Genomic DNA, 111915 nt, shown 5'->3' on the forward strand with positions numbered 1-111915 from the left:
TGCCGGTCTTGACGGCCTGCACGCCGATGTCGTCGACGACACTGCGGTACTGGGCGCGCACCGCCTGTACGGGCAGCTCCCAGGCGCCCTGTACGCCGAGGGAGTTCTGTGCGGTGACGGCCGTGACGACGCTCATCCCGTGCACACCGAGCGCGAGCATGGTCTTCAGGTCGGCCTGGATCCCGGCCCCGCCGCCGGAGTCGGACCCGGCCACGGTGAGGACCCTCGGGGGCACGGGACTCGGGGCGGCGGTCATGACTCGATGTCCCCGAAGTGGTCCCAGCCGCCCTTGCTGGTCCAGGGCGCCCCGTCGACGGTCACCTGGGGCAGCGCCGAGGGGTTGAGGACCTCGCCGATCACCTTCCACCGCGCGGGCAGCTTCACGTCCTGCGGGAAGGTGGCCACGATCGCGTGGTCCTCGCCGCCGGTGAGCACCCACTGGAGGGGGTCGACGCCCACGGCCTGACCGATGTCGTGCATCTGGGTGGGGATGTCGATCGCGCCGGAGCGGATGTCGATCCGGCACTTGCTCGCCTCCGCGATGTGCCCCAGGTCCGCGATCAGCCCGTCGCTGACGTCGCACATCGCGGTCGCGCCGAGCGAGGCGGCGGCCGGACCCGCGTGGTACGGCGGTTCGGGGCGCCGGTGGGCCTCCACGAAGGCGCGCGGCGAGCGGAAGCCGCGGGAGAGCACCGCATGCCCGGCGGCGGACCAGCCGAGCCAGCCGGTGACGGCGACGACGTCGCCGGGCTGGGCTCCGCCCCTGGTGACGGGCTCGTGGTTGCGCAGATCACCGAGGGCGGTGATGGAGATCATGATGGTGTCGCCGCGGACGACGTCCCCGCCGACCACGGCCGCGCCGGCGACCTGGCACTCGTCGCGCAGGCCGTCCATCAGCTCGGTGGCCCAGGTCACCGGGAGTTCGGCGGGCGCGACCAGACCGAGCAGCAGGGCGGTGGGTACGGCGCCCATGGCGGCGATGTCCGCGAGGTTCTGCGCGGCGGCCTTGCGTCCGACGTCGTAGGCCGTGGACCAGTCGCGCCGGAAGTGCCGCCCCTCCAGGAGCAGGTCGGTGCTCGCCACGACCCTGCGGTCCGGCGCCGCCACCACGGCGGCGTCGTCGCCGGGGCCGACCCGGACCGCCGGGGTGGTGGTGAGCCGGGAGGTGAGCTCCCTGATGAGCCCGAACTCCCCCAGCTCTCCCACGGTGCCCTTCATCGTCGTATCGCCCCTTCTCGTGCCGTTTCCAGTGTCGCTCCCGCCCGGTCGCGGGCCGTTGTCGTCCTCGGTACGGTCGAGTGGACCGTCAACTCGCGTCGTCCCCGTCCCCCGGTGCGTGCGGCGCGGCCTCCAGGGGTCTCCCCCCGGCGCCTGACGACGCGATACCGTGGCGTTCCTTTTCCCGACATGATCCACATGATCCTCGTGGCCGCCCTGGAGGTTCCGTGGTACAGGCGTACATCCTGATCCAGACGGAGGTCGGCAAAGCGTCGACCGTCGCCGAGACGATCAGCAAGATCCCTGGCGTCGTCCAGGCCGAGGACGTGACGGGTCCCTACGACGTCATCGTGCGCGCCCAGGCCGACACCGTCGACGACCTCGGTCGGCTGGTGGTCGCCAAGGTCCAGCAAGTGGACGGGATCACCCGCACCCTGACCTGCCCGGTCGTGCACCTGTAGCCCCCGTCTACCCTTGGCCGGTGAACTCGTTGCGTCACCGGCCGACCGCTCGCCTCGGGCTGCCCGTCCTCGCCGTGTCGTTGATCGCCGTCGCGGGCTGCTCCTCAGCAGACGACGGCGGCTCGGCGGCGGTTCCCAGCCCGGGGGCCGCCGCCACGACACTGTGCCGGAAGCTGGACGGGGTGCTGCCGCGGAAGGTGGACGGTCTCGGCCGCCGGGATCCTCGGCCCGCCTCCGCGCTGACGGCGGGCTGGGGCGACGCGGTGATCATACTGCGCTGTGGTGTGCCCCGGCCGCCCAAGATGGCCGACCCCGCGGTGGCGGAGGGCCGGGACGACGACGCGGTGGCCGGGGCCGTGGACGGGGTGGACTGGCTGATGGAGAAGCGGGACGGTGGCGCCTACCGCTTCACCACGGCCAATCGCTCCGCGTACGTGGAGGTGACGGTGGCGGCCGAGCGGGCCGCCGAGGACACGTCGCCGATCCTGGTGGGGCTGGCGCCCGCGATCAAGAAGGCGGTCCCTGAGGGGGTTGCCTCCTGAGCGGGTGCTCAGGAGGCCGTCGGGACGGTGCGGGCCGGATCATGGCTGGTCGCGCGGTTCCCCGCACCCCTCTTGGGCCTTCGGCCCCTCAGGGTTCGTGTCAGCGCAGGCCCGTCGACCTGTGCAGGGCCGCCTGGATCAGGCGGTCCACCAGTTCCGGGTACTCGATGCCGCTCGCCTTCCACATCGCCGGGTACATCGAGATCGGCGTGAAGCCGGGCAGCGTGTTGATCTCGTTGATGACGAACTCGCCGTCCTCCGTGAGGAAGAAGTCCGCGCGGACCAGACCTTCGCAGGAGGCCGCGTCGAAGGCCTCGACGGCGAGCCGCCGGACCTCGGCGGTCTCCTGCGGCGTCAGCGGGGCCGGGACGATGCCGGGCGTCGAGTCGATGTACTTGGCGTCGAAGTCGTAGTACGCGTGGGCCTCGGGCGGCGGGATCTCGGCGGGCACGGACGCGCGGGGGCCGTCCTCGAACTCCAGGACACCGCACTCGATCTCCCGGCCGCGCAGGGCCGCCTCGACCAGGATCTTCGGGTCGTGCCGCTGGGCCTCGGCGATCGCCTCGTCGAGACCGGCGAGATCGTCGACCTTGGTGATGCCGATGGAGGACCCCGCGCGGGCGGGCTTCACGAAGAGGGGCCAGCCGTGCTCACCGGCGAGGTCGATGATCTTCTTGCGGGCGGCGGCCTCGTCGAGCTGCCACTCGCGCGGCCGGATCACCACGTACGGGCCGACCTTCAGCCCGAAGGAGGTGAACACCCGCTTCATGTACTCCTTGTCCTGGCCGACCGCCGAGGCGAGCACGCCCGAGCCGACGTACGGGACCCCGGAGAGCTCCAGCATGCCCTGGAGGGTGCCGTCCTCGCCGTAGGGGCCGTGCAGGACGGGGAAGACCACGTCGACCTCGCCCAGCGCCTTGGGCACCGAACCCGGCTCGCTGTAGACGACCTCCCGGTTGGCGGGGTCGACGGGGAGCACCACGCCGCCCTCCCGCGACTCGGCGAGTTCCTCGACGCTCGGCGTACGGCGGTCGGTGATCGCCATGCGTTCCGGTTCGTCGGCGGTGAGGAACCAGCGGCCCTCCCGGGTGATGCCGATCGGCAGGACGTCGTACTTGGTCCGGTCGATGGCCCGCAGCACGGCGCCGGCCGTGACCACGGAGATCCCGTGTTCCGAGCTGCGGCCGCCGAAGACGACGGCCACGCGCGGCTTGCGGGACGGCTGCTCAGGGCTCTGGGGGAGGTTCTCGGTGCTCATATCGCGTCGAGAGTACCCGTTGGTACTGGGCCAGTCAGTGCCCGTACGGCCGCTTTCGCTCAGCGTCGCTCCGGCTTGGCGCTGCGCGACATCATCTCCTTGAGGGCGACGACCGGCGGCTTGCCGTCGTGCACGATGTCGACGACCGTCTCCGTGATGGGCATGTCGACGCCGTGCCGGCGCCCCAAGTCCAGTACGGACTCACAGGACTTGACGCCCTCGGCGGTCTGCTTGGTGACCGCGATGGTCTCCTGGAGGGTCATGCCCCTGCCGAGGTTGGTGCCGAAGGTGTGGTTGCGGGAGAGCGGCGAGGAACAGGTCGCCACAAGGTCGCCGAGTCCCGCGAGTCCGGCGAAGGTGAGCGGGTCGGCGCCCATCGCGAGGCCGAGCCGGGTCGTCTCCGCGAGACCGCGGGTGATGAGCGAGCCCTTGGCGTTGTCGCCGAGGCCCATGCCGTCCGCGATGCCGACGGCGAGACCGATGACGTTCTTCACCGCGCCGCCCAGCTCGCAGCCGACGACGTCGGTGTTGGTGTAGGGGCGGAAGTACGGGGTGTGGCAGGCGGCCTGGAGCCGCTGGGCGACGCCCTCGTCGGTGCAGGCGACCACCGAGGCGGCCGGCATCCGGGAGGCGATCTCGCGCGCCAGGTTGGGTCCGGTGACGACGGCGACGCGGTCCTGCCCGACCTTGGCGACGTCCTCGATCACCTCGCTCATCCGCATGGCGGAACCGAGTTCGACGCCTTTCATGAGCGAGACGAGGACGGTGTCGGGCGCCAGCAGCCCGGTCCAGTGGGCCAGGTTGGCCCGCAGCGTCTGGGAGGGGACCGCGAGGACGGTGAAGTCGGCGCCCGCGGCGGCCTCGGCGGCATCGGTGGTGGCCCGCAGGTTCTCCGGAAGCCGCACTCCGGGGAGGTAGTCCGGGTTGGTTCGGGTGGAGTTGACCGCGTCCGCGAGGTCCGGACGCCGTCCCCACAGCACGGTGTCGCATCCCGCGTCGGCGAGCACCATGCCGAAGGCCGTGCCCCACGAACCGGTGCCGAACACCGCCGCCTTGACCGGCTTGCTCACTTGCCCTGCCCCTCTTCCTGACGTTGCTGTCCCCGCAGTGCCCCATTGTGCTGCTCGGGCCGCCGGTGCTCGACCGCGGCGGCGCTCCTGCGCCGCTGCTCGATCCGCACCAGCTTGGGGTCGTACGGGGTCTTCGGCGCCCGCTCGCCGCGGATCTCCTCCAGCTGGCGGGTGACGGCGGCCATGATGACCTCCGTGGCGTCCTTCAGCAGGTCCGGGCTCATCTCCCGGCCGTAGAAGCGCGTGAGGTCGACGGGCGGGCCCGCGAGCACGTGGTGCGTCTTGCGCGGCAGGATGTGGGGCTTCTTCGCGTACGGCGGCAGCAGTTCGTTGGCGCCCCACTGCGCGACCGGGATCACCGGGCACCGCGTCTGCAGGGCGACCCGCGCGGCGCCGGTCTTGCCGGTCATGGGCCAGCCGTCCGGGTCGCGGGTCAGGGTGCCCTCGGGGTAGAAGGCGACGCACTCGCCGCGCTCCACGGCGTCGATGGCGGCCCGGAAGGCGCTGAGTGCGTCGGTGCTCTCGCGATAGACGGGAATCTGACCGGTGCCGCGCATCACGGCGCCGATGAATCCCTTGCCGAAGAGGCCGCTCTTCGCGAGAAAGCGCGGAACCCGGCCGGTGTTGTACTGATAATGGGCGTACGCAAAGGGATCGACATGCGAATTGTGGTTCACGGCGGTGATAAATCCACCCTCGGCCGGAATGTTCTCCATTCCACGCCAGTCCCGCTTGATCAGCACCACCAGGGGCGGTTTGGCGATCACCGCGGCGAGGCGGTACCAGAAGCCGATTCTCCGGCGGGGCACGCGGACACCTTCCTCTAGGACTTCCCAGGGCCTGTTCCGGGGGCCCGGAGCCGCACAAGTGTCGCCCCGGGCTGCCGGTCTGTCGAGAACACCGTACGCCCCGCCCTACGTCCGTCCATTGCGCCCAGGTGACAATGGCGGCGACAAGAGAGGGACGGAACGCCCGTGCAGTGGACCCTGGTCGTGCCCGTGAAGCCCCTGGCGCGAGCCAAGAGCAGGCTCTCGGACACCGCCGCCGACGCGGTGCGCCCCGGGCTGGCCCTCGCCTTCGCCCAGGACACCGTGGCCGCCGCCCTGGCCGCCACGGCCGTGCGCGGTGTGGTGGTGGTCACGGACGATCCCCTCGCCGCGCGCGAACTCACCGCCCTGGGCGCGCACGCCGTGCCGGAGGATCCCCGCGGCGGCCCCGGGAACGGCCTGAACGCCGCTCTGCGGCACGGAGCCGCCGTCGTGCGCGATGTACGCCCGCAAAGCCCCGTGGCGGCCCTGAACGCCGATCTGCCCGCCCTGCGCCCCGGGGAGCTGACCCTCGTCCTGGGCGCGGCCGCCGCGTTCCCCCGCTCCTTCCTCGCCGACGCGGCCGGCACCGGCACCACCCTGCTCGCCGCGGCTCCCGGTCACGACCTCTCCCCCGCCTTCGGCCCCGGATCCCGTACCCGCCACCGCCGCTCCGGCGCCATGGAACTCGACCTCACCGCCGTCGACTCCGTGCGCCAGGACGTCGACACCGGCGACGATCTGCGCGCCGCGCTCGGCCTCGGCGTCGGCCCCCGTACGGCCGCGGTGGCCGCGCGCCTGCTGATCCCCGGCCAGTAGGCTGCGGCCATGCAGGCCACCGCGTACACCTACGACCCCGCCACCCGCACCGGCCAGGTGCTCCTGGACGACGGCACCCCGGTCCCGTTCGGCGCCCCGGCCTTCGACGCGGGCGCCCTGCGCCTGCTCCGGCCGGGGCAGCGGGTCAGGATCGAGACGGAGGGCGAGGGGGAGACCCTGCGCATCACCCTGATCACCCTGCAAACGTTCTGAACTCCCGGCGAAGCCTGTCCCGGAACACGCCGCGGGCCGGGCTCCATCGACAGGAGCCCGGCCCGGCGCGTGTGAGTACCAGGCGCCCTATGCCTGGCGTGCGGCGGTCTTCTTGGCGGTCGTCTTGCGAGCCGTCGACTTCTTGGCCGGCGCCTTCTTGGCCGTGGCCTTCTTGGCCGGCGCCTTCTTCGCGGCCGTCTTCTTGGCGGCCGTCGACTTCGACGCCGTGGTCTTCTTCGCGGCGGTCGACTTCGCGGTCGTCTTCTTCGCGGTCGTCTTCTTCGCCGTGGTCTTCTTCGCGGCGGCCGTGGTCTTCTTGGCCGGGGCCGTCGTGGTCTTGCGGGCGGTCGTCTTCTTGGCCGCGGTCTTCTTCGCCGCCGCCTTCTTGACCGTCGCCGAAGCCCCACCGCTCAGGCTGCCCTTGGGCGCCTTCTTGACCGCGACCTCGCCACCACGGGGAAGCTTCTTCGAGCCGCTCACCAGGTCCTTGAAGCCCTGGCCCGCGCGGAACCGCGGCACGGAGGTCTTCTTGACCCGAACCCGCTCACCCGTCTGCGGGTTGCGGGCGTAACGGGCCGGCCGGTCCACCTTCTCGAACGAACCGAAGCCGGTGACCGAGACCCGGTCCCCGGCGACGACCGCGCGGACGATGGCGTCCAGAACGGCGTCGACCGCGTCGGCGGCCTGCTGACGCCCGCCGACCTTGTCCGCAATCGCTTCTACGAGCTGCGCCTTGTTCACGTCTTCCCCTTCGGAGACATCGCCAGAACGAAAGTGTTCAAGCTTTTCGCACGTTAGGCAGATATATACCGCAAATCAAACACGAAACGGGCTTATCACCCTTGTGCCGCAACGAACTCGGCAGCCACGGACTTCTCTCAGCGTTCCTCTACGGGCATTCGCCCCGCGTCGAGGTCCGCCGTGAAGCCCTCCAGCCGCCTTGCCGCGTCGGCGAGATCGTGCTTGGCCACGGCCGTAATGACCAGCAGCTTCCGGGTCAGCGCCATGCGTACGCCCTCCGGGACTTGCAGTGCGCGCACTCTTGCGTGCGCTTCCTTGAGTTGGCTCGCGACTGCCGTATAGAGCTCGAGTTGGCCGTCGTGTTCCATGCACAGATTGTGCCATCTGGGGCGAGTTGTCGCCTGCGCAGGGGGCAACTGCCGTCTCCTGGAGGCCCGAGGAGCACCTCCGATCGATGCCACACGATGGTGCGCGTACCCCGGCAATCACCTTTGTAACTAGGGGAGTTGAAACCTTTCTGCACATGACTTCGAAGGTCCCCGAACCCGGACGTGCAGGTACCCCCAACCGTGCACGATTGGGGGTACCTGGGGGTGTCGCGGTGGCTGGAATCCGCCGTGCGCGGGCGGCCCTCGGGGGCGGGTCCGCGCCGGTGGATCAGATCTTCAGCGTCCTCGGCTTGTACGACGGCCGCTTGGCCTCGTAGGCGGCGATGTCGGCCTCGTTCTGGAGGGTGATGGAGATGTCGTCCAGCCCGTTCAGCAGCCGCCAGCGGGAGTTCTCGTCCAGCTCGAAGGCGGCGGTGATCCCTTCGGCGCGCACCTCGCGGGCCTCCAGGTCGACCGTGATCTCGGCCTCGGGGTCGTTCTCGCTCAGCTCCTGGAGCGCTTCCACGATCTTCTGGTCCAGAACCACCGTGAGCAGGCCGTTCTTGAGTGAGTTGCCGCGGAAGATGTCGGCGAACCGGGAGGAGACGACGGCCTTGAAGCCGTAGTTCTGCAGTGCCCAGACGGCGTGCTCACGGGAGGAGCCGGTGCCGAAGTCGGGGCCGGCGACCAGGACGGTCGCCCCCTTGCGCTCGGGGCGGTTGAGGACGAAGTTCTCGTCCTTGCGCCATGCCTCGAACAGTCCGTCCTCGAAGCCGTCCCTGGTCACCTTCTTGAGCCAGTGGGCGGGGATGATCTGGTCGGTGTCGACGTTGCTGCGGCGCAGCGGGACGGCCCGGCCGGTGTGGGTGGTGAATGCTTCCATGGCTGTTCAGACTCCAGCGGGCGCGGGGGCGTCGGTCAGGTCGGCGGGCGAGGCCAGGTGGCCCAGTACGGCGGTGGCGGCCGCGACCTGCGGCGACACCAGGTGCGTACGGCCGCCCTTGCCCTGCCGGCCCTCGAAGTTGCGGTTGGAGGTGGACGCGGAGCGCTCACCGGGGGCCAGCTGGTCCGGGTTCATGCCCAGACACATCGAGCAGCCCGCGTGCCGCCACTCGGCGCCGGCCTCCTTGAAGACGACGTCCAGACCCTCGGAGACGGCCTGCAGACCGACCCGCGCGGAGCCGGGGACGACCAGCATCCGTACGCCGTCGGCGACTTTGCGGCCCTTGATCAGCTCGGCGGCGGCGCGCAGGTCCTCGATGCGGCCGTTGGTGCACGAACCTACGAAGACGGTGTCCACGTTGATGGACTTCAGCGGCTGACCGGCCTCCAACCCCATGTACTCCAGGGCCTTTTCGGCGGCGAGGCGCTCCGAGGCGTCCTCGTACGAAGCCGGGTCGGGGACCGACGCCGAAAGCGGCGCGCCCTGGCCGGGGTTGGTGCCCCAGGTGACGAACGGCGACAGGGCGGCGCCGTCGATGGTCACCTCGGCGTCGAACTCGGCGTCCTCGTCCGTCCTCAGCGTCTTCCAGTACGCGACGGCCGCGTCCCAGTCCTCGCCCTCGGGGGCGTGCGGGCGGCCCTTGAGGTACTCGAAGGTGGTCTCGTCGGGGGCGATCATGCCCGCGCGGGCGCCGGCCTCGATCGACATGTTGCAGATGGTCATGCGGGCCTCCATCGAGAGCTGCTCGATGGCGGGGCCCCGGTACTCCAGGACATAGCCCTGGCCGCCGCCCGTACCGATCTTGGCGATGATCGCCAGGATCAGGTCCTTGGCGGTGACGCCCTCGGCCAGCTCGCCCTCGACCGTGATCGCCATGGTCTTGGGGCGGACCAGCGGCAGCGTCTGCGTGGCCAGCACGTGCTCCACCTGGGAGGTGCCGATACCGAACGCCAGACCGCCGAAGGCGCCGTGCGTGGACGTGTGGGAGTCGCCGCAGACGACCGTCATGCCGGGCTGGGTCAGACCCAGCTGCGGGCCGACGACATGCACGACACCCTGCTCGACGTCGCCCAGCGGGTGCAGGCGCACACCGAACTCCGCGGCGTTCGCGCGCAGCGTCTCCAGCTGGACGCGGGAGACCGGGTCCGCGATGGGCTTGTCGATGTCGAGGGTGGGGGTGTTGTGGTCCTCGGTCGCGATGGTCAGGTCGAGCCGGCGAACCTTGCGCCCGCTCTTGCGGAGACCGTCGAAGGCCTGGGGGCTGGTCACCTCGTGCAGCAGGTGCAGATCGATGAAGAGGAGGTCGGGCTCGCCCTCGGCGCGCCGGACGACATGGTCGTCCCAGACCTTCTCCGCGAGTGTCCTACCCATCGCTTTCCCTCCGGCCGGCTTGTCCGAGCGCCGGCCCAACTAGAGATATCGGAGGTGGCGGGCGCACGTACCCCTCGTATGAGCGCCGGCCGCCGGGCTCGTTGGTCCGCGAGCCGTTGTTCTGCTTCCAGAGTGGCAAGGTCCACGCGAAATTGAACTTGCGTTTCACAGAGTGAGACGCGAGTATCGTTGCATGGACAACAGTAGCGGCGTCGGCGTTCTGGACAAGGCGGCCCTGGTCCTGAGCGCTCTGGAGTCCGGTCCGGCCACCCTCGCGGGTCTGGTCGGCGCCACCGGACTCGCACGGCCCACGGCCCACCGCCTGGCCGTGGCTCTGGAACACCACCGCATGGTGGCACGCGACATGCAGGGCCGTTTCATCCTCGGCCCCCGGCTGGCCGAGCTGGCCGCGGCCGCCGGCGAGGACCGCCTCCTCGCGACGGCGGGCCCGGTGCTCACGCACCTGCGCGACATCACGGGCGAGAGCGCGCAGCTCTATCGCCGGCAGGGCGACATGCGTATCTGTGTCGCCGCCGCGGAGCGGCTCTCCGGCCTGCGGGACACGGTCCCGGTGGGCTCGACCCTCACGATGAAGGCCGGTTCGTCGGCGCAGATCCTCATGGCCTGGGAGGAGCCGGAGCGGCTGCACCGCGGCCTCCAGGGCGCCCGTTTCACGGCCACCGCCCTCTCGGGCGTACGGCGCCGGGGCTGGGCCCAGTCCATCGGCGAGCGCGAGCCGGGCGTCGCCTCGGTCTCCGCGCCCGTGCGCGGCCCGTCGAACCGTGTGGTGGCCGCCGTCTCCGTCTCCGGCCCCATCGAGCGCCTCACCCGCCACCCCGGCCGTATGCACGCCCAGGCGGTCATCGACGCCGCGGGCCGCCTCTCGGAGGCTCTGCGCCGCACCGGCTGACCCACCCGCCCGTCCGACCATGCGAAAAGGCCTGCCTCAACGCCGCGGCAGGCCTTTCCTCATGGGGCGACAGCAGGCGCGCCCTTCAGGGGCGCGGGGAACGGCGCGAGCGACCACGATCCACCCTCGGCCGACCCACCACAGCGCCCCCACGGCGACTAGGCACTGACTCCCCGCCGGTGGGCGAACCTCTCCTTCGCCGACCTCCCCCGCGCCTCGATCGGCAGCACCCCGGTGGCCGCCGCCAGGCCGAACGCGGGCATGTCGGCGTAGATCGACTCGTACGAGCCCGCCGGCACCACGTACGTCTCGTGCCACAGGCCCACGTGCTGCCGGGCCTTCCCCTTCCGTTCCTTGCGGTTCAGCGCGGCCCACGCCACACGGTGGAACGCGTCGGGCGCGTGCGCGTAGGCGTAGAGCTTCTCCTTGGACTCCCAGTACTGGACTACGTAGTACGTCCGCGGCGAGGCCGTCAGCAGCACGGCGTTCAGCAACCCCCGCTCCGGGTCCTTCCGCAGCTCACGCAGCATCCGCGGCATCGCCGTCAGGACGGGCATCCAGTGGTGCACGGCCCAGAAGTGGTTGATCCGCGTGCCGATCAGCAGGACCACCACATCGCCCTCGGCCGCCGCGGTGGTCCGGCCGGCCGTGACCCGCTTTCCGAACATGACTCCCCCTAGTTGGTGAGCGGCACTATCCGAACTGCCGTGCTTAGATAGTGGCACTTCCCAAGGAGAGGCGCAAGAGAGATGCGGCTGGCGGAGCTGAGCGAGCGCAGCGGGGTGTCCACGGCGACGATCAAGTACTACCTGCGTGAGGGGCTGTTGCCGCCGGGCCGCCAGGTCAACGCGACGACGGCGGAGTACGACGAGGAGCATCTGCGCCGACTGCGGCTGGTGCGGGCGCTGATCCAGGTGGGCAAGGTGCCGGTGGCGAACGCCCGGGAGGTGCTCCGGCATGTGGACGACGAGTCGCTCGGCCGCACGATCCGTCTCGGTGCGGCCCTGTGGGCGTTGCCGCAGACCCCCGGCCCGGACGAGGAGGACCCGGTCACCGTCGCCGCGACGGCCGAGGTGGACCGGCTTCTGCGGATGCTGGGCTGGGAGTCGGCGCGGGAGACCGGCTCCCTCTCCCCCGCTCACCGTTCACTGGTGGCGCTGGTGGCGACACTGCTGCGGCTCGGCTTTCCCTGCGGCGCCGAACAGATGGCCCCGTACGCGGAGTTGATGCACCAGGCGGCCGTCAGGGATCTGGATCACATGGAGAGCTACGCGTCCGACACCGAGATGGTGGAGGTGGCGGTGTCGGCGGCGGTGCTCTTCGAGCCGGTGCTGCGCTTCCTGCACCGGCTCGCCCAGGAGGAGGAGTCGGCCCGGCGGTACGGCTTCGAGTAGCCGGGGCGCACGACGAAGGCCCTCCACCGAAGTGGAGGGCCTTCATGGAACGTACCCCCGACCGGATTCGAACCGGCGCTACCGCCTTGAGAGGGCGGCGTGCTAGGCCGCTACACAACGGGGGCCCTAGCGATCCTGCATGCGTTTAATCTACAACGCCGCAGGTCCGAGCTGGTCTACCTGGACTCGAACCAAGAATGACGGTACCAGAAACCGTAGTGTTGCCAATTACACCATAGACCAATAAGGTTGAGACCTTTGCGTACCCCCGACCGGATTCGAACCGGCGCTACCGCCTTGAGAGGGCGGCGTGCTAGGCCGCTACACAACGGGGGCCCTAGCGATCCTGCATCGACAGTGGTGGGAGCTACCCTGGCCACCTTCGCGGGAAGGATCTGTACCCCCGACCGGATTCGAACCGGCGCTACTGCCTTGAGAGGGCAGCGTGCTAGGCCGCTACACAACGGGGGCTTTGCGGATCTGATCTCCGCATGCGCAGATGAGCTCTGCGAGCTGGCCTACCTGGACTCGAACCAAGACTAACTGAACCAGAATCAGTCGTGCTGCCAATTACACCATAGGCCACTGGAACGCAAGCCCCTGTGGGGATCTTGTTCTAGTTCGCTCCGTCGGTTCCGGCCTTTCGGCCCGCTCCCCGGCGGCGCAGGAAGAACATTACCCGAAGGTGGACGGCGCTCCAAAACGGGTATCCGAGCCGAGGATCGCGGGGAGTTCGGCGAGGGTGGCGATCCGGCGGGGCCCGACGGGCGGGTCGATGGTCGCGTGGAGATCGCCGCGGTCGATCCAGACCGACAGCAGACCGGCGTCGGCCGCACCCCGGCCGTCGATCTCGGGGTGGTCGCCGACGTAGGCGACCTCGTGCGGCGGCAGCTCCAGGGCCTCGCAGGCCACGTGGAACGCCTCGGCGGCCGGCTTGTGGACGCCCAGCTGCTCGGCGCAGAGCACCGTCTCGAAGCGGTCCCACACGCCGAGCGCGCGCAGCTTGCGCTCCTGGACGGGGAGGCTGGAATTGGAGAGCACCGCGTGCCGGTGGCTGGCGGCGAGCGCGTCCAGGACGGGCACGACGTCCGGGAAGAGGGACCAGGCCCGCTCGTAGTGGGCGATGTAGCGCTCGAACCAGGCGTCGGCCTCGGCGTCGCTCAACGACCGGCCGTGGAAGTCCCGGACACGGTCACGACGGGTGGACTCCCAGTCGCCCTCGCCCGCCGCGTACCGCCGCCAGTGCAGGCTGGTCAGTTCGCGCCAGCGGGTCAGGGCCTCCTCGACGGAGCCGTGGCCGAGCAGCAGCCCCTCGGCGGCGAGATGGTCCCGCATGCCGGCCCGGTCGGCCGCGGTGTAGTCGAAAAGGGTGTCGTCGACGTCCCAGAGCACCGCCTTGATGTCCATGATCCGACGGTAGCGGGAGGCCGGTCGTCCTGTCCGCGGGACGGGACGACGAAGGGGCGGCGCCCGACCCTCGGGCGCCGCCCCTTCCCCACAACCGTTACGCGGCCAGCTTCGCCAGGGCCGCGTCGATCCGCGCCAGGGTCCTGTCCCGGCCGAGGATCTCCAGGGACTCGAAGAGCGGGAGGCCGACCGTGCGGCCGGTGACGGCGACACGGACGGGGGCCTGGGCCTTGCCGAGCTTGAGACCGTGGGCCTCGCCGGCGGCCAGGACGGCCTCCTTCAGGGACTCGGCCGAGGTCCAGTCGGCCGCCTCCAGCTTCTCCCTGGCCGTGCGCAGCAGGGCGTCGGAGCCCTCCTTCATGGCCTTCGCCCAGCTCGCCTCGTCCTCCACCGGCTCCGGCAGGAAGAGGAAGTCGACGTTCTCCGTGATCTCGGACAGGACCTTCAGACGGGTCTGCGCGTGCGGGGCGATGGCCTCCCACCTGGCCTCGTCGAAGTCCTCCGGCGCCCAGGGGGCGAACGGGGCCTTCAACCAGGGGGCGCAGCGCGCGGTGAAGTCCGCCACGTCCAGCAGCCGGATGTGGTCGGCGTTGATCGCCTCGGCCTTCTTCAGGTCGAAGCGGGCCGGGTTGGGATTCACGTCCGCGATGTCGAAGGCGGCGACCATCTCCTCGATCGTGAAGATGTCCTGGTCGGCGGAGAGCGACCAGCCGAGCAGGGAGAGGTAGTTGAGCAGGCCCTCGGGGAGGAAACCGCGCTCCCGGTAGAGGTTGAGGCTCGACTGCGGGTCGCGCTTGGAGAGCTTCTTGTTCCCCTCGCCCATCACGTACGGCAGGTGCCCGAAGGACGGGACCTCCTTGGCGATGCCCAGCTCGATCAGCGCCTTGTAGAGGGCGACCTGGCGGGGCGTGGAGGAGAGCAGGTCCTCGCCGCGCAGGACGTGGGTGATCTCCATCAGGGCGTCGTCGACGGGGTTGACGAGGGTGTAGAGCGGGGCGCCGTTCGCGCGGACGATGCCGTAGTCCGGGACGTTCTCCGGGGTGAAGGTCAGCTCGCCGCGGACCAGGTCCGTGAAGGTGATCGTCTCGTCGGGCATCCGGAAGCGGACGATCGGTTCGCGGCCCTCGGCCTCGTACCGCGCCTTCTGCTCCGGCGTGACCTCGCGGCACTTGCCGTCGTAGCCGGAGGGCCGGCCGGCGGCACGGGCGGCGTCGCGGCGCTCCTCCAGCTCGGAGGCGGTGCAGTAGCAGGAGTAGGCGTGGCCGGCCTCCTTGAGCCGCTCGGCCACCTCCAGGTACGTCTCCATGCGCTGCGACTGGCGGTACGGCGCGTGCGGGCCGCCGACCTCGGGGCCCTCGTCCCAGGTGAAGCCCAGCCAGCGCAGGGAGTCCAGGAGCTGCTCGTAGGACTCCTCGGAGTCGCGGGCCGCGTCGGTGTCCTCGATGCGGAAGACGAACGTGCCGCCGGTGTGGCGGGCGAACGCCCAGTTGAACAGGGCCGTGCGGACCAGACCCACATGGGGGTTGCCGGTCGGGGACGGACAGAAACGTACGCGGACGGAGCCGTTAGCCACGCTTGATCACCTTGTTGGTGAGAGTGCCGATGCCTTCGATGGTGACGGCGACCTCGTCGCCGACGTTGAGGGGGCCGACCCCTGCCGGGGTGCCCGTGAGGATCACGTCGCCGGGGAGCAGCGTCATGGCCTCGGTGATGTTGACGATCAGGTCCTCGATGGAGTTGATCATCTCGCTGGTGCGGCCCAGCTGGCGCTGCCCGCCGTTGACGGTGAGCTGGATGGTCAGGTCGCGCGGGTCGAGGTCGGTCTCGACCCAGGGGCCGAGCGGGCAGGAGGTGTCGAAGCCCTTGGCCCTGGCCCACTGCTTCTCGCGCTTCTGGACGTCCCGGGCGGTGACGTCGTTGGCGCAGGTGTAGCCGAAGATCACGTCCTTGACGCGTTCGCGCGGGACCTCGCGGCACAGCCGGCCGATGACGACGGCCAGCTCGGCCTCGTGGTGCAGTTCCCGGGAGAACGCCGGGTACTGGATGTCGTCGCCGGAGCCGATCACGGAGGTGGCCGGCTTGAAGAAGGCGAACGGGGCGTCGGGGACCTCGTTGCCCAGCTCGCGGGCGTGTTCGGCGTAGTTGCGGCCGAAGGCCACGACCTTGTTGGGGAGCACCGGCGGCAGCAGCCTGACCTTGCTGAGCGGGACCTTCGTACCGGAGAGCTGGAAGTCCGCGAACGGGATGCCCTTGATGATGTCGAGGACGAGCTCGTCCGGCTTGTCGCCCTCGACCGCGCCGAAGGCTACGTTCCCGTCGATGGAGAACCTGGCGATGCGCACGGGATGCTTGCGCCCCTTAACTGAGCTGGCTGGAGTCTGACGGTCCAGGCTAACGCGGGGCGGGGTGGCCGCCTCGCGTATTTGAACCGCGCAGGCATGCCGAGCAACCGCGTAGGCAGGCGAGGGGCGCCCGGCAGGTGCCGGGCGCCCCTCGCCTGCCTACGCGGGAGTCCGCCGGATCTCCGGGAACTTCACCGGATCCGCGTTGAGCGCTCGGCGGATCGTGCGCGTACTTGAGCGTGCAACTACTCCGCCGCCTGGACCGGGACCGTCATCAGGACCGTCCGGCGGGGGTTGGCCGTCTGGGAGGGGAGGTCGACGGAGTGCTCCTGCTCCGGCGTGCGCAGGTCCTCGGCGTCGGCGAGGTGGGCCAGCGTCGTGCGCCGGGGGTTGGCTATGTTGCGGAACATCGTCGTCGTCTTCACTGTTGTCCTGGACCTCGTCGTGTGCGGGCGCCGGGCGGACCGCAAGGGCCGTCCCACAAGCGCGGGTTGTCGGATTCGCCATCCCTGTAAAGCGTCAGGCTAAACATCCGATTCCCGGGTCAAGTCGTGAAGAAGGCATGATCGGCGTGTGAGTTTGCTCACTCAGTCATGGGCAAAACGGTCAATCCAGGCCATCGCCACACCTTCACGAAACGGACATAAGACGCCTGAATCTCCCATTCCGCTCCTGATCATGGCGACTGGGACACCCGGCTCACGCCAGGGGAACGCACAGGTATGTCCGTAATGAACGGAAACACCCTCCACGCCCGGTGACCCGGTCCTCACATGCTGTCACAGTGAACAGACCGTTACCCGTTGGCCTTGTTGCAGATCCGGCACTGTGCTGGAATTCCACGGACCGCCGCAGGATCGTGCCGGCGCGCAGAGGCGCAGAAGAAACAGCGCCTGGCGGCGGTGGGAGGGGGAGCCAGCGCCGGTCACTCACGACCATCCAATGGGGACGTATTCAGGGCGCCCCCGAAGACGCCGACACCGTCCCGCCGTTCACACGGTGGGGCGCCTGGTCCAGAGGTTGCGACGCTAGTGCAGGGACGTTTCAAGAGGGATGGCAGCGCTTCGGCGGAGCCGGAGCCACACAACGGAACCGGCAACGGTTCCTCCCCCCAGCACGCCCAGAACCCGGGTCCGGCGGAGATCGGCGACGGCGGGGAGCGCTCCGGGCGCCCCGGCGCGTCAGTTGCTCCCCAGCAGCCCGGAAAGTCCAAGGGCGGCACCAACGGCGGGGGCACGAGCGGCTCCCGAATAGCCCTGCGCAACTGGCGCATCTCGACCCGTCTGGTCTCGCTGCTCGCGCTCCCCGTGGTGGCGGCGACCTCGCTCGGTGCCCTGCGCATCGGCGACAACGTGGACGACATCCAGCAGCTCGACAACATGCGGCTGCTCACCGACATGACCAAGCAGGCGACCGAACTCGCCACCGCGCTCCAGCAGGAGCGCGACCTGTCAGCCGGTCCCCTCGCGCACGGTCTGAACGCCGGCGACTACACCGTCAAGGGCGCCCGCGAGAAGACGGACCAGGCCCGCGTCCAGTTCACCGACGCCACCCAGGCCGCCGAGACCGCGAACACCACCGCGAAGATGCCCGGTGTCCGCGACAGCCTCGTCCGGGTCGTCCGCGAGCTGTACAACCTGAGCAGCATCCGCAAGAACGCCTACGTGGACCCGAAGAACTCCACGCAGACCGTCGAGGCGTACCACCGTCTCGTCGACCAGCTGCTCGAACTGTCCACGGACATGGCCGAGGCCACCAGCAACCCGGAGATGATCTCCCGGACCCGCGCCCTGGCGGCGTTCTCCTCCGCCAAGGAATACGCCTCGGTGCAGCGCGCGGTCATCGCGGCGGCCCTGCCCGAGACCGACGACAAGGCCGGCAAGCTCTCCGAGAACGACCGGCTGTACGCCTTCTCGGCGCTGGGCAACGAAGAGTCCGACCGCACCACCTTCTCCGACATCTACGGTGACGGTGCCGAGGAACTCACCCGGCCGATCGACGACGCGAGCCCGACCATCGAGGCCTCCGACGTCTACGCGGACCGGGTCCTCGCCAGCGCGGGCGGTCTGGGCGGGCAGGACAAGCGCTCGTACAAGGACTGGACCGACGACTCCGCGGCCAAGATCGAGCAGATGAAGAAGATCGAGGGCTCGCTCCTCGAGGAGATGGAACAGACCGCCCGCAACCTCCGCGCCGACGCGGAGCAAGAGGCGATCATCTCCGGTGCGCTGATCCTCCTCGTCCTCGGTGTCTCCCTGGTCGGCGCGTTCGTCGTGGCCCGGTCCATGATCCGCTCGCTGCGCCGGCTGCAGGACACCGCGACCAAGGTCGCCCAGGACCGGCTGCCCGAGCTGGTCAAGCAGCTGTCGGAGTCGGACCCGCAGGACGTCGACACCTCCGTCGAGTCCGTCGGTGTGCACTCCCGCGACGAGATCGGCCAGGTGGCCGCGGCCTTCGACGACGTGCACCGCGAGGCCGTCCGCCTCGCCGCCGAGCAGGCCCTCCTGCGGGGCAACGTCAACGCGATGTTCACCAACCTCTCGCGCCGCTCCCAGGGCCTCATCCAGCGTCAGCTGTCGCTCATCTCCGAACTGGAGTCGCGCGAGGCCGACCCGGACCAGCTGTCCTCCCTCTTCAAGCTCGACCACCTCGCCACCCGCATGCGCCGTAACGGTGAGAACCTCCTCGTTCTCGCCGGTGAGGAACCCGGCCGCCGCTGGACCCGCCCGGTCCCGCTGGTCGACGTGCTCCGCGCCGCCGCGTCCGAGGTGGAGCAGTACGAGCGCATCGAACTGGCCTCCGTGCCGACGACCGAGGTCGCCGGCCGTGTGGTCAACGACCTCGTGCACCTCCTCGCCGAGCTGCTGGAGAACGCCACTTCCTTCTCCTCGCCGCAGACCAAGGTCAAGGTCACCGGTCACGCCCTGCCCGACGGGCGGGTGCTGATCGAGATCCACGACACCGGTATCGGCCTCTCCCCCGAGGACCTCGCGGCGATCAACGAGCGGCTCGCCTCGCCGCCCACCGTGGACGTCTCGGTCTCCCGCCGCATGGGTCTGTTCGTGGTCGGCCGGCTGTCGCAGCGCCACGGCATCCGTATCCAGCTGCGCCCGTCCGACTCGGGCGGTACGACCGCGCTCGTCATGCTCCCCGTCGACGTGGCACAGGGCAACAAGAAGCCCACCCCGGGCAAGCCGGGCCAGGGTGCTCCCTCCACCGGTGGTCCGGCCGCCGCGCAGGCCGCGGCCGGTGCCGCCGCCGCGCGTCGCCAGACCGGCAACCAGTCGGGTCCGCCGCTCGGCGGCCCCTCCGCCGGCGGCGGCCTGCTCGGCGGTCCTCCGCAGCGCGGGCAGGTCGGCGCGGGCCAGGGTCCGCGGGCCGCGCTGCCCGGCAACCCCAGCGGTCCGGGCGGTCTCGGCAACCCCGGCGGCCCGCGTGGTCCGCAGGGCGGTCCGCCGATGCCCCCGCAGGGCGGCCGGCCTCCGGCGGGTGCCGGTACCGGCGGGTTCGGCGGCGGCGGTGCGTTCGGCGGCGGTCAGGCACCCGGTGCCCCGCAGGGCCTGCAGGCCGCCGGGACCGGTGGCCCGAACGGCTTCGAGAGCTTCGACGACTCCGGACGCCAGGCCGGCTTCCCGAGCGGCTCGGGCCTGCGCCCGGCCGGTGACGCCGGTGCGTCCCGGACCGGCGGCGGCCCCGGTGCCGTACCGCCCAAGCAGGGCAAGGAACGTTCCGGCAGGCGCCGTCCGCAGCTGCCCGGCCGCGGTGGTCCGCGCGCCGAGCTGCCCGGTGGCAACGCCCCCTCGCGGACGCCCAGCTGGAGCGACGACAACGCGCAGCCTCCGGTGCCGCGCAACTCGCTGGACGCCCCGCGCGGCCACGAGGAGCAGCCGGACGTCACCGCGCCCATGCCGCGCGTCGACCCCGGCCAGGCTCCGGGCGCGCCCACGGACTTCCCGCGCTCCCCGGGTGCCGACTTCGACAGCCGTCGCCCCGGCGCCGGCACGCCGCCCGTGCAGGACGGCACCGGCTCCTACGTCCGCTCCGACGTGTTCGGCGGGGCCGGTGCTCCGCCGGCGCCCACCGGTCCGTCCCGCGGCGCCTCGCAGGACCCCTCGTCCACCGGCCAGTTCGCCGTGACGGGCTACGACGCCTCCGGCACGGGCCAGTTCCCGGCGCAGGGCCGGCCGAACCAGCAGGACACCGGCCAGTACGGTGCTCCCGGCCGCCCCGGTCCGCAGGACCCGGGACAGTACGGTGCGCCCGGCCGGCAGAACGGCCAGGGTCCCGGGCGGTACGACGCGCCGGGCCTGCAGAACGGCCAGGACACCGGTCAGTTCGAGCGGCCGCAGGTGAACGGGGGCTTCGACGCTCCTCGTCCGCCGGTGCCGCCGCAGCGTCCGCCGGTGCCCCCGCAGCGCCCCGCGCGCCCGCAGGAGCCGGAGGCACTGCCCCCGGCGACGGGTCCGATGGACGGCCGTACGCCGCTCTACGACACGCTGGAGACCAACTGGTTCCACGGTCAGGGTGGTCAGAACGGCCAGAACGGCCAGGACGGCCGCCAGCAGGGCCGGCCGGCCAACGGTTCCGCGCCGCAGCAGGCTGCCGCTCCCGCTCCCCAGACTCCGGCCGCTCCTCAGCGTCCGGCGACACCCGCTGCGCCCGCTTCCACCACCTGGCGCAGCACGCCCAACGACGACCTGGTCCGCCAGGCCGAACGTGCCCGGCAACCTTCGGCGGGCGGGGTCACCACCTCCGGCCTGCCGCGCCGGGTCCCGCGCGCGAACCTCGTGCCGGGCACGGCTCAGCAGCAACAGCACCAAACCGGTCCGCAGGTCTCGCGTTCGCCTGACGACGTACGCGGCCGGCTGACCAATCTCCGTCGGGGCATCGCGCAGGGTCGACAGGCCGGCAACGGCCAGACCGGCAGCTTCCCGAGCCCCACTCACCAGCAGGAGCGTTAGTTGAGCCAGATGAGCCAAGCGGCACAGAACCTCAACTGGTTGATCACCAACTTCGTGGACAACACCCCCGGGGTGTCCCACACCGTCGTCGTGTCCGCCGACGGCCTTCTTCTGGCGATGTCGGAGGGCTTTCCGCGCGACCGTGCCGATCAGCTCGCGGCCGTCGCCTCCGGTCTCACCTCGCTCACGGCCGGGGCGTCCCGGATCTTCGAGGGCGGGGACGTGGCCCAGACGGTGGTCGAGATGGAACGCGGCTTCCTGTTCCTGATGTCCGTCTCCGACGGATCGTCCCTGGCCGTGCTCGCCCACCCCGAGTGCGACATCGGCCTGGTCGGTTACGAGATGGCACTGCTGGTCGACCGCGCGGGCGCCGTGCTCACGCCCGATCTGCGCGCCGAACTCCAAGGCAGTCTGCTCCACTGACGCCTGCGGATCCACAGACCTCACCAAATCACCGTCCGGCCGACACAGTCCCCCCACCGGCCCCCGTCAGACGGCACGACTGACCGACCTGCTGTCCCGCTCGGAGGATCAATGACCCCGCCCACCGCTCCTCACGATCCGTACGCAGAGCCGTACGGAGACGAGGGCGACCAGCCTCTGGTTCGGCCGTACGCCATGACCGGTGGCCGGACGCGGCCGCGTTACCAGCTCGCCCTCGAGGCGCTGATCAGCACGACGGCAGACCCCGCGCACCTGACGGGCCTGCTCCCCGAGCACCAGCGGATCTGCCACCTGTGCCGCGAGGTGAAGTCGGTGGCCGAGGTGTCGGCCCTGCTGTCCATGCCGCTCGGTGTGGCACGGATCCTTGTGGCGGACCTCGCCGAGGCCGGACTCGTCGCGATCCACCAGCCCGGTGGCGACGAGAACGCCGGTGGCGCCCCGGACGTGACTCTGCTGGAAAGGGTTCTCAGTGGACTTCGGAAGCTCTGAAGCGGGGCGGGCCACCACCTCGGCGAAGATCGTGGTGGCGGGTGGCTTCGGCGTGGGCAAGACCACGTTCGTCGGGGCCGTCTCGGAGATCAACCCGCTGCGTACCGAGGCCGTGATGACGTCCGCGTCCGCGGGCATCGACGACCTCACCCACACCGGGGACAAGACGACCACCACGGTCGCCATGGACTTCGGCCGCATCACCCTCGACCAGGACCTCATCCTGTACCTGTTCGGCACCCCCGGACAGGACCGCTTCTGGTTCATGTGGGACGACCTCGTCCGCGGCGCCATCGGCGCCATCGTCCTCGTCGACACCCGCCGCCTCGCCGACTGCTTCCCCGCCGTCGACTACTTCGAGAACAGCGGCCTCCCCTTCGTCATCGCCCTCAACGGCTTCGAGGGGCACCAGCCCTACACGCCCGACGAGGTCCGCGAGGCGCTCCAGATCGGACCCGACACCCCGATCATCACGACGGACGCGCGACACCGCTCGGACGCGAAGTCGGCCTTGATCACGCTGGTCGAGCACGCCCTCATGGCACGGCTGCGGTAGTTCCGCACAGCCGAAGTACCACGGCTGGGCCCAAAACAGGACCCAAGTCCACAACCGCATACGCCAGTTGTCGTAGTTACACCGGAGCCGGCTGTGTCTTTTGACACGGTCGGCCTCGGTGTTCATAACGTTTCGACAGAGAAATAGGGTGGTACGACCACGCGTCGCGGTCGATCGGTACCGCTGCGCTCACTTTGTCCCCGCCTTTTGCCGGGGCTCGCTCTTTATGACCGTTTTATCTGGGACTTACATCACGCGGAATCGTTGCCTCCCAGTGTTTGGAAGTCCTCAACATGACGTGCTGGAATGCCTGAACTGCCCATTAGTCAAAGACGTACTAGGGCGTGGAGTCACCCGCGGCACGACGTAGGTGCCGGCGCCGAGAGGTTGTTGGTCGAGTGAGGCGAAGCAAGAAAGGTCCCGAGCCGTCGGCGCGGGGCAACTTCACCCCGCCGCCGCGCGGAGCGGCACCCGCACAAGTGACCGGACCGGAGCCGACGGCACCTCCCGCGCCCAGCGGAAGCCGTCTCTCCCCGCGTAACTGGCGGGTACCCACTCGCCTGAACGCGATCCTCCTCATACCCGTGCTGGTCGGCCTGGTCATGGGCGGCTTCCAGGTGAAGGCGTCGATCGACACCTGGCAGGACGCCCGGGACGCCGAAAAGGTCGCCAAGATCGTATCCGCCGCCGGCGTGTACGCCGAGGCGCTCCTCAACGAGCGGGACATCTCCGCCCAGCCGCTGCTGGACGGCGACCGCGACAGCGAGGTCGTCAAGGACGCCCGCGCCTTCACCGACGAGAAGGCCGACGCCTTCCACGCGGAGGTCGTCGGAATGCCGTCCGGGCAGGGCCTGGAGCGCCGGCTGCGTCTGGTCGAGGAGGCCGAGCCGCAGCTGGAGAAGCTCCGGCAGACGGCCTTCACCCGCGCCGCCGACCCGGTACAGACCGAAGAGGGCTACGTCACCGTCGAGCACCTCCTGGCGGAGTTCTCCAACGAGCTCGGACTCGGCACCGGGAACATCACCGCGTACGGCCGTACGGTCTACGCGGTCACGCTCGCCAAGGGCGCCGCCTCTCTGCAGCGCTCGATCGGCACCCACCTGCTGGTCCGGCCCAGCGAGGACCAGAAGGTCTTCCGTCAGCAGGTCACCGCGTTCACCTCGTACGCGTACCTCGAGAACATTGCCGTACAGGAGTACATCTCCGGCGGTACGGAGGCCGACGCCGTGCGCCTGCAGTCGGTCATGGCGCAGAAGACCGAAGAAGGCAAGAAGCAGGCTGCCGAGGCCGCTGGCAAGGACAAGAACTACGTCCCGCCGCCGGACACCATGCTGAAGATGGTCCAGGCGATCGGCAGTGGTGCCTCCCCCGCGGACCTCGCCAAGCAGGGCGTCACCTACCAGAACTGGATGGCTGCCTCCACCCTGAAGTTCGAGGGCTACAGCGAGATCGAGACCGATCTGATCAACCGCGCGGTGTCCGAGGCCGGCCAGATCGCCTCCGACGCCCAGCGCGACGCCTACGTCAACGGCGCCATCGTCATCGTCGCCCTCCTCGCCGCCTTCATCATCGCCGGGATCATGGCCCGCCAGATGAGCCGCTCGATGCGCCAGCTGCGCAACGCCGCCTTCGGCATCGCCGAGCAGCGTCTGCCGATGCTGGTCGACCAGCTCTCGCGCACCGACCCCGGCCGGGTCGACACCCGGGTCGCGCCGATCCCGATCACCTCCACGGACGAGATCGGTGAAGTCGCCCGCGCCTTCGACCAGGTCCACCGCGAGGCCGTCCGGCTCGCCGCCGAGCAGGCCCTGCTGCGGGGCAACATCAACGCGATCTTCACCAACCTCTCGCGCCGCAACCAGTCGCTGATCGAGGGCCAGCTGACCCTCATCACCGACCTGGAGAACAACGAGGCCGACCCGGACCAGCTGGAGAACCTCTTCAAGCTGGACCACCTGGCGACCCGTATGCGCCGCAACGGCGAGAACCTCCTGGTCCTCGCCGGCGAGGAGCCCGGCCGCCGCTGGGACCAGCCGGTCCCGCTGATCGACGTGCTGCGCGCCGCCTCCTCCGAGGTGGAGCAGTACGAGCGCATCGAGCTGTCCGGCGTCCCGGAGGCCGAGATCCACGGCCGTGCCGTGACCGACCTCGTGCACCTGCTGGCCGAGCTGCTGGAGAACGCCACCACGTTCTCCTCCCCGCAGACCAAGGTCCGCGTCACCGCCACCCGTCTTCCCGACGGCCGCGTGATGATCGAGATCCACGACAAGGGCATCGGCCTCACCGCCGAGGACTTCGCGGACATCAACCACAAGCTGGCCAACCCGCCGACCGTGGACGCCGCGATCTCGCAGCGCATGGGTCTGTTCGTGGTCGGCCGGCTGTCCGACCGGCACGGCATCCGTGTCCAGCTCCGCCCCTCGGGCGAGCAGGCCGGTACCACCTCGCTGGTCATGCTCCCCGACGTCATCACCCACGGTGGCGGTGGCGAGCAGCAGCCCGCGGCCGACCAGTTCACGGTGTCGCAGATCATCCCGGAGCAGCAGCACGCGTTCCAGCAGCCGGCCGTGGCCCCGATGCGGACCGCCGCCGAGCTGGGCTTCGACGACAGCCGCTACGAGGTGCCGGACGACATCCGCGACCTGGACCCCGTGGGCCGCTCGCTGATGCGCGAGGAGCGCCGTGCGGCCCTGGAGTCCCAGGCGCACCAGAGCCCGCAGCTGCCCCCGGGCCAGACGCCGCGCTACGGCGACGACTTCCAGTCGCCCGAGCCGTCCTACGACAACGGCGCGACGGCGTACGTGGACCCGCAGCAGTCGTTCGACCAGCAGACGGCGTACGAGGAGCCGCGGCAGCCGTCGTACGACGAGGCGTACTTCGGTCAGGGCACCAACGGCATGGTGAACGGCAACGGGCATCTGCCGGGCGGGAACGACTCGTTCATCGCTACCGGCGGTTACCCCGAGCCCTCCTATGCGGAGCCCGTCCAGGAGGAGCACACGGCGGCCGCCGAGAGCGCCCCGGAGACGTACACCGGCTTCGACGAGCAGCCCTATCAGGACGACTGGCCGCAGCAGCAGGACTACCAGAGTTCCTACGGCTCCGAGTACGCTCCGGAACCGGAATCTTCGCAGGCCGCTGACGTGAAGGAGCCGGACCGCGTAGGCTTCGACCGTCCGGGTCCCACCCCTTCCGCCGGCCACGCGCTGACCGACGCCGGCCTGCCTCGCCGCGGATCCACCGCGAGCGTGGGCGGCACGAGCGCGGGCGCCGTGAACGGACGGCAGGAAGTGACCCAGGACCAGCCGACGGCCGGGGGACCGAACGGCGACTGGCGCTCGGACAACGACGCGCGCTGGCAGCAGGCCTCCCAGCTGAAGAAGCCCAAGGCGGGCGGGGTCACCTCCTCCGGCCTGCCGCGGCGGGTGCCCAAGGCCAACCTGGTCGAAGGCGCCGCCCAGACGACCCCGCAGGGAGGTCCACAGATCTCCCGCGCTCCCGAGGACGTCCGGGGCAGGCTGAGCAACCTGCGCCGGGGTGTCCAGCGGGGGCGCAACGCAAGCAGTGAAACGAACGGCCAGGCCACTAGGAATCACCACAGTGGTCCTGACAGCACCTACAACCAGGAGCGTTAGTGTGAGCCCGATGAGCCAGGCGGCGCAGAACCTGAACTGGTTGATCACCAATTTCGTGGACAACACCCCCGGGGTGTCGCACACGGTGGTGGTCTCCGCCGACGGACTCCTTCTGGCGATGTCCGAAGGGTTTCCCCGCGACCGTGCCGACCAGCTGGCGGCCGTCGCGTCGGGTCTGACCTCTCTGACCGCGGGTGCCTCCCGCATCTTCGAGGGTGGCAGCGTCAATCAGACGGTTGTGGAGATGGAGCGGGGATTCCTCTTCATCATGTCCGTTTCCGACGGTTCCTCCCTCGCCGTTCTCGCACATCCGGAAGCCGACATCGGTCTCATCGGGTACGAGATGGCCCTTCTGGTGGACCGTGCCGGTACCGTCCTGACGCCCGATCTGCGTGCGGAGCTCCAGGGCAGCCTGCTCAACTAACAGTCAGACGGTGCGTTTTGACGTCCCGGGGCCGTAAGGTTTCGGGACGCGGCTTCCAATGAGCCATGGATGCCAGCACAGTCGGAGGAGGAGAGAACGTGGCAACACCCCCAGGCGGTTCATCGTCGGGCAACTGGTCCTACCCTGGCCAGGGGCCGGGCCAGGGTGACCAGAACCGGTACAACTTCCCCTCCGCACCGAGCCGCCAGCAGCCGTACGCACCGCAGGGCCCCGGCCCTTCTCCGTACGACCAGCCGCCGGCGCCGCGTATCCAGCCCGTGCAGCCGCAGCGCCGCACCCCTGAGCCGTCGCCCGCGGGGGCGGCGACCAACCCTCTGGTGCGTCCGTACGCCATGACGGGCGGCCGCACCAGGCCCCGCTACCAGCTCGCCATCGAGGCACTGGTGCACACCACCGCGCAGCCGCACCAGATGCAGGGCCAGTTGCCCGAGCATCAGCGGATCTGCAACCTCTGCCGGGAGATCAAGTCGGTGGCCGAGATCTCGGCCCTGCTGACGATCCCTCTCGGCGTGGCCAGAATCCTCGTCGCCGACTTGGCGGAGGCGGGTCTGGTCGCCATTCATCAGCCCGGCGGCGACGAGAGCGCCGGCGGCCAGCCAGACGTGACACTGCTCGAAAGGGTGCTCAGTGGACTTCGCAAGCTCTAGCGGCGGTCCTTCCCGCTCCACCACCTCGGCGAAGATCGTGGTGGCGGGTGGCTTCGGCGTGGGCAAGACCACGTTCGTCGGGGCCGTCTCGGAGATCAACCCGCTGCGTACCGAGGCCGTGATGACGTCCGCGTCCGCGGGCATCGACGACCTCACCCACACCGGGGACAAGACGACCACCACGGTCGCCATGGACTTCGGCCGCATCACCCTCGACCAGGACCTCATCCTGTACCTGTTCGGCACCCCCGGACAGGACCGCTTCTGGTTCATGTGGGACGACCTCGTCCGCGGCGCCATCGGCGCCATCGTCCTCGTCGACACCCGCCGCCTCGCCGACTGCTTCCCCGCCGTCGACTACTTCGAGAACAGCGGCCTCCCCTTCGTCATCGCCCTCAACGGCTTCGACGGACAGCAGCCGTACAACCCGGACGAGGTCCGCGAGGCGCTCCAGATCGGACCCGACACCCCGATCATCACGACGGACGCGCGACACCGCTCGGACGCGAAGTCGGCGCTGATCACGCTGGTCGAGCACGCGCTGATGGCCCGCCTGCGGTAGGCCTGCGGCGCTCAGCCGAGTATGAGAGGGACCCCTTCCTGTGCGCTGTGCGGGAGGGGGTCCCTTTCGTGTACCGGCCCGCACACACCCCGCACGCCAAAGGGCCCCCTCCCGCAGGAGGGGGCCCTTTCAGGACACGGCTCAGCGCCAGCTGTGCGGCGCCCGGAACCCCGGCTCGCGCTCCAGGCGGCGCCACCCCGCGCGCAGGCGGCCGCGGTGGACCGGGACGGTCTCGGCGGGCTGGGCGGCGGCACGGGCCAGGAGCAGCGCGGTGATCGCGGCCACTTCCTCGGGCTCGGCGTGGCCCTTCTCGACGCGAATATCAGGCAGCTTCATGGAAGTCAGTCTCCGTGGATGAGGTTTCCGCAGGGGTACCGGGAGGGAACCGACGGGTTACTGCGGCGGGTTGCCGTGCTTGCGGGACGGCAGGTCCGCGTGCTTGGTGTGGAGCATCGCGAGGGAGCGGATGAGGACCGCGCGGGTGTCCGCGGGGTCGATCACGTCGTCGACGAGGCCACGCTCGGCCGCGTAGTACGGGTGCATCAGCTCGGCCTTGTACTCCTTGACCATCCGGACCCGCATCGCCTCGGGGTCCTCGGCCTCGGCGATCTGCCGCCGGAAGATGACGTTGGCGGCACCTTCGGCGCCCATGACGGCAATCTCGTTGGTCGGCCACGCGTACGTGAGGTCGGCGCCGATGGACTGGCTGTCCATGACGATGTAGGCGCCTCCGTACGCCTTGCGCAGGATCAGGGAGATCCTGGGCACGGTCGCGTTGCAGTACGCGTACAACAGCTTGGCGCCGTGGCGGATGATTCCGCCGTGCTCCTGGTCGACGCCCGGGAGGAACCCGGGGACATCCAGCAGCGTGATGATCGGGATGTTAAAAGCATCGCACATCTGGACAAAGCGCGCAGCTTTTTCGGATGCCTCGATGTCCAGGACGCCCGCGAGGGACTGCGGCTGGTTGGCGACGATGCCGACCACCTGGCCGTCGAGCCGGCCCAGCGCGCAGATGATGTTGCGGGCCCAGCGCTCGTGGACCTCCAGGTAGTCGCCGTCGTCGACGATCTCCTCGATGACCTTGGTCATGTCGTACGGCCGGTTGCCGTCCGCCGGGACCAGGTCGAGCAGGACGTCGCTGCGGCGGTCGACCGGGTCGGAGGGCTCCACGCGCGGCGGGTTCTCGCGGTTGTTCTGCGGGAGCATCGACAGGAGGTAGCGCACCTCGGCGATGCAGGTCTCCTCGTCGTCGTAGGCGAAGTGGGCCACGCCGGACGTCTCGGCGTGGACGTCCGCGCCGCCGAGGCCGTTCTGCGTGATCTCCTCGCCGGTGACCGCCTTGACGACGTCCGGACCGGTGATGAACATCTGGGACGTCTCGCGGACCATGAACACGAAGTCCGTGAGGGCGGGGCTGTAGGCCGCGCCGCCCGCGCAGGGGCCGAGCATCACGCTGATCTGCGGGATGACGCCGGAGGCCCGGGTGTTGCGCTGGAAGATGCCGCCGTACCCGGCGAGCGCGGAGACGCCCTCCTGGATACGGGCGCCCGCGCCGTCGTTCAGCGAGACCAGCGGGGCACCGGCCGCGATGGCCATGTCCATGATCTTGTGGATCTTCGTGGCGTGGGCCTCGCCCAGCGCGCCGCCGAAGATCCGGAAGTCGTGGGCGTAGACGAAGACCGTACGGCCCTCCACCGTGCCCCAGCCGGTGACGACACCGTCGGTGTACGGCTTCTTGGCCTCCAGACCGAATCCGGTGGCCCGGTGCCGGCGCAGCTGCTCGACCTCGTTGAAGGAGCCCGGGTCCAACAGCAGCTCGATGCGCTCCCGGGAGGTCAGCTTGCCCTTGGCGTGCTGCGCCTCGGTCGCCTTCTCGCTCGGGCCGGCCAGGGCCTGGGCACGGATCTCGTGCAGTTCGGCCACTCGCCCGCGTGCGTCCGTCGGCTCACCCGGTGCCTCATCCAAAACGGTCATGTAGCGACCATACGAAGCCGAGTGAGCAAAGCGGCCCGTCGACTCCGTACAGTCTCCGGCGTGTTTTCCTGGTACCCCTGAACAGAACGTCGTCGGCATGCAGGCGAACCGACTGCTCAGGGGGTGTGGGGCTTGTAGGGGTCACACAAAGGCGCGGCGGGCGGCTCAGGCGAGAGTCAGGTCACAGGTGTGGGTGGCGCACGCCGTGCCGGGGGTGATCCGCAGCCGCAGCCGACCGCGCATCGACTCCAGCACCTCGACGGACGCGTCCGCCCGGATCACCTCGCCGAACGGGCCGTTCCAGGTGATCTCCATCGGCTCGCCCGTGCGCGGCGGTTCGCTCACGCAGAGGGTGGCGGCCCTCCCCCGGCGGCATACCAGCACGCTCGCCCCGGCGGAGGCCGTCAGCGGGCCCACCGTACCGGGCTGCCAGAACGTGGCGCCGATCAGCCCGAGCGAGGGCACGTGAACGGCCTGGCAGGCGCTGTCGTTGGCGAGGATCGACAACCAGCGCCGGTCGGCGGCACGGGCCTCGACGGCGTGGCGGGACGCCCCGGGCATGAGCAGATAGGCGTAGCCGGCGTTCACCGGATCGGTGCCGTGGTCCAGCCAGAGGGTCTGCCAGCGTCGGGTGCGGCGTTCCGAGGTGCTGGTGGAGTTGATGTCGGACCAGGCGCCGGTGCGGTCCTCGCGGAGGGTGCGTAGGGCGGGCGCGGGGGTCGGGCTGCCCGGGGTGCCCGCCGGTCGGTCCGAGAAGACCCAGCCGCCGTGGCCCTCCAGGTGCGCCCAGAGTCGGCCGCGTACCAGCGGCGGGTGGGCCGTGCCGCCGGCCGCCCCCAGGTTCCGGTTGTCGACCACCGTCTCCACCGGTACCCCGTCCGCGCAGGTGATGCCCGCTCCGAGGCAGAGCACGCCGTCCGCGAGGCAGAACCACGACTTGCGGGCCTCCAGCGTGGAGCCGAGCCCCTTGAGGTGCTGGCCGATCGCCGCGTACTCGCCGTCCGTGGTGCCGCCGACCCAGCGCGCCGCGGGCTTCGGAGCGCCCCATTCGCCGCCCTCCCGGTCGGCGAGCCGCTTGGTGGAGACGGTGGTGCCGGGGAGGCGGTACCAGTCGACGGTGGGCCAGAACCAGTCCGTGTACTGGTCGCCGTGCCCGGCGGCCCACCAGAGGGTGGCACCCGCGCCCGTGTGCCAGCCGCGCGGGTTCTCGCCGTTGCCGCACTCGTAGTGGGCGATGCGGTCGGAGGCCATGGCGATGTTGACCGCGAAGCCCGGACGACGGTGGACGGCCCGGTCCATGGCGGGAAAGAGACGGTGGCCGACGGGTTCGGGCGCGGCGGCGACCGGGGACGCGGCGACGGCGTGCAGCCTGGCCAGGTCCGCGACGCCGAACTGTCTCGCGGTGAGGATCGGTGTGACCGTGTCACGGGCGATCCACCCCTTGATCCGTCCGTGCCACCGCTCGCGCTCGGCGGGTGTGGCGCCGAGCGCGAGCAGCGCGATGGCGGCGATGATCCCCTGGCCGTGGAAATGGTCGCTCCGCAGGATGTGGCGGTCGTCGCCCTTGAGGTAACCCCGGCTGATGGCACGGCCGTTGACGCTGTCCATCACCAGCCCGTCATGGATCAGCGGCGCGTACGCCCGTTCGACGCCGTCGAGGACGATCTGCCGGTTCGGGTCGGTCACCTCCCACTCGGACCCGGCCAGCAGGGCGAAGAGCCTGCCCAGCCCGTCGAGCATGACCTGGCCGTACGTCCCCGAGTAGGCGACCCAGGTGTGCTGCACGAACGAACCGTCGGCGTACAGCCCGTCCCCGCGGGTGACGTACGGGAAGACCGGCGAGAGGGCGTCCCGGGCCAGGGCGATCTTCTCGGGGGCGCGGCCGAGGATGCCACGCAGGGCCACGCAGCGGCAGAGGTCGACGCGGTTGGCGCCGGTGGAGGTGCCGCCGTACTCGTGGAGCAGCGCGTCGGGGACGAAGTGGTCGATCGCCGCGCAGGCGGCGGCCCGTCGGGCGGGGGTCAGTTCGTCGTACAGGGCGGCCACGATGTCCATCAGGAGGCGGGGGCTGCCGATCTGCCACTCCCACCAGTTGCCGTAGCGGGTGGTGGCGGGGTGGTACACCGTCGCGGTGAGGTGGTCGAGGCCGCGCAGGATGTCGGCGAGGAGGCCGGCGTCGCCGGTGCGGCCGGTGCCCGGCTGTGCGTACGCCTGGGCCATCGTCCACAGACGGCTGTAGCTCTGGGTGATTCCCGCGGGCGGGTCGAAGCGGTGGCCGGGCCAGAGGGAGTCCGCGGTGGGCTCCATGGCCGCGCGGAAGGCGTGGGCGAGGTCGCCGGTCTCCCGCAGCCGGGTGGCGTAGGGCTCGGCGGCGGAGTCGTAACCGGCGCCGAGTGCGATCGTGAGCCAGCGGCGGCGGAGGGTGTCGTACACGTCCTCGTCGGCGGTGGGCCGGCCGGCGGCGTGCGCGGTGGGGGGTGGCGGCGGCGCCAGTGCCGCGGCGAGGAGCAGGACGGTACGGCGAGTGGGGGTCATGCCCATGCCGTCTACCATCTCGTTCGGCCCGGATCAACAGTGAGTGATGGGACGATCACCGTGGCGATACGGTTGAAACTTGAACGGAATAAGTCTACGGTGGGGCGCGTTCAGTTCGTTGAACATTGAACGAGATCACTCAAGGAGTCACGTCATGGGCATCTTCGGCCGCAACAACACGACCACCGAGACCGCCACCGCCACGGCGACCACCTCCGCGGTGAACCCCGAGCTCGCCGCGCTGACCGGTGACTACACGATCGACGCGTCGCACACCACGATCGGCTTCACGGCCCGTCACGCCATGGTCACCAACGTCAAGGGCGGCTTCCTCGACTTCTCCGGCACCCTGCACCTGGACGGCTCGGACCCGACCCGGTCCACCGCCTCCATCGACGTCAAGATGGACAGCATCGACACCGGCAACGCCGACCGTGACGGTCACCTGAAGAGCGCGGACTTCTTCAAGACGGACGAGTTCCCGACGATGACCTTCCGCTCCACCGAGGCGGTCGCCCTCGGGGGCGACGACTACCGCATCACCGGTGACCTCTCGATCCTCGGCACGACCAAGCCGCTCACCATCGACCTGGAGTTCAACGGCGCGGCCAAGGACCCCTTCGGCAACGAGCGCGTCGGCTTCGAGGGCAAGGCGGAGATCCTGCGCTCCGAGTGGGGCCTCACCTGGAACGCGGCCCTGGAGACGGGCGGCGTGCTGGTGTCCGACAAGATCAAGCTGACCTTCGACATCTCGGCGATCCGGAACGCGGGCTGAGCACCGCTGAGAGCTGCCGAGACCTCAGGTTCGACCGAGCGTGAGGACGGGGCGGACCGAGAAGTCGTCGCGGAGACCGTCGCCGTCCTCGCCGTACACGAAGTCGACCAGGTCGGGGTGCGTGTGGGCGGTGGCCGGCGGCAGCCAGGCCAGCAGGCGACCGTACCCGCCGCAGACCGACTCGCCGCCGTCACCACCGCGCACCTCTCCGGTGTCGCCGGTGAGTTCGATGCTGCAGGTGTCGTGGGCGATCCGCAGGCCGAAGGCGTTGGGCGCGTTGTGGGGCCGGTGGGGTCTCCGTAAGGGACGCGGTCGAGGGGGCAGTCGTCGCCCCACCGGAACAGGGTGCCGGCCCCGGCTCCGCAGGCGTGCTCCCACTCGTCGGAGGTGGGCATGCGCAGTCCGCGTTCCGCGAGGACGGCCGGCTTGTCGGCGGGGGCTTCGGTCAGTGGCTCCCCCTCCACCGCCATGAGCACCGCGGGCAGGACGACGGTGCGACGCGGGCTGAGCACCCGCGCGAGGTGCTCCCGCAGGTCGGCGCCGTCTCCGAAGCCCTGCTCCCGACCGGCCGCGTAGTCGGCGCTCTGCTCGGCCGTCGGGCACCAGCCTTCTACGTCGAAGCCGAGGGTGACCCGGCCGCCGGGTATCAGGGCGAACTCCTGCCCGTCCCGCTCGATGCGCGCCCGGTGCGACGCCCCTCCTAGATGCTCGACGGCCTCGACGCCGACCAGCCGACCCCCCACCACTGTGGCGGCCTCACCGGCGACGCGCCGCGCGACGGCCGTCTCGAAGGACCGCCACGGCGCGAGGGTGAGCGCGGCGAGCGGGGTACCGCCGGAGAGGACGGCCGCCGGGTCCGGCGCCGCACCGGAGGAGGCGTGGACTCCGGGGATGTGAGGAGACATGGGAGGGAGCGTGGCACGGGGTCCGACAACGCCCCCGGCCGGCGGCAGGGGCAGGGCAGCGGCTCGTTCGGATGCCGTTCGGCTCGCGTGCGTTCGGCTTGCGTGCGTTCGGCTCGGCTCGGCTCGGCTGTGAGCGGACCGGGGCCGGAGGGTCCGTTCACTCGGCGGATCGGCCGGGCCCCACAGCCGGTCGACCGCGGGTCGCGCGCGGCAGGGCCGGACAGCTCCCACCCCACCCGCCCGCCCGGCCGCCGGCCGCAGCGCCCGTCCGCCCAACGCGCAGCCGGTCAGGTCTCGTTCGGGCGTCCTGTCTCAAGGGTGGTGAGTGCCGACCTCAGTCGGGTCTCACGGGTGCGGGGGGTGCGGGCTCTGAGCAGGGTCAGTACGAGGAGGTATCGGTCCGTCCTGCCCAGGCGTTCGAAGGCGTCGCGGGCGGCGGGGTTGCCGGCGAGGGCGGCCGCGAGGTCGTCGGGGACGGTCGCCTCCTTCTGGGACGCGTACGCCGCCGCCCAGCGCCCGTCCGCCCGGGCCGCGGCCACCTCCGCGAGGCCGCCGGTGCGCATACGGCCGGCGGCGGTCAGTTCGGCCACCCGTCGGACGTTCACCATCGACCAGTCGCCGCCCGGCCGTCGCGGGGTGATCCGCTGCAGGAAGTACGCCTCGTCCAGGCGTCGCCGGATGCCCGTGATCCAGCCGTGGCAGAGGGCCACGTCATTGACCTCCCCGGCGCCGACGGAAGGGATGCCGGACCCCTTCTTCGCGACCTTGACCCAGAGGCCCCCGGTGGTCGGGGCGGGGTGGGCGGTCAGCCAGGCGTCGAGGTGGTCGGCGTCGGGGAACGCCAGGGCTTCCGTGCCTGCGGGAGTGGTCATGCACCGCACGGTACGAGTGAAGCAGGACAGATCCTGACCTAGACGACCGGGTCGTCCAGCACCTGGCCGATCACCCGGCGCTGCCGTCCTTCCGGGTCGGGGCCGGAGAGGCCCGCCGTGGTCACCAGGGCCTTCCACAGCGCCCAGCCACGGGCCCTGCGCCAGGTGTCGTCGGGGAGACCGACCGCCTCACGGAAGATCTTCCGCTCCTCGCCGGTGAAGTACGTCCAGGCCATGACGAGGTCGCAGGCGGGGTCGCCGACGCCGGAGGAGCCGAAGTCGATGACGGCCGAGAGGGTGCCGTTCCTGGCGAGGAGGTTCCCGACGGCGACGTCGCCGTGGAACCACGTCGGCGCCGACGGCCAGGCGGACGTCAGCGCGTCCGCCCAGACGGCCCGGCAGGAGGCGACGTCGACCACGTCCGCCAGCCGGTCCAGGGCCTGCTCGACCTCGTCGCCGTACACGCTGGGGTGGCACCCGCGGAAGTACGAGTGCCGCCCGGCCGCCGGACCCCGGCCCGGCGGGGCCCCGCGCAGGTCGCGCAGGAAGTCACCGAGGTCGCGCGCCAGGCGCGTCCGGTCGATGCCCGGCGCGACCTCGACCGTGTCCCCCGGGAGCCACCGGCGCACCGACCACGCGTACGGGTATCCCGCCCCCGGCCCGCCGACCGCCACCGGTTCCGGCACGGGCAGGGGCACGTGCCGGGCCAGTTCGGGCAGGCAGCGGTCCTCCTTCGCCACGGCCGCGACATAGCCCTGCGCGCTCGGCAGCCGGACGGTCAGTTCCTGGCCCAGCCTGAAGGTGCGGTTGTCCCAGCCCTGCCGGTCGACGGGCCGGACGGGAAGCTCGCTCCAGGCCGGGAACTGCGTCGAGATCAGGGTGCGTACGAGGTGGGGGGTGATGTCGATCACCGGGTCAGTCTGCGCGCCCCCGCGGCCCCCGCGCACGTGCTTTTCCCCGTGCGCGGCGTGAAACCGGCAGTGGGACTGACTGGTTCACGCCTCTTGTGCGAGGGCTTTCGGCGTTCTCATAATCCAGCAACAGAAATTGACCTGGTCATGCCATCAAAGGCGCGTTCCAGTCGCCTTCTTGGCATGCCTGCGTCATGTCTGCGCTTTCGGTCGTACGAGTCATCGCATGTCACCCCCCACGGAAGGCATCACGTTGAAGCGACTCATCACCGCCCTGAAGAGATGCGCGGTCGTCGGCGCCGCCGCCCTCGCCATCGCCAGCCTGCAGCCCGTGTCCGCGGCGACCGCCGCACCGGCGCCGGTCGTCGGCGGAACGCGTGCCGCGCAGGGCGAGTTCCCCTTCATGGTCCGGTTGTCCATGGGCTGTGGCGGCGCGCTCTACACCCAGCAGATCGTGCTCACCGCCGCGCACTGCGTGGGCGCCACCGGCAACAACACCAGCATCACGGCCACGGCGGGCGTCGTGGACCTGCAGAGCACCAGCGGCCGGGTCCAGGTCCGCTCGACCAAGGTGTACCGGGCCCCCGGCTACAACGGCACGGGCAAGGACTGGGCCCTCATCAAGCTCGCCCAGCCGATCAACCTGCCGACGCTGAAGATCGCCACCACCACGCAGTACAACACCGGTGACTTCACCGTCGCCGGCTGGGGCGCGGCCGTCGAGGGCGGCGCCCAGCAGCGGTACATGCTGAAGGCCACGGTGCCGTTCATCAGCGACGCCACGTGCCGGGCCTACGGCGGCCTGTACAGCGGCCTCGTCCCGGGCGAGGAGATCTGCGCCGGCTTCGCCGCGGGCGGCGTCGACACCTGCCAGGGCGACTCCGGCGGTCCGATGTTCCGCCGGGACAACGCCGGTGCCTGGATCCAGGTCGGCATCGTCAGCTGGGGCGACGGCTGCGCCCAGCGCAACGCCCCCGGTGTCTACACCGAGGTCTCCACCTTCGCGTCCCAGATCGCGGCGGGTGCGGCCACGCTCTGAGCTGAGTCCCGCACCAGCTCTCGCACGACGTCCACGGGTCCGGCAGCTCCCCAGTGCCGGGCCCGTGCCCATGTCCGGGGCCGTGTCCGGGGCCATGCCCAATGTCCGTGCCCGTGTCCGGGGCCGGGGCCCCTGTCGGGGCGGGGTCTCAGAAGCCGCCGCCGAAGTCCCCGCCTCCCCCGAAGTCCCCGCCACCGCCGAAGTCCCCGCCGCCGAAGCCGCCGCCGAAGTCGTTCGTGTCGAAGTCGGCGCCCGAGACGTCGCCGCCCCCGTAGCCGGAGGCCGCGCCGAAGTCGCCGTAACCGGAGCCGTACATGGCCGCGTAGGACGGGGTGGCCATCATGCTGCCGAGCATCGTGCCGACGAGGAGGCCGGGGAGGAGACCGCCGCCGTAGTAGCCGCCCGCCCAGGGGCCGTAGGCCGGGCCGGCGTCCCAGTAGGGGCGGCGGCCGCCGGACGCCGTGTCCACCTCGCGGATCATGGGGTCCCGGCCGTCGGAGAGGCGTGCCTGATCGGCGGCGCAGACCGGGACCTCGCGTTCGGCGCCGAGGCCGGGGGTAAACGGGACGTCCGCGACGGAGGGGCCGTGGCGGGGGTCGAAGAAGCAGGGGGCCCGGCGTTCGGGGAGGGGGCGGCCCTCCCGGCGGGCGGCGAGCTGGGCGAGGGAGAAGCGGCCGTCCTCCAGGGTCCGGGTGACGGCACGGACGTCCTCGGGCCGGACAGCCGCCGCCATGAGCGACTTGGCCTGCTCGTACGCGTCCAGGGCCCGTTCGTAGTCGGCGCGCATCGCGTCGTCCGCGCCCAGTTCGGCCGGGTGGAAGTCCAGGCGGTCCAGTTCCTCGCCGAAGGCCGTGATGTCCTCGTCCACCACGACGGCGAGCCGGGCCAGCGCCTCGCGGCGTTCCTCCTCCTTGCGGCGGCGGTTCCGGCGCACCAGCGCGTACGCGCCCACGCCGCCCGCCGCGACGACCGCTCCCCCCACCACCAGCGCGCCCGTGTCCACGCCCTCGTCGCCGCCGCTCCAGCTCGACGGGGCCGTGCCGCCGGGGTTGCTGCGCAGGGCGTCGTCCACGAAGTCGTCGAGCTGGGCCTTCGGGTCGTCGACGCCCTGGACCGCGGAGACCAGGTTCGCCACGGCCTGCCGGCTCAGCACACTGCTGTCGGCGCGGGCGTCGAACCGGTCGCCGAGGCGGACGGAGTACAAGCCGGTCACACCGGTCTCGGTGCGGAGGTTGCGGAAGAGGTCCTGGGCCGGATAGCCGGCCGGGAGCACCGCCACGAAGACCGGCTCGTCCGCGTCCTCGATCGTGTCGGCGAGGGCGTCGGCGTCCGCCCGGGAGAGCAGGCCGGAGGCGGCCGGGTCGACGTAGACGGGGCTCTCCCGCAGGGCCGCGGCCACGGTGGAGAGATCGGTGGCCGCGTGCGCGCCCGGCGCGGCGACGGCCAGCACCGCGAGGGCGGCGAGCGCCATGGCGGCGAACGGCATCATGAGGAGGCGGAACAGACGTCGGACCGGTGCGCCTTTCATACCTTCGAAGCTACCTCGATCCGGTTGCGAACGGATGATCCCCTTTTGTGAACCGGATGGTCTCCGTCCGTGAAAGGGTGCTCCTCGTCCATGAACGGACGATCCCCGTCCGTGACCTGATGGGAGCCGACCGTCGACTTGGGCGTGCGCCCGGACGGCTGTACAACCGTTCGAGACGGGTGCGGCGCACGCACTCGGGGGCGACGGGATCACGGGGGGCTGGCGGAATGCTACGGAGAGTTCTCGCGCTGGTGGGCGCGGTGGGCGGGGCGGTGCTGTTGAGCGGTTGCGGACCCGAGGTCCTGCCGCTGGCCGGGGTGACGATGGACGGCGACGGGTCACCCCGGGTGCTGGTCCGGCCGTGCGGGGACGCCACCTACACGGCGCCGGGACTCGCGGGCTGGGCCGGCTCCGGGGAGGACGAGCCCAGCGAGGACGAGACGGACACGACGGTCTGGGAGACGGACGGCGAGTGGTCGGGGGACACGGAGTTCCCGCTGTTCTCACCGCCGGCCGCGTGGGACGCCGAGACACGGGGCGAGCAGCGTCTTCTGGCGGGCCACACCTACGAGTTCGCGTTCTACGCCCACACCGACGACCAGGTCGACGGGGCCGTGACCTTCACCGGCGCCGACCTCGCGAAGCTGAAGCCGGGGCGGGTGTGGGCCGACGACCGGGTCATGAGCGCGAAGGAGTTCGAGGAGCGCACCGAGCGGGCCTGCTGACGGCTCGGTCACCGGCACCGGGCGCCTTCCCGGCGACGGACGCGGCGGGGCCCCGGCAGCGGCCCGGACGGACCCTCGCCGCGTCCGTCCGGGCCGCCGGTTCGTCACTCCGCCGGTTCCACACCCGCCCGCAGCAGCCCGTACGTGTAGGCGTCCTCCAGCGCCTGCCACGACGCGGCGATCACGTTGTCGGCGACCCCGACCGTGGACCACTCGCCCGTGCCGTCCGTCGTGGAGATGAGGACGCGGGTCGTGGAGTTGGTGCCGTGCTTGCCCTCCAGGATGCGCACCTTGTAGTCGACCAGCTCCAGCTTGGCGAGCTGGGGGTAGATCTTCTCCAGGGCGACCCGCAGGGCGCGGTCGAGGGCGTTGACGGGGCCGTTGCCCTCGGCCGTGGCGACGATGCGCTCGCTCTTGGACCACAGCTTGACGGTGGCCTCGTTGGCGTGGCTGCCGTCGGGGCGGTCCTCGACGATGGCCCGCCAGGACTCGGTGCGGAAGTAGCGCTGCGGCTTGCCCGCCACCTCGTCGCGCAGCAGGATCTCGAAGCTCGCGTCGGCGGCCTCGTACGTGTAGCCCTTGAGCTCGCGCTCCTTGACCCGCTCGACGACGCGGCCCACCAGCTCGCGGTCGTCGCCGAGGTCGACGCCCAGTTCCTTGCCCTTGAGCTCGATGGAGGCACGGCCCGCCATGTCGGAGACGAGCATCCGCATGGTGTTGCCGACCTGCTCGGGGTCGATGTGCTGGTACAGGTCCGGGTCGACCTTGATCGCGGAGGCGTGCAGGCCGGCCTTGTGCGCGAAGGCGGAGACACCGACGTACGGCTGGTGGGTGGAGGGCGTGAGGTTGACGACCTCGGCGATGGCGTGGGAGATCCGGGTCATCTCGCGCAGGGCGCCCTCGGGGAGGACCTTCTTGCCGTACTTCAGCTCCAGCGCGGCGACGACCGGGAAGAGGTTGGAGTTGCCGACACGCTCGCCGTAGCCGTTGGCGGTGCACTGGACGTGGGTCGCGCCGGCGTCGACGGCGGCCAGGGTGTTGGCGACCGCGCAGCCGGTGTCGTCCTGGGCGTGGATGCCGAGGCGGGCGCCCGTGTCGGCGAGCACGGTGGCGACCACGGCCTTGACCTGCGCCGGCAGCATGCCGCCGTTGGTGTCGCAGAGGATCACGACGTCGGCGCCGGCTTCGGCGGCGGCGCGGACGACGGCCTTGGCGTACTCGGGGTTGGCGCGGTAGCCGTCGAAGAAGTGCTCACAGTCGACGAAGACCCGGCGGCCCTGCGCGCGCAGATGGGAGACGGTGTCGCGGACCATCTCCAGGTTCTCGTCGAGGGTGGTGCGCAGGGCGAGTTCCACATGACGGTCGTGGGACTTGGCGACGAGGGTGATCACCGGGGCGCCGGAGTCGAGCAGGGCCCTGACCTGCGGGTCCTCGCTCGCCTTGCCGCCCGCGCGGCGGGTGGCGCCGAACGCGACCAGCTGGGCGTGCTTGAAGTCGATCTCTTTCCGGGCGCGGGCGAAGAACTCGGTGTCGCGCGGGTTCGCGCCGGGCCAGCCGCCCTCGATGAAGCCGACGCCGAAGTCGTCCAGGTGCCGTGCGATGGCCAGCTTGTCCGCGACCGTGAGGTTGATGCCCTCACGCTGGGCGCCGTCGCGCAGGGTGGTGTCGAAGACGTGGAACGAGTCGTCGAGCTCGCTGGTGTCCGTCATGGTCTCAAGGCTCCTGTGTTGGATCTCGGTCGTACCGGAATGACCGGCTCCACCGTCCTCCAATGATCCCTCGCGCTGCGCTCCCGGCTGTAGGTGGGCCAGAAAAGCGAAAAACCCCTCGCGGGTGCGAGAGGTCTGCGCGCGGGTCGAGAACGACGGTGTCCGCCCGTACCTGGTCGTACGTGGCGGTCACTGCGGACCGGCGCGCCTGCTGCCAATAATCATGGCGAACGAGAGCACGGGGGCAGTCTGGCACAGACCGGTCCCGTGCTCACCCTCCGTCTCAGGATGCGAACAGTGCGCTGATCACCCGCCGGGATCGGGGCCGGGCCCCGGACTCGGGGCGCGGTCCGGTCGTGGTCACGGGCCGGCGTGCGGACCGAGGGGGCCGGGGCCGGTGCGCCCTCCTGGCGCGGCGGGAGTTTCCCCGGCCCGGCTCAGCCCAGGGACTCGTCGAGGAACTCCCGCACGTGCGCCAGGATCCGGGCGCGGTCGGTCCCGCGCAGTCCGATGGCCACATGGATGGAGAAGCCGTCGAGCAGGGCCCGCAGCCGGGCGGCGAAACGGTCCGGGTCGACCGCGCGGAACTCCCCCGACGACACGCCCTCCGCGAGCAGGGCCACCAGGTCGCGGTGCCAGGCGCCCTCGATGGCGGCCTGACGGTCGCGGGCGTCGTCGTCGGCGTTCTGCGAGCGGTTCCAGACCTCCAGCCAGAGGGTCCAGTGGGGATCGCGGTGCCCGTCGGGAACGTACAGGTCGACGTACGCCGCCAGCCGCTCGCGGGCGGTGCCCGTGCGGGTGAGCAGCCGGGCGCGCTCCGCGCCGAGCCGGCCCTCGCTCCACTCCAGGGTCCGCAGCAGCAGTTCGTCCTTGGAGTGGAAGTAGTACAGGAGGTGGCCGCTGCTCATCCCGACCTCCCGGCCGAGCGCCGCCATGGTGAGTTTCTCCAGCCCCCGCTCGGCGATCATTCCCATGGCCGCCCCGAGCACGTCCTCGCGGGGCGGGGCGCTGCCGCGCCGGCGGGCGCCTCCCTGACGGCCCGGCGGACCCGGCGGCGCGTGCGATGACGGGTGCGCGGACGCGTCCGGGGTCGCGTCCGAGGTCGCGTCCGAGGTCGCGTCCGGCGACGGATGCCGTGGCGGGTGCGGTGGTGGCGTGGTCATCCGTACGTTTCTACCTGACGCCCGTCCTCGGCTGCTGCTGGGTGACGCAGTGGATGCCTCCGCCGCCCGCGAAGAGCGTGCGGGCGTCGACGAGCGTGACCGTCCGTTCCGGGAACAGCCGGCGGAAGATCCCGGCGGCGGTCGCGTCGCGCGGGTCGTCGAAGCCGCACAGGACGACTCCGCCATTGCAGAGGTAGTGGTTGATGTAGGAGTAGTCCGCCCAGCGGCCGTCGGCCTCCAGCACGGTCGGGGCCGGGACCTCCACCACCTCCAGGCTCCGCCCGCGCGCGTCGGTCGCGGCCCGGAGCAGGCCGATGATCTCCCGGGTGATCTCGTGGTCGGGGTGGGCGGGGTCCGGCTGGGAGTGGGCGACGACCACGCCGGGGCGCGCGAAGGCCGCCACGATGTCGACATGGCCGAGCGTGCCGAAGCCGTCCGGGGGATAGTCGCCGGTGAGGCCGCGCGGCAGCCAGATCGCCCTGCTGGTGCCGAGGTGGGCGTGGATCTCCGCCTCGGCCTCCTCGCGGGTCCAGCCGGGGTTGCGTTCCGGGCCGAGCTGCACGGTCTCGGTGAGCAGGACGGTGCCCTCGCCGTCGACATGGATCGCCCCGCCCTCGTTGACGAGCTTGGAGGCGTACGTCCGCGCGCCCGCGAGGTCCGCCACCTGCCCGGCGATCTCGGCGTCGTGCTCCCAGCGGGCCCAGGGCTGGGCTCCCCAGCCGTTGAACCTCCAGTCGACGGCGGCGAGTTCACGCCCGTTCGTGAGGAAGGTCGGCCCGATGTCCCGCATCCAGGCGTCGTCCAGCGGGCGTTCGACCGTGTCGACGCCCTCCCCGAGCAGCGCGCGCGCCTGCCGCGACTGCCCCGGCCCGCACACCACCGTCACGGGTTCGAAGCGGCGGACCGCACGGGCGACCGACGCCCAGGCGAGGCGGGCCTCCGCGAGGTCCGCCGGGTCCTCGAAGGTCGGGTTCGGTCCCGGCCACGCCATCCAGGTGCGCTCGTGCGGAGCCCACTCGGGCGGCATGCGGAAACCGTCGGCGGCGGGTGTGGTCATGGGGGTGGCTCCTCAGAGGAAGTACAGGCGGTTGAGGGAGACCGACTCGGCGGGCTCGGAGTGCAGCGGTTCACCGTCGAGGGTGACCAGGCCGGTGCGCCGGTCCACGTCGACCGATCCGGTACGGGAGTTGAGCCGCAGGTCGGCCGGGCCGATCCCGCGCGTGCCGCGCACGGCGACCCTGCGCCGCCGGGTGGGCATCGAGTCGCCCCCCTGGTCGAGGGCGGCCTGCGCGACGAAGGCGACGGAGAGGTCGGCCGGGGTGGCGCCGTGCGCCCCGAACTGCGGTCCGAGCACGAGGGGTTCGCAGGTGTCGGTGGCCGCGTTCGGGTCGCCGACGACGCCGTACGCCGGGAAGCCGGACTTGAGCACGAGCTGGGGCTTGGCCCCGAAGTACTCCGGCCGCCACAGCACGAGGTCCGCCAGCTTGCCGACCTCGATCGAGCCGATCTCGTGCGCGAGGCCGTGGGCGATGGCGGGGTTGACGGTCAGCTTGGCGATGTAGCGAAGGACGCGCTCGTTGTCGTGGCCCTCGTCCGGGGCGCCCCGTTCGGCCTTCATCTTCCCGGCCATCGCGAAGGTCCGGCGGACGGTCTCCCCCGCGCGGCCCATCCCCTGCGCGTCCGAGGAGGTGATGCCGATCGCGCCCAGGTCGTGCAGGACGTCCTCCGCCCCCATCGTGCCGGCTCGGATGCGGTCGCGGGCCAGGGCTGCGTCGCCGGGCAGGTCGGTCTTGAGGCCGTGGGCGGCGACGATCATCCCGTAGTGCTCGGCGACGGCGTCCCTGCCGAAGGGGAGGGTGGGGTTGGTGGAGGAGCCGATGACGTTCGGGACCCCGGCCATCTTCAGGACGTTCGGCACATGCCCGCCGCCGCAGCCCTCGATGTGGAAGGCGTGGACCGTGCGTCCCTCCAGCACGCGCAGGGTGTCCTCGACCGACAGGCACTCGTTCAGCCCGTCGCTGTGCAGGGCGACCTGGACGTCGTGCTCCTCGGCGACGCGCAGCGCCGTGTCCAGCGCCCGGGTGTGGGCGCCCATGTCCTCGTGCACCTTGAAGCCGCTGGCCCCGCCCTCGGCGAGCGCCTCCACCAGCGGGGCGTCGCCGGAGGAGGAACCCCGGCCGAGGAAGCCGATGTTGACCGGCCAGGCGTCGAACGCGTTGAACGCGTGGCGCAGCGCCCAGGGCGAGTTGACCCCGACGCCCCAGACCGGCCCGAACTCCTGCCCGATGATCGTCGTCACGCCGGAGGCGAGCGATGCCTCCATGATCCGCGGCGAGAGGAGGTGGACATGGGTGTCGACGGCACCGGCGGTGGCGATCAGCCCCTCGCCGGACACGATGGACGTGCCCGTGCCGACGACCACCTCGACCCCGTCGAGGGTGTCGGGGTTCCCGGCCCGCCCGATCGCGCTGACCCGGCCCTCCCGGATGCCGATCGACACCTTGCGGACGCCCTGCACCGCGTCGATCACCACGACGTTGCTGATCACGACGTCACAGGTCTCGCGGACGGCGGCCGCCTTGAGGTGCAGCCCGTCCCGCGCGGTCTTCCCGAAGCCGGCCAGGAACTCGTCGCCGTACCGCTGGGAGTCCGACTCGACCCGGATCACGAGTCCCGAGTCGCCGAGCCGGATCCGGTCGCCGGCGCGGGGGCCGTGGGTGGCGGCGTACGCGTACGGATCGACGCTCATCGGTCCGCCCCCAGGTATCCGCAGGCGGCGGCCCGGTGAAGGGCCTCCTCCCTGGCGCCCGGCGCGTCCAGTTCCCCGTCGACGAGACCGGCGAACCCGATCGCGACCCGGTCACCCCCGATCGGCACGAGCCCGACCTCGACCCGTTCCCCCGGCCCGAACCGCACCGAGGACCCGGCGGGGACCGCGAGCCGCATCCCGTACGCCGCCGCCCGCGCGAAGTCGAGCCGCGGGTTGGCCTCGAAGAAGTGGAAGTGGGAGGTGACCGAGACGGGCACGTCGGCGGTGTTGGTGACCGTCAGCCGCACGACGGCACCGGGGTCGGAGTGTGCCGCGCCCGGCAGGAGCCCGCCGGGGCCCGGTTCCCCCGGTGCGCCGCCGATCGGGTCGGGGACCACGGCGAGCCGTGACCCGTCCTCGAACACCGCCTCGACATGCACCTCCCGCACGATGTCCGCCACGCCCGGCAGCACGTCGTCGGGGCCGAGCAGGCTCCGCGCCCGGTCGATCGCCTCGGCGAGCCGCAGCCCGTCCCGCGCCGCCTCGCACACGGCGTCGGCGACGAGGGCGGTCGTCTCGGGCACGTTCAGCCGCAGGCCGCGCGCACGGCGGGCCCGGGCCAGCTCGGCGGCGCCGAAGAGGAGCAGGCGGTCGCGTTCGGTGGGGGTCAGTCGCATGCGGCGACACCTCCTTGCGGTCCGTGATTTAGAACGTCACTCTAAACACGGAACACAGGAAGGGGAAGGGCAGAAGAGTTCTGCCTGCAGAATGGGCTGCACCGGAGCCCTGACCTTTTCGAGCAGCGCTCTATTGTCCGTGCGAGACGCCGTGCACCGTCCGAGATTCCCGGACCTCCTCGTCCTCGGTGAGCGCGCCCGAGGTCAGGGCCCCGCCCAGGAGCGCGGTGAGCGAGAGTGCCGCGACGGCGAGGACGGCCCGGCGCCGGAGCCGGAGCGGACGCGCGGTGCGCACGGTGCGCACGGCCGGGACCCGTCCCCGGACCTCTCCCGGGACCGCCTCCGGGACCTCGCCCCGGACCTCCTCCGGCCCGCAGGCGATGCGGCGTCGCGCGTCCGTCCACGCCTCGGCCTCGGCCCCCCGCAGTCCACAGGCCGCGACGAACGCGGCGACCGGCTCCTCTCGGGGCAGACTTTCCCGGCCGAGCATGGTCGCCGCCGTGGAGTGGGGCAGGACGTGGCCCGCCTCGGCGGCCCGGCGCTCCAGCCGGCGGTAGCTCAGGCCGGACCACGCCTTGAGGCGCCCGAGGCCCGCGACGAAGGCGGCGGGATCGGTGTCGGGCGGTGTGGGAGGTGCGGTGGTCATCGGGTTCCCCCTCGTTGAGCTGGACATACACGGACTCGTACAAGCTCGAACACCTCCACAGCTTGAGGAGGCGGGAGAACGGCGGTCAACCTCGGTGCGCACCGCCCCGCTCCGAGACCACCGGGAGGTCACATGGGTCCGCCCCGCCGTTCGCCCCAGCCCCGTACGAGAGCCAGGAGTGCCGCGCTGTTCGCGGCGGCACTGGCACTCGGCGTGCTCGCTCCCCTGCCCGTCGGCGGGCCGGCGTCCGAGGCCGGGCCGCCCGGCGTCGACCCGTCGATCGCCGACTTCGTCCACCGCACGCTGCCCCGGGACGGCGGCGGCACCGTTCTCGCCGCACGCGGCGACGAACTGGCGTACTGCGCGGGCTTCGGCACGGCGGACAGCGCGGCCGGCATCGCGGCGAGCTGCCGCACGGTCTACGACGTCATGTCGATGACCAAGCAGTTCACGGCGGCGGCGATCCTGAAGCTGGAGGTGCTGGGCAGGCTGCGGGTGACCGACCGGATCGACCGGCACCTGGGACCGGTGCCGGAGGACAAACGCGGGATCACGGTCGAGCATCTGCTCACCCACACCTCCGGCCTCGTCGAGGGCCTCGGCGACGACTACGCGCCCGTCTCGCGCGAGGAGCTGGTGCGCGGGGCACTGGCCTCGAAGCTCCGCTCCGCGCCGGGCACGAGGTTCCACTACTCCAACACCGGCTACAGCCTGCTCGCCGCGATCGTGGAGAAGGCATCGGGAGAGGGCTACGAGGCGTTCCTGGCCCGGCATCTGTTCGCGCCGGCCGGGATGAGGCGGACCGGATACGTGCTGCCCCGGTGGCCACGGCGGCTCGTCGCGGTGGAGTACGACGACCGGGGGCGGAGCAGGGGCAGGCCCTTCGACCACCCCTGGGCCGCCGACGGGCCGTACTGGAACCTGCGCGGCAACGGCGGGATGCTCTCGACCGCCGAGGACGTGTTCCGCTGGCACCGGGCGCTGCTGGGCGAGGAGGTCCTGCCGGCGCGGGCCCGGGACAAGCTGTTCGAGCCGCGTGTCCGGGAGCCCGGCTCGACGAGTTCGTACGGCTACGGCTGGAGCGTACGGGACACCCCGGACGGCCCCTTCGCCTGGCACGACGGCGGCAACGACTGGTCCCTGGGTCTCCTCGGCCGCTCCCCGACCGACGGTGTCCTCGTCTTCTGGATCAGCAACCAGGCATCACGGGAAGGCGGGTGGAACCTGGAGGACGTGGCGCAGGAGCTGACCCTGGGTCTGGTGGAACGGGTGCGTGCGGAGCGGGCATGAGGGGCCGCGCCGCCGGACGGGCACGAGGAGCGGCGGCGGCCGACCGGGCGGACCGGCCCGGTCGGCCCGGCGCGCTCAGCCCAGTTCGTGCATCCAGCCGTGCTTGTCCTCCACCGTGCCGCGCTGGATGTTCAGCAGCGCCTCGCGGAGCTTGAGGGTGACGGGGCCGGGCTCGCCGGCGGACTGCTGCCAGGTGGCGCCGGTGCGCTTGACCGTGCCGACGGGGGTGATGACGGCGGCCGTGCCGCAGGCGAAGACCTCGGTGAGGGCGCCGCTCTCGGAGTCGGCCTGCCACTGGTCGATGGAGATCCGGCCCTCCTCGGCGCCGTACCCGAGGTCGGCGGCGACGCTGAGGAGCGAGTCACGGGTGACTCCCTCCAGGATCGACCCGGTGAGGGTGGGCGTGACGATGCGGTCGCCGTACACGAAGTACAGGTTCATGCCGCCCAGTTCCTCGACCCACTTGCGCTCGACCGCGTCGAGGTAGCAGACCTGTGCGCAGCCCTCGGCCGCCGCCTCGGCCTGGGCCAGCAGGGAGGCCGCGTAGTTGCCGCCGGTCTTGGCGTCGCCCATGCCGCCCGGGACGGCGCGGACGTGGTCCTCGGAGACCCAGATGGAGACGGGCTTCACGCCGCCGGGGAAGTACGCCCCGGCCGGGGAGGCGATGACCAGGAAGAGGTACTCGTTGGCCGGCTTGACGCCCAGGCCGACCTCGGTGGCGATCATGAAGGGGCGCAGGTAGAGGGACTCCTCGCCGCCGTGGGCCGGGACCCATGCCTGGTCCTGGCGCACCAGCGCGTCACAGGCCTCGATGAACGTCTCGACCGGCAGTTCCGGCATCCCGAGCCGCCGGGCGGAGGAGCGGAAGCGCTGGGCGTTCTTCTCCGGCCGGAAGGTGGCGACGGTTCCGTCCGGCTGCCGGTAGGCCTTCAGCCCCTCGAAGATCTCCTGCGCGTAGTGCAGGACCATGGTGGCCGGGTCGAGGGAGAGCGGCGCGTACGGAACGAGCTGGCCGTCGTGCCAGCCGCGGCCCTCTGTCCACTTGATGACGACCATGTGGTCGGTGAAGTGGCGGCCGAAGCCGGGGTCGGCCAGGATCGCCTCGCGCTCCGCGTCGGAGAGTGGCGAGGCCGAGGGCTTGAGCTCGATCGTGGGCGTCGTCATGAGTGGTTGTCCTTCACCGGTTGTGTGTGACGGGCCGCGCTCACGTCCGCACTGCCGGCGGCGACTGCTTGGACGTCCGAGCATTGCCTCATTCGGCGGCTCCGCGTTCGATTATCGCAAGCGGAGTCGACGGAAGAAAACGGCGTGAATGCGACCCAGGGATGATGGTGACACCCGGCGGGACCATGGGGAAGCCATACGGAAGCCGCCGGGTGCTGGTGCGACCCGGCGGCTTCGAGGAAATTCGAGTGGCGCGGCGGGTCAGCCGGCTACTCGTACGGCGAGGGCGTCGCCGATCTCGTCCGTCGAACGGGCGGGCTTGCCGACGCGCTCCGCGAGGTCGGCGGAGACGGCCTCCTCGATCCGCGCGGCCTCGGCCTCGTGGCCGAGGTGGCGCAGGAGCAGGGCGACGGACAGGACCGTGGCGGAGGGGTCGGCCTTGCCCTGGCCGGCGATGTCCGGGGCCGAGCCGTGCACGGGCTCGAACATGGACGGGAACTCGCCGGACGGGTTGATGTTGCCGGAGGCCGCGACGCCGATGCCACCGGAGACGGCCGCGGCGAGGTCGGTGATGATGTCGCCGAAGAGGTTGTCGGTGACGATCACGTCGAAACGGGCGGGGTCGGTGACGAGGTAGATCGTCGCCGCGTCCACGTGGATGTAGTCGGTGGTGACCTCGGGGAACTCCTCGGCCACCTTGTTGAAGATGTTCGTCCACAGGTGACCGGCGAAGGTCAGCACGTTGTTCTTGTGGACGAGGGTGAGCTTCTTGCGCGGGCGGGCCTGGGCGCGGGCGAAGGCGTCACGGACCACGCGCTCGACACCGAAGGCCGTGTTCACGGAGACCTCGGTGGCGACCTCGTGCTCGGTGCCCTTGCGGATGGTGCCGCCGTTGCCGGTGTACGGGCCCTCGGTGCCTTCGCGGACCACGACGAAGTCGATCTCGGGCTGGCCGGCCAGCGGGGTGGCGACACCCGGGAGCAGCTTCGAGGGACGCAGGTTCACGTGGTGGTCGAAGGCGAAGCGGAGCTTGAGCAGGAAGCCGCGCTCCAGGACTCCGGACGGGACGCTCGGATCGCCGATGGCACCCAGCAGGATCGCGTCGTGCTGCTTCAGCGCGTCGAGGTCGGCCTCGGTGAGGGTCTCACCGGTGGCGTGATAGCGCTGGGCGCCGAAGTCGTACTCCTTGGTCTCCAGCTTCACGTCCTGCGGAAGGACGGCGGAGAGGACCTTGAGCCCCTGGGCCACGACTTCCCTGCCGATGCCGTCACCGGGGATCACTGCGAGATTGAGGCTGCGAGACATGACGGCACCGTACTCCTTGTCCCAGGGGATGACATGGGGTGTCCGCGATACGGACGAGAGGTACGGTGGCGCTGCTCACACGTCACCACGCGTTCACCCTTATGCGGGGCGGGCGTTGGGATTCGCTGGGAACTTCGTCCTCATGGATATACCCGACTTCGGCATCCCGCCGCAGCTCGCGCGCCGGATGAGCATGGCCGAGCAGCACGAGTACCTGCGTACGAAGCTGACGCGCCGCCGCACGCTGGTGACGGCGGGCTCGCTGGCGGCGGGCGGGCTGCTGACCGGCTGCGGCGGCTCCGGTTCGCCGGACTCGGCGCCCTCGACGACCTCCGCCGCGTCGCCCGCCACCTCCCGGGCCCCCGGCTCGGCCGTCGTCCCCTTCGGCCGCCATCTGGCCTTCGGCGGCGACCCCCGGACGCAGATGCGGGTCTCCTGGCAGGTGCCGCTCGCGGTGCGGAAGCCCTACGTGCGGGTGGGCCTGAGGCCCGAGGAACTGAGCCGGAAGATCGACGCCGAGGTCCGCGACCTGCACACGCCGGGGGTCGAGGGCGTCCGCCTGGAGCTGGAGCAGTACTACCTGCACGCGGCCCTGGACGGCCTGCGCCCCGGCACGACGTACTACTACGGTGTCGGTCACGAGGGCTTCGACCCGGCGGCCCCGGCCCGCCGCTCGACGATCGGCACCTTCCGCACGGCGCCCGCCGCACCGGAGAAATTCGTGTTCACGGCGTTCGGCGACCAGGGTGTCGGCAAGGCGGCGGCCGCCAACGACAACCTGATCGTCCGCCAGAAGCCCGCGTTCCACCTGCACGCCGGCGACATCTGCTACGCGAACGGCAACGGCAAGGGTGTGGAGTCGGACGGCTACGACCCGGGGTTCTGGGACCTGTTCCTCAAGCAGAGCGAGCCGGTGGCCCGGTCCGTGCCGTGGATGGTGACGACCGGCAACCACGACATGGAGGCCTGGTACTCACCGGACGGCTACGGCGGGCAGCTCGCCCGCTGGTCCCTCCCGGACAACGGCTTCGATCCTCGTTCGGCGCCGGGGGTGTACTCGTTCACCTACGGCAACGTCGCCTTCGTGGCGCTGGACGCGAACGACGTGTCGTACGAGATCCCCGCCAACCTCGGCTACTCCGGCGGCCGGCAGACCACGTGGCTGGACCGGAAGCTGAGGGAACTGCGGGCGGCGAAGGGCGTCGACTTCATCGTCGTCTTCTTCCACCACTGCGCCTACTCGACGTCCTCGCACGCCTCCGACGGCGGCATCCGCGACAGCTGGCTGCCCCTGTTCGCGAAGCACGAGGTGGACCTGGTGATCAACGGCCACAACCACGTCTACGAGCGGACCGACGCCGTCAAGGGCGGCAAGGTCGGCAGGGAGGTGCCGATCGGGGCGTCGACCGACCCGACCCGGGACGGCATCGTGTACGTCACGGCGGGCGGGGGCGGGCGTGACCTGTACGGCTTCCCGTCCGGTGTGAAGGAGAGCTACGAGGGACACATCACCCGCCACGACGCCGTCGAGACCTTCGAGTGGACCAAGTCCCGCAGGTCGAAGGCGGAGACGGTGGAGTGGTCGCGGGTGCGCTACCGGGGCTTCTCGCTGCTCTCGGTGGAGGCGGAGAGCGGCGCGCGAGCGGTCCTGAAGGTGTCGGCGCTGGCCCAGGACGGCGAACGGATCGACCACTTCGAGGTGCGGCGCGGCGCGTGAGCCGTCCGCTCACGGCCGCACCGCACCCCGACACGGGGGCGGCTCCCGGCGGATGGGTGGGCTCAGTGCCCGGTCGAACCGCCGTTGTCCCTGCGGTCGAGGGCGCGCTGCAGGGCGGCGGCGGCGTTCTTGCGGTCGGACTCGGTGGTCCGGGAAACGTGGCGGACTCGGCGGCGGACGGTCGTCTCGGCCATGGGAATCGACTCCTTCGAGGCAATCCGGAGTTCGGAAACGGGGGGTGTACGAGACGCCGGAAGGGGCGGGGAGCGGGGCCGCAGGGGTTGCCTGCCTAGGGCTCCGGCTCACGACCGCCATTCGCTGGATCGAGCGAGACGTTCGGCTCCTACAAAGCTAGGTGAGGCCGGCGCATCTGTCTCCACAATTAGTCGGACTTCCTACTATCTGAGACGGTGGATTGGGTCACACGCCGTTGACCTGGCCTTTTCACTTCCGTCACACGGCGACGCCCCCGGTCCCGGGTCACGGGATCGGGGGCGTCGCAGCAGCGCCGGGCCGGGCGTCCGGGTCAGCCCATGTGCGGGTAGGTGTAGTCCGTCGGCGGGACCAGGGTCTCCTTGATGGCGCGGGTCAGGGTCCAGCGCATCAGGTTCTGCGGGGCCCCGGCCTTGTCGTTGGTCCCCGACGCGCGACCGCCGCCGAAGGGCTGCTGGCCGACGACGGCGCCGGTGGACTTGTCGTTGATGTAGAAGTTGCCGGCCGCGTACCGCAGCTTCTCCATCGTGTACGCGGCGGCCGCGCGGTCGCCCGAGATCACCGACCCCGTCAGGGCGTAGGCGGACACCGACTCCATCTGGGTCAGCATCTCCTCGTACCGGTCGTCCTCGTAGACGTGCACGGCGAGGAACGGGCCGAAGTACTCGGTGGTGAAGACCTCGTTGGCGGGGTCGGTGCACTCGACGACGGTCGGGCGCACGAAGTAGCCGACCGAGTCGTCGTAGGTGCCGCCCGCGACGATCGTGCAGGCCGGGTCGGCCTCGGCACGGTCGATGGCGGCCTTGTTCTTGGCGAAGGAGCGTTCGTCGATGACGGCGCCGATGAAGTGGGACAGGTCGGTGACGTCGCCCATGGTCAGGTGCTCGACCTCGGCGGCGAACTCCTCCTTGAAGCCGGAGTTCCAGATCGACGCCGGGATGTACGCCCGCGAGGTCGCGCTGCACTTCTGGCCCTGGTACTCGAAGGCGCCCCGGGTGAGGGCGGTCTTGAGGATCGCGCGGTCGGCGGACGGGTGGGCGACCACGAAGTCCTTGCCGCCGGTCTCGCCGACCAGCCGCGGGTACGAGCGGTACTTCTCGATGTTCGCGCCGACCGTCTTCCACAGGTACTGGAAGGTCCTGGTCGAGCCGGTGAAGTGGATGCCGGCGAGGTCGGGGTGTTCGAGAGCGACCTCGGAGACGGCGATGCCGTCGCCGGTGACGAGGTTGATGACGCCCTTGGGCAGGCCCGCCTCCTCCAGCAGCTCCATGAGCAGCACGGCGGCGTGGGTCTGCGTGGGACTCGGCTTCCAGACCACCACGTTGCCCATGAGGGCCGGGGCGGTCGGCAGATTGCCCGCGATGGCGGTGAAGTTGAAGGGGGTGATCGCGTAGACGAAACCTTCGAGCGGGCGGTGGTCGAGCCGGTTCCAGACACCCGGGGAGTTGGCCGGGGGCTGCTCGGCGAGCAGGTCACGGGCGTACTTGACGTTGAAGCGCCAGAAGTCGACCAGCTCGCAGGGGCAGTCGATCTCGGCCTGCTGGGCGGTCTTGGACTGGCCGAGCATGGTGGAGGCGGCCAGCGTCTCGCGCCAGGGGCCGGCGAGCAGCTCGGCGGCGCGCAGGATGATCGCGGCGCGGTCGTCGAAGGACATCGCGCGCCAGGCGGGCGCGGCGGCGAGGGCGGCGTCGACGGCGTCCTGGGCGTCCTGCCGGGTGGCGTTGCCGTAGGTGCCGAGGCGGGCCTTGTGGTTGTGCGGCTGGACGACGTCGAAGCGGTCGCCGCCGCCCATCCGCTTCTCGCCGCCGATGGTCATCGGCAGGTCGACCGGGTTCTCGGCCAGTTCCTTCAGCTTGACCTCCAGCCGGGCCCGTTCGGGTGAGCCGGGGGCATAGCCGTGCACCGGCTCGTTGACGGGGGCGGGGACCTGGGTCACAGCGTCCATGGGTTCCGTAACTCCTTACTGAGCGGTGTGTGGCGAGCCGTCGTGCGGGCTCAGCCCTTGCTGACCATCGAGCGGACGAAGAAGCGCAGGTTCGCCGGCTTCTCCGCGAGGCGGCGCATGAAATAGCCGTACCAGTCGGTGCCGTAGGCGGTGTAGACGCGCATCCGGTGCCCCTCGGCGGCGAGCCGGAGATGCTCGTCGCCGCGGATGCCGTACAGCATCTGGAACTCGTACTCGTCGAGCTTGCGTCCGGTGCGGTGGGCGAGTTCCTGGGCGATGGAGATCAGGCGGGGGTCGTGGGACCCGATCATCGGGTACCCCTTCCCCTCCATGAGGATCTTCAGAACGCGTACGTACGCCTTGTCGATCTCGGCCTTCTGCTGGAAGGCGACCTCGGCGGGCTCCTTGTACGCGCCCTTCACCAGCCGCACCCGGCTGCCGTTCGCGGCGAGACGGCGGGCGTCGGCCTCGGTGCGGAAGAGGTAGGCCTGGATGACACAGCCGGTCCGCGGGAAGTCCCGGCGCAGCTCGTCGTGGATGGCGAACATCGAGTCGAGGGTGGTGTGGTCCTCGGCGTCGAGGGTGACCGTCGTGCCGATCGCGGCCGCGGCCTCGACGACCGGCCGGATGCCCGCGAGGGCCAGCTCGTGGCCGCCGGGCAGGGCCTGGCCGAACAGGGAGAGCTTGACGGACATCTCGGCGCGCTCGCCGAGCCCCAGCTCCTTCAGCCGGTCGACCAGCTCCAGATAGGCGTCGCGGGCCGCGAACGCCTGCTCCGGACGGGTGATGTCCTCGCCGACGACGTCCAGCGTCACGTCGAGGCCCTTGCCGGTGAGGTCCCGGACGACCGGGACGATGTCGTCGACCCGCTCCCCGGGGATGAAGCGGTCGACGACCTGCCTGGTCACGGGGGCCGCGGAGACCAGGCGTCGAATCCGGTCGCTGCGCGACGCGGCGAGAATCACGGGACCCAGCACGGGGCACCTCCACAGACCAGCAGACAGAACCACCGTGAAACCTAAGGATCCCGCCGATCCCCGGCCATCGACAGCTGTCACGCATCCGTGCCGCAGATCTCAGACAGATGTATGAAGGTTCTCGGCGCATACGGGAGAATGCCCCTGTGACGCCGGAAACCGCATCGCCCCACCCGGTGGGTGACTACCAGGACCTCGTCGACGAGATCTCCGAGCTGCTCGGCGCCCCGGCGACGCTGGAGAACCGCGACTTCGAGCTGATCGCCTTCGGCGCGTACGACAGCGAGGGCGACCTCGATCCGTCGGCGCTGGACCCGGTCCGCACCCGCTCGATCCTGACCCGCCGCTCGACGACGGCGGTGCGGGAGTGGTTCGAGGGCTTCGGCATCACCCGGGCGACGGCCCCGGTCCGCATCCCGCCGACTCCGGCCGCGGGGGTGCTCCGGGGCCGTGTCTGCCTGCCCGTACGCCATCGGAGCGTCGTGCTGGGCTACGTCTGGCTCCTGGACGGCGACCCGGGCCCGACCGACGCCCAGCTGTCCGCGGCGATGGCGGTCGCCGCCCGTATCGGCGCCCTCCTCGCGGACGAGGCCCAGGCGGGCGCCGACCTCACCCGGGAGCTGCGCGCGGTCCTGACCGCCGAGCGCGACTGGGAGCGCGACATGGCGGTGGCGGAGCTGCGCAGCGCGCTCGGCCTGCGCGGCGACGGGGTCCACGCGATGGTGTGCGTGGCCCCCTGGCCGTCCGCGGGCCCGGACGACGCCCCGTCCTTCCGTACGGTGCCGGGGGCGGCCGCGCTGTGCACGGTGCCGTGGGGCACGGCCGGACGGGGCCTGGCCCTGCTGGTGCGGCTGCGCTCGGCGGACGTGCCCGCCCCGGCGCTCACGGCCGCCGCCCGGCTCCTGGAACGCGCGGGCGCGCACGCGGCGGCGGGCGTCTCGGGCGCCCGTGCGGGCCTCGCCGAGCTGGGCACCGACTGGCGGGAGGCCGCGGCGGCGGCCCGGGCCGCGCTCGCGGAGCCGCGTCTCGGCCCGGTCGCCGAGTGGCGCTCCATCGGCCCGTACCGTCTGCTGACCGCGCTCCCGCCCGGCACCCCCGAGGACCCCGCCGTGCGCCCGCTCCTCACCCCCGCGCACCGCGACCTCGCCCACACCGCCGAGGTGTTCCTCGACCACGCGGGCCAGGCGGGCCGCACCGCCGCCGAGCTGGGCATCCACCGCCAGACCCTCTACTACCGGCTCTCCCGCGTCGAGAAGCTCACGGGCCTGCGTCTGACCGACGGCGAGGACCGGCTGCTGCTGCACATGGCGCTGAAGGGGGCACGGCTGTGACGCGCCGGCCGTCCCTCAGGACGGCGAACCGGTCGTGATCAGCCCCTCCCGGTAGGCGATGGCGACCGCCTCCGTGCGGCTCGCCGCCCCCAGCTTGGCCAGGATGTTGGACACATGGACGCTCGCCGTCTTCCCGGTGATGAACAGCTCGTCGCCGATCTGCCGGTTGGTGCGGCCGAGCGCCAGCAGCCGCAGGACGTCGCTCTCCCGCGCCGTGAGCGCGGGCACGTCCCCCTCCCCCGACGCCTCCGCCAGCCGCCCCCGCCGCACGAGCGCGTCCAGGGCCGTGCGCAGCGTCACGGCGCCCAGCCGGTCGGCGGTCTCCGCCACCGCCCGGGCCTCGACCGCGGCCTCCTCCCGTTCCCCGGCCCCCAGCAGCGCCTCCGCCAGCCGCAGCCGGCACCGGGCCCGCTCGTAGGGGTCGCCGAAGGCGAAGGCGTCCACCGCCGTCCGCCAGGCCGCCACATCGGGCCCGCCGCGCACCCGGGCCCACTCCGCCTCGGCCCGGGCCAGCCAGGCCATCCCCTCCGGCCCCTGCTCCGCGCCGTCCTCCCCCTCCGCCGCGGTGGCCCGCGCGGCCTCCACCAGCTCCTCCCCCGGGGCGGCCCAGTCCCGCGCCGCCTCCTCGTCCCCGGCCGACCGCCGCTCGGCCACCGCGTCCGCGATCGCCCCGAGGGCCAGCGCGGCGAGCCGGACGGTCGCGTTGGGCCTGTTCCCGGACTCGTCGGAGAGTGCGGTGACCGTCGTACGGAACTGGGCGAGGGCCGCCTCGGGATCGCGTCGCAGGACGGCCGCCTCGGTGAGCGCGACGCCCGCGACGAGCCCGGCCATCCAGTCGTACGGCCCGTCCAGCAGCGCCCTGGCCCGCTCCACGGCGCTGTCGTCGCCGCGGGCGAGGGCGACGTAGAGGGCGGGTCCGGCGGCGTGTCCGGCCGTGGCGGGCAGCCGGTCGACGTCGGCGGCCGAGCGGGCGCACTCGTCCCAGCGGCCCAGGGTGTACAGGCACAGGGAGTGGAGGTAGCGCATCTCCACCGGGTACGGGGAGGAGAGCAGGCCGGTGCGGCCCGCGCGGTCCAGCCCGTCGGAGAGCCAGTCGAGGCATCCCTCCAGGTCACCCGATTCGAAGCAGCCCGAGGCGAGGTTGAACAGCGCGCGCATCTCCACGGGCAGGTTGCCCGCGCGCCGGGCCAGCTCCCGGGCGTCCCGCAGCCGTGCCCGGCCCGCCTCCGTACGCCGGTTGTTCCGGGGGTCCAGGCCGACCACGGAGACGATCAGGTCGGCCCGGGCGTCGTCGAGTCCGAGCCGCTCGGCGACGGCCAGCGCCCCGCTCGCGACCCGAGCGGCCTCCTCGTCCTCCCCCACGTACCGCGCCGCCATCACATGCGTGGCCGCCGCCCACACCCAGGTACGGGACGGGGGCTCGGCGGGGATCATCTCCAGCGCCTCGCTGCTGTACCGGAACGCGGCCTTCAGGCTGTCGACGCGCATCAGGTCACCGGCGAGGGTGTAGCGCACCCGGGCGGCCAGCTCGGAGTCCGCGTCCGGGCCGGCTCCGGCGAGCGCCGCGCGGGTGAGCGAGACGGCTCGGTGGTTCTCCCCGGCGCGCGCGGCGGCGGACGAGGCGCGCAGGGTGAGGGTGACCGTGTCGAGGTCCCGGGGCCGGGCCCCGGCGTCCACGGACTGCCACAGGTCGAGGGCGCCCTCCAGATGCCGCAACTCCTCGGCGGGCGCCCCGATCCCGCGCGCGTGGTCGGCCGCCTCGACGGACGCCGTCAGCGCGTCGGCGAGGTCGTGGCTCTCGCGCGAGTGATGGGCACGCTCGGCGCTCTCCGCGGCGCGCCCCCGGCGGGCCAGCAGTCCCGCGAACACCCCGTGCAGCCGGACCCGTTCACCCGGCAGCAGATCCGCGTAGACCGCCTCCCGGGTGAGGGCGTGCCGGAACTCGTACGTCGATCCCCCGTGCGGCAGCAGCAGTTGCCGGCCGACCGCCTCCCGCAACGCGGACTCCAGCTCGTCCTCGGGGAGTTGGACGGCGTCCCGCAACAGGTCGTGCCCGACCCTGCGGCCCGCCACCGCCGCCGTGCGCAGCACCTGCTGGGCGGCGCCGGGCAGTTGCTCGATCCGGATCAGCAGCAGGTCGGCCAGCTGGCTCGGCAGCACCGCCCCCGGCTCCTCCGCCGTCGCGGCCAGCAGCTCCTCCGCGTAGAAGGCGTTGCCCTCGGCGCGCTCGACGATCCGGCCGACCGTGGCGTCGGACAGCGGCTCGGCGCGCAGCGACCGCACCAGCCGCGCGACCTCCGGGTCCGGCATCGGCCTGAGCTCCAGCCGCTCCACGGCGGGCAGCCGCACCAGCTCGGCGAGCAGCGGGCGCAGCGGGTGACGGCGGTGCAGATCGTCGGCGCGGTACGAGCCGAAGACGGCGAGGCGGTGGGCCGGGGCGCCGGGGGCGGGGCGTTGGAGCACCGCCCGGCTGAGCAGGAAGCGCAGCAGGTCGCGCGAGGACTGGTCGGCCCAGTGCAGGTCCTCCAGCACGAGCAGGACGGGGGTCGTGCCGGAGAGGTCGCCCAGCAGCGCGGCGATGCCCTCGAAGAGCTGCAGCCGGTCGCCGCCGTCCCCGCCGCCGAGGAGACGGCCCGTCGCCGGGTGCGCCTGCAGGAGCGGGGCGAACCGCTCGTCCGCGGCCAGGGCACCGAGGATCTCGGTGAACGGAAGATAGGGCAGACCGACGTCACCGAGGTCCACGCAGTGCCCGGTGAGCACGACGGTGCCTTGTCCCGCCGCGTACGCCGCGGCCTCCGCCAGGGTCCGGCTCTTGCCGACCCCCGCGTCCCCCGCGACCAGTACGGCTCGGGGCTCCCCGCCGCCTGCCCGGTCCAGCACGTCCCTCAGCCGGGCCATCTCGGAGTCCCGCCCGACGAAGGGCGCGTAAACGATGCTCTGAGCCACGCCGCCATCCTGGCACGCCCGCCACCACGCGCCGCACCCAGAAGGAACGGGGCCCGGCCACCCCAGGTGACCAGGCCCCGCTCTGCTACCGCTACGAGGGAAGCGACCCTCAGACCAGGTTCACCGAGCGCGCCGACGTCGCACCGATCTCCTCGGCGACCTCCGCAAGCACCGCCGGCGGAACCGTGTCGTCCACCGTCAGCACCGCCAGCGCCTCGCCACCGGCCGTGGAGCGGGCGACCTGCATGCCGGCGATGTTGATACCGGCCTCACCGAAGACACGGCCCACCGTGCCGACGACACCGGGCCGGTCGACGTAGCTCAGGACGACCATGTGGTCGGCGAGCGCGAGGTCCACGTCGTACTCACCGACCGCGACGATCTTCTGGTGGTGCTTCGGCCCGGCGAGCGTGCCGGAGACCGACACCTCCTCGCCACTGCCGAGCGTGCCGCGCACCGTGACGACGTTGCGGTGGTCGGGCGACTCGGAGCTGGTGGTCAGCCGCACCTCGACGCCACGCTCCTGCGCGAACAGCGGGGCGTTGACGTACGACACCGTCTCGTCGACGACGTCCTCGAAGACACCCTTGAGGGCGGACAGCTCCAGCACCTTCACGTCGTGCTGGGTGATCTCGCCGTACACCTCGACGTCGAGGCGGACCGCGACCTCACCGGCCAGCGCGGTGAAGATCCGGCCGAGCTTCTCGGCGAGCGGCAGGCCCGGCTTGACGTCCTCGGCGATGACACCGCCCTGGACGTTCACCGCGTCCGGGACCAGCTCACCGGCGAGGGCGAGGCGCACGGAACGGGCGACCGCGATACCGGCCTTCTCCTGCGCCTCGTCGGTGGAGGCACCGAGGTGCGGGGTGCAGACGACCTCGTCCAGCTCGAACAGCGGCGAGTCGGTGCAGGGCTCCTTGGCGTACACGTCGAGGCCCGCGCCCGCGACCCGGCCCTCCTTGAGCGCCGAGTACAGCGCGGCCTCGTCGACGATCCCGCCGCGCGCGGCGTTGACGATGCGCACCGAGGGCTTGACCTTCTGCAGCGCCTCGGCGCCGATCAGGCCGACCGTCTCGGGGGTCTTCGGCAGGTGGACGGTGATGAAGTCGGAGACCTCCAGCAGCTCGTCCAGCGACAGGACCTTGACGCCCATCTGCGCGGCCCGCGCGGGCTGCACGTAGGGGTCGTAGGCGACGACCTTCATGCCGAAGGCGGACATGCGCTGGGCCACCAGGGCACCGATGCGGCCGAGGCCGACGACGCCGAGGGTCTTCTCGGCCAGTTCCACGCCCGTGTACTTGCTGCGCTTCCACTCGCCGTTCTTCAGCGCCGTGTTCGCCTGCGGGATGTGGCGGGCGGTGGCGAGGAGCAGGCCGCAGGCCAGCTCGGCGGCGGTCACGATGTTCGAGGTGGGGGCGTTGACGACCATCACGCCGGCCTTGGTGGCGGCGGAGACGTCCACGTTGTCCAGGCCGACGCCGGCGCGCGCGACGACCTTCAGCTTCTTCGCGGCGGCGATCGCCTCGGCGTCGACCTTGGTGGCCGAGCGGATCAGGATGGCATCGACGTCGGCGATGGCCGGGAGCAGTTCGGCTCGGTCCGCTCCGTTGACGTTCCGGATCTCGAAGTCCGGGCCCAACGCGTCGACGGTGGCGGGCGACAGCTCTTCAGCGATCAGTACGACTGGTTTCGAGCTCACGTGAGTCCTCACAAGTCCAATGCTGCGGACGGCCGTCCCGACGGCCGCAGGCGGTGGAGGGTGGTGTCCGCGTGGAAGACGCACGACGCTGTGGGCCCGACGCGTATGTAGTGCTGCAGTGTAGTGGCGCCGGGGGCATCGCCTCACGCCACCGCGGAAGGATCACCCGGACGTGAAACAAGGCCGGCCGTGGCACCGGGTGAACCCCGCCACGGCCGGCCTCACAGGATCAGGCCTCTTCGTCGTTGACCCACGACATGAGCTTGCGCAGCTCCTTGCCGGTGGTCTCCAGCAGGTGCTCGGAGTCCTGGGTCTTGTACTCGTTGTACTTCTTCAGACCGCCGTGGTACTCGTCCATCCACTGCTGGGCGAAGGTACCGTCCTGGATCTCGGCGAGGACCTTCTTCATCTCGGCCTTGGTGGCGTCCGTGATGATCCGGGGGCCGGTGACGTAGTCGCCCCACTCGGCGGTCTCGGAGATCGACCAGCGCATCTTCTCCAGGCCGCCCTCGTACATGAGGTCGACGATCAGCTTCAGCTCGTGCAGGCACTCGAAGTACGCGATCTCCGGCTGGTAACCGGCCTCGGTCAGCGTCTCGAAACCGGCCTTGACCAGGGCGGCCGTACCACCGCAGAGAACAGCCTGCTCGCCGAAGAGGTCGGTCTCGGTCTCCTCGGTGAAGGTCGTCTTGATGACACCCGCGCGGGTGCCGCCGATGCCCTTGGCGTACGAGAGCGCGAGCGCGAAGGCGTTGCCGGTCGCGTCCTGCTCGACGGCGGCGATGCACGGAACGCCGCGGCCCTCCTCGTACTGGCGGCGGACGAGGTGGCCGGGGCCCTTGGGGGCGACCATGCAGACGTCGACGCCGGCCGGGGGCTTGATGAAGCCGAAGCGGATGTTCAGGCCGTGGCCGAAGAACAGCGCGTCACCGTCGTTCAGGTTGTCCTTGATGTGGTCCTCGTAGACCTGGGCCTGGATCGGGTCCGGGACGAGGATCATGATGACGTCGGCCTCGGCGGCGGCCTCCGCCGGCGTCACCACGCGCAGGCCCTGCTCCTCGGCCTTCGCCTTGGACTTGGAGCCCTCGTGCAGACCGACGCGGACGTCGACACCCGAGTCGCGCAGGGACAGCGCGTGGGCGTGGCCCTGGCTGCCGTAACCGATGACCGCGACCTTGCGGCCCTGGATGATGGACAGGTCGGCGTCGGCGTCGTAGAACAGCTCGGCCACTTTGGGTTCTCTCCTTGAGTGCAGGTGTTGCGTCCCACCGTATGACGGCGGGCGGAATGGAAGTCTGCGGGTCTCGGCATACGGGCGGCCGCGCGTCGCCGGCCGCCCGTGTCGTGTGTCAGGCCGACCGGTCCAGGGCGCGCAGTGAGCGGTCCGTGATCGAACGGGAGCCGCGGCCGATCGCGATCGTGCCGGACTGGACCAGCTCCTTGATGCCGAACGGCTCCAGCATCTTGAGCATGGCGGTCAGCTTGTCGCTGGAACCGGTGGCCTCGATGGTGACGGCCTCCGGGGAGACGTCGACCGTCTTGGCGCGGAACAGCTGGACGATCTCGACGATCTGGGAGCGCGTCTCGTTGTCGGCGCGCACCTTCACCAGAACGAGTTCCCGCTGAACGGCGGAGCCCGGTTCCAGTTCGACGATCTTCAGGACGTTGACGAGCTTGTTGAGCTGCTTCGTCACCTGCTCCAGGGGCAGTTCCTCGACCACCGTCACCACGATGGTGATGCGGGAGATCTCGGGGTGCTCGGTGACACCGACCGCGAGCGAGTCGATGTTGAAGCCGCGACGGGAGAACAGCGCGGCGATCCGGGCGAGGATGCCGGGGGTGTTCTCCACCAGGACGGAGAGCGTGTGCTTGGACATGTCTCGTTCGGTCTCTCTCGCTCAGTCGTCTTCGTTGTCGCCGAAGTCGGGGCGGACGTCCCGTGCGGCCATGATCGTGTCGTTCGAGGTGCCGGCGGCGACCATCGGCCACACCATCGCGTCCTCGTGCACGACGAAGTCGACGACGACCGGGCGGTCGTTGATCGAGTTCGCCTCCTCGATGACCTTGTCGAGGTCGTCCGGGGACTCGCAGCGGATCGCGTAGCAGCCCATGGCCTCCGACAGCTTCACGAAGTCGGGGACGCGGGTGCCGCGGGCGTTCGGGTTGACGTCGTCCGGGCCGCTGTGCAGGACGGTGTTGGAGTAGCGCTGGTTGTAGAACAGGGTCTGCCACTGGCGGACCATGCCGAGGGCGCCGTTGTTGATGATGGCGACCTTGATCGGGATGTTGTTCAGCGCGCAGGTGGTGAGTTCCTGGTTGGTCATCTGGAAGCAGCCGTCGCCGTCGACCGCCCAGACGGTCCGGTCCGGGGCTCCGGCCTTGGCACCCATGGCGGCCGGGACCGCGTATCCCATCGTTCCGGCGCCGCCGGAGTTCAGCCAGGTGGCGGGCTTCTCGTACTGGATGAAGTGGGCGGCCCACATCTGGTGCTGGCCGACGCCCGCCGCGAAGATCGTGCCCTCGGGGGCGAGCTGTCCGATGCGTTCGATGACCGCCTGCGGGGAGAGCGAGCCGTCGGCCGGCTGGTCGTAGCCGAGCGGGTAGGTCTCGCGCCAGCGGTTGAGGTCCTTCCACCAGGCCGCGTAGCGGGGGGCGTCTGCCTCCTCCGGTCCGCTCTCGCTGTGCTCCTTCTGCACCGCCTGGATGAGGTCGGCGATGACCTCGCGGGCGTCACCCACGATCGGGACGTCGGCGGCGCGGTTCTTGCCGATCTCGGCCGGGTCGATGTCCGCGTGGACGATCTTCGCGAACGGCGCGAAGCTGTCCAGCTTGCCGGTGACGCGGTCGTCGAAGCGGGCGCCGAGGGCGACGATCAGGTCGGCCTTCTGCAGTGCGGTGACGGCCGCCACGGAGCCGTGCATGCCGGGCATGCCCAGGTGCTGCGGGTGGCTGTCGGGGAACGCGCCGAGCGCCATCAGGGTGGTGGTGACGGGCGCGCCGGTCAGCTCGGCCAGCACCTTCAGCTCGGCCGTCGCCCGCGCCTTGAGGACACCGCCGCCGACGTAGAGGACGGGCCGGTTGGCGGCGGTGATCAGCTTGGCGGCCTCGCGGATCTGCTTGGCGTGCGGCTTGGTGACGGGCCGGTAGCCGGGCAGGTCCATGGCGGGCGGCCAGCTGAAGGTGGTCTTCGCCTGGAGGATGTCCTTGGGGATGTCGACCAGGACCGGTCCCGGGCGGCCGGTGGAGGCGATGTGGAACGCCTGCGCGATCGCCCGGGGGATGTCCTCCGCCTTGGTGACCAGGAAGCTGTGCTTGGTGATCGGCATGGTGATGCCGACGATGTCCGCCTCCTGGAAGGCGTCCGTACCGATCGCCTTGGACACGACCTGCCCGGTGATCGCGACGAGCGGCACGGAGTCCATGTGCGCGTCCGCGATCGGGGTGACCAGGTTGGTGGCGCCCGGCCCGGACGTGGCCATGCACACCCCGACCTTGCCGGTGGCCTGCGCGTAGCCGGTGGCCGCGTGCCCGGCGCCCTGCTCGTGGCGGACCAGCACGTGGCGCACCCGCGTGGAGTCCATCAGGGGGTCGTACGCCGGCAGGATGGTGCCCCCGGGAATGCCGAACACCGTGTCGGCCCCGACCTCCTCGAGAGAGCGGATGAGGGACTGCGCACCCGTGACGTGCTCGACGGGGGTGGACGGTCCTCCGGATCGGGGCCGCGGCTGCGGATGGTGGGCCCCGGTGGCCTGCTCGGTCATCGGCATTCTCTTCTCGATGCTGAGGGTGTTTTGCGAGGTTCGTGCGGTGTGCGGCTAACGCCGACTGGTGCCCGTGCAACAAAAAACCCCTCCTTGCCACAGGGCAAGCGAGGGGAGCGCGTCGGGTACGGTCGCTGGGGATTCCGGGTCGTCGTCCGGTGGGTCCCAGCTTCAGCCGACGCGCTTTCCAAGTACGAGGATTCGGGTGCGCATGGCAATGACCCTCTCTCCGGCGCGCACCGCGTGTCAAGCGGGTGGGACGGGAGTCTCAACATGTGAGCGACGGGCACGTCCGCCTCCATGGACAGCGGTGACACCACTGGTGTACACCACACGTGCCCGTCAATGCGCACTCATCCCCTGGGCGCCAGGGTCGGCGCCGAGGCCACGACACGCCCCTCCTTTTCTCTCGCACCGCCCGCGAACACGGGTTCCGCCGGTCCGGAGGGCATCGGGAAGTGGCCGCGGGACAGGGCCCGGCGCAGGCGGTACTCGTCCAGCGGTCCGGAGAAGGCGGCGCCCTGGCCGTGGGTGCAGCCCATCGCGCGCAGGGCGACGACCTGCTCGGGCAGGTCCACCCCGTCGGCCACGGACTCCAGCCCCAGGTCGTCGGCGATGCGCAGCAGCCCACGCGTGATCTTCTGCAGCCGGGTGGACTCCACGATCCCCTCGACGAGGCCGCGGTCCAGCTTCAGTACGTCGACGGGGAGCCGGCGCAGGGCCGTGACGGCCGCCTGCCCGCTGCCGAGGCCGTCCAGGGCGATTCTGACGCCGAGGCGGCGGAGGTGGTTCAGGCGCCGCTCCAGTTCGTCCGGCGGGCCCTTCAGCTCGGTGTCGGACAGCTCGACGACCAGGGAGCCGGCCGGCAGCCCATGGCGGGTGAGGAGCGTCTCCACCGAGCCCGGGGGCAGTGAGCGGTCCAGCAGACGCCGGGCGCTCATCCGGACGGACACCGGGACGTTCAGCCCGCTGGTGAGGCGGTCGGCGGCCTGCTCGACGGCCTGTTCGAGCATCCAGCGGCCCAGCTCGGCGGTCTTCTCGCTGTCCTCGGAGACCCGCAGGAACTCTGCGGGCGTGAACAGCACCCCCTGGGACGAGCGCCAGCGGGCGGCGGTCGCGACCGAGGAGATCCGGCCGGTCCCCAGCTCCACCACGGGCTGGTTGAGCAGCATGAACTCGCCGTCGTGCAGCGCGGCCCGCAGCCGGGTGGCCAGCTCGGCCCGGCGGACGACGTCCTGCTGCATCTGCGGCTTGTACAGCTCGACGCGGCCCTTGCCGGACGCCTTGGCCCGGTACATGGCCAGGTCGGCGTTGCGCAGCAGCTCGCCCGCGCCGAGGCCGGGCTCGGCGAAGGAGACGCCGATGGAGGCGGCGACCCGGACATCGTTGCCGTCGATGGTGTACGGCTGCGAGAGGGCGACCCGGAGCCGGTCCGCCAGCTCCAGGATGTGCCGTTCCCGGTCGACGCGGTCGTGCGAGCCGTCCCCGACGATGAGGGCGGCGAACTCGTCACCGCCGAGGCGAGAGGCGGTGTCCCCCTGGCGCACGGCGTCCTGGAGTCTGCGGGCGGCCTGGACGAGCAGTTCGTCCCCGGCCTGGTGACCGATCGTGTCGTTGACGGCCTTGAAGCCGTCGAGGTCGATGAAGAGGACCGCCGTGTTGCGCAGGGCGGCACCGCGGTCGGAGGAGCGGCGGCCGGAGAGCGCCTGCTGGACGCGCTTGGTGAACAGGGCGCGGTTGGGCAGGTCGGTGAGCGGGTCGTGTTCGGCGTTGTGCTGCAGCTGGGCCTGCAGACGCACGCGCTCGGTCACGTCCCGGCTGTTGAGGATGAGGCCGCCGTGGTGGCGGTTGACCGTGGACTCCACGTTCAGCCAGCCTCCCCCGCCGCCGGACTTGAAGCGGCACTCGATGCGGGTGGTGGGCTCCTCGGCGGGGCTGGCGGCGAGGAAGCGGCGCACCTCGTGGACGACGCAGCCGAGGTCCTCGGGATGGATGATCGAGGCCAGCTCCTTGCCGACGAGGTCCTCCGCGGGGCGTCCGTAGACCCCGGCGGCGGCCGGGCTGACGTAGCGGAGGATGCCGTTCGGCGCGGCGATCATGATGACGTCGCTGGAGCCCTGCACCAGGGACCGGAAGTGGTTCTCCTTCTGGGCCAGTTCCTGGGTGAGGGTGATGTTGTCGAGGAGCATGATGCCCTGGCGCACGACGAGGGCGAGCACGACGGTGCAGGCGGTGATGAGCACCACTCGGTCGACACGGCGGCCGTTGAGGACGTTGTAGAGGATGCCCAGCGTGCAGACGGCGGCGGCCAGGTAGGGAGTGAGCGCGGCCAGCGAGCCGGCGATGGGGCGGGTGGCCGGATACCGACCGTTGCCCGCGCCCTGGAGGAGCACATGCGCCTGCCCCGCCTGCGGGCCGTCGTGCCGGTGCCCCGGATGGACCTCGTGGCGGCGCCCCGCGTGGACGTCGTGGCGTCGGCCCGGGGGGACGTCGTGGCGCTGGCCCGGGATGTGTTCGTGCACCACGCGTGCGTGCCCGCCCTCGTCCGCCTGGCCGTGGCGCCGGCCGGCCCAGGGGGCGTAGGCGAGGAGCAGGGAGCCTGCGAACCAGCCGGCGTCGAGGAGCTGGCCCGACTCGTAGCTGGTGTGCAGCAGGGGCGAGGTGAACAGGGCGTCGCACATCACGGTGAGCGCGAGAGCGCCGATCGCCGTGTTCACCGCGGAGCGGTGCATCGAGGAGCGGCGGAAGTGCAGTGCGAGCACCATGCTGACGAGGGCGATGTCCAGCAGGGGGTAGGCCAGCGAGAGCGCGGTGTGCGCGGTGTCGGAGTCGTCGAGCTGCGCGTTCTGCGCGAGCGCGAGACTCCAGGAGAGAGTGACCAGGGAGCCGCCGATGAGCCAGGAGTCCAGCGCGAGACAGATCCAGCCGGCCTTGGTCACCGGCCGCTTGGCCAGGACCAGCAGTCCGACGATGGCGGGGGGCGCGAAGCAGAGGAAGAACAGGTCCGCGTAGCTCGGCTCGGGCACGGGCCGCCCCAGGACGACCTCGTACCACCCCCAGACGCCGTTGCCCAGGGCCGCCATGACGGAGGAGAGGGCGAACAGCAGCCAGGCGGGTCGAAAGCGGCTGCGGCGGCTGCGCGCGTAGCGGAAGCAGGAGACGGCGGCTGCGGCGGCCGCGGCGCTGAGCCCGAAGTCACCCATGACGAGGGCGACTTGCTCATTTCCCCAGCCGAACGCGGCACCGACGGCGTAGGCCGCGCAGAGCAGGGCGAGGACGATCTGGGCCCGCAGACTCGCGCCGGCGCGGTCGGGCGTCCGCCCGCCGGACAGCGGTCCGGGTCGCGGCTCGGCCGCCCGGAGCGAGGGGCTCAGCGTGGAGGCGGAGGACTGGCGGGGGCTCACGGGGTCTCCCCGGTGAGCGCCACTCCCCTGTCCCGCTGGTCCCGGTGCGTGGGAGGGCTGTGCTTTCTGCGGTTGCTGTGCCTGCGGTGATGACCTTGACCGCTGTGGCCGCCGTGGCTCCCGTGCGGGTGCCTCCGCGTCGCAGCTCGCCAGGGCCGCCGTCGGCGGCTCCGCCGCGTCGGATCGTTCGTCCATAGGCCGTGCATCGCCCGTCGCCCCCCTCGCTGTCTCAAGTTCGTCCCCGGCGCCGAACGGTGCGCGGCGCAGCCCCTGTCGGGGACGATACACCAGTCTCGTCACTCAGGGACATAGTTCCTCTACGCTCAGTGACCACCTCTGGCAACACGAGCACGGTCCGCTTCCGAAGGAACGCGGAGGGTGCCCGAAGTGGACTACGCGCCGTCCGTCTCGCCCGTCGTAAAGACCACGTTGCGCAGGGGCTCCCGGTTCACGAATCGCCCCAACTGGTCCACCAGCAGCCTTTTGGCACGCGGCAGGAAGGCCGACGTGGGACCGCCGACGTGGGGGCTGATGAGCACCCCGGGAGCGCGCCAGAGCGGGTGTCCCGGCGGCAGCGGCTCCGGGTCGGTGACGTCCAGGGCCGCGGTGAGGCGCCCGGTGTCCAGTTCCGCGAGCAGCGCCTTGGTGTCGACGACTCCTCCGCGGGCAACATTCACCAGGAGGGCCCCGTCCTTCATACGGGCCAGGAAGTCGGCGTCGACCATGCCTCGCGTCTGCTCCGTGAGCGGAGTGGACAGGATCACGACATCCGCCCGCGGCAGCAGGGAGGGCAGTTCGGTGAACGAATGCACCGGTCCGCGCGCCGTGGTGCGCTCGGAGCGCGCGACGCGCGCCACCCGCGCCACCTCGAACGGCACGAGCCGGTCCTCGATGGCGGCGCCGATCGCACCGTAGCCGACGATCAGGACGGACCTGTCGGCGAGCGCGGGACGGAAGTCGCCCCGCCAGCGCTCCTGTTGCTGATCCCGGACGAAGTCGGGGACGCCGCGCAGCGAGGCGAGGGTCAGGGTGAGCGCGAGTTCGGCCGTGCTGGCCTCGTGCACTCCGCGCGCGTTGCACAGCTGGACGCCGGGCGGGAGCACGGACATCCGGGCCAGGACGTCGTCGACACCCGCCGTGAGCGTCTGGACGACCCGCACGTTCCGCATGGACTCCAGCGGGTTGGCCGTCCTCGCCCGGCGCTTCATGTAGGGGACCACGTACAGGACACAGTCCGCGGGATCGCCGGGGAACGGCTGGGTGCCGTCGTCGCCCCCGTCCCAGAAGAGGTAGTCGGGGCCCGGCGGGAGCCCCTCGATCTCGTCCGGCGGGATGGAGAGCCACACATCACCGGTCACGCCCGCGGTCGGGTCGCCAGTCGCGTCAGCAGTCATGCTCCGGAGGCTATGTCAGGTACCCGGTACGGCAGAGGTTAGGTTGGGGGTCGGGAGAGGGAGGGTCACGACCAGGTGGAGCGCAGGACGATCGGCGCGGCGACGCTCGAGGTGGGGGCCGTAGGACTCGGGTGCATGCCGATGAGCTGGGCGTACACCGGGTCGCGGCAACGGGGCGACGAGTCGATGCGGACGGTGCACCGGGCGCTCGATCTCGGCACCACGCTGCTGGACACGGCCGACATGTACGGCCCCTTCACCAACGAACTGCTGGTGGGCCGGGTACTGAAGGAGCGCCGTGCGGAGGCCTTCGTCTCCACCAAGGTGGGCCTGCTGGTGGGTGAGCAGCACATCGTGGCCAACGGCCGCCCCGGCTATGTGCGGCGGGCCTGCGACGCCTCGCTGCGCCGGCTGCAGACCGACGTCATCGATCTCTACCAACTCCACCGGGCGGACCCCGAGGTCCCCGTGGAGGAGACGTGGGGTGCGATGGCGGAACTGGTGCAGGCCGGGAAGGTCAGGTCGCTGGGCCTGTGCGCGGTGGGTGCGCGGGCGGGGCGTCGGCCGGGTGCGGGCGTGTACGACACCACGATCCGCCACCTCCGGCGGGTCCAGCAGATCTTCCCGGTGAGCGCCGTGCAGGCGGAGCTGTCGGTCTGGTCGCGGGAGGCGCTGGACTCCCTTCTTCCCTGGTGCGCGGCCCGCGGCATCGGCTTCCTCGCCGCCATGCCATTGGGGAACGGTTTCCTCACCGGCACCCTGACGCCCGGCGGCGGCTTCGAGCGCGACGACCTCCGGGCCCGTCATCCCCGTTTCACCGCGGACATGATGGCCGCCAACCAGCCGCTGGTCGTCGGCCTGCGCCGCGTCGCGGCCCGCCACGGGGCGGACGTGACCCCGGCCCAGGTCGCCCTCGCCTGGGTCCTGTCCCTCGGCCCGCACGTGGTGCCGGTGCCGGGCACCAAACAGGCACGGTGGGCGGCCGAGAACGCGGCCGCCCACGCCCTGCGGCTCACGGCCGAGGATCTGGCGGAGGTGGCGGCCCTGCCTCCCGCCCGGGGATCCTGGGACTGAGCGGGCGCGGAGGTGCCGGTGGTGCGTGGTGCGGGCGGTGCCTGGCGTCCGCGGTGCCTGCTGCCTGCTGCCTGCTGCCTGCTGTGTGTGACGTGCGTGCGTGGTGCCGGCGGTATGCGTGGCGCACGGCGCCGACGATGCGTGTCCGTGCGGGAAGGGTGTGGCGTGGCGTGGCACGTGAAATATCCGCTTGATCGGGCGGAGGCGGAACCTGTGGGGCACTCGCGGTGTATGACAGGTAGAAGCTCCACGCCGAAGGGATCGTGATGGTGCAACGTCGAGTGGCGACGGCCGTGTTGGCCGCAGCCGTGCTCCTGGTGACGGCCGGCTGTTCCTCCGACGACGGGGAGAAGGACACGACCGGCAGCTCACCCCCGACCAGCAGCAGTGCCGAGTCGCCCCCGCCCGAGCGGGCGGCGGACGCGGTGCCCCCCGCCAAGGGGTCGGTGAAGGTGGTCCGCACCGTCGCCGAGGACCTCGACACCCCCTGGGGTCTCGCCCCGCTGCCCGAGGGCGGGCTCCTCGTGTCCTCCCGCGACGAGGCCACGATCAGCAGAATCGACGAGGAGTCCGGCAGGAGGACCGTGCTCGGGGAGGTCCCCGGCGTGACCCCGGCCGGGGAGGGCGGCCTCCTGGGCATCGCGATCTCCCCGGAGTACGCCTCGGACCACATGATCTACGCGTACTTCACCTCGGAGTCCGACAACAGGATCGTGCGGATGCTCTACGACCCCGAGAAACCGGCGGGCGAGCAGCTCGGCGCCCCCGACACCATCCTCCGCGGCATCCCCAAGGGCACGAACCACAACGGAGGCCGTCTCGCCTTCGGCCCCGACCAGATGCTGTACGCGAGCACGGGCGAGCGGTACGAGGGTCCGCTGGCCCAGGACAAGGACTCCCTCGGCGGCAAGATCCTCCGCATGACTCCGGACGGCGAGCCGGCCCCGGGCAACCCCTTCGACTCCGTCGTGTACTCGTACGGCCACCGCAACGTCCAGGGTCTGGCATGGGACGGCAGGCAGCGACTGTGGGCCTCGGAGTTCGGCCAGGACACCTGGGACGAGCTGAACCAGATCCGGCCCGGCGGGAACTACGGCTGGCCGGAGGTGGAGGGCAAGAGCGACACGTCCGGTTACGTCGAGCCGGTGGCCGTGTGGCGGACGGACGAGGCGTCCCCGAGCGGCATCGCCATAGCGGAGGGCTCGGTCTGGATGGCAGGGCTGAAGGGACAGCGTCTGTGGCGCGTCCCCCTCGACGGCACCAAGGCGGCCGCCGACCCCCAGGCCTTCCTGGAGGGCGACTACGGCCGGCTTCGCACGGTCGTCTCCGCCGGTGGCGACAAGCTGTGGCTGGTGACGAGCGAGACGGACGGCCGGGGTTCCCCGCAGGGCGACGACGACCGGATCCTGGAGCTGCAGGTGAAGTAGAGCGCCTGCTACTACTCGGTCGGCCTGCCCGCCTCCTCCGCCTCGTCCTCCGCCTGCGCGGGCGGCCGTACGACGACCCTGCCGGACTCCAGGTCTATCGGTCCGCGTCCCGGGTCGTTGTCGCCGACGTCCTCCCGGCTCAGTTCCAGCCGCTTCTGCTCGTCATGCGTGTGCTTGCGGCCAGGTGCGAACAGTTCCTCGAAGGCGTTGAACACGGTTCTCCCTCCCCAGGGCCGCGAGGCGGCGGGCGGTTCGGTCCCGGTGGCTGTCAGCGGAGCCTCGGCGGTCTCCCCTCCATCATCCCGCTGCCAACCGCTCCCCCGCTCCCGCCGGGGACAGCCCCACCCGATGGGCCACCGCCGCCGCCTCGCCACGGCCGGACACGCCCAGCTTGGCGAGGATGTTGGAGACGTGGACGCTGGCCGTCTTCGGGGAGATGAAGAGTTCCTCGGCTATCTGGCGGTTGGTGCGGCCGACGGCCACCAGACGCAGGACGTCGTGTTCGCGGCCGGTGAGGCCGAGCGCGGCGACGGGGTCGGCGGGGGCGAGGGCCGGTTCGGGGGTGCGGCTCAGGGTGAGGCGGGCCCGGCGGGCGAGAAGGGCGACCGCGGCGGCGAGCGGGCGGGCGCCGAGGTGGTCGGCGACGGCGGCGGCGAGCCGCAGCAGTTCCGTCGCGCGGTCCCGGGCGTCGTCGTCCGTGCCGTGGGCCAGCAGTGCCTCGGCGAGGCGGTGCCGGACGCGGGCGAGGTCGTAGGGCCGCTCCAGGGGCTCGAAGGCGGTGACGACGTCGGACCAGGTGTCCGGGTCCGACAGGCCCTCGGCACGCCGGAGTTCGGCGCGGACCCAGTGTTCGTGGGCGAGCCAGACCGGTGCGCCGGTGGTGAGCTTCCTGGCCACGGTGAAGATCCGGTCGAGTGTCTCGGCGCGGCCCGGCCCGGCGGTGGGCAGGGCGCGGGCGTCGGCCTCGGCGGTGGCGGCGGTGAGCAGCAGGGGCCAGGCATAGCGCTGGGTGCCGACGGGGAAGCCGGTGTCGAGGACCCGGGTCAGTTCGGCGCGGGCGTCCGGGAGGCGGCCCTCGGCGGCGGCGATGCCGAGGGTGAGGCAGGACAGCGGCAGGTTGTTCTGGGGCATGGGGTTGTGGGTGCCGAAATAGCCGTGGGCGGCGGCCAGTTGGCGTCGGGCCTCGGCGGTGTCGCCGCGGGCGAGGGCGAGGGCGGCGAGGGAGAGAGAGCTGCCGCCGCGGCTCTTGGTGCTGTTCCCGGCGCACCCGGCCTGCACGGCGGCTTCCGTGGCCTCGTCCCAGTGGCCGAGGGAGAAGAGGGATTCGGAGAGGTTGCCCCAGATCCATGCCTCGGAGTCGCGCAGGCCCATGCGCCGGGTGACGTCGAGGCCGGTGCGCAGCAGTCGCGCGGCCTCCTGCGAGCGGCCGACGCCCTCCAGACAGGAAGGGAGGTTCACATGGGCACGGCCCACGACGGCGGCGGGACCGCGTTCGAGCGAGCGCTGGAGGACGGTCTTCATCTCGTCGATGCCGGTCTCGATGTGGCCGGCGTCGGCCATCAGGCCGCCGAGGGTGAGGCGGGCGTTGAGTTCGATGTCCTCGGCGCCGACCATGCGCGCGTACTCGACGGCGCGCTGGGCGTCGGAGAGTGCGTCGGGTCCCGGGGCGTGGAGCATGGACCAGCACGCGACGCGGGAGAGCACCTCGGCGTGCACCTCGGACGGGGGCTGGCCGCGGACCAGTTCCTGGGCGGTGGCGAGTTCCTTCCAGCCGTCTCCCCGGGCCAGACCCTCGGTGAGCACGGAGCGCTGCACCCAGAACCAGGCGGCGCGCAGGGGGCTGCTCCCGTCCGCCAGCCGGTCGAGGGCCCGCCGGGTGATCCGCAGGGCCCGCTCGCGCTCTCCGCACAGCCGTCCGGCGACGGCGGCCTCGGCCATCAGGTCGAGGTAGCGCAGGGGGTGGGTGCCCGGGGCGCAGCCGCAGGGCGGGTAGACCTCGGTGTAGTCGACGGGGCGCAGCGCGGCCCGTACGGCGTCGGGGGCGGCGTCCCACAGCTCCATCGCCCTCTCCAGCAGGCGCAGTTGCTCGGAGTGGGCGTGTCGGGAGCGGGCCTCGGCGGCGGCGTCGAGGACGGCGGGCAGGGCCTTGGCGGCGTCGTGGGCGTGGTACCAGTAGCTGGCCAGGCGGGTGGCGCGGCCGTCGGCGGGGACGAGGGCGGGGTCGGCTTCCAGGACCTCGGCGTAGCGGCGGTTGAGGCGGGAGCGTTCGCCGGGCAGCAGGTCGTCGCTGACGGCCTCGCGGACCAGGGAGTGCCGGAAGCGGTAGCCGTCGTCGCCGGGGGCGGCGATCAGGATGTTGGCGCCGACGGCGGCCCGCAGGGCTTCGATGAGTTCGTCCTCGGGGAGCCGGGCGACGGCGGCGAGCAGGGCGTACTCCACGGTGGAGCCGCCCTCGGCGACGATGCGGACGACCCGCTGGGCGTCCTCGGGGAGGCGTTCGACGCGGACGAGGAGCAGATCGCGCAGGGTGTCGGTGAGGCCGGGGCAGCCGCCGTCGTGGACGGCGACGGCGAGTTCCTCGACGAAGAAGGCGTTGCCGTCGGAGCGTTCGAAGATCTCGTCGGCGCGGTCCGGGTCGGGTTCGGCGGCGAGGATGCCGGCGAGCTGGTGTCCGACCTCGGCGCGGTTGAAGCGGGGGAGTTCGACGCGGCGGACCGTGCGGAGACGGTCGAGTTCGGCGAGGAGGGGGCGCAGCGGGTGGCGGCGGTGGATGTCGTCGGAGCGGTAGGTGGCGAGGACGACGAGGCGGCCGGTGCGCAGGGTGCGCAGGAGGTAGGAGAGGAGGTGGCGGGTGGAGGCGTCGGCCCAGTGCAGGTCCTCCAGGACGAGGACGATCGTGCGGTCGGCGGCGAGGCGTTCCAGGAGGCGGGCGGTGAGTTCGAAGAGGCGGGCGGTGCCTTCCTCGTCGTGCCGTGTGTGTGCGGTCTCGCCCAACTCGGGGAGCAGCCGCGCCAGTTCCTGTTCCTGTCCGGCGGCCGCGGTGGCGAGTTCGTCGGGCAGCCGGCGGCGCAGGGCACGCAGCGCGGTGGAGAAGGGGGCGAAGGGCAGTCCGTCGGCGCCGATCTCGACGCAGCCGCCGGGTGCGACGACCGCGCCCCCGCGCGCGGCCTCGGCGGCGAATTCCTCGACCAGGCGGGTCTTGCCCACCCCGGCCTCACCGCCGAGGAGCAGCGCCTGCGGCCCGCCCCCGTCTTGGCCGCCTCCCGCCGTGCGCGCGGTGCCTTCCCCGGCGCGGGTCAATGCCTCGCGCAACACCTCCAGTTCTGCGGCGCGACCGACGAACACGGGACTGACGGACCTGGTCTCCACATCGCCGAGCATCGCACGACCGCCGCCCGCTCCGGCACCGATTATCCGCAGGCCCCGGCCGGCCGGACGGCGGTCGCCCGCCGCGCGTCCGACCTCCCCGCCACCGCGCCCGGCCTCCCCCCGTGCCTCCCCTCGTCCGGATTCCGCACGCCCGGCATCCCCGCGTCCGGCATCCCCGCGTCCGGCCTCCCTGTGCCCGGCATCCCCGCGCCCGGCATCGGCGTGCCCCGCTTCGGCGGCCTCGCCGTCGCCGTCCCCGTCGCCCCGCTCCCCGCCCTCGTGGCCCCGCTCCCCGCTCACGCGGCGCGGAGGAAGCGGAGCCGGCGTATCCGTTCTCCGAGTACCGGCCGTTCGGCGTCCTTGTCCCCTTCCCCGCCGGCGGACCTCGCCGCCGTCCTGGAGCCGTGTGCGGCCTCGCGGCGGGCGCGGCGGGCCTCGCGTACCTGACGGTGGTGCTCCGCCTCACGGATCAGTTCCGCGGATCGGATCTGCTGGAGTTCGTACTCGAACATCTCGTACCCCTGGTGAAGAGTCTGTCTCGGCTCGCTCGTTGCGATGTCTCCACCTTCGTCTCCCAGGCGGGGCGGCCACATCGGGAGAGTTCCGCATCTTGGACGCGAGAGGGGCCTTAGGTCCGTCATAGGGATACCTACGACGGACCTAAGGCCCCTCAGAAACCGTCCCGCCGCGGCGGGCGTCAGGTGCTCGGCAGCGCCAGCAGCAGGTCGGAGTACTTCAGGGCGGACAGCACCAGCCCGATGAAGCCGACCGAGACACCGGCCCAGGCCACCGACTTGATCCACGGTGCCTGCACCTGGTCGGGGTCCCCGAAAGCGGGCCGCACCAGCACGGCGACGCCGACGATCAGCCCGACCAGCGCGAACACTCCGCCCCACAGCGCGGAAGCCTGCCAGGCGTCTCCGTAGACCGCCTGGAGCTGCGTGGCGACGGTGGCGTTCGACGCGGCCTGCATCTCCAGCTGGCCGGTGATCTCCTCGCGCGCGGAGGCGACCGTGCCGACCCAGCCGCCGGTCAGCGACACCAGGCCCAGCACCACGGACACGATGCCGGCGGCACCCTGCCCCACACCCGGCGTCGCCTTCGCGACGGCCGGCGGGAACTCGCCGTCGAACTCCGCGGCCTCGTAGGAGCCGTCGGTCTCGGCCGTGTCGGCGGTGTCCGTCGCGGCCGTGTGGTCCTGCTCCGTCACCGCGTCGTCCTTGGTGAGGTCGGTGCCCTTCACCGACTCGTCGTCGTTCCTGGCCTCGGCGCCCGTGTCGGCCCTGGTCTCGTCAGCTGTCTTGGTTCCCATACCTCGCACCGTACGAATGTTGTCTGAGAGGTTTCTTAACGCACGCTGTGACCGTCGCGAACGCGTGCCGCACGCCATTCGGGCGCCAGGACGGACCATATCTCCAAGTCGTGCCGGACACCCCGATGGGGATACCTCTCCCGCTGCACACCGTCCCTGACCATGCCGAGCCGCCGTGCCACGTTCAGGCTCGGCGTGTTGCCGGAGGCCGCGATCCACTCGACGCGGTGGATCGCGCGGACGTCGACGGCCCAGTCGATGAGGACGCGCATCGCGCGGGTGACCAGCCCCCGTCCGGTGCCGGCGGGCTCCAGCCAGCAGCCGACCTCACAGTTGGCGTTCTCGGCGTCGAAGTTGAGGAAGAGGACGCCGCCGACGAGTGTGCCGTCGAGCCAGATGCCGTGCAGGGAGCCGGTGTCGGCGGCGCGCATGTCGGCGTACCGCTGGAGGACGGCGCGCGCACCGTCGGTGTCCGTGGCGCTCTGGCCGAAGGGGACATACGCGTTGATGAAGTCCCGCCCCCGCTCCAGGTGTGTGAGGAACTCCTCGGCGTGCCAGGGTTCCAGCGGCCGCAGTTCGGCCCCGTCGTCACCCAGGGATATCGCGTACATCCTTCGGCCGCTCCTGTTCCAGTTCCAGCTCTTCCACCACGACGTCCGCGAGCCTCTCATGGGCGGCACGGGATTCGGGCGGCTCGATGCTGATCCGGGGCATGCGCCGGTCGAGCCAGCGGGGCAGCCACCAGTTGGCGCCGCCGAGCAGGTGCATGAGGGCGGGAACGAGGAGGGTCCGCAGGACGAAGGCGTCCAGGGCGACGGCGGCGGCGAGGGCGATGCCGAACATCGCGATCACACGGTCGCCGCTGAGGACGAAGGCGAGGAAGACGGAGATCATGATGACCGCCGCGGAGTTGATCACCCGGCTGGTCTCGGCGAGGCCCACCCGGACCGCGCGCCGGTTGTCGCCGGTCTCCAGCCACTCCTCGTACATCCGGCTGACCAGGAAGACCTGGTAGTCCATGGAGAGCCCGAAGAGGACCGACACCATGATCACGGGGAGGAAGGGTTCGATCGGCCCGGCGCGGCCGAGGCCCAGGAGTTCGCTCCCCCAGCCCCACTGGAAGATCGCGGCGACGACGCCGAACGCGGCGGCGACGGCGGCCACGTTCATCGCGGCGGCCTTGAGCGGTATCCCGATGGACCGGAAGGCGAGCAGGAGCAGCAGACAGCCGAGGCCGATGACGACGCCCACGAACAGGGGCAGCTTGCCGACGATGACGTCCGCGAAGTCGTCGTACCCGGCGGTCACCCCGCCGACGTGCAGATCGAGCGTGGTGCCGGTCTCGGCGCGCGGCAGTACCTCGTCGCGCAGCCGTTCGACCAGCTCGCTGGTCTTCGCGGACTGCGGGGAGGAGTCGGGTACGACGGTGAGGTACGCGGTGTCGCCGCCGGTGTTGTAGGTCACCGGGGTCACCGCCGAGACGCCCTCGGTGGCCCGGAGCGTGGTGTCGAGGTTGTCGAGCGCGAGCTTGTCGGCGGCTCCGTCGACCTTGGTGACGAGCGTGAGCGGGCCGTTCACACCCGGGCCGAAGCCGTCGGCAAGGAGGTCGTACGCCTGGCGGGTGGTCGTCGTCGCGGGGTCGTTGCCCTGGTCGGAGGTGCCGAGGCGCAGACCGAGCGTGGGCAGGGCGAGCAGGGTCATGACGACGAGGGCGATCGCGCCGAGCTTCTTGGGGTGCCGTTCGACGAAGGCGGACCAGCGGGCGGCGAAGCCGGTGGGCAGTTCGGGCTCGGGGCCGTGCTCGGCGAGGCGGCGGCGCTCGCGGCGGCTCAGCGCGCGCATGCCGATGAACGACAGCAGGGCCGGCAGCAGCGTCACGGAGGCGGCGACGGTGAGGACCACGGTGAGAGAGGCGGCTATCGCGACTCCGTTGAGGAAACCGAGCCGCAGGATCAGCATGCCCAGCAGCGCTATGCAGACCGTGGCACCCGCGAAGACGACGGCCCTTCCGGTGGTCGCGACCGCGTTCCGCGCGGCCTCCTCGACGGACAGGCCCCGCTTCAGGCCCCGGCGGTGCCGGGTCACGATGAACAGCGCGTAGTCGATGCCGACGCCGAGGCCGATCAGGGTGCCCAGCATGGGCGCGAAGTCGGCCACCGTCATGGCGTGCCCGAGCAGCGTGATCCCCGCGTAGGCGGTGCCCACGCTGACCAGGGCGGTCGCGATCGGCAGCAGGCTGGCGGCGAGCGAGCCGAACGCCAGGAAGAGGACCGCGGCGGCGACGAGCACGCCGACGATCTCGGCGAGATGCCCGCCGGACGTCTCGGTGAGCCCGATCGAGGTGCCGCCCAGCTCCACCCGGAGCCCGTCGCTCCCGGCGGCCCTCGCGGTGTCGACAACGGCCTCGGCCTGGGCCTTGCCCACGTCCTCGGCCGGCTTGTCGAAGGTGACGGTGGCGTACGCCGTACGGCCGTCCTCGCTGATCCGGCCGCCGTCGGCGCCGTCGTACGGGTCGGTGACGGCGGCGACGCCCGGCAGGCCGGCGATGTGGCCGAGAGTCCGGGTCATCGTCTGTTCGACGGCGGCGGCTCGTACGGACCCCTTGTCCGTGTGCCAGACGACGGTGGCGCTGTCGCCGCTGACGCCCGGGAATCCCTCGTTCAGCAGTTCGGTGGCGCGGCTGGACTCGGTTCCGGGGGTCTTGTAGTCGTTGGAGTACGCGGCTCCCGCCAGGGCGGCTCCGGCGGCCGTGCCCGCGAAGGCGAGAAGCCACAGAAGGAGGGCGACTAGGCGGTGCCGGACACACCAGCGCGCAAGGGCTGCCACGGATCGTGCTCCTGAGGGGGGAGGCATGAGCAATTCCTGGCAACTGTTGCACCACAATGTGATCGTTTGGCCCCTTTGAGGGTCTCCTCACATGGGATGGGAGCCACCTCACAGGACAAACGCCGGCACTCTGTCACCCCGCGTCACCGCCGTGCGCATGCCCGAGGGCGACCCATCGCCGTGATGTGCCGCCCTCGGGGATACGCGGTGGACCCGCCGTGCGTTCAGCCCTCGGTGACGCCCAGCTTCTCCAGGATCAGCTCCTTGACGCGGGCCGCGTCGGCCTGACCGCGGGTGGCCTTCATGACCGCGCCGACCAGTGCTCCGGCCGCGGCCACCTTGCCGCCGCGGATCTTGTCCGCGATGGCGGGGTTGCCGGCAATGGCCTCCTCGACGGCCGTCGTCAGGGCGCCCTCGTCGGAGACGACCTTCAGACCGCGCTTGTCGACGACCTCGTCCGGGGTGCCTTCGCCCGCGAGGACGCCCTCGATGACCTGCCGGGCCAGCTTGTCGTTCAGGTCACCCTTCGAGACCAGCTCGGTGACCCGGGCGACCTGCGCCGGCGTGATGGCCAGCTCGTCCAGCGCCTTGCCGGACTCGTTGGCGCTGCGGGCCAGCTCGCCCATCCACCACTTGCGGGCGGAGGCGGCGTCGGCCCCGGCGTCGACGGTGGCGACGATGAGGTCCAGGGCGCCGGCGTTGAGGATCGCCTGCATCTCGGTGCCCGAGACACCCCACTCCGCGAGGAGCCGGTTGCGGCGGACCAGCGGCAGCTCGGGCAGCGCGGCGCGGATCTCCTCGACCCACTCGCGCGAGGGGGCCACCGGCACGAGGTCCGGCTCGGGGAAGTACCGGTAGTCCTCGGCCTCCTCCTTCACACGGCCCGAGGTCGTGGACCCCGTGTCCTCGTGGAAGTGCCGGGTCTCCTGGATGATCGTCCCGCCGCCGTCGAGAACGGCGGCGTGCCGCTGGATCTCGAAGCGCGCGGCACGCTCGACGGACCGCAGCGAGTTCACGTTCTTCGTCTCGGAGCGCGTGCCGAACTTCTCACGGCCGTGCGGGCGCAGCGACAGGTTCACGTCGCAGCGCATCTGGCCCATCTCCATCCGGGCCTCCGAGACGCCGAGCGCCCTGATGACCTCGCGCAGCTCACGGACGTACGCCTTGGCGACCTCGGGAGCGCGCTCGCCCGCGCCCTCGATCGGCTTGGTGACGATCTCGATGAGCGGGATGCCCGCGCGGTTGTAGTCGAGCAGCGAGTGCGAGGCGCCGTGGATGCGGCCCGTCGCACCGCCGACGTGCGTCGACTTGCCGGTGTCCTCCTCCATGTGGGCGCGCTCGATCTCCACACGGAAGGTCTCGCCGTCCTCCAGCTGGACGTCGAGGTAGCCGTTGAAGGCGATCGGCTCGTCGTACTGGGAGGTCTGGAAGTTCTTCGGCATGTCCGGATAGAAGTAGTTCTTCCGGGCGAACCGGCACCACTCGGCGATCTCGCAGTTCAGCGCGAGACCGATCTTGATCGCCGACTCGACGCCGATCGCGTTGACGACCGGGAGCGCGCCGGGCAGGCCGAGGCAGGTGGGGCAGGTCTGCGTGTTGGCGCCCTGACCGAGTTCGGTCGAACAGCCGCAGAACATCTTGGTCTTGGTGCCGAGTTCGACATGGACCTCGAGGCCCATGACGGGGTCGTACGACGCGAGAGCGTCCTCGTACGACACGAGGTCGGTCGTGGTCACAGGAAGTGCAACTCCTTCAGTGCGGTGGTCAGCTCCGCGCACCACCGCTGGTACGCGGGAAGGGTGCGGAGACGGTCGAGGTCGACTCGCTGGCCGAGCAGCTCCGCGAGCGTGCGGGTGTCGTAGCCGGGCAGGACGGTGGCCAGCAGAGCCTTTGGGTCGGGCACCCGTTCGACCTGTGCGCCCGTGGGCTCGCCGGCCCACGGCAGGGCAGAGGTCACCGCCCCCGGCAGTGAGCGCAGCAGGCCGCAGTCAGCGAGCAGCCACGCTTCTGTCTCCCGCACGGGCACGATCCCGACCATACGGCAGTCGCAGGGCGGTGCGGCGTCCTGCCGAAGCTTGTCGATCTTGCCCCGCTCACGGTGGTCGTTGTGCACCAGCAGCAGGTCACAGGTGGTGGCCAGGTCCTGCGCCTCCGCACAGAGCCGCGGGTGCGCCGTGCGCGCGGTACCGGCCTCCCCGCGCTGAACAGTGTCGGCGACGTCGAACGGCACCGATGCCCTCGCGGCCAGCCGGGTCAGCTGGCGTATCGCCAGCGCGGACAGAAAGATCTCGTCCTCGGGGCCCTCGGCGAGGAGCCCCAGGGTCAGGTAACGGGTCACGCTCCGCTCGCCACCGCGCTCTCCAGGTACCTGCGTGCCTCCCGGGGCGGTACATAGGTGCCGCGCGGGCCCGACTCGGCCAGCGGCCGCACCCTGCTGTGCCGGGAGGGGGCGCCGCCCCCGCCGACGCGGCTGACGGTGTCCACGAAGAACACGTCCGCGGGGTGGTCGTCGTACACGGCGGACAGCACCACCGGGGAGTGGGTGGTGACGATCAGCTGCTGGGTCTGTCCCTCTCCGGTGCAGCGCCGCAGCCGTCGGACCAGCTCCCGGACCAGAGCCGGGTGCAGTCCGTTCTCCACGTCCTCGATCATCAGCGTGGAGAAGCGGTTGGGTCCGTGGCCGGAGGACTTCGAGCGGCTCCGGAGCGGCACCGTGAGCCCCGCATGGGCCGCGGTCAGCAGGGCGAGCACGTGCAGGGTCCCGTACGAGGCCAGCCGGACGGGTACGGGCGGCGCGTCGCGGTAGAGCAGTTCCAGATCCCACACGCCGCTGTGCGGGTCGGGCGTGGGCCGCAGGTCGACCAGGCCGGGCAGCACGGCCGCGGCGTCGGCGCGCAGCAGCAGCTCCCGGTGCCGGTCCCGGTCGGGGTCGGTCAGCAGGCGGCCGAGGACGGCCGCGAGGTTGTGGCCGTCACGCGCCAGTCGGCGCTCGTCCGTCAGGTCCGCGGGGGTGCGCATCAGCGCGGGTTCGGGGACCAGCCAGTTCCAGCGCCCGCCGGGGAGGGAGTGGAAGGCGTGGGTACCCTGCTTGGCGGTCTCGGCGATGTGCGCGCGCTGGGCGGGAGTGAGTTCCCAGTCCGCCGGAGCCTCCGGCAGCAGGGTGACCCGGCCTTCGACGCCCGGAGAGCGTCCGTCGCCCAGTTCCGCGCGGAGTTCCAGGCGCAGATGGCCCAGGCCCTCGCGGTGGGACTGCAGGAAGCAGAGGACCAGCCGGATCCGGCCGGTGGTGGAGCCGTCGCCGTCCCGGTGGAAGAGGTCGAGCACCCGGCCCCGGCGCTCGTCTCCAGGGCGCAGATCGGCGAAGAAGAAGATCGACTTCCCGTCGCTGCCCCAGCTGTTCTGCATGGCGTCCCTGCACAACTGGGACGCCAGGTCGACCGCCTCCAGAAGATTGGTCTTGCCGGAGCCGTTGGGGCCGACGAGGACGGTGAACGGCGAGAGGTCGAACGCCGCGTCACGGAAGGACCGGAACCCCTCGATCTCCATTCGCGTGATCATCTTGCGCCACCTCCCTGGCGTATCGCGTCTGTCGTTGGTCGTGGTGGCCGCCCCGAGGAGGCGGACCGCCCGCCCCGGGGGGCGGTGCGGACGGGGCCGGGACCGGACCGTGCGGGACGGTCCCGGCGCGACGCCTCAGCCCAGCAGTACGTCGTCGTCGCCCAGCCGCTTCAGTTCGCGGTACAGGACGGCGAGACCGGTGACGATGCCGATGGCGGCCACGGACGCGTCGATCAGCCGGAGCGTGTCCTGCTCGACACGGGCCTTCTTGATCCGCTTGGCGATGCCCCACGCGCCGAAGGCGGTGGTGGCGATGGACACGTACGTACCGGACTTGGACTTCTGGAAGTCCTTGGCCTTGGACAGGGCGTTGCTCACAGCGACGGAGCCTCCTCGAGAAGCGGGTGCCCCCACTTTTCCACGAAGGCGGCTTCGACGGCGGCGCCGACCTTGTAAAGGCGGTCGTCCTTCAGCGCCGGGGCGATGATCTGCAGTCCGACCGGGAGCCCGTCCTCCGGCGCGAGGCCGCAGGGCAGGGACATCGCGGCGTTGCCCGCGAGGTTGGTCGGGATGGTGCAGAGGTCCGCCAGGTACATCGCCATCGGGTCGTCGGCGCGCTCGCCGATCGGGAAGGCGGTGGTGGGCGTGGTCGGCGACACGATGACGTCGACCTTTTCGAACGACTTCTCGAAGTCCCGTGTGATGAGCGTACGGACCTTCTGGGCGCTGCCGTAGTACGCGTCGTAGTAGCCGGAGCTGAGCGCGTACGTGCCGAGCATGATGCGGCGCTTCACCTCGGGGCCGAAGCCGGCCTCACGGGTGAGGGAGGTGACCGTCTCGGCGGAGTTCGAGCCGTCGTCGCCGGTCCGCAGGCCGTAGCGCAGCCCGTCGAAGCGGGCGAGGTTGCTCGAACACTCGCTCGGCGCGATCAGGTAGTACGCGGCCAGCGCCAGGTCGAACGACGGGCAGTCCAGCTCGACGATCTCGGCGCCCAGCTCCTTCAGCAGCTCGACGGACTCGTCGAACCGCTGGACGACACCGGCCTGGTAGCCCTCGCCGCGGAACTGCTTGACGACACCCACGCGCATCCCGGCGACACTGCCGTTGCGGGCGGCCTCGACGACCGGCGGGACCGGGGCGTCGATCGAGGTGGAGTCGAGCGGGTCGTGACCGGCGATGACCTCGTGCAGCAGCGCCGCGTCCAGGACCGTACGGGCGCAGGGGCCGCCCTGGTCGAGCGAGGAGGAGAACGCCACCATGCCGTACCGCGACACGGCCCCGTACGTCGGCTTCACACCGACCGTGCCGGTGACGGCGGCCGGCTGGCGGATGGAGCCGCCGGTGTCGGTACCGATGGCGAGGGGTGCCTGGTAGGAGGCGAGGGAGGCGGAGGAACCGCCGCCGGAGCCGCCGGGGATGCGGGTGAGGTCCCAGGGGTTGCCGGTCGGGCCGTACGCGCTGTTCTCCGTCGACGACCCCATGGCGAACTCGTCCATGTTGGTCTTGCCGAGGATGACGACGTCGGCGTCCTTGAGCCGCTTGGTGAGCGTGGCGTCGTACGGCGGGATCCAGCCCTCCAGGATCTTCGAGCCCACGGTGGTCGGGATGCCGACCGTGGTGAAGATGTCCTTGAGCGCGAGCGGAACACCGGCGAGCGGGCCGAGCTTCTCGCCCCTGGCCTTCTTCTCGTCGACGGCTCGGGCCTGGGCGAGGGCGCCCTCTCGGTCGACGTGCAGGAAGGCGTGCACCTTCTCGTCGACGGCCTCGATCCGGGCCAGGTGGGCCTCGGTGACCTGCACGGCGGTGAGTTCACCGGCGGCGATCTTCGCGGCGATCTCGGCCGCGGTGAGCTTGATGATGCTGTCGGTCATGACGTGATCAGTCCTCCCCCAGGATCTGCGGCACCTTGAAACGCTGCTGCTCCTGGGCCGGGGCGGCGGCAAGCGCCTGCTCGGGGGTGAGCGACGGACGGACCTCGTCCGCGCGCATGACGTTCGTCAGCGGGAGCGGGTGCGAGGTCGGTGGTACATCTTGGTCGGCGACCTCACTGACGCGGGCGACCGCGCCGATGATGTCGTCCAGCTGACCCGCGAAGTGTTCGAGCTCTTCGGGCTTCAGCTCCAGACGCGCCAGCCGGGCGAGGTGGGCGACCTCCTCGCGCGTAATGCCAGGCATGCAGCGATCCTCTGGGGTGAGTGTGTGTGGTTTGGCGCCAATCCTATGGGGCGCGCGGGGTTGGCCGCGCCGCTGGGCATGGGCGCCTCATGACTCGGGGTGCACTGTAATCGGGCGAGTGCGGGTGCGCGGGGCTTCTCGCGCAGTTCCCCGCGTCCCTGAAAACGCGGGGCCGCGCCCCTGCTTTTCCGGCCCGGAAGGGCCGTAGGCCCTCAACCTGCATCCCGAGCCGTCAGGCGCCCCTACTCGTCCGCCGTCGCCGCGGGCAACGCCGCGGCCGGCCGCTGCCAGCCCCGGGACCCCCGCGCCCGCAACCACGCGGTCGCCTCCTCCGCCGGCATCGCGGCGGCGACCAGCCACCCCTGGACCGCGTCGCACCCCAGATCCCGCAGCCGCTCCCACGTCTCGTCGTCCTCGACGCCCTCCGCGACGACGAGCAGCCCCAGGGAATGCGCGAGATCGACCGTGCAGCGCACGATCTCGGCGTCCTCGTTGTCGATCGCCAGCCGGGCCACGAACGACCGGTCGATCTTCAGCTCGCTCACCGGCAGCCGCCGCAGATGCACCAGGGACGAGTACCCCGTGCCGAAGTCGTCCAGCGACATCTTCACGCCGTGCCCGGTCAGCCCGGCGAGGGTGTCCGCGGCGCGCTGGGGGTCCTCCAGCAGCACGTGTTCCGTTATCTCCAGCTGCAACGCCCCGGCCGGAACCCCGTGGCGGGCGAGCCGCGCGGCCACCGCGCCGGCGAAGCCGGGGGTGTGGACGTCACGCGGGGACACGTTCACCGCCACCGGTACGTGCAGCCCCTGCGCCCGCCACCGCGCCACCTGCCCCAGCGCGGTCTCCAGGACGTACTCCGTCAGATGCGGCATCAGTCCGGAGGACTCGGCGATCGCTATGAACTCGTCCGGCGGCACCTTGCCCCGCTCGGGATGCACCCACCGCACCAGGGCCTCCAGGCCGGCGACCTGCCCGTCGAAGCGGACCTTCGGCTGGTAGTGCAGCTCGACCTCGTGCGCGTCGAGCGCGCGTCGCAGGTCGCCCAGCAGACCGAGCCGGTCCGGGGTGTTCGAGTCCCGCTTGGACTCGTAGACCTCGACGCCCGTACGGTCCCGCTTCGCCTGGTACATCGCCACGTCCGCCCGCCGCAGCAGCCCCTCCGCGTCGAGCGCGTGGTCGGGGAAGACGGCGAGTCCGGCGCTGGCCTCCAGGACGAGGGTGAGCCCGTCGAGGTCGAGCGGTGAGCCGAGCGCGGCCACGAGGTTGCGGGCGACCCGCGACGCGGACGTCGTGGAGTCGGCGACGGGCAGCAGTACGGCGAACTCGTCGCCGCCGAGCCGCGCGGCCTCCGCTCCGCGTGGCAGGGCGGCCCGGAGCCGATCCGCTATCTGCAACAGCAAGCGGTCGCCCGCGAGATGCCCGAGCGTGTCGTTGACGGACCTGAAGCGGTCGAGGTCGATCAGCAGCAGCGCCGACCGCGCCCCGATGCGTTCGGCGTCGTCCAGCGCGGTCCAGGTCCGCTCCAGCAGCCACTGCCGGTTCGGCAGGCCGGTGAGCGGGTCGCGCAGCTGTTCCTCGGCGCGGGCGCGGGCTATCCACAGGGTGGAGTCGAGCGCGATGAGGGGGATGGCGAAGAGCGGCAGCAGCAGGGGCTTGGCCAGGGCGACGACGCAGACGAGGGGCGCGATGCCGAGGAGCGCGACGGCGACGAGCCCCTGTCTGACCAGGGCCGTACGCGCGACGGTGGGCAGCCCGCCGCGCGGTGCGGCCAGATGCCAGAGCAGCACACGGCTGACCACGAGATAGGCGACGGCGACCAGGGCCACCTGGGGCGCCGAGTAGAGGTCCCAGGTGTCCGGGTCCCAGGGCCGCTCCACCGACGGGACGCGGCCGAAGACCCGCAGGACGAGCGCGCCGGCGCCGATGCCGAGGATGTCGACCGCGCCGTGCAGGACGCCCTGGCGCCAGCGGCCCCGGCGGGCGATACCGACGAGGACGACGACGGTGAGGCTGACCATCCCGGCGGCCACCCAGCCGTACAGCAGCAGGACGGCGAGGGTGAGGGCGGCGCCGGAGCCGGTGCCGCCCCACCAGCGGGCGCGGCCCATGGCCACGAGGTGACCGACGATGATGCCGGTCAGGAGAGCGAGGGACCAGCCGACCGTGCCGGCCGGGAAGAGCGCGTGCGGCCCGGCGAACGCCCGGTAGAAGCCGGCGCCGAGAATGGCACCGGCGAGGCCCACGATCACGGCGGGCAGCGTGGGCCAGGCCAGGTGCCGGTCGGCGTCCTGGCCCGGCAGTCCGTGTCCGCGGCCCTCACCGAGCGCGCCGGTGACTCCGGGTGCCCCGCCCGTACCGGCCGTGGTGCCGGAGGTGAGTTGCGCGTGACCGGGTACGAGCGCACCGGGTGCGTTCGCGCCCGCACGCCCCGGCGGCCATGCCGTACCGGTCCTGGATGACCCCACCACCGTCCGCCCGGAGGCGTCCTCCCGGCTTCCCTCGAACGGGCGTCCCCCCATGAGCAGGAAGCGCCCCCGTCGCCAGGCCCCGGACACCCGGCGCAGGCGCAGCCGTGAGTCCGGGGCGACGCTCTCGGTCGGTTCCATACCCGTCCCTCTCACAGCCGGCGGTGCCCACGCCACGCGGCCCGTTGCTCTCGACGACCTCAACGGCACCGCGTCCACAAAACCCGCCGTGCGTCCGGGCACGGCAGGCGCACACCTCAACAGTAGGCCGCACAAGGCTTTCACGGGCGGCGGTCGACGTCGGTTGCCCGAATGCGACCGGGCACCCGTATGCATCTGGTATGCGCCGAACGGGTGGCCTTCAACCCCTACTCCTCGATCGGGAGCGCGACTTCCGCTGCCGCGTCCGGCCCCTGTTCGAGCAGAACGGCGAAGCCGTCCTCGTTCAGGACGGGCACCTTGAGCTGCATCGCCTTGTCGTGCTTGGAGCCCGGATTCTCGCCCACCACGACGAACGAGGTCTTCTTCGACACCGAGCCGGTCACCTTGGCGCCCCGGCTCTGCAACGCCTCCTTGGCCCCGTCGCGCGTGTGGTGTTCGAGTGTGCCGGTCACGACGACCGTCAGCCCTTCGAGGGGCCTCGGTCCCTCGTCCTCGCCGGCGCCCTTGTCCTCCAGGGGGACACCGGCCGCCTTCCACTTACGGATGATCTCGCGGTGCCAGTCCTCGGCGAACCACTCCTCCAGGGCCTTCGCGACGATGGCACCCACGCCGTCGACCGCCGTGAGTTCCTCCTGCGTGGCCTGCTCGATCCGGTCGATCGAGCGGAACTCGCGGGCCAGGGCCTGGGCGGCGACCGGTCCGACGTGGCGGATGGAGAGCCCGTTGAGGAAACGGGCGAGCGGACGGCTCTTGGCCTCCTCGATCTTCTGCAGCAGCGCGAGGGTGTTCTTCTTGGGCTCGCCCTTCTGGTTGGCGAAGACCGTGACGACCTTCGGCTCGCCCGTCTTCGGATCGTGCTTGGGCAGACCGCTGTCCGCGTCCAGGACGTACGCCTTGATGGGGAGCAGCTTCTCCACCGTGAGGTCGAAGAGGTCGCCCTCGTCGACCAGGGGCGGGTCGGCGGGCTCCAGCGGCCGGGTGAGGGCCGCGGCGGCCACACCGCCGAAGTGCTCGATGTCCAGGCACTCCCGGCCCGCCAGGTACGAGACGCGCTCTCTCAACTGGGCGGGGCAACTGCGGGCGTTGGGGCACCGCAGATCGATGTCGCCCTCCTTCATCGGGCGCAGCGGCGTCCCGCACTCCGGGCACTCCGTCGGCATCTCGAACCGGCGGGTCTCCCCCTCGACGCGCAGGTCGACGACCGGACCGAGGATCTCGGGGATGACGTCACCGGCCTTGCGGATGACGACCGTGTCCCCGATGAGCACGTTCTTGGCCTTGACGACCTCCTGGTTGTGGAGGGTGGCGAACTCGACCTCCGAGCCGGCCACGGTGACCGGCTCGACCTGGGCGTAGGGCGTGACCCGGCCGGTGCGGCCGACACCCACCTTGATGTCGATGAGTTTGGTGTTGACCTCTTCCGGCGCGTACTTGTACGCGATGGCCCAGCGGGGCGCGCGCGCCGTCGACCCGAGACGCCCCTGCAGACGGATCTCGTCGAGCTTGACGACCACGCCGTCGATCTCGTGCGCCACGGAGTGGCGGTGTTCGCCGTAGTGGGCGATGAACTCCCGTACGCCGTCGAGGTCGTCGACGACCCTGTTGTGCTCGGCGGTGGGCAGGCCCCAGGACTTGAGGAGGTCGTAGGCCTCGGACAGGCGGGTGAAGCCGCCGTCGAAGCCCTCCAGGGCGCCGATGCCGTGGACGACCATGTGCAGCGGCAGGGTGGCCGTGACCTTGGGGTCCTTCTGGCGCAGCGAACCCGAGGCGGAGTTGCGGGGGTTGGCGTACGGCTTCTCGCCGGCCGCCACACGGCGTTCGTTGAGGCCCTGGAACGCCTCCATCGGGAAGTAGACCTCGCCGCGGATCTCGACGAGCCGGGGGACGCGGTCGCCCTTCAGCCGGTGCGGGATCTCCGCGATCGTCCTGACGTTGGGTGTGATGTCCTCGCCGGTCCGGCCGGTGCCGCGGGTGGCGGCGCGGGTGAGTCTGCCGTCCTCGTAGGTCAGGTTCACCGCGAGGCCGTCGATCTTCAGCTCGCACAACAGGTGGTAGTCGGTGGTGCCGACGTCCTTGGCGACGCGCTCGGCCCAGGCCGCGAGACCCTCGTCGTCGAAGACGTTGTCGAGGGAGAGCATGCGCTCGCGGTGCTCCACCTCGGCGAGGTCGGTCTCGTACTCGACGGCGACCTTCTGCGTCGGCGAGTCCGGGGTGCGCAGCTCGCCGTACTCGTCCTCCAACGCCTCCAGGGTGCGCAGGAGTTCGTCGAACTCCGCGTCGCTGACGACAGGGGCGTCCTTCACGTAGTACCGGAAGCGGTGCTCCTCGATCTGTTCGGCGAGCCGCGCGTGCTTCTCGCGTGCTTCGGCGGGCACCGCTGCCTCGGCGGGTACCGATGTGGGCTGTGTGTCCTTGTCGCCGGCCACCGTGTCGTCCTCCCGTTACTCTGGGTTGTCCGCGAGAGATCTCGCCGCCTTGACGCAGTGCGCGAGCGCCGCGCGCGCGTACGCCGGGGAGACCCCCGCGAGCCCGCACGTCGGCGTGACCGTGACCGCTTCCGCGAGAAGCCCCGGATGCAGTCCCAGCCTGCGCCACAGCGTCCTGACACCCATGACGCTACCGGCAGGGTCCGACAATGCCCCCTCCGTGGTCGGCACAACACCGGCCAGCAGCCTGGTTCCCCCTTCGACCGCTTCACCGATCGCGTCGTCGTCACGTTCGGTGAGCAGGGTGAAGTCGAAGGAGATCCCGGCGGCGCCTGCGCGGCGCAGCAGCGCGAACGGGACGTCGGGGGCGCACGAGTGCACGATCACCGCCCCCTGTGCGGCGTCGATGACGTTCCTCAGCGTGGCCTCGACGAGTTGACGGTCGACGGCGCGGTGGGTGCGGTAGCCGCTGGCGCTCTTGACCTGGCCGCGCAGGACGGCGATGAGGGAGGGTTCGTCGAGCTGGAGGACGAGCTGGGCTCGCGGGGCGCGTCGCCGGAGCTCGGCGAGGTGCTGGCGCAGGCCCTCGACGAGGGAGCCGGCGAGGTCCCGGCAGGCGCCGGGGTCGGAGAGGACCACCTCGCCGTTCCTCAGTTCCAGGGCGGCGGCGAGTGTCCAGGGGCCGACGGCCTGGACCTTCAGCGGGCCCGTGTACTCCTGGGTGAACTCCTCCAGGGCGTCCAGGTCCTCGCCCAGCCACGAGCGGGCCCGCCGGGTGTCGCGGCCCGGGCGGTCACCGAGCCGCCAGCCGCTGGGTTCCACGCGCGCGTACAGCTCGACCAGCAGGCCGGCGGTTCTGCCGATCATGTCGGCGCCGGGGCCTCTGGCGGGGAGTTCGGGGAGGTGTGCCATGCCTGTCTCCGGCCACGCGAAGGTGCCGGTGACGGTCTTGGCGGCTTCTCGGGCGTCCCCGCCCGGCAGGGACCCCACGCCGGTGGCCGGGCCGAAACTGAAGTCTTCGCTCACGCCCCGAAGCGTACGGCTCCCTGCGCGGCGTCGGCGGGCATGGGGTGCCTCGTCGGGTGCGGGTCCGGTGGGGCTTCTCGCGCAGTTCCCCGCGCCCCTACAAGCGCGGGGAACTGCGCGACCAGCCCCCACGCACCCGCACCCGCACCCCGTCCGGCAGAGCCCTCACGCGCCCGGTCGGACCGTCAGGTCGTTCACCTCGGCGTCTCGGGGCAGGTCCAGCGCCATGAGGATGGTCGTGGCGACCGACTCGGGGGCGATCCAGCGAGCGGGGTCGTACTCCTTGCCCTCCTGCTGGTGCACCTTCGCCTGCATGGGGCTGGCGGTGCGGCCGGGGTACACCGTCGTCACCCGGACCCCGTTGCCGTGCTCCTCCCACCGCAGGGAGTCCGCCAACGCCTTGAGCCCGTGCTTGGAGGCGGCGTACGCGGACCAGTCGGCGTGGGCGTTGAGGCCCGCGCCGGAGTTGACGAACAGCACGTGCCCACGGGCGGCCCGGAGTTGGGGCAGGAAGTGGCGGGTCAGTTCGGCGGGGGCGATGAGGTTGACGTTGAGCTGGTGGCGCCAGGTCTTGGGGGTCAGCTCGCCGACCGGGCCGAGGTCGACCACACCCGCGATGTGCAGCAGCGAGTCCACGCGGTCCGGCAGGCTCTGGTGGGAGAAGGCCCAGGAGATCTTGTCCGGGTCCGCCAGATCGCCGACCAGCGTCCTCGCCCCCGGGAACTCCGCGGCCAGTTCCTTCGCGCGTCCCGCGTCGCGTGCGTGCAGCACGAGGTCGTCCCCGCGCTCGTGCAGCCGTCGGGCGACGACCGCCCCGATGCCGGAACCCGCCCCGGTGATCACATGAGTAGCCATGCGGTCATGCTCGCATCACCGGAGGGGGACGGGAAACGGCTCAGGCGACGCCCCGGCTCTCCTCCAGGTACGCCAGCGCCCCCACCGGCTCCTCGGCGAAGAAGACCAGGTCGGTGAGCGGACGGGGCAGGAAGCCCTCGTCCTCCATCCGCCGGAACTGCTCCTTCAGGCCGTCGTAGAAGCCCGCGGTGTTGAGCAGGACGACCGGCATCTCGGTGTGGCCGTGCTTCTTCAGCTCCAGGATCTCCGTCGCCTCGTCGAGCGTGCCGGTCCCGCCGACCATGACGACGACCGCATCGGCCTTCTCCAGGAGCACCCGCTTCCGCTCGGCGAGGTCCCGCGCGACCACCATCTCGTCGGTGCCGGGCCGCGCCTTGGCCGCCAGGAACTCGACCGAGACGCCCAGCAGTCTGCCGCCCGCCTCCTGCACGCCGTCGGCGACCACTTTCATCAGCCCGACGTCCGAACCGCCCCACACCAGGGTGTGCCCGCCCTTGCCGATCAGCCTGGCGAATTCCCTCGCGGGGCGGGTGTACCGGTCGGCGAGGTCGGCGGCGGAGAGGAAGACGCAGATGTTCATGCGTCCACGTTAGGGTGCGGCGCCGACATCCGGTCCCCCGCGCCCGCCGGCTTCCTCCGCCAGGGTCGCGCGGATCTTCGACTGGCGATGGGGCAGGTCCTCCCAGTCGTCCATGAGCCGGGCGGACAGGCCGTATCGCCGGGCGAGTTCGACGAGCGTCTCGGTGCGGTAGTAGAAGTCCTCGTGGAGCACCTGGTGTTCGTCGCCCTCGGTGCGGCCGAAGGTGAAGTCGAAGAAGCCGCCGGGGGCGAGGACCCGGCCGACGTGCGCGAGGCACTGCTCGATGACGTGCGGCGGCGAGTGGGAGAACACGCTGTGCGCGTGGACGACGTCGAAGTGGCCGGCGGGCAGGAAGGCGAACGTGAGGTCGGCGACGAGCGCGAGGTGGGGGAGTTTGGACTGCAGGCCCTCCCGCGCGAGGGTGCGCTGGGCCTCCATGAGGATGGCCGGCGAGATGTCGATGCCGTAGTAGTTCCCGGTGTCCAGGTGATCGATGAACAGGCGCCCGGCCCGCAGGTTCCCGCAGCCGATCTCCAGCATCCGGTGCCGGGGCTGCAGACCGTGCCGCAGGAGGTAGTCGAACTGCATCCGGCCGATGCGTTCCCACTTCTCGACGGACGGGTTGTGCCCGACGGCCGCCTCCGGGCTGCGCGCCGTGTCGGCGGCCATGACGGCCCGGTAGTAGGCGATGTGGTCGCGGTGCCTCAGCCGCAGCCAGGTGTCGCGCGCCACCCGGTGGGCGTGCGCGGGCACGCGCCGGGGGTGGCGCAGGGCGTACCGCATCCGGTGCCCGAGACTCCGGCGGTTCCGCGACGCGTCCCGGAGCGGATCACGGGACGGATCGCGGGACGGGTCACGAGGCGCGTCCCTTGACGGACCGCGAGGCGCCTCCCGTGACGGACCGCGAGGGGCGTCCCTTGACGGATCGCGAGCGGCGCCCCTTGACGGATCCGGATGCTGCGACGTGTCCGGGGAGGGGTCACGGGAGGGGTTTCCCGCCTGTCCTGCCGGATCTGTGGCTGTCATGGCGACCTCCTACGTCCCCCTGCGGCCCGCCAGGGCCTCCTGGAAGAGCTCGAAGCTCACCAAGCAGCCTGCGCCGCGCACGCGGGCACGGCTACCCGGGGAGGGACGATCGTGGCGCGCCCGCGTCCGGAAAGGTCCTAGGAGACACCCGCCCCCGCGCGTGTGGTGGAGGCGATCGTCGCCGACCCCACCACGCGCGTGCCGTCGTACAGCACGATCGCCTGGCCGGGAGCCACGCCTCGGACCGGCTCCGTGAAGGTGACCTCCAGGGTGCCGTCGACCAGCTCCGCGCGGACCTCGGTCTCGCCGCCGTGGGCGCGGAGCTGGGCGGTGTAGCTGCCGGGGCCGGTGGGGGCCGCGCCGCACCAGCGGGGGCGGATCGCGGTCAGGGCCTCGACGTCGAGGGAGGAGGCCGGGCCGACCGTCACGGTGTTGTTCACCGGGGAGATGTCGAGGACGTAGCGCGGCTTGCCGTCGGGGGCCGGCGTGCCGATGCGCAGGCCCTTGCGCTGGCCGATGGTGTAGCCGTACGCGCCCTCGTGGGTGCCCAGGACGGTGCCGGACTCGTCCACGATGTCGCCCTCGGAGCGGCCCAACCGGTTCGCGAGGAAGCCCTGGGTGTCGCCGTCGGCGATGAAGCAGATGTCGTGGGAGTCGGGCTTCTTGGCGACGGCGAGCCCCCTGCGCTCGGCCTCGGCGCGGATCTCGTCCTTCGTCGTCATGGTGTCGCCGAGGGGGAACATCGCGTGGGCGAGCTGCCGGTCGTCGAGCACGCCGAGGACGTACGACTGGTCCTTGGCCATGTCGGAGGCGCGGTGCAGCTCCCGGGTGCCGTCCTCGCGCACGAGCACCTGCGCGTAGTGGCCGGTGCAGACGGCGTCGAAGCCCAGGGCGAGGGCCTTGTCGAGCAGGGCCGCGAACTTGATCTTCTCGTTGCAGCGCAGGCAGGGGTTCGGGGTGCGTCCGGCCTCGTACTCGGCGACGAAGTCCTCGACGACGTCCTCGCGGAAGCGCTCGGCGAGGTCCCACACGTAGAAGGGGATGCCGATGACGTCGGCGGCACGGCGGGCGTCCCGGGAGTCCTCGATCGTGCAGCAGCCGCGCGCGCCGGTCCGGAACGACTGCGGGTTGGCGGACAGCGCCAGGTGGACGCCCGTCACGTCGTGCCCGGCTTCCGCCGCGCGGGCGGCGGCCACGGCGGAGTCGACCCCGCCGGACATGGCGGCGAGGACACGGAGGGGGCGGGGGCGCTGCGAGATCTCAGTCATAACCCTTCCAGGGTACGGGGCGCCGGGAACCGGAACCCGCGCATATCCGTTGACGATCTCGTGGGAAAGAGAAGGGCTTCGAAGAACGGTTCCGGGGGTGGCGGCGCGAGCGCCTCCGGCGGCGGGGCCACGGGCCGGCGCGTCGGGCGCCGGGCGCTGCTCATCGGCACGGCCGTGGCCGCCGTCGGTACGGCCGTGGTGGCCAAGGACGAGCTGATGCGCGCCTGGTGGCGGGTGCCCGGTGTCTCGAAGCCGCGCAAGGAGGGCGAGGTCGACTACGCGGGCGCGAAGTGGATCGAGGCCTCGGACGCGAACTGGCGGCTGGCGGACCGGCCGGACGACTTCGGCATAGACATGGTGATCATCCATGTCACCCAGGGCAGTTTCGCCAGTGCGGTCAAGGTGTTCCGGGACCCGGAGCACGGCGCGGCCGCGCACTACATCGTCCGCAAGGACGGCCGTGTCACCCAGATGATCCGTGAGCTGGACGTGGCCTACCACGCGGGCAACCGCGACTACAACGAGCGCAGTGTCGGCATCGAGCACGAGGGCTTCGTGGAGAAGCCGGAGGATTTCACCGCGGAGATGTACGAGGCGTCGGCGCGGCTGACGGCCCGGATCTGCGCGCGGTACGACATCCCCCTCGACCGTGAGCACATCCTCGGCCATGTCGAGGTGCCGGGGACGGACCACACCGACCCCGGCGAGGGCTGGGACTGGGACCGCTACATGAAGCTGGTCCGCGCGGCGGCGGCCGCCGAGGCATCGGCTTCCGCCTGACGGGGCGGGCGCTCCTCAGCTCAGGCCCGCGTTGCGGGCGCGTTCCACCACCGGGCCGATGGCCTTGGCGACCGCCTCGACGTCCGCCTCCGTGGAGGTGTGGCCGAGGGAGAAGCGGAGGGTGCCGCGGGCCAGCTCGGGGTCGGTGCCGGTGGCGAGGAGGACGTGGCTCGGCTGGGCGACACCTGCGGTGCAGGCGGACCCCGTGGAGCACTCGATGCCCTGGGCGTCGAGCAGCAGAAGCAGGGAGTCGCCCTCGCAGCCGGGGAAGGTGAAGTGCGCGTTGGCCGGGAGACGTCCCCCCGGCGCCGGGTCACCGCCCAGGATCGCGTCCGGCACCGCCGTACGGACCGCCTCGACCAGGGCGTCGCGCAGGGCGCCGATCTCCCGGGCGAACCACTCGTGCTGCTCGGCGGCGAGCCGTCCGGCGACCGCGAAGGAGGCGACGGCCGGGACGTCGAGCGTGCCGGAGCGGACGTGGCGCTCCTGGCCGCCGCCGTGCAGGACGGGGACGGGGCTGTACTCGCGGCCCAGCAGCAGCGCGCCGATGCCGTACGGGCCGCCGATCTTGTGGCCGGAGACGGTCATGGCGGCGAGACCGGAGGCGCCGAAGTCGACCGGGATCTGCCCGAACGCCTGGACCGCGTCGGCGTGCAGCGGGACGCCGAACTCCTGGGCCACGTCGGCGAGTTCACGGACCGGCATGATCGTGCCGATCTCGTTGTTGGCCCACATGACGGTGGCGAGGGCCACGTCGTCGGGGTTGCGGGCGAGGGCCTCACGGAGGGTGTCCGGGTGGACCCTGCCGTGCGCGTCGACCGGGAGGTACTCGACGGTGGCGCCCTCGTGTTCGCCGAGCCAGTGGACGGCGTCGAGGACCGCGTGGTGCTCGACGGGGCTGGCGAGGACGCGGGTGCGGGCCGGGTCGGCGGCGCGGCGGGACCAGTACAGGCCCTTCACGGCGAGGTTGTCGGCCTCGGTTCCGCCGGAGGTGAGGACCACCTCGCTCGGCCGGGCTCCGAGGGCCTCGGCGAGGGTCTCGCGGGCCTCCTCGACGGTGCGCCGCGCTCGGCGGCCGGAGGCGTGCAGCGAGGAGGCGTTGCCGGTGACGCTCAGCTGGGCGGTCAGGGCCTCTGCCGCCTCGGGGAGCATCGGGGTGGTCGCCGCGTGGTCGAGGTAAGCCATGGTGAGCCGATTCTACGGGGCCCTGTCCGGGTGCCCTCGAGGTGCTCTCGGATCATGGCCGACAAGGCACGGGGCCCTGCCTCAGAAGCTCCAGGACACCGTGTCCGTGCTCTGCATCAGCGCGGCCAGGACCACGAGGTCGGCGACACCCAGCCCCATGCCCAGGAGGGCGCGGCCCCGTCGGGTCGTGCCGCGCTTCAGGGCGACGGCCGCCAGGACGATGGCGATGGGGCCGAGGAAGAGGTTGAGGACGAGCAGCCCGAGGAGGCCGAGGACGAAGGAGGCGACGGCCATGCCGTCGGCGTCCCGGCCACCGGTACGGGTGCGGGTGGTGGTGGTCGTTGCGGTCTGCTGACGTGCGGCGGTGAGCTGCATGGTCGGTCTGCTCCCTACGGGCTCTCGGGGGACGGTCGTTTCGGCGGGCGGACGGCGAGTCGCGGCGGACGGCCGGGCGACGGTGGCCGGACGGTGGGTGGTGACGGGCCAGTGAGTGCGACCGGTGAGCGGGTGATGACCGGTCAGTCGGTGGTGCGGCTCCGGCGGGCGTGGCGCTCGCGGTAGGCGAAGACCGCCAGCCAGAGGGCGATCCCGGCGGCCAGGGCGGACGAGACGGCCATCGGCACATGGGCGACGGTGCCGAGGACGACACCCAGCAGCAGTAGTGCGGCGACCAGGAACAACATGAGGGACCCGCCTCTCGTTTCGGTTCGTCGGTTCGGTCGGTCCGGTGACGCTTGGGTGAACGGTTGTGGTTACAACTGTTCACTGACTTCCAAGTCTAGCGCGTCACCCGGCTTTGCATTTACGGAGAACACTTGTTAACTACATGGCATGAGTCACACCCTCGGCATCCGGCAGGTCCAGAAGCAGAGGACCCGGCAGGCGCTCATGGACGCCGCGCTCGGTCTGCTGGAGGAGCAGAGCCTCAGCAGCCTCGGACTGCGCGAGGTCACCCGGGCCGTGGGCGTCGCCCCCACCGCGTTCTACCGGCACTTCCGGTCGACCGCGGACCTCGGTGTCGCGCTGGTCGAGGAGGTGCTCGGCAGTCTGCACTCGGTGGTCGGAGATCTGATGTCGGCGGTGGGCGACAGCGACGAACTCATCGAGCGTGCCGTCGATCTGATCGCCCGCCACGTGGACGTGTACCCCGCACACGTCAGGTTCATCGCGCGCGAACGGCACAGCGGGGTCCAGCCGGTGCGGGACGCGATCCAGGGGCAACTGGCCCGGTTCGCCGAGGAGGTGCGCGACGACCTGGCCAATCGGCCGGAGACCGCCGGGTGGACCGACGACGACCGGCTGATGCTGGCCGGGCTGTACGTCGATCAGATGCTGGTGACCGCCTCACTGTTCCTGGCGGCCCTGGACGCTCCGGAGGAGGAACGCGTCCGGGTGACCCGGCTGGCGAGCCGCCGCATGCGGCTGATCAGCATCGGCTGCCGCCACTGGCTGGAGCCAACGACCCGGGACTGAAGTCCCCGGCTTGCACAGCGGGCGCCACTGGCTGTGGTGCTGCGCTTGCGTCCGGCCCCGCCCTCGGGTGTCGGGGGTGGGTCTGGGGCGGTCGGCTGCGCCCCGCGCCGAGGCCGCCGCAGCCGCCGCCGTTCTGGCCGCCGACGCCGGGTCCGCCGCTCGGCGCGCCGGAAGGCCGGTCCGAGGGAGCGCCGGAGGGTGCGCCCGACGGCGCCTGCCCGTTCGCGGTGGGCCGACCGGAGGGGGCGCCCTATGGAGTCCGACAGCTCTGCTGACCCGAGTCGCCGTTGTTCGAGGTGGACGACGACGAGTCGCCGGAGCCGCACGCCACCAGGAAGAGGGGTGCGGCCGTCAGCAGGACGACGGCGGGGACGAGACGTGCGCGCTTCATGAGAGGCAGCTCCAGGAACGACGAAGAGTTCGTGGGCGGCATCGAATCAACGCGGCTCGGGGCTCTCTTGGGTTCGCGCTGTGCCAACCCTGTGCGAACGGCAAAGCCCTCCCCGACGCACCGGCCCGGCTGCCTCAGTCCGTCAGCCTCGCGCGGGCCAGTTGCCGGGACTGCGCGACCAGCCGGTCCGCGCTGTCCCAGACCTCCGCGTCCTCCTCCAGGAAGCCCCCGGCGAGGTTGCGGGTGGTGATGGCGACCCGGAGCGGGCCCGGCGCCGGGCGGCACCGGACGTGGACGGTCAGTTCGACCGTCGGGACCCAGCCCGTGAAGCCCATCTCGAAGGCGGTCGGCGGCAGCGCGTCCACCGCGAGGAGCAGGGCGAACGGATCGGGGTCACGGCCGTCGGCGAGCCCGAACCAGGACCGCATCTCGCCCTTGCCGGAGGGCGCGCCGAGCGCCCAGCCGAGGGTCGCGGGGTCCAGCTTCAGGAACAGCCGGTCGGCGATCGCCGAGCCTCCGGGGACGGGGCCGGGCGCGTCCTGCGGGCCGAAGCACTGCTCGATCGGCGGGATCGCGGGCGGCGTCGCCGTCGTGCGGACGTCGTCCGGGAGCGCGTCGAGGTCGCCGTAGGAAGCGAGGACCCGTATCCGCTCGATCTCGCGGCCGGCGTCGTCGTACTGGAAGAGGGATGCCTGGCCGGTCGACAGGGTCCTGCCGGTGCGTACGACGTCGGTGCGCACGACCGCCGGGCCCGGCTGGGAGGCGGTCAGGTAGTGCGCGGTGATCGTGAACGGGTCCCCGTGCGGCAGCGCGTCGGCGAGGGCGCGGCCGAGGACGGCGAGGAGGTAGCCGCCGTTGACGGCACCGATGATGGTCCAGCCGGCGGAGAGGTCGATGTCGTAGACGCCGGGTCCCCGGCGGGTGACCGCGGTGTCCCGGTCGAACTCGCTGTCGCCGACGGTGGCCTGTACGGAAGCTGCTTCGGGCATGGGTGAACCGTACAACAGGACATTACTAAGCGGTAGCTTTATGTGTTGCGGTGACGTTTCACCTGAGCCGGTCCGGTCGCCTCATCCCTCCCCCGTCGGCCTCATCCCTCCTCGACCGCCGCCGACCGCCGGTTCCAGGCCCGTGGCGCCCGCCAGTGGTACCGCATCGCCAGCAGCCGCAGCACGAAGGCCGTGATCGCGGCGAGGGCCGAGGTGACGGGGGTCAGGGCGTCCTGGCTGATGCACAGGACGACCATCCCGGCGCCGACCATCGCGGGCACGGCGTACAGGTCGCGGTCCCAGCGCAGCAGCGAGGGCACCTCGTTGGCGAGGACGTCCCGCAGCACACCGCCGCCGACCGCCGTGGCGAGACCGAGGACGAGGGAGGCGGTCAGGCCGAGGCCGTAGTCGTACGCCTTCGCCGTGCCCGCGACGCAGAACAGACCGAGGCCGGCCGCGTCGAAGACGTTGACCCCGGCCTGGATGCGCTCCACGTGCGGGTGCAGGAAGAAGACGAGGAGGGCGGCGAGCAGGGGGGTGACGAAGTAGCCGAGGTCGGTGAAGGCGGCCGGCGGCACGGCGCCGATGACCAGGTCACGGAACAGCCCGCCGCCGAGCGCGGTCACCTCGGCGAGGACGGCGATGCCGAAGACGTCGAAGTTCTTGCGGACGGCCAGCAGCGCACCGGAGATCGCGAAGACGAAGATGCCGATCAGGTCGAGCGGATAGGGAGACACCCCTACATTGTGACGCAGCAGCGAGCCCCCGCCTTCTATTGCAAGGCGGGGGCTCGTTCTCGCTTACTTGTCGTCGGCGTCGCCGGGGTCCTTGGCGGCTTCTGGCGCCTCGGCGGCCCCCGTCTTCTCGGCGGCCTCCGGCTCCTCGGCGGCCTCCGGCTCCTCGGCGGCCTCGGTCGCGGTGGGCGGTTCCGTCGCGGCGGACCGTTCCGCCTCGGCGGGCGGTTCGGTCGCCGTCGGCGGCTCGGGCTCCGCGGGCGGCGCCTCCGTCTTCTTCACCGTGTCCGGTACCAGCTCGGCCGCCTCCTTCGCGGCCGTCAGCAGGACGACGTCCTGCGGCTGCTGGTCCTCGAAGTTCTCGGGATGGTGGCAGGCGACCCGCTGCCCCGGCCTCAGCTCGGCCAGCGGCGGCTCGGTGGTCGTGCAGACCTGGGTGGCCTTCCAGCACCGGGTGTGGAAGCGGCAGCCGCTCGGCGGCGCGATCGGCGAGGGGACATCGCCCTTGAGCAGGATGCGCTCGCTCTTGGCGCCCCGCCGCTTGGGGTCCGGGATCGGCACGGCCGACAGCAGCGCCTTGGTGTACGGGTGCATCGGCGCCGTGTACAGGGAGTCCCGGTCGGCCAGCTCCACGATCTTGCCGAGGTACATCACGGCGATGCGGTCGGAGACGTGGCGGACCACCGAGAGATCGTGCGCGATGATCACGTACGTCAGGCCGAGCTCGTCCTGGAGGTCGTCCATCAGGTTGACGACCTGGGCCTGGATGGACACGTCGAGCGCGGAGACCGGCTCGTCCGCGACGACCATCCGAGGCTTGAGGGCGAGCGCGCGGGCGATGCCGATGCGCTGGCGCTGGCCGCCGGAGAACTCGTGCGGGTACCGGTTGTAGTGCTCGGGGCTCAGGCCGACCAGCTCCAGGAGGCGCTGGACCTCCTTCTTCACCCCGCCCTCGGGCTGGACGCCCTGGAGCTTGAACGGCGCCGAGACGATGGTGCCGATGGTGTGCCGGGGGTTCAGCGAGCCGTACGGGTCCTGGAAGATCATCTGGACGTCGCGGCGCAGCGGGCGCATCCCGGCGGTCTTGAGATGCGTGATGTCGGTGCCGTCGAACTCGACCTTGCCGCCGGACGGCTCCAGCAGGCGGGTGATGAGCCGGCCCATGGTCGACTTGCCGCAGCCGGACTCGCCGACGACGCCGAGGGTCTCGCCCCGGCGCACCTCGAAGTCGATGCCGTCGACGGCCTTGACCGCCCCGACCTGCCGCTGGAGCAGGCCCTTCTTGATGGGGAAGTGCTTGACCAGGCCCTCGACCCTGAGCAGCGGCTTCTCGTCGGCGTCGGCGCGCGGGGCCGGCACGGCGGCCCGGGTCTCAGTCTCGCTCACAGCTTCGGCGCAATCTCTTCGGTCCAGATCCGCGTACGGTCCTCCTGCGACAGGTGGCAGGCGGTGAAGTGCCGGCCGCCGACCTCGCGCAGGTCGGGGCGCTCGGTGCGGGTGATGTTGTCCTTGGGGACGTCCGCGTAGGGGCAGCGCGGGTTGAAGGCGCAGCCCGAGGGCACGTTGATGAGGCTCGGCGGCTGGCCCTTGACCGGGATGAGCCGGTCGGTCTGGGCGCGGTCGATGCGCGGCATCGAGCCGAGCAGGCCCCAGGTGTAGGGGTGCTGCGGCTGGTGGAAGATGTCGTCGACCGGGCCGCGCTCCACACAGCGCCCGCCGTACATCACGAGGATGTCGTCGGCGATCTCGGCGACCACGCCGAGGTCGTGCGTGATGATGATGACCGCGGAGCCGAACTCCTTCTGCAGGTCGCGGATGAGGTCCAGGATCTGCGCCTGGACGGTGACGTCCAGGGCGGTCGTGGGCTCGTCGGCGATCAGCAGTTCGGGGTTGTTGACCAGGGCCATGGCGATCATGGCGCGCTGGCGCATACCGCCGGAGAACTCGTGCGGGTAGCCGTCGACGCGCTTGTGGGGCTCCGGGATGCCGACGCGGTCGAGCAGTTCGACGGCGCGCTTGCGGGCGACCTTCTTGCTGACGTCGTGGTGGACCCGGTACGCCTCGACGATCTGGCTGCCGACCTTGTAGTACGGGTGCATCGCGGACAGCGGGTCCTGGAAGATCATCGCCATGTCGCGGCCGCGCAGCCGGCGCACCTCGTCGGGGCTCGCCCCGACGAGTTCCTTGCCGTCGAGCCAGATCTCGCCGGACATCTGCACGTTCTTGCCGCGCGCGCCGAGCCGGTGCAGGCCCATGATCGCCAGCGAGGTCACCGACTTGCCGGAGCCGGACTCGCCCACGATGCCGAGGGTCCTGCCCTTCTCCAGCTGGAAGGAGAGGCCGTCGACGGACTTGACCAGGCCGTCGTCGGTGGGGAAGTGCACCTTGAGGTCGCGCACTTCGAGGAACGCCTCGGGGGCGTCCCCGGCGCGTGCGGGCTCGCCGACGGCGGCCCCGGTCTTGGACAGTTCGGTCACGAGAGCCTCACCCGCGGGTCGATCGTGGCGTACAGCAGGTCCACCACAAGGTTCATGAAGACGACGAAGAACGCCGCGAGCAGGGTCACCCCGAGGATCGGGGGCAGGTCGTTGGCGCTGATCGACTGGACCGCGTACTCGCCGATGCCGTGCAGGGAGAACACGGTCTCGGTGATGAGGGCACCGCCGAGGAGCAGACCGATGTCCATGCCGAAGACCGTCACCAGCGGGGTCAGCGCGGCGCGCAGACCGTGCTTCACGACCACGTTGCGCTCGCGCAGGCCCTTGGCCCGGGCGGTGCGGATGTAGTCCTCGTTCATCGTCTCCAGCATGCCCGAGCGGGTGAGCCGGGCGTAGATGGCCGAATAGAGGAGCGCGAGCGAGCACCACGGCAGGAAGAGGGTGTTGGCCCACTGCGAGGGGTTCTCGGTGAAGGGGACGTACGTCCGGCCGAAGATCTCCAGCTGGTAGCTGAACAGCAGCAGGGCGAGCTGGCCGGTGAAGAACATGGGCAGGGAGACGCCCGCGAGCGCCACGCCCATGGCGGCCCGGTCGAAGAACGAGCCGGGCTTCAGGGCGGAGATGACACCGGCCGTGATACCGCCCAGCAGCCACAGCACGGCGGCGCCGGAGGCGAGGGAGATGGTCACCGGCAGCCGGCCGGTGAGCTGCGGCCAGACCTCCAGGTGGTCCTTGAAGGAGTAGCCGAAGCAGGGGGCGTCACAGCGGACGGTGGAAGGCCCCAGGTCGTACGTGGCACCGGAGACAATGCCCTTGATGAAGTTCCAGTACTGCTCGTAGACCGGCTGGTCCAGGCCGAGGTTCCGCTTGACCGCCTCGATGTCCGAGGGCGAGGGGTTCTTGCCGATGTACTGCTGTGCCAGCTGGTCGGCGGTCTGTCCGGCGAGCTTCGGCAGGATGAAGAAGATGCCGAAGGTGACCGCGGTGACGACGAGCAGCAGGATCACCGCCGCGATCGTCCGGCGGATGATGTACGAGATCACGAGGACCGGCGCCGGCGCCCGCGGGTGTGCTCACCCGCGGGCGCCAATGCCTTCACCTGCCTTCCGGGGCTACTTCTTTTCCTTGACACCGATGTTGAGGTAGTCGTACTGACCGCTGAAGGCCGAGGACGACACCAGGTTGGTGGCGTACGGCGAGCGGTACAGCAGGACCTTGAAGTAGGTCAGCGGCACGATGGCGGCCTGCTCCATGACCTTCTTGTCGACCTCGGTGTACGCGGCGGTGCGGGCGGCCTCGTCGGTGTTGCCGATCGCGTCGTCGAGCAGCTTGTTGATCGCGGGGTCGTCCAGCTCCGACAGGTTGGTGTTGCCGGCCTGGCCGATGGCCTTGCCGTGCACGATCTGCTGCAGGAAGCCGTAGCCGGTGGGCCAGTCGGCGCCCCACTGCATCATGATGAGGCCGATGTTGTTCTTCTTGTTGAACTTCGGCACGCCCGCGTAGTCGGAGAAGTACTTGCCCGACGGGTACTGCTTGATGTCGGCCTCGATGCCGACCTTCTTCAGCGCCTCGACGATCGCGGTGGCCGCGTCGACCTCGCCCTGACGGTCGGTGCGGGCCGAGATGGAGGTCTTGAAGCCGCCCTCCTTGCCGCAGGCCTTCAGGTGCTCCTTGGCCTTGGTGACGTCACCCTTGTTGTCCGGGGTGGCGTACGTGTCGGCCTTCTCGTAGCCCGAGACGTCGGTGGGCAGGACGGTGGTGGCGATGTCACCGCGGATCGGGCCGCCCATGGCGGTCTGCACGGCGGTCTTGTCGATCGCGTACTCGACGGCCTTGCGGCACTCGACGTTGTCGAACGGCGCCACCTTGGTGTTGATCGCCGTGTAGACGAGACGGCCACCGAGCGCGTTGTCCGTGTTGGCCAGCTGGTCCTTGTCCTTGAGGACCTGGGCCTGGGTCTGGGCGTCGACACCGGTGCCCTGGATGTCGATCATGGTGTCGCCGGACATGACGTCCTTGTCGATGGTGGCCTTGTTGACCTTAAGGTTCACCACGATCTTTTCCGGGTACTGCTTGCGCAGCGGGTCCGTCTTGGCGTCCCACTCCGGGTTGCGGACGAGGACGATCTGCTTGCCCTCCTCGTACTTCTCGAACTTGTACGAGCCGGTCGACACGACCTTCTTCGTGTAGTCGACGCCGGTGTCCTTGGCCCGCGGCACCGCGGCCGTCTGCGGCATGCTCGCCAGATAGTCGAAGTCGGCGAAGGGCTTGTTGAGCTTGAAGACGACGGTGTTGTCGTCCGGCGTCTCGATGGACGCGATGCCCGCCTCGTCCTTGTCCTTGTACGGGCCCTTGTACTTGTCCCCGCCGGCCAGCAGCTGCTGGAAGTAGTTGGGGCCCGAGGAGAGCACGTCACGCGCGAAGTTCGAGCGCTCGACCGCGTACTTGACGTCCTTCGAGGTGACGACGGTGCCGTCCTCGAACTTGACGCCCTGGCGGATCTTGTACGTCCAGGTCTTGCCGCCGTCGCTCGGCGTGCCCGCGCTCTCGGCCAGGTCGGGGACGAGCTCGTTGCCCGCCTCGCCCGCGCCGGGCTTGAACGTCATCAGCGGACGCGCGTAGAGGCGGCTGAAGTTGAAGCCGTACGCGTAGTACATGTTGCCCGGGTCGAGGGACTCGGGGGCGTCGGAGCTGGCGTAGGTGACCGTGCCGCCCTTCGCCGTGGACTCGTTGACGACACCCTTGGTCGCCGCGTTGGCACCGGCGCCCTTGGGGGCGTCATCCGTGCCGTCCTCTGCCTTGCTGCAGGCGGACAGAAGCAGGCCGGCGCTGCTCACAACCGCGACAGCGGCCATTGCTGACCTTCGCATGATGGTCGGTTTCTCCTTCGTAGTTGGACAGTTGTGTGGGACTACGCGCCACAGCCGTGCGCGGCCGCAGACGTCAGCGGCTGCGGGGGTCGAGGGCGTCCCGGAGGCCGTCACCGAGGAGGTTGAAGGCCAGCACCGTGATGAAGATCGCGAGGCCGGGAACGATCATGTACTGCGGGTCGACCTCGAAGAAGTCGACCGCCTGGTTGAGCATGCCGCCCCAGGAGGCCTGCGGCGGCTGGATCCCGACGCCGAGGAAGCTGAGCGACGCCTCGAAGATGATGTTCGTCGGGATGAGCAGGGTCGAGTAGACGATGATCGGCGCGACGAGGTTGGGCAGCAGCTCCTTGAACAGGACGTACGGGCCGCCGGCGCCCATCCCCCGCGAGGCGTCGATGAACTCACGCTCCCGCAGCGCCAGGGTCTGACCACGCACGATGCGTCCCATGTACGGCCAGTTGAAGAAACCGATCACGAAGATCAGCACCGAGATGTGCAGGGGCAGTCCTTCGAGACCGAAGGCGCCGCCCTGCAGCGTCGCGGAGATGGCGATCGCGAAGAGCAGCAGCGGGAACGCCAGGAAGGTGTCCATCAGCCGGCTCACGATCGTGTCGACCCGGCCGCCGTAGTAGCCGGCGACCAGGCCCAGCACCACGCCGATGGCGTTGGACAGGATCGTCGCGCCGAAGGCCACGACCAGGGAGACCCAGGAGCCCTCCAGGATGCGGGCGAGGATGTCGCGGCCGAACTTGGGCTCGACACCGAGCGGGTGGTCCCAGCTCATCCCGCCGAAGTCGCCCTTGGGGAGCGAGGTGTTGGGATCGATGAGGTCCTGGTTGAACGCGTTGGGGTCCAGCCCCAGCAGCGACTGCAGCGGCCGGGAGAGGACCGCGATCAGGATCAGCAGGACGACGATGAGACCGCCGGCGACCGCCACCTTGTCGCGCTTGAAGCGGGTCCAGGCGATCTGGCCGAGCGAACGGCCCTCGATCTTCTTGGCCTCGACGCCTTCCAGCACGGCTTCGGGCTGCGCCTCGGCCTGCGATCCGGTCGTCTCAATGGGTGCGGTCATCGTCCCTCGTGCTTGCCCGTGCCGGTGGTTGCCGACTGTGCCTGGCGGCCGCCCGGGTCTGCGGTGCGGTCCGTCACCACTGCTGTCTCGCCTGCTCTGTGACTACTGCTGAGTACGAGGGAGGGGTATGGCAGAGAACTTCACCGTATGAACAGCGCGTTCGCCGGCTCCCCCCATCGCTCTGGGGGAGTCTTCAACGGCCGCGCGATCAGGCACCAGACCCGGCGGCGAATGTATGCGCAACCGTGATGTGGCCAGCACGGTTCCGCTATCCGGACGTGACGCTCTGTTGAGCGGTGGGGGCGGGAGGGAGCGGTGGCGCGGCGGGTCAGTACCGGCTCGGGTAGCCGTATCCGCCCGCCGCCGGAGCCTGGGCCGGGGCCGCGTGGGCCTCGCGGTCGTAGAACGGGCGGGCGCCGGCCCGCAGCCACATGGCGACCGGGTCGTACTCGTCGGACATCGCGACCGTGGAGACGGGCAGGCCGTCCGGGACGGCGCCGATGGACTGCTGCATCATCGCGCGCACCGAGTCCACGGCCGGCGGCGAGGTGTCGTACACGTCGAGGCCGATCGCCAGGTACGGCGCGCCGAGCGCCGGCTGCACCCAGGCGCGCCGCAGCGAGCGCACGGCGGGTGTGCGGTGCGCGTTCTGGGTCAGCAGGCCGTAGAACTGCGGGATCTCGATGGCCGGCTCGGACAGCCGGAGCGGGCCGGCGGGCTGCCGCTCCAGGCCGGTGGCGATCCGGCGCAGATCGAGCCAGGGGATGCCGACGCCGCCGCCCGGCGCGTGCGGGTTCAGCCAGAGGCCGTAGTGGTCGGGGTAGAGCGTGCGGGCCACGTCGAGGCCGTCGACGACCTCGTAACTGCGGTTCCAGCCACTGGCGGAGAGCTCCTGGGCGGAGGTCACGCACGGGGCGTAGTTGAACCCGTCGACCTCCATGTTCCCGTACTGCGCGTCCGGGGAGCCGCCCTGGCCGTGCCAGAGCAGCATCCAGATCTGGCCGGAGGACGGGGTGGCGAGGGCACGCAGCAGCGCCTCGTAGGCGTCGTAACGCCCGGGCGTCACCTGCCGCAGCATGTGCTCGACCTGCCCGGTGGCGATGCTGCCGCTCACGTTGGCCGTCCTTCGTGTTGGACCCTGGTTATAGGAGACAGCTTAGGTGGTGCGCCGGTTGAGCCGGTCAGGGCTCGGGCGTTGTCGTGCGTCGCGGGGTGCGGGTGCGTCGTGGCTGGTCGCGCCGTTCCCCGCGCCCTTTCGGGGCGCTCTGATCAGTACCCCTGTTGGTAGAAGGGCCGCACCTTCTCGCGGAGCCAGTCGCCCACCGGGTCCTGGGCGACGTCCAGGAAGACCATGTTGACGGGCCAGGGGACGGGGGTCCCGGCGAGGGCCCGGCCGAGGGCGGCGAGGGGGAGACCGCGGTCGGCCTCCCAGGAGGTCAGTTCGACCCCGATGAACATGACGGGGTCGGCGGTCTCGATGGTGGCGAGGCAGCGGCGGGCGGAGAGGACCACCCCGGTCGCGGCGAACTCCGCCGAGGCGGCCGCGAGGAAGTCCACGGGATCGTCCTGCCAGTCCGGCTCGAACAGCCGTACGCGGGCGCCGTTCGCCGAGCCGTCCAGCGGGGTCCGTCCGGCCCGGCAAAGCTCGGCCACCGCGGGCGGCGGCAACGGCATGCCCACGACACCGTCCGGGTTGAGGGCGAGGCCGATCTGCGGGGGCAGGCCGCGCGCGAACTCGACGGCCGGGGCGATCGTGAACGACATGTGGTTGCCGACGACCTGGCGGAACTGCTCCTCGGACGTGAACACCGGCACGTACGCCTGGCCGTCGAACTCCATCGTGGGCAGGTCGAGCTGACCGCTGCTCGGGCCGCCCCCCTCCGGGAGCGGCACCCAGACGAAACTGCGGGCCAGCACCTCCACGATCCGTGCCCCGGCCTGGGGCACACCGAGCGACGCGGACAGCACCTCCTCCAGCTCGTTGCCGGGCCACCCGCCGTGCCCGTGGGGATGCGCCTGTGCCGGAAAGTCCGCCGGGAAGTCCATCTGCTGCCTACCGCTTTGCTCCGTGATGCTGTTGTCCCTGCACCTTAATTGCTTCCGGGCCGCCGGCGCGCCCTTCGGGAACCCCCCGCTACCCCGTGAAGTCGATCCGCTTGAGGACGTCCGCCGCCGCCCGGTCGATGAGCACCGCCGCCCCGCACCCCTGCGGCAGCCGCCCCTGCTCCACGGCCCGCAGCAGTCTGGTCATGGCACCGCGGTGCCGGGCGAACGCGTACCGCGAGACCCCCCGCCCGCGCTCCCGCTGGCCGTCCCGCGCCTCGTCCGCGGTCACGTCGAGCAGCAGCAGATGCAGGGTGCCGCCCCGCCGTCCGGCCTCCCGCGCGAGCCAGCTCCGTACCCACGCCTGGGCCCCGCAGTCGTGCACGACGACGCCCTCCCCCGAGCGGAGGGCGCGCCGCAGTCCCGCGTAGTGCGCGAGGCGCACGAAGGGCCGGTAGGCCGCGTACGGCAGGTGGCGGGCGAAGCGCGCGTCGAAGCGGTCGCGGGTGTCCTGGGAGTCGATCCGCGCGCCCGGCACGCTCCGCCGCATCAGCGTCGACTTTCCGCTGCCTGGGAGCCCGGTCACCACCACCAGGTCGCGCGGCCCGAAGGACAGTCCGTGCGGGCTGCGCCCGGCACGCTCCCTGAGGTCGCGGACGACCGCCCTCGGGAACGGGCCGCACGCCTCACCGGCCGGTGCGAGGGGCTGCTTGGGCATGGCCGCGATGCCCGTCGTCGCGTACGCCGTGGTCCTGTTCACCGTGATCGTCCTCCCCGGGGGTATGGAGTCCCATCCCCACAGACTGTAAAGAGAAGGTAATGCCCGATCCCTCCTGGTTCAGTCCTCGTCCTGCCACAAGAGTGCTACGAACCGGTGTGTCCGCTCCCGCTCGTCGCCCCCCACCAGTGAAGGTCCCCCTGCCGCGCCGCGTCGATGCGTGCAATGATGTGCGCGCCAACTGCATACCGGCCGCTTGAATCCGCGCGGGAGAGCTCCCAGCAGTCTCGCTGGGGCGCCGAAGGAGCAAGTCCCTCCCTTGAATCTCTCAGGCCCAGATACCGCGCGGGCGAGGCACATCTGAAAAGCGGGCCGCACCTCCCTTCGCCGGAGGACGGCTCCACCCAAGGTGCAAACCACGATCACCGGTACGTGCGGTCGCGGTGAACCTCTCAGGTTCCGATGACAGATGGGGAGGATCGTCCTCGCCTGTCATGCCCTGGGAGCAGAACCGATGAGCAGTAGCCCCACCGCTGGATCGCGCCGTACCGCGCTCGATGCCCTGCATCGCTCGCTCGGTGCGACGATGACCGACTTCGCAGGCTGGGACATGCCCCTGCGTTACGGCTCCGAGCGTGACGAGCACCTCGCCGTCCGCACGAAGGCCGGTCTCTTCGACCTCTCCCACATGGGCGAGATCACCGTCTCCGGCCCGCAGGCGGCCGCGCTGCTCGACCACGCGCTGGTCGGCCACATCGGCGGGGTGAAGCCCGGCCGCGCCCGCTACACCATGATCTGCCGCGAGGACGGCGGCATCCTCGACGACCTGATCGTCTACCGGCTCGCGGACACGGAGTACCTCGTCGTCGCGAACGCCTCCAACGCCCAGGTGGTGCTGGACGCGCTCGTCGAGCGTGCCGCCGGGTTCGACGCCGAGGTGCGGGACGACCGGGACGCGTACGCGCTGCTCGCCGTCCAGGGCCCCGAGTCGCCCGGCATCCTGGCCGCCCTCACCGACGCCGACCTCGACGGTCTGAAGTACTACGCGGGACTGCCGGGCACGGTCGCCGGGGTCCCGGCGCTGATCGCACGCACCGGGTACACCGGCGAGGACGGCTTCGAGCTGTTCGTGAAGCCCGAGCACGCCGTCGAGCTGTGGCAGGCGCTGACCAAGGCGGGCGAGGGCGCCGGTCTGGTGCCCTGCGGGCTGTCCTGCCGGGACACGCTCCGCCTGGAGGCGGGCATGCCGCTGTACGGGCACGAGCTGTCCACCGGGCTGACGCCGTTCGACGCCGGGCTCGGCCGGGTCGTGAAGTTCGAGAAGGAGGGCGACTTCGTCGGACGCACGGCCCTGGCGGCCGCCGCGGAGCGTGCCGCCTCGGCCCCGCCGCGCGTTCTCGTCGGACTCGTCGCCGAGGGCCGCCGGGTGCCCCGCGCCGGGTACCCGGTCGTCGCGGGCGGTCAGGTGATCGGCGAGGTCACCTCCGGCGCGCCCTCCCCGACGCTGGGCAGGCCGATCGCCATGGCGTACGTCGACGCCTCGCACGCCGCTCCGGGCACCGCCGGTGTGGGCGTGGACATCCGGGGCAGCCACGAGCCGTACGAGGTCGTGGCACTGCCGTTCTACAAGCGGCGGAAGTGACACCTTCGTAGCCGTGCGGCCGTAGTCGTGCGGCCGCGGCCGTGTACGTGGTCGTATACGTAGTCGTTCGGAAGCGGCGTCGTGCGGACCCCGAGCGTGACCCTGGGCACATCCGCGCTGTTCAACAGCGGTTTCAGCAGTCCCCCCTTCACCATCACTCCCCCGCGTACAGGAGAATTCAGGCCATGAGCAACCCCCAGCAGCTGCGTTACAGCAAGGAGCACGAGTGGCTGTCGGTCGCCGAGGACGGCGTCTCGACGGTCGGCATCACGGAGTTCGCGGCGAACGCGCTCGGCGATGTCGTCTACGCCCAGCTCCCCGACGTGGGCTCCACGGTCGCCGCGGGCGAGACCTGCGGCGAACTGGAGTCCACGAAGTCGGTGAGCGACCTGTACTCGCCGGTCTCCGGTGAGATCACCGAGATCAACGAGGACGTCGTCAACGACCCGTCGCTGGTGAACACCGCCCCGTTCGAGGGTGGCTGGCTGTTCAAGGTACGCGTCGCGGGCGAGCCGGACGATCTGCTCTCCGCCGACGAGTACGCCGCCCACACCGCCGGCTGAGAAGACGAGGTCGTACGCATGTCGCTTCTGAACACACCCCTGCACGAGCTGGACCCCGAGGTCGCCGCCGCCGTCGACGCCGAGCTGAACCGCCAGCAGTCCACCCTGGAGATGATCGCCTCCGAGAACTTCGCTCCGGTGGCGGTCATGGAGGCGCAGGGCACCGTCCTGACCAACAAGTACGCCGAGGGCTACCCGGGCCGCCGCTACTACGGCGGCTGCGAGCACGTCGACGTCACCGAGCAGATCGCGATCGACCGTCTCAAGGATCTGTTCGGCGCGGAGTACGCCAACGTCCAGCCGCATTCCGGTGCCTCCGCCAACCAGGCCGCCCTGTTCGCCCTGGCCCAGCCCGGCGACACCATCCTCGGCCTGGACCTGGCCCACGGCGGCCACCTCACCCACGGCATGCGGCTGAACTTCTCCGGCAAGCAGTTCGACGTGGTCGCCTACCACGTGGACGACGCCGGTCTGGTCGACATGGACGAGGTCGAGCGGCTGGCCAAGGA

Annotated in this window: 98 protein-coding genes, 5 tRNA genes, 1 pseudogene and 2 riboswitches (1 of these 106 running past the window's edge); of the genes and pseudogenes, 27 read left to right on the top strand and 77 right to left on the bottom strand. The window is 71.3% G+C overall.

Translation table 11 applies throughout. The features are described from left to right. Together thiD and ACZ6BB_RS29900 are read right to left on the bottom strand one after the other, a co-directional pair. Positions 1-256, bottom strand: partial view of a bifunctional hydroxymethylpyrimidine kinase/phosphomethylpyrimidine kinase gene (thiD, locus tag ACZ6BB_RS29895; protein WP_471618240.1) — the 5' portion only. 566 nt of this gene lie to the left of the window's left edge; 256 of the gene's 822 nt are visible here — the first part of the coding sequence; the start codon lies at positions 254-256; its stop codon lies beyond the left edge, outside the window. Next, positions 253-1218: a thiamine-phosphate kinase gene (locus ACZ6BB_RS29900; RefSeq protein ID WP_471618241.1), complete on the bottom strand. Its 966-nt coding sequence runs from the start codon at positions 1216-1218 to the stop codon at positions 253-255. Before ACZ6BB_RS29900 ends, thiD begins: the two co-directional genes overlap by 4 nt. Before the next feature lie 227 nt (positions 1219-1445). On the opposite strand from ACZ6BB_RS29900, the gene ACZ6BB_RS29905 reads away from it, so the two are divergent. Further along, positions 1446-1679 carry an Lrp/AsnC family transcriptional regulator gene (locus ACZ6BB_RS29905; RefSeq protein WP_013000441.1) on the top strand — a complete coding sequence of 78 codons (234 nt, stop codon included), beginning with the start codon at positions 1446-1448 and terminating at the stop codon, positions 1677-1679. Positions 1680-1699: 20 nt separating this feature from the next. Then, entirely contained in the window at positions 1700-2221 is a 522-nt protein-coding gene (locus tag ACZ6BB_RS29910; protein WP_471618242.1) for a DUF3515 domain-containing protein, read from the top strand. Positions 2222-2321: 100 nt separating this feature from the next. On the opposite strand, the gene ACZ6BB_RS29915 is transcribed toward ACZ6BB_RS29910, so the two are convergent. Genes ACZ6BB_RS29915 through ACZ6BB_RS29925 form a run of 3 tightly spaced genes read right to left on the bottom strand, consistent with a single transcriptional unit; the run spans position 2322 to position 5358 of the window. After that, positions 2322-3479 (bottom strand): D-alanine--D-alanine ligase family protein, encoded by a 1158-nt coding sequence (locus ACZ6BB_RS29915; protein ID WP_471618243.1) that lies wholly within the window; start codon positions 3477-3479, stop codon positions 2322-2324. A gap of 59 nt (positions 3480-3538) precedes the next feature. Continuing rightward, the gene (locus ACZ6BB_RS29920) at positions 3539-4549 is read right to left on the bottom strand and encodes an NAD(P)H-dependent glycerol-3-phosphate dehydrogenase (protein WP_471618244.1); all 1011 of its coding nucleotides are present in this window, start codon (positions 4547-4549) and stop codon (positions 3539-3541) included. Next, positions 4546-5358, bottom strand: coding sequence for a lysophospholipid acyltransferase family protein (locus ACZ6BB_RS29925; protein ID WP_471618245.1), 813 nt, complete (start codon positions 5356-5358; stop codon positions 4546-4548). The genes ACZ6BB_RS29920 and ACZ6BB_RS29925 overlap by 4 nt, the downstream gene beginning before the upstream one ends. Positions 5359-5523: 165 nt before the next feature. Between ACZ6BB_RS29925 and cofC the strand changes: the two genes are divergently transcribed. Together cofC and ACZ6BB_RS29935 are read left to right on the top strand one after the other, a co-directional pair. Further along, the gene (gene cofC / locus ACZ6BB_RS29930; RefSeq protein ID WP_471618246.1) at positions 5524-6174 is read left to right on the top strand and encodes a 2-phospho-L-lactate guanylyltransferase; all 651 of its coding nucleotides are present in this window, start codon (positions 5524-5526) and stop codon (positions 6172-6174) included. A gap of 9 nt (positions 6175-6183) precedes the next feature. Beyond that, positions 6184-6387, top strand: coding sequence for a hypothetical protein (locus ACZ6BB_RS29935; protein ID WP_005479889.1), 204 nt, complete (start codon positions 6184-6186; stop codon positions 6385-6387). An 87-nt stretch (positions 6388-6474) separates the two neighbouring features. On the opposite strand, the gene ACZ6BB_RS29940 is transcribed toward ACZ6BB_RS29935, so the two are convergent. From ACZ6BB_RS29940 to leuC, 4 genes are all read right to left on the bottom strand, one after another. Beyond that, complete coding sequence (locus tag ACZ6BB_RS29940; RefSeq protein WP_471618247.1) at positions 6475-7128, bottom strand: HU family DNA-binding protein; 654 nt, start codon at positions 7126-7128, stop codon at positions 6475-6477. Positions 7129-7265: 137 nt separating this feature from the next. After that, positions 7266-7496, bottom strand: a complete 231-nt coding sequence (locus tag ACZ6BB_RS29945; RefSeq protein WP_471618248.1) for an SCO5555 family protein — start codon at positions 7494-7496, stop codon at positions 7266-7268. Between the two features lie 289 nt (positions 7497-7785). Next, a complete protein-coding gene (gene leuD, locus ACZ6BB_RS29950; protein WP_471618249.1) occupies positions 7786-8379 on the bottom strand; it encodes a 3-isopropylmalate dehydratase small subunit in 594 nt (197 codons plus the stop codon). A 6-nt stretch (positions 8380-8385) separates the two neighbouring features. Further along, on the bottom strand, positions 8386-9810 hold the full coding sequence (gene leuC, locus ACZ6BB_RS29955; protein ID WP_471618250.1) for a 3-isopropylmalate dehydratase large subunit: 1425 nt from the start codon (positions 9808-9810) through the stop codon (positions 8386-8388). Between the two features lie 193 nt (positions 9811-10003). Between leuC and ndgR the strand changes: the two genes are divergently transcribed. Then, complete coding sequence (gene ndgR / locus ACZ6BB_RS29960) at positions 10004-10720, top strand: IclR family transcriptional regulator NdgR (protein ID WP_003993203.1); 717 nt, start codon at positions 10004-10006, stop codon at positions 10718-10720. Between the two features lie 158 nt (positions 10721-10878). Here the strand turns inward: ndgR and ACZ6BB_RS29965 are convergent, their stop codons facing one another. Then, positions 10879-11388, bottom strand: coding sequence for a DUF4188 domain-containing protein (locus tag ACZ6BB_RS29965; protein WP_471618251.1), 510 nt, complete (start codon positions 11386-11388; stop codon positions 10879-10881). An 81-nt stretch (positions 11389-11469) separates the two neighbouring features. On the opposite strand from ACZ6BB_RS29965, the gene ACZ6BB_RS29970 reads away from it, so the two are divergent. Then, a complete protein-coding gene (locus ACZ6BB_RS29970) occupies positions 11470-12114 on the top strand; it encodes a MerR family transcriptional regulator (protein ID WP_471618252.1) in 645 nt (214 codons plus the stop codon). A gap of 52 nt (positions 12115-12166) precedes the next feature. Here the strand turns inward: ACZ6BB_RS29970 and ACZ6BB_RS29975 are convergent. From ACZ6BB_RS29975 to ACZ6BB_RS30015, 9 genes are all read right to left on the bottom strand, one after another. Continuing rightward, positions 12167-12239, bottom strand: a tRNA-Glu gene (locus tag ACZ6BB_RS29975). A gap of 46 nt (positions 12240-12285) precedes the next feature. Then, a tRNA-Gln gene (locus tag ACZ6BB_RS29980) sits at positions 12286-12357 on the bottom strand. Positions 12358-12377: 20 nt separating this feature from the next. Then, a tRNA-Glu gene (locus tag ACZ6BB_RS29985) sits at positions 12378-12450 on the bottom strand. A 62-nt stretch (positions 12451-12512) separates the two neighbouring features. Then, positions 12513-12585 (bottom strand) — tRNA-Glu (locus ACZ6BB_RS29990). A 42-nt stretch (positions 12586-12627) separates the two neighbouring features. After that, positions 12628-12699: transfer RNA gene (locus tag ACZ6BB_RS29995), tRNA-Gln, on the bottom strand. 90 nt (positions 12700-12789) lie between these two features. Beyond that, complete coding sequence (locus tag ACZ6BB_RS30000) at positions 12790-13521, bottom strand: HAD family hydrolase (protein ID WP_471618253.1); 732 nt, start codon at positions 13519-13521, stop codon at positions 12790-12792. A 97-nt stretch (positions 13522-13618) separates the two neighbouring features. After that, on the bottom strand, positions 13619-15094 hold the full coding sequence (gene gltX / locus ACZ6BB_RS30005) for a glutamate--tRNA ligase (protein WP_471618254.1): 1476 nt from the start codon (positions 15092-15094) through the stop codon (positions 13619-13621). Next, positions 15087-15863, bottom strand: a complete 777-nt coding sequence (locus ACZ6BB_RS30010) for a fumarylacetoacetate hydrolase family protein (protein ID WP_471618255.1) — start codon at positions 15861-15863, stop codon at positions 15087-15089. The genes gltX and ACZ6BB_RS30010 overlap by 8 nt, the downstream gene beginning before the upstream one ends. Before the next feature lie 245 nt (positions 15864-16108). Next, the gene (locus ACZ6BB_RS30015; protein ID WP_005479907.1) at positions 16109-16288 is read right to left on the bottom strand and encodes a hypothetical protein; all 180 of its coding nucleotides are present in this window, start codon (positions 16286-16288) and stop codon (positions 16109-16111) included. A gap of 606 nt (positions 16289-16894) precedes the next feature. Between ACZ6BB_RS30015 and ACZ6BB_RS30020 the strand changes: the two genes are divergently transcribed. From ACZ6BB_RS30020 to ACZ6BB_RS30055, 8 genes are all read left to right on the top strand, one after another. Next, positions 16895-20824, top strand: a complete 3930-nt coding sequence (locus ACZ6BB_RS30020) for a sensor histidine kinase (protein WP_471618256.1) — start codon at positions 16895-16897, stop codon at positions 20822-20824. 9 nt (positions 20825-20833) lie between these two features. Continuing rightward, positions 20834-21247: a roadblock/LC7 domain-containing protein gene (locus ACZ6BB_RS30025; RefSeq protein WP_005479910.1), complete on the top strand. Its 414-nt coding sequence runs from the start codon at positions 20834-20836 to the stop codon at positions 21245-21247. A 111-nt stretch (positions 21248-21358) separates the two neighbouring features. Then, positions 21359-21757, top strand: coding sequence for a DUF742 domain-containing protein (locus ACZ6BB_RS30030; RefSeq protein WP_037695902.1), 399 nt, complete (start codon positions 21359-21361; stop codon positions 21755-21757). After that, complete coding sequence (locus ACZ6BB_RS30035; RefSeq protein ID WP_383998857.1) at positions 21738-22313, top strand: GTP-binding protein; 576 nt, start codon at positions 21738-21740, stop codon at positions 22311-22313. The genes ACZ6BB_RS30030 and ACZ6BB_RS30035 overlap by 20 nt, the downstream gene beginning before the upstream one ends. 398 nt (positions 22314-22711) lie before the next feature. Further along, the gene (locus ACZ6BB_RS30040) at positions 22712-25948 is read left to right on the top strand and encodes a sensor histidine kinase (RefSeq protein ID WP_471618257.1); all 3237 of its coding nucleotides are present in this window, start codon (positions 22712-22714) and stop codon (positions 25946-25948) included. Between the two features lie 10 nt (positions 25949-25958). Beyond that, positions 25959-26372, top strand: a complete 414-nt coding sequence (locus tag ACZ6BB_RS30045) for a roadblock/LC7 domain-containing protein (protein ID WP_005479603.1) — start codon at positions 25959-25961, stop codon at positions 26370-26372. 98 nt (positions 26373-26470) lie between these two features. Next, positions 26471-27040, top strand: a complete 570-nt coding sequence (locus ACZ6BB_RS30050) for a DUF742 domain-containing protein (protein WP_045561500.1) — start codon at positions 26471-26473, stop codon at positions 27038-27040. Next, positions 27021-27602: a GTP-binding protein gene (locus tag ACZ6BB_RS30055; RefSeq protein WP_013000463.1), complete on the top strand. Its 582-nt coding sequence runs from the start codon at positions 27021-27023 to the stop codon at positions 27600-27602. The genes ACZ6BB_RS30050 and ACZ6BB_RS30055 overlap by 20 nt, the downstream gene beginning before the upstream one ends. Before the next feature lie 141 nt (positions 27603-27743). Here the strand turns inward: ACZ6BB_RS30055 and ACZ6BB_RS30060 are convergent, their stop codons facing one another. The 3 genes from ACZ6BB_RS30060 to ACZ6BB_RS30070 form a co-directional block, all read right to left on the bottom strand. After that, positions 27744-27938, bottom strand: a complete 195-nt coding sequence (locus tag ACZ6BB_RS30060; RefSeq protein WP_086754761.1) for an acyl-CoA carboxylase epsilon subunit — start codon at positions 27936-27938, stop codon at positions 27744-27746. Positions 27939-27995: 57 nt separating this feature from the next. After that, complete coding sequence (locus ACZ6BB_RS30065; RefSeq protein WP_215449160.1) at positions 27996-29579, bottom strand: acyl-CoA carboxylase subunit beta; 1584 nt, start codon at positions 29577-29579, stop codon at positions 27996-27998. Between the two features lie 165 nt (positions 29580-29744). Beyond that, on the bottom strand, positions 29745-32120 hold the full coding sequence (locus ACZ6BB_RS30070; RefSeq protein WP_471618258.1) for a polysaccharide lyase 8 family protein: 2376 nt from the start codon (positions 32118-32120) through the stop codon (positions 29745-29747). Positions 32121-32268: 148 nt separating this feature from the next. Between ACZ6BB_RS30070 and ACZ6BB_RS30075 the strand changes: the two genes are divergently transcribed. Then, positions 32269-32889, top strand: a complete 621-nt coding sequence (locus tag ACZ6BB_RS30075) for a YceI family protein (protein ID WP_471618259.1) — start codon at positions 32269-32271, stop codon at positions 32887-32889. Positions 32890-32913: 24 nt separating this feature from the next. Here ACZ6BB_RS30075 and ACZ6BB_RS30080 read toward each other — a convergent pair. From ACZ6BB_RS30080 to ACZ6BB_RS30090, 3 genes and pseudogenes are all read right to left on the bottom strand, one after another. Then, positions 32914-33620 (bottom strand): annotated as a pseudogene (locus ACZ6BB_RS30080) (hypothetical protein). Between the two features lie 461 nt (positions 33621-34081). Beyond that, the gene (locus tag ACZ6BB_RS30085) at positions 34082-34666 is read right to left on the bottom strand and encodes a YdeI/OmpD-associated family protein (RefSeq protein ID WP_471618260.1); all 585 of its coding nucleotides are present in this window, start codon (positions 34664-34666) and stop codon (positions 34082-34084) included. A 38-nt stretch (positions 34667-34704) separates the two neighbouring features. Next, positions 34705-35577 carry an aminoglycoside phosphotransferase family protein gene (locus ACZ6BB_RS30090; RefSeq protein ID WP_471618261.1) on the bottom strand — a complete coding sequence of 291 codons (873 nt, stop codon included), beginning with the start codon at positions 35575-35577 and terminating at the stop codon, positions 34705-34707. Positions 35578-35830: 253 nt separating this feature from the next. Here ACZ6BB_RS30090 and ACZ6BB_RS30095 point away from each other — a divergent pair, with 253 nt between their 5' ends. After that, positions 35831-36616 carry a S1 family peptidase gene (locus ACZ6BB_RS30095; RefSeq protein ID WP_471618323.1) on the top strand — a complete coding sequence of 262 codons (786 nt, stop codon included), beginning with the start codon at positions 35831-35833 and terminating at the stop codon, positions 36614-36616. 148 nt (positions 36617-36764) lie between these two features. Here ACZ6BB_RS30095 and ACZ6BB_RS30100 read toward each other — a convergent pair whose 3' ends face one another. After that, positions 36765-38144: a hypothetical protein gene (locus ACZ6BB_RS30100; RefSeq protein WP_471618262.1), complete on the bottom strand. Its 1380-nt coding sequence runs from the start codon at positions 38142-38144 to the stop codon at positions 36765-36767. Positions 38145-38371: 227 nt separating this feature from the next. Between ACZ6BB_RS30100 and ACZ6BB_RS30105 the strand changes: the two genes are divergently transcribed. Next, positions 38372-38869, top strand: coding sequence for a hypothetical protein (locus ACZ6BB_RS30105; protein ID WP_471618263.1), 498 nt, complete (start codon positions 38372-38374; stop codon positions 38867-38869). 104 nt (positions 38870-38973) lie between these two features. Here the strand turns inward: ACZ6BB_RS30105 and cimA are convergent, their stop codons facing one another. From cimA to ACZ6BB_RS30135, 6 genes are all read right to left on the bottom strand, one after another. Continuing rightward, positions 38974-40578 carry a citramalate synthase gene (cimA, locus tag ACZ6BB_RS30110; protein ID WP_471618264.1) on the bottom strand — a complete coding sequence of 535 codons (1605 nt, stop codon included), beginning with the start codon at positions 40576-40578 and terminating at the stop codon, positions 38974-38976. 437 nt (positions 40579-41015) lie between these two features. Then, positions 41016-41552, bottom strand: coding sequence for a TetR/AcrR family transcriptional regulator (locus tag ACZ6BB_RS30115; protein WP_471618324.1), 537 nt, complete (start codon positions 41550-41552; stop codon positions 41016-41018). A gap of 199 nt (positions 41553-41751) precedes the next feature. After that, positions 41752-42798, bottom strand: coding sequence for an agmatine deiminase family protein (locus ACZ6BB_RS30120; RefSeq protein WP_471618265.1), 1047 nt, complete (start codon positions 42796-42798; stop codon positions 41752-41754). 12 nt (positions 42799-42810) lie between these two features. Next, positions 42811-44490, bottom strand: a complete 1680-nt coding sequence (locus ACZ6BB_RS30125) for an urease subunit alpha (protein WP_471618266.1) — start codon at positions 44488-44490, stop codon at positions 42811-42813. After that, positions 44487-45167, bottom strand: a complete 681-nt coding sequence (gene ureA, locus ACZ6BB_RS30130) for an urease subunit gamma (protein WP_471618267.1) — start codon at positions 45165-45167, stop codon at positions 44487-44489. Before ureA ends, ACZ6BB_RS30125 begins: the two co-directional genes overlap by 4 nt. Positions 45168-45297: 130 nt before the next feature. Then, positions 45298-45813 carry a hypothetical protein gene (locus ACZ6BB_RS30135; protein ID WP_471618268.1) on the bottom strand — a complete coding sequence of 172 codons (516 nt, stop codon included), beginning with the start codon at positions 45811-45813 and terminating at the stop codon, positions 45298-45300. A gap of 132 nt (positions 45814-45945) precedes the next feature. On the opposite strand from ACZ6BB_RS30135, the gene ACZ6BB_RS30140 reads away from it, so the two are divergent. After that, positions 45946-47103, top strand: coding sequence for a serine hydrolase domain-containing protein (locus ACZ6BB_RS30140; protein ID WP_471618269.1), 1158 nt, complete (start codon positions 45946-45948; stop codon positions 47101-47103). A gap of 75 nt (positions 47104-47178) precedes the next feature. Here ACZ6BB_RS30140 and ACZ6BB_RS30145 read toward each other — a convergent pair whose 3' ends face one another. Continuing rightward, positions 47179-48267, bottom strand: a complete 1089-nt coding sequence (locus tag ACZ6BB_RS30145) for a branched-chain amino acid aminotransferase (protein WP_471618270.1) — start codon at positions 48265-48267, stop codon at positions 47179-47181. A 261-nt stretch (positions 48268-48528) separates the two neighbouring features. Beyond that, positions 48529-49572 (bottom strand): 3-isopropylmalate dehydrogenase, encoded by a 1044-nt coding sequence (locus ACZ6BB_RS30150; protein WP_471618271.1) that lies wholly within the window; start codon positions 49570-49572, stop codon positions 48529-48531. A 142-nt stretch (positions 49573-49714) separates the two neighbouring features. Between ACZ6BB_RS30150 and ACZ6BB_RS30155 the strand changes: the two genes are divergently transcribed. Continuing rightward, positions 49715-51289, top strand: a complete 1575-nt coding sequence (locus ACZ6BB_RS30155) for a purple acid phosphatase family protein (protein WP_471618272.1) — start codon at positions 49715-49717, stop codon at positions 51287-51289. Positions 51290-51351: 62 nt separating this feature from the next. On the opposite strand, the gene ACZ6BB_RS30160 is transcribed toward ACZ6BB_RS30155, so the two are convergent. The 3 genes from ACZ6BB_RS30160 to ACZ6BB_RS30170 form a co-directional block, all read right to left on the bottom strand. After that, entirely contained in the window at positions 51352-51483 is a 132-nt protein-coding gene (locus ACZ6BB_RS30160) for a hypothetical protein (RefSeq protein WP_005479955.1), read from the bottom strand. 332 nt (positions 51484-51815) lie between these two features. Beyond that, positions 51816-53447 (bottom strand): L-glutamate gamma-semialdehyde dehydrogenase, encoded by a 1632-nt coding sequence (gene pruA, locus ACZ6BB_RS30165; RefSeq protein ID WP_471618273.1) that lies wholly within the window; start codon positions 53445-53447, stop codon positions 51816-51818. Between the two features lie 50 nt (positions 53448-53497). Beyond that, the gene (locus ACZ6BB_RS30170; RefSeq protein ID WP_471618274.1) at positions 53498-54424 is read right to left on the bottom strand and encodes a proline dehydrogenase family protein; all 927 of its coding nucleotides are present in this window, start codon (positions 54422-54424) and stop codon (positions 53498-53500) included. Positions 54425-54531: 107 nt separating this feature from the next. Between ACZ6BB_RS30170 and ACZ6BB_RS30175 the strand changes: the two genes are divergently transcribed. Further along, positions 54532-55755 (top strand): PucR family transcriptional regulator, encoded by a 1224-nt coding sequence (locus ACZ6BB_RS30175; protein WP_471618275.1) that lies wholly within the window; start codon positions 54532-54534, stop codon positions 55753-55755. A gap of 15 nt (positions 55756-55770) precedes the next feature. On the opposite strand, the gene ACZ6BB_RS30180 is transcribed toward ACZ6BB_RS30175, so the two are convergent. The 7 genes from ACZ6BB_RS30180 to ACZ6BB_RS30210 form a co-directional block, all read right to left on the bottom strand. Beyond that, positions 55771-58701 carry a helix-turn-helix transcriptional regulator gene (locus ACZ6BB_RS30180; protein WP_471618276.1) on the bottom strand — a complete coding sequence of 977 codons (2931 nt, stop codon included), beginning with the start codon at positions 58699-58701 and terminating at the stop codon, positions 55771-55773. Between the two features lie 109 nt (positions 58702-58810). Then, positions 58811-60400, bottom strand: coding sequence for a phosphoglycerate dehydrogenase (gene serA / locus ACZ6BB_RS30185; RefSeq protein WP_471618277.1), 1590 nt, complete (start codon positions 60398-60400; stop codon positions 58811-58813). Positions 60401-60629: 229 nt separating this feature from the next. After that, a complete protein-coding gene (gene ilvC / locus ACZ6BB_RS30190) occupies positions 60630-61631 on the bottom strand; it encodes a ketol-acid reductoisomerase (RefSeq protein ID WP_275455950.1) in 1002 nt (333 codons plus the stop codon). A 118-nt stretch (positions 61632-61749) separates the two neighbouring features. After that, positions 61750-62277: an acetolactate synthase small subunit gene (gene ilvN, locus ACZ6BB_RS30195; protein ID WP_005479969.1), complete on the bottom strand. Its 528-nt coding sequence runs from the start codon at positions 62275-62277 to the stop codon at positions 61750-61752. A gap of 21 nt (positions 62278-62298) precedes the next feature. Then, positions 62299-64161, bottom strand: a complete 1863-nt coding sequence (locus ACZ6BB_RS30200) for an acetolactate synthase large subunit (RefSeq protein ID WP_471618278.1) — start codon at positions 64159-64161, stop codon at positions 62299-62301. Positions 64162-64514: 353 nt separating this feature from the next. Further along, positions 64515-67565: a putative bifunctional diguanylate cyclase/phosphodiesterase gene (locus ACZ6BB_RS30205; protein WP_471618279.1), complete on the bottom strand. Its 3051-nt coding sequence runs from the start codon at positions 67563-67565 to the stop codon at positions 64515-64517. 392 nt (positions 67566-67957) lie between these two features. After that, entirely contained in the window at positions 67958-68959 is a 1002-nt protein-coding gene (locus ACZ6BB_RS30210; RefSeq protein WP_471618280.1) for a 2-hydroxyacid dehydrogenase, read from the bottom strand. 75 nt (positions 68960-69034) lie between these two features. Between ACZ6BB_RS30210 and ACZ6BB_RS30215 the strand changes: the two genes are divergently transcribed. Both ACZ6BB_RS30215 and ACZ6BB_RS30220 read left to right on the top strand, forming a co-directional pair. Beyond that, entirely contained in the window at positions 69035-70033 is a 999-nt protein-coding gene (locus tag ACZ6BB_RS30215; protein WP_471618281.1) for an aldo/keto reductase, read from the top strand. Positions 70034-70299: 266 nt separating this feature from the next. Beyond that, complete coding sequence (locus ACZ6BB_RS30220) at positions 70300-71460, top strand: PQQ-dependent sugar dehydrogenase (RefSeq protein WP_471618282.1); 1161 nt, start codon at positions 70300-70302, stop codon at positions 71458-71460. Between the two features lie 11 nt (positions 71461-71471). Here the strand turns inward: ACZ6BB_RS30220 and ACZ6BB_RS30225 are convergent, their stop codons facing one another. The 19 genes from ACZ6BB_RS30225 to mnmA all read right to left on the bottom strand — a co-directional run bounded on the left by ACZ6BB_RS30225 (position 71472) and on the right by mnmA (position 94508). Next, entirely contained in the window at positions 71472-71675 is a 204-nt protein-coding gene (locus ACZ6BB_RS30225) for a DUF6191 domain-containing protein (RefSeq protein ID WP_471618283.1), read from the bottom strand. A gap of 82 nt (positions 71676-71757) precedes the next feature. Further along, positions 71758-74841: a helix-turn-helix transcriptional regulator gene (locus tag ACZ6BB_RS30230; RefSeq protein ID WP_471618284.1), complete on the bottom strand. Its 3084-nt coding sequence runs from the start codon at positions 74839-74841 to the stop codon at positions 71758-71760. A 284-nt stretch (positions 74842-75125) separates the two neighbouring features. Further along, entirely contained in the window at positions 75126-75341 is a 216-nt protein-coding gene (locus tag ACZ6BB_RS30235) for a hypothetical protein (RefSeq protein ID WP_471618285.1), read from the bottom strand. A 185-nt stretch (positions 75342-75526) separates the two neighbouring features. Next, entirely contained in the window at positions 75527-76141 is a 615-nt protein-coding gene (locus tag ACZ6BB_RS30240; protein WP_471618286.1) for a hypothetical protein, read from the bottom strand. Between the two features lie 35 nt (positions 76142-76176). Next, positions 76177-76752, bottom strand: a complete 576-nt coding sequence (locus ACZ6BB_RS30245; RefSeq protein ID WP_471618287.1) for a GNAT family N-acetyltransferase — start codon at positions 76750-76752, stop codon at positions 76177-76179. Beyond that, a complete protein-coding gene (locus ACZ6BB_RS30250) occupies positions 76730-78967 on the bottom strand; it encodes an MMPL family transporter (RefSeq protein WP_471618288.1) in 2238 nt (745 codons plus the stop codon). Before ACZ6BB_RS30250 ends, ACZ6BB_RS30245 begins: the two co-directional genes overlap by 23 nt. Before the next feature lie 224 nt (positions 78968-79191). Then, positions 79192-80703, bottom strand: coding sequence for an Asp-tRNA(Asn)/Glu-tRNA(Gln) amidotransferase subunit GatB (gene gatB, locus ACZ6BB_RS30255; RefSeq protein ID WP_471618289.1), 1512 nt, complete (start codon positions 80701-80703; stop codon positions 79192-79194). Beyond that, positions 80700-81305: a DUF4276 family protein gene (locus ACZ6BB_RS30260; protein WP_471618290.1), complete on the bottom strand. Its 606-nt coding sequence runs from the start codon at positions 81303-81305 to the stop codon at positions 80700-80702. Before ACZ6BB_RS30260 ends, gatB begins: the two co-directional genes overlap by 4 nt. Continuing rightward, a complete protein-coding gene (locus ACZ6BB_RS30265) occupies positions 81302-82525 on the bottom strand; it encodes an AAA family ATPase (RefSeq protein ID WP_471618291.1) in 1224 nt (407 codons plus the stop codon). Before ACZ6BB_RS30265 ends, ACZ6BB_RS30260 begins: the two co-directional genes overlap by 4 nt. A gap of 135 nt (positions 82526-82660) precedes the next feature. Continuing rightward, the gene (locus ACZ6BB_RS30270) at positions 82661-82903 is read right to left on the bottom strand and encodes a hypothetical protein (RefSeq protein WP_471618292.1); all 243 of its coding nucleotides are present in this window, start codon (positions 82901-82903) and stop codon (positions 82661-82663) included. Then, positions 82900-84396, bottom strand: a complete 1497-nt coding sequence (gatA, locus tag ACZ6BB_RS30275; protein ID WP_471618293.1) for an Asp-tRNA(Asn)/Glu-tRNA(Gln) amidotransferase subunit GatA — start codon at positions 84394-84396, stop codon at positions 82900-82902. The genes ACZ6BB_RS30270 and gatA overlap by 4 nt, the downstream gene beginning before the upstream one ends. A 7-nt stretch (positions 84397-84403) precedes the next feature. Further along, on the bottom strand, positions 84404-84700 hold the full coding sequence (gatC, locus tag ACZ6BB_RS30280) for an Asp-tRNA(Asn)/Glu-tRNA(Gln) amidotransferase subunit GatC (protein WP_013000507.1): 297 nt from the start codon (positions 84698-84700) through the stop codon (positions 84404-84406). A gap of 242 nt (positions 84701-84942) precedes the next feature. Continuing rightward, positions 84943-87306 (bottom strand): putative bifunctional diguanylate cyclase/phosphodiesterase, encoded by a 2364-nt coding sequence (locus tag ACZ6BB_RS30285; protein WP_471618294.1) that lies wholly within the window; start codon positions 87304-87306, stop codon positions 84943-84945. A gap of 227 nt (positions 87307-87533) precedes the next feature. Next, positions 87534-89753: an NAD-dependent DNA ligase LigA gene (gene ligA, locus ACZ6BB_RS30290; RefSeq protein WP_471618295.1), complete on the bottom strand. Its 2220-nt coding sequence runs from the start codon at positions 89751-89753 to the stop codon at positions 87534-87536. A gap of 15 nt (positions 89754-89768) precedes the next feature. Then, positions 89769-90779 (bottom strand): methionine synthase, encoded by a 1011-nt coding sequence (locus ACZ6BB_RS30295; RefSeq protein ID WP_471618296.1) that lies wholly within the window; start codon positions 90777-90779, stop codon positions 89769-89771. A gap of 165 nt (positions 90780-90944) precedes the next feature. Continuing rightward, positions 90945-91634: an SDR family oxidoreductase gene (locus tag ACZ6BB_RS30300; RefSeq protein WP_471618297.1), complete on the bottom strand. Its 690-nt coding sequence runs from the start codon at positions 91632-91634 to the stop codon at positions 90945-90947. Positions 91635-91674: 40 nt separating this feature from the next. Next, positions 91675-92214, bottom strand: a complete 540-nt coding sequence (locus tag ACZ6BB_RS30305; protein WP_471618298.1) for an LOG family protein — start codon at positions 92212-92214, stop codon at positions 91675-91677. 9 nt (positions 92215-92223) lie between these two features. Further along, the gene (locus tag ACZ6BB_RS30310) at positions 92224-92997 is read right to left on the bottom strand and encodes a class I SAM-dependent methyltransferase (protein WP_471618299.1); all 774 of its coding nucleotides are present in this window, start codon (positions 92995-92997) and stop codon (positions 92224-92226) included. 380 nt (positions 92998-93377) lie between these two features. Beyond that, positions 93378-94508 (bottom strand): tRNA 2-thiouridine(34) synthase MnmA, encoded by a 1131-nt coding sequence (gene mnmA / locus ACZ6BB_RS30315; protein WP_471618300.1) that lies wholly within the window; start codon positions 94506-94508, stop codon positions 93378-93380. Between the two features lie 60 nt (positions 94509-94568). Between mnmA and ACZ6BB_RS30320 the strand changes: the two genes are divergently transcribed. Further along, entirely contained in the window at positions 94569-95288 is a 720-nt protein-coding gene (locus ACZ6BB_RS30320; RefSeq protein WP_471618301.1) for an N-acetylmuramoyl-L-alanine amidase, read from the top strand. A gap of 15 nt (positions 95289-95303) precedes the next feature. Here ACZ6BB_RS30320 and ACZ6BB_RS30325 read toward each other — a convergent pair whose 3' ends face one another. The 3 genes from ACZ6BB_RS30325 to ACZ6BB_RS30335 all read right to left on the bottom strand — a co-directional run bounded on the left by ACZ6BB_RS30325 (position 95304) and on the right by ACZ6BB_RS30335 (position 97156). Continuing rightward, on the bottom strand, positions 95304-96473 hold the full coding sequence (locus ACZ6BB_RS30325) for a cysteine desulfurase family protein (RefSeq protein WP_471618302.1): 1170 nt from the start codon (positions 96471-96473) through the stop codon (positions 95304-95306). Positions 96474-96554: 81 nt separating this feature from the next. Beyond that, complete coding sequence (locus ACZ6BB_RS30330) at positions 96555-96848, bottom strand: DUF4190 domain-containing protein (RefSeq protein ID WP_471618303.1); 294 nt, start codon at positions 96846-96848, stop codon at positions 96555-96557. Positions 96849-96991: 143 nt separating this feature from the next. After that, positions 96992-97156, bottom strand: a complete 165-nt coding sequence (locus ACZ6BB_RS30335; protein WP_013000518.1) for a hypothetical protein — start codon at positions 97154-97156, stop codon at positions 96992-96994. A gap of 148 nt (positions 97157-97304) precedes the next feature. On the opposite strand from ACZ6BB_RS30335, the gene ACZ6BB_RS30340 reads away from it, so the two are divergent. After that, positions 97305-97946 (top strand): TetR family transcriptional regulator, encoded by a 642-nt coding sequence (locus tag ACZ6BB_RS30340; protein WP_471618304.1) that lies wholly within the window; start codon positions 97305-97307, stop codon positions 97944-97946. A gap of 250 nt (positions 97947-98196) precedes the next feature. Here ACZ6BB_RS30340 and ACZ6BB_RS30345 read toward each other — a convergent pair whose 3' ends face one another. From ACZ6BB_RS30345 to ACZ6BB_RS30395, 11 genes are all read right to left on the bottom strand, one after another. Continuing rightward, positions 98197-98337, bottom strand: a complete 141-nt coding sequence (locus ACZ6BB_RS30345; protein ID WP_471618305.1) for a hypothetical protein — start codon at positions 98335-98337, stop codon at positions 98197-98199. A gap of 134 nt (positions 98338-98471) precedes the next feature. Then, positions 98472-99326 (bottom strand): thioesterase family protein, encoded by an 855-nt coding sequence (locus tag ACZ6BB_RS30350; protein ID WP_471618306.1) that lies wholly within the window; start codon positions 99324-99326, stop codon positions 98472-98474. 101 nt (positions 99327-99427) lie between these two features. Continuing rightward, positions 99428-100063 carry a trimeric intracellular cation channel family protein gene (locus ACZ6BB_RS30355; RefSeq protein ID WP_275455975.1) on the bottom strand — a complete coding sequence of 212 codons (636 nt, stop codon included), beginning with the start codon at positions 100061-100063 and terminating at the stop codon, positions 99428-99430. 63 nt (positions 100064-100126) lie between these two features. Next, positions 100127-101446, bottom strand: coding sequence for an ABC transporter ATP-binding protein (locus tag ACZ6BB_RS30360; protein WP_471618307.1), 1320 nt, complete (start codon positions 101444-101446; stop codon positions 100127-100129). Further along, positions 101443-102537 carry an ABC transporter ATP-binding protein gene (locus ACZ6BB_RS30365; RefSeq protein WP_471618308.1) on the bottom strand — a complete coding sequence of 365 codons (1095 nt, stop codon included), beginning with the start codon at positions 102535-102537 and terminating at the stop codon, positions 101443-101445. Before ACZ6BB_RS30365 ends, ACZ6BB_RS30360 begins: the two co-directional genes overlap by 4 nt. Beyond that, on the bottom strand, positions 102534-103541 hold the full coding sequence (locus ACZ6BB_RS30370) for an ABC transporter permease (RefSeq protein WP_471618309.1): 1008 nt from the start codon (positions 103539-103541) through the stop codon (positions 102534-102536). Before ACZ6BB_RS30370 ends, ACZ6BB_RS30365 begins: the two co-directional genes overlap by 4 nt. A 69-nt stretch (positions 103542-103610) precedes the next feature. Then, complete coding sequence (locus ACZ6BB_RS30375) at positions 103611-105368, bottom strand: ABC transporter substrate-binding protein (protein ID WP_471618310.1); 1758 nt, start codon at positions 105366-105368, stop codon at positions 103611-103613. Between the two features lie 73 nt (positions 105369-105441). Beyond that, positions 105442-106440 (bottom strand): ABC transporter permease, encoded by a 999-nt coding sequence (locus ACZ6BB_RS30380; protein WP_471618311.1) that lies wholly within the window; start codon positions 106438-106440, stop codon positions 105442-105444. A gap of 328 nt (positions 106441-106768) precedes the next feature. Then, positions 106769-107518 carry an enhanced serine sensitivity protein SseB C-terminal domain-containing protein gene (locus tag ACZ6BB_RS30385; RefSeq protein ID WP_275460424.1) on the bottom strand — a complete coding sequence of 250 codons (750 nt, stop codon included), beginning with the start codon at positions 107516-107518 and terminating at the stop codon, positions 106769-106771. A 191-nt stretch (positions 107519-107709) separates the two neighbouring features. Beyond that, the gene (locus tag ACZ6BB_RS30390; RefSeq protein ID WP_471618312.1) at positions 107710-108486 is read right to left on the bottom strand and encodes an enhanced serine sensitivity protein SseB; all 777 of its coding nucleotides are present in this window, start codon (positions 108484-108486) and stop codon (positions 107710-107712) included. Between the two features lie 88 nt (positions 108487-108574). Beyond that, positions 108575-109243, bottom strand: a complete 669-nt coding sequence (locus ACZ6BB_RS30395; protein ID WP_471618313.1) for an AAA family ATPase — start codon at positions 109241-109243, stop codon at positions 108575-108577. Between the two features lie 215 nt (positions 109244-109458). Then, positions 109459-109555: riboswitch (glycine riboswitch) on the top strand. Beyond that, positions 109556-109680: riboswitch (glycine riboswitch) on the top strand. A gap of 35 nt (positions 109681-109715) precedes the next feature. Between ACZ6BB_RS30395 and gcvT the strand changes: the two genes are divergently transcribed. The 3 genes from gcvT to ACZ6BB_RS30410 form a co-directional block, all read left to right on the top strand. Further along, positions 109716-110843, top strand: coding sequence for a glycine cleavage system aminomethyltransferase GcvT (gcvT, locus tag ACZ6BB_RS30400; RefSeq protein ID WP_471618314.1), 1128 nt, complete (start codon positions 109716-109718; stop codon positions 110841-110843). Between the two features lie 185 nt (positions 110844-111028). Then, complete coding sequence (gene gcvH / locus ACZ6BB_RS30405; protein ID WP_471618315.1) at positions 111029-111406, top strand: glycine cleavage system protein GcvH; 378 nt, start codon at positions 111029-111031, stop codon at positions 111404-111406. Positions 111407-111424: 18 nt separating this feature from the next. Continuing rightward, a partial coding sequence (locus ACZ6BB_RS30410; RefSeq protein ID WP_471618316.1) for an aminotransferase class I/II-fold pyridoxal phosphate-dependent enzyme occupies positions 111425-111915 on the top strand: 491 nt, incomplete at its 3' end.

The organism is Streptomyces sp. NPDC041108 (assembly GCF_055592645.1).

Excerpts from the sequence above, each read along its gene's own strand:
- ACZ6BB_RS29900 (WP_471618241.1), bottom strand. The coding sequence starts at position 1,218 with ATGAAGGGCACCGTGGGAGAGCTGGGGGAGTTCGGGCTCATCAGGGAG.
- ACZ6BB_RS29915 (WP_471618243.1), bottom strand. The coding sequence starts at position 3,479 with ATGAGCACCGAGAACCTCCCCCAGAGCCCTGAGCAGCCGTCCCGCAAG.
- ACZ6BB_RS29935 (WP_005479889.1), top strand. The coding sequence starts at position 6,184 with ATGCAGGCCACCGCGTACACCTACGACCCCGCCACCCGCACCGGCCAG.
- ACZ6BB_RS29945 (WP_471618248.1), bottom strand. The coding sequence starts at position 7,496 with ATGGAACACGACGGCCAACTCGAGCTCTATACGGCAGTCGCGAGCCAA.
- leuD (WP_471618249.1), bottom strand. The coding sequence starts at position 8,379 with ATGGAAGCATTCACCACCCACACCGGCCGGGCCGTCCCGCTGCGCCGC.
- leuC (WP_471618250.1), bottom strand. The coding sequence starts at position 9,810 with ATGGGTAGGACACTCGCGGAGAAGGTCTGGGACGACCATGTCGTCCGG.
- ndgR (WP_003993203.1), top strand. The coding sequence starts at position 10,004 with ATGGACAACAGTAGCGGCGTCGGCGTTCTGGACAAGGCGGCCCTGGTC.
- ACZ6BB_RS29965 (WP_471618251.1), bottom strand. The coding sequence starts at position 11,388 with ATGTTCGGAAAGCGGGTCACGGCCGGCCGGACCACCGCGGCGGCCGAG.
- ACZ6BB_RS29970 (WP_471618252.1), top strand. The coding sequence starts at position 11,470 with ATGCGGCTGGCGGAGCTGAGCGAGCGCAGCGGGGTGTCCACGGCGACG.
- ACZ6BB_RS30000 (WP_471618253.1), bottom strand. The coding sequence starts at position 13,521 with ATGGACATCAAGGCGGTGCTCTGGGACGTCGACGACACCCTTTTCGAC.
- ACZ6BB_RS30025 (WP_005479910.1), top strand. The coding sequence starts at position 20,834 with ATGAGCCAAGCGGCACAGAACCTCAACTGGTTGATCACCAACTTCGTG.
- ACZ6BB_RS30030 (WP_037695902.1), top strand. The coding sequence starts at position 21,359 with ATGACCCCGCCCACCGCTCCTCACGATCCGTACGCAGAGCCGTACGGA.
- ACZ6BB_RS30045 (WP_005479603.1), top strand. The coding sequence starts at position 25,959 with ATGAGCCAGGCGGCGCAGAACCTGAACTGGTTGATCACCAATTTCGTG.
- ACZ6BB_RS30060 (WP_086754761.1), bottom strand. The coding sequence starts at position 27,938 with ATGAAGCTGCCTGATATTCGCGTCGAGAAGGGCCACGCCGAGCCCGAG.
- ACZ6BB_RS30065 (WP_215449160.1), bottom strand. The coding sequence starts at position 29,579 with ATGACCGTTTTGGATGAGGCACCGGGTGAGCCGACGGACGCACGCGGG.
- ACZ6BB_RS30070 (WP_471618258.1), bottom strand. The coding sequence starts at position 32,120 with ATGGGCATGACCCCCACTCGCCGTACCGTCCTGCTCCTCGCCGCGGCA.
- ACZ6BB_RS30075 (WP_471618259.1), top strand. The coding sequence starts at position 32,269 with ATGGGCATCTTCGGCCGCAACAACACGACCACCGAGACCGCCACCGCC.
- ACZ6BB_RS30085 (WP_471618260.1), bottom strand. The coding sequence starts at position 34,666 with ATGACCACTCCCGCAGGCACGGAAGCCCTGGCGTTCCCCGACGCCGAC.
- ACZ6BB_RS30100 (WP_471618262.1), bottom strand. The coding sequence starts at position 38,144 with ATGAAAGGCGCACCGGTCCGACGTCTGTTCCGCCTCCTCATGATGCCG.
- ACZ6BB_RS30105 (WP_471618263.1), top strand. The coding sequence starts at position 38,372 with ATGCTACGGAGAGTTCTCGCGCTGGTGGGCGCGGTGGGCGGGGCGGTG.
- cimA (WP_471618264.1), bottom strand. The coding sequence starts at position 40,578 with ATGACGGACACCAGCGAGCTCGACGACTCGTTCCACGTCTTCGACACC.
- ACZ6BB_RS30115 (WP_471618324.1), bottom strand. The coding sequence starts at position 41,552 with ATGGGAATGATCGCCGAGCGGGGGCTGGAGAAACTCACCATGGCGGCG.
- ACZ6BB_RS30120 (WP_471618265.1), bottom strand. The coding sequence starts at position 42,798 with ATGACCACACCCGCCGCCGACGGTTTCCGCATGCCGCCCGAGTGGGCT.
- ACZ6BB_RS30125 (WP_471618266.1), bottom strand. The coding sequence starts at position 44,490 with ATGAGCGTCGATCCGTACGCGTACGCCGCCACCCACGGCCCCCGCGCC.
- ureA (WP_471618267.1), bottom strand. The coding sequence starts at position 45,167 with ATGCGACTGACCCCCACCGAACGCGACCGCCTGCTCCTCTTCGGCGCC.
- ACZ6BB_RS30135 (WP_471618268.1), bottom strand. The coding sequence starts at position 45,813 with ATGACCACCGCACCTCCCACACCGCCCGACACCGATCCCGCCGCCTTC.
- ACZ6BB_RS30140 (WP_471618269.1), top strand. The coding sequence starts at position 45,946 with ATGGGTCCGCCCCGCCGTTCGCCCCAGCCCCGTACGAGAGCCAGGAGT.
- ACZ6BB_RS30145 (WP_471618270.1), bottom strand. The coding sequence starts at position 48,267 with ATGACGACGCCCACGATCGAGCTCAAGCCCTCGGCCTCGCCACTCTCC.
- ACZ6BB_RS30150 (WP_471618271.1), bottom strand. The coding sequence starts at position 49,572 with ATGTCTCGCAGCCTCAATCTCGCAGTGATCCCCGGTGACGGCATCGGC.
- ACZ6BB_RS30155 (WP_471618272.1), top strand. The coding sequence starts at position 49,715 with ATGGATATACCCGACTTCGGCATCCCGCCGCAGCTCGCGCGCCGGATG.
- ACZ6BB_RS30160 (WP_005479955.1), bottom strand. The coding sequence starts at position 51,483 with ATGGCCGAGACGACCGTCCGCCGCCGAGTCCGCCACGTTTCCCGGACC.
- pruA (WP_471618273.1), bottom strand. The coding sequence starts at position 53,447 with ATGGACGCTGTGACCCAGGTCCCCGCCCCCGTCAACGAGCCGGTGCAC.
- ACZ6BB_RS30175 (WP_471618275.1), top strand. The coding sequence starts at position 54,532 with ATGTATGAAGGTTCTCGGCGCATACGGGAGAATGCCCCTGTGACGCCG.
- ilvN (WP_005479969.1), bottom strand. The coding sequence starts at position 62,277 with ATGTCCAAGCACACGCTCTCCGTCCTGGTGGAGAACACCCCCGGCATC.
- ACZ6BB_RS30200 (WP_471618278.1), bottom strand. The coding sequence starts at position 64,161 with ATGACCGAGCAGGCCACCGGGGCCCACCATCCGCAGCCGCGGCCCCGA.
- ACZ6BB_RS30210 (WP_471618280.1), bottom strand. The coding sequence starts at position 68,959 with ATGACTGCTGACGCGACTGGCGACCCGACCGCGGGCGTGACCGGTGAT.
- ACZ6BB_RS30220 (WP_471618282.1), top strand. The coding sequence starts at position 70,300 with ATGGTGCAACGTCGAGTGGCGACGGCCGTGTTGGCCGCAGCCGTGCTC.
- ACZ6BB_RS30230 (WP_471618284.1), bottom strand. The coding sequence starts at position 74,841 with ATGCTCGGCGATGTGGAGACCAGGTCCGTCAGTCCCGTGTTCGTCGGT.
- ACZ6BB_RS30235 (WP_471618285.1), bottom strand. The coding sequence starts at position 75,341 with ATGTTCGAGTACGAACTCCAGCAGATCCGATCCGCGGAACTGATCCGT.
- ACZ6BB_RS30240 (WP_471618286.1), bottom strand. The coding sequence starts at position 76,141 with ATGGGAACCAAGACAGCTGACGAGACCAGGGCCGACACGGGCGCCGAG.
- ACZ6BB_RS30245 (WP_471618287.1), bottom strand. The coding sequence starts at position 76,752 with ATGTACGCGATATCCCTGGGTGACGACGGGGCCGAACTGCGGCCGCTG.
- ACZ6BB_RS30265 (WP_471618291.1), bottom strand. The coding sequence starts at position 82,525 with ATGATCACGCGAATGGAGATCGAGGGGTTCCGGTCCTTCCGTGACGCG.
- gatA (WP_471618293.1), bottom strand. The coding sequence starts at position 84,396 with ATGACCGACAGCATCATCAAGCTCACCGCGGCCGAGATCGCCGCGAAG.
- gatC (WP_013000507.1), bottom strand. The coding sequence starts at position 84,700 with ATGCCTGGCATTACGCGCGAGGAGGTCGCCCACCTCGCCCGGCTGGCG.
- ACZ6BB_RS30285 (WP_471618294.1), bottom strand. The coding sequence starts at position 87,306 with ATGGAACCGACCGAGAGCGTCGCCCCGGACTCACGGCTGCGCCTGCGC.
- ACZ6BB_RS30300 (WP_471618297.1), bottom strand. The coding sequence starts at position 91,634 with ATGGCTACTCATGTGATCACCGGGGCGGGTTCCGGCATCGGGGCGGTC.
- ACZ6BB_RS30305 (WP_471618298.1), bottom strand. The coding sequence starts at position 92,214 with ATGAACATCTGCGTCTTCCTCTCCGCCGCCGACCTCGCCGACCGGTAC.
- ACZ6BB_RS30310 (WP_471618299.1), bottom strand. The coding sequence starts at position 92,997 with ATGCGGTACGCCCTGCGCCACCCCCGGCGCGTGCCCGCGCACGCCCAC.
- mnmA (WP_471618300.1), bottom strand. The coding sequence starts at position 94,508 with ATGACTGAGATCTCGCAGCGCCCCCGCCCCCTCCGTGTCCTCGCCGCC.
- ACZ6BB_RS30325 (WP_471618302.1), bottom strand. The coding sequence starts at position 96,473 with ATGGCTTACCTCGACCACGCGGCGACCACCCCGATGCTCCCCGAGGCG.
- ACZ6BB_RS30330 (WP_471618303.1), bottom strand. The coding sequence starts at position 96,848 with ATGCAGCTCACCGCCGCACGTCAGCAGACCGCAACGACCACCACCACC.
- ACZ6BB_RS30335 (WP_013000518.1), bottom strand. The coding sequence starts at position 97,156 with ATGTTGTTCCTGGTCGCCGCACTACTGCTGCTGGGTGTCGTCCTCGGC.
- ACZ6BB_RS30340 (WP_471618304.1), top strand. The coding sequence starts at position 97,305 with ATGAGTCACACCCTCGGCATCCGGCAGGTCCAGAAGCAGAGGACCCGG.
- ACZ6BB_RS30345 (WP_471618305.1), bottom strand. The coding sequence starts at position 98,337 with ATGAAGCGCGCACGTCTCGTCCCCGCCGTCGTCCTGCTGACGGCCGCA.
- ACZ6BB_RS30350 (WP_471618306.1), bottom strand. The coding sequence starts at position 99,326 with ATGCCCGAAGCAGCTTCCGTACAGGCCACCGTCGGCGACAGCGAGTTC.
- ACZ6BB_RS30375 (WP_471618310.1), bottom strand. The coding sequence starts at position 105,368 with ATGCGAAGGTCAGCAATGGCCGCTGTCGCGGTTGTGAGCAGCGCCGGC.
- ACZ6BB_RS30380 (WP_471618311.1), bottom strand. The coding sequence starts at position 106,440 with ATGACCGCACCCATTGAGACGACCGGATCGCAGGCCGAGGCGCAGCCC.
- ACZ6BB_RS30385 (WP_275460424.1), bottom strand. The coding sequence starts at position 107,518 with ATGCTGCGGCAGGTGACGCCCGGGCGTTACGACGCCTACGAGGCGCTG.
- ACZ6BB_RS30390 (WP_471618312.1), bottom strand. The coding sequence starts at position 108,486 with ATGGACTTCCCGGCGGACTTTCCGGCACAGGCGCATCCCCACGGGCAC.
- gcvT (WP_471618314.1), top strand. The coding sequence starts at position 109,716 with ATGAGCAGTAGCCCCACCGCTGGATCGCGCCGTACCGCGCTCGATGCC.
- gcvH (WP_471618315.1), top strand. The coding sequence starts at position 111,029 with ATGAGCAACCCCCAGCAGCTGCGTTACAGCAAGGAGCACGAGTGGCTG.